Origin of the sequence: Bradyrhizobium sp. HKCCYLR20261 (assembly GCF_051168435.1) — a bacterium.
GTDB lineage: Bacteria > Pseudomonadota > Alphaproteobacteria > Rhizobiales > Xanthobacteraceae > Bradyrhizobium.
Map to the genome: position 1 here is coordinate 285,657 of NZ_JBNPUZ010000003.1, position 109,253 is coordinate 394,909.

Below are 109,253 nucleotides of genomic sequence, written 5' to 3' on the forward strand. Positions count from 1 at the left end.
GTGAATGCCAGCATCACCTCGGCCGGCTATCCGCTGCCCTATATGGTGCGCGTATTCAGCACGATGAACGGTCCTGCCAGCTATGCGACCTTCACGGCCACCGGCCTGCTGCTGGTCGGCTTCCTGCGGCCGGGATGGCTGGCCATGGCCGTGATGGCGCCGGCGGCGCTCGGCCTGCTGCTGTCGCTCTATCGCACCAGCTGGATCACGCTCGCCGTGGGCGTCCTGTTCTGCCTGTTCTTTCCCGCCACGCGAATGCGCTCCGCGTCGCTGACGCTCGGACTGCTGGCCGCGGTGGTCGTGACCGTGCTGTTCACGCCGTTCGCGGACGTCATCACCTCCCGTCTGGAGTCGCTCGGCAGCGTGTCGCAGGACAGCAGCGGCAGCGAGCGGCTCGAAGAGTTCGTGACGCTGTGGAATGCACCGAACAGCATGGTTCTGGGATCGGGCTTCACCATCCTGGACGTCGGCGTCGCCGGCACGATGCCGATCGACGGGCAGATCATCGCAAGCTGGGTGACGATGGGCATCCCGGTCGGGCTGATCTGCCTCGCGGCCTACATCTGGGTTGGTCTCACGGCCACCAGTGCCGCCTGGCGGCTGCCAACGCGCGAGGGCGTCGTGCTCGGCGCGCTCGCCATCAGCGCGCTCTTGATCCAGCTGCCGCTCACCAGCATCTCCTCGGGCGAAGTGTCGGCGCTGTTCTGGATGCTGGCCGCGATGGCCTGCCCGAGCGACCAGACGGCCGGCCAGTCCCAGCCCGCCGTCGGCCGACAGCAGCATCAGACCGGGGCCTGATCGGACGCGACACGCGGCGCGATCGCCGCAGATCGCGCCTTGCGCCTGGCAGGCGCCGCAAGTCCAACCAACGCGAGCAGATGCAATCGCTGCAGGACCACATGGGCGATCAGAGGAAGCACGACACCCGCCGCGGTTCCGGCCAACAGATAGAGCCAGGGCCAGGTCGGGATGTGCGCCTTGAGCATGATGATGCGCATGCCCGAGCCGGCGAGGATGTGCAGCACATAGATCGTCATCGACGCGACGCCGACGGCGGCGAGCCAGCGGTGACGCGAGGGGTCGAGCAGCCGGCACAGCACGACCATGCCGGCGATTCCGAGCACGCAGGCCGGCAGCGAGGCGAGGCCGTTGGCGTCCATGCCGGACAGCTCCCCGCCGAGCGCCACCGCGGCGGCGAACGCTGCGGCAATCATGATCAGCAGCGGCCAACCCCGCGGGCGCCATTCCGCCATCAGGCGGGCGCCGTACAGGCCGGCGACATAGAACGGCAGGTGATGCAAGGTCAGCGCGAGATCCGGCCGGACAGGAAGCATGAGGAAAATGCCGAAACCTGCGACCGCCAGTGAAACCAGCACCGTCCGTGACGGGACGAGCACCGCGATCAAATGGCAGAGCATCAGCGCGTAGAGAAACCAGAATTGCGCGATCGGGCGATACCAGATCGCCGCGAGATCGCTCGGATGGATCGGAATGTTGGCATCCCGCGCCAGCAGCATCGTGGTCCCGCCCTGGATCAGCGACCACAGCACGTAGGGATAGGCGATGGTCCAGAGCTTGGATTCGAGGAAGGAACGCGCACCCTTCCGCAGGCTATGCTGCACGTTCAAGCCGGCCAGGAAAAAGAACAGCGGCATGTGGAACGTGTAGAGCGTGTAGTCCATCCAGCGCGCGAGCGCGCCGTCCGGAAAGATGCCTGGGCGTACCAGGCCGCCGAGCACATGACCGTAGACGACCAGGATCACGCCGATGCCGCGCGCGTAATCGATCCACACCATGCGCGTGGTGTCAGCCGACGCCCTCTGCGTTCCAGCATCCATGCCCGACAGGCCCTGCCCTCGCGCAGCGCGTCCGGTCCATCATCCCTGCGACGCCCGCGCGGTATTCCGTCTTGTCGTTACATACCGCACCGGGCTTTGCTGTGCCGTCACTTCCAGCCGAGACGTGGCGCATTCGAATGTTAGTCTTAATTAATCATAAGCCGCTGTTCCCCCATTCCTGAGAGCGCGAGACGGGCTATCCGCTCGGGCCGGCCAAGTTGCCTCACGAAGCGGCGCGTTCCTTGCGGGAACGGTCCTGGGCGCGCCTCGTTGCCCCGCCATGACCCGAGAACTCGCACCCGATCCCGCACCCGGCCCGGGGCTTACTCCCGCCCTCGAACGCAACATTCAGGCGCTGGTCGACCGCCGCAAGCGCGAGCGGACCGAGGCGACCGCGCAGCAGAAGGTTGCCGACGCCATCACGCGGTTCACGGGGTCGATGACCTTCGTGTACCTGCATCTGTTCGGCTTCGGCTTCTGGATCGTCGCCAACCTGCATCTGGTGCCCGGCGTGCCCGCCTGGGACGAAAGCTTCGTCGTGCTGGCGATGATCGCCTCGGTCGAGGCGATCTTCCTGTCGACCTTCGTGCTGATCTCGCAGAACCGGATGGCCGGCGAAGCCGACAAGCGCGCCGACCTCGATCTCCAGATCAGCCTGCTGACGGAGCACGAGCTGACGCAAGTCGTGACGCTCCTGAACCAGATGGCGAAACAGATGGGCATCGAGCCGGACGCCAAGCCCGAGCTGCGCGACGCGTCCAAGGACATCGCGCCGGAGCGCGTGCTCGACAAGATCGAGGAAGCGCAACGGTGATATGCGTCCGAGAGCTCTGCGCTGAGTTTATACGCTCGTCTCTCTCCACCGTCATTCCGGGGCGGGCGGAGCGTGAGGCCGACGCTCGTCGGCCTCACGTGGAGCACGAGCCCGGAATCCATAACCACGGCTGGTCATGAGATCGCTGTGGCCCTGATCCTCGTCACATGACGGCCTGTGGTTATGGATTCCGGGCTGGCGCTACGCGCCCCCCGGAATGACCGGAGAAGAGATTGCGTGCTCTCCCGCTATGATTCCGCGGCATGTAGCGCGTAGCAAGGGTGGGCAAAGGCGCTGCCGTGCTGTGTCCTTGATGTGAGCTCGCGGTGACGCCGTGCCCACCGACTCCCTCGGCCCGCGCGGATCGATGGTGGGCACGCCGCCGCCTGCGGCGGCCGCTTTGCCCCCCTACGGCAGCGGATGCACGTGAGCGAGGTGTGGCCTTATCACCGTCCCAAGAAGCCACGGCGGGCGAGACCTGCGAAGGCGCCGCGCAGGCGGGCGCGACCGCTGATGACGCCGCAGGAGGAGCTGAACAGGCGAACCACGAGCTGGCGTCGCTGCGCTTCGGTTGGCTGCAGGCGAAGGTGCGTCAACGTCTTCGACACAGCCTCGACGGAGGCATCGATCCAGCCGAGACCGTCGAGATGGACGGGCATCGCGCTTCCCGGACTGCAACGGCGCGAGCCAGTCACGCGCGCAGACGACAGCGAGAGCGCCTCGACGCGACACGGTACGACCTCGCCACCGCGTGCTAGCCACCCTGCCTCGTCCGTCGGAAACAGATCTTCAGCCCGCGGCAGCTCGAAGCAGACCAGGAACGCGATGAAGGAAATGAGCATCGCAATGCCGGCCCACAGCAGGTTGAAATAGTCGATCGACGAGATCTCGCTCGCGGCATTCGGCGATACGAAGGCCCAGACGATGGCCGCCGCCGAGCTCGCGGCAATCAGCCCGAAGATCGCGGCGAGCTTGCCATGCACGCGCGGCTGGGAGCGGTCGCCACCCTTGTCGGTGACCTTGAACGGGCGGCCGAACGGCCGGATCGCCGCGCTGACCAGGGTCGCCGTGATGGCGAAACACGTCACCGCATGCGTCGCCTCCATGAACAGCGGCAACGTCTTGGACCGCGAGATCCAGCCCATGTAGATGATGGTGCCGAGCAACGCGGGCACGCCGTAGCGCAGGAACGAGAGATAGTCGGCCTCGAACGCCGGCACCCCTGCGAACCAATAGATCGGCGGCGCGATCAGGAGCAGCACCATGAACGGCTTACACAGCCAGTTGAGCACGCCATGCAGGAAGTGCCAGCGCTGGGTGAAGCTGTAGCCGCGGCTGCGCATCGGACCGTCGCGCAGCAGCGCGACCTGGATCGTGCCCAGGCACCAGCGCGCGCGCTGGGTGATGTATTCTGGCACGCCTTCCGCCGACAGGCCGAAGCTGAGCGGCTCGTTGAGCCAGACCGTACGGAAGCCACGCTTGAGCAGCGTGTAGGTGAGATTGAGATCCTCGGAGATCGCCGCATGCGGGAAGCCGCCGATCTCCACGAGCCGCTCGCGGCGCACGACGAAAGACGTGCCGACGCAGAACGCGCAGCCCCACGCATCCTTGGCCGGCTGGAACACGTCGAAGAAGAAGCGCTGGTCGTCGACCCAATGGCCCGATGCCAGCAGATTGTGCTGGATCGGATCCGGGTTGTAGTAGAACTGCGGCGTCTGCACGACGGCGATGTCCGGCTCGGACAGCAGCAGGCCCACCGTGCGCTGCAGGAAATCGCGGCGCGGCGCGAAGTCGGCGTCGAGCACGAGAATGACAGGCGCGTTCGACTCCTGCCCTGTGGCTGCGAGCGCGTTGTTGAGATTGCCGGCCTTGGCGCCCTTGTTGTTCGGCCGGGTCAGATGACGCGCGCCGACCTCGTCGCAGAACGCGCGCAGCCAGTCGCGGCGGGTGTCGTCGAGCACCCAGACCGTTTTGCTGGCGTAGTCGAGCGCCAGCGCGGCGAGGATCGAGCGCTCCACGATCTCCATCGGCTCGTCATAGGTGCAGATGAAGATGTCGACGGCCGGCTGCTCGCCCCGCTCAGCCAGCGCGCGCTGCGCAGCATCGGCCTGCCCCGAGCGGTCGACGCTGCGGGTGAGGATCAGGATCGACATCAGTGTGTAGGTGATCGCAATGATCTCCAGCGTGATGAACAATCGCGGCCACAGCGCCTGCAAGGTCAGATCGAACGCCGGCAGCGTGTCGTGCCAGCGCCACAGCGTGTAAATCAGCAGGAACGAGGCCGTGGTGGCGCCGAACAGGACGCGGTCGCGGAGCCGCGTCGGGTCGAGCAGCCGGGCCATGACGAGGAGCCCGAGCAGGACGCCGAGGTCGGTCGAAAGGACCGACGGTGCATTGCTGGCGGTCGGAAACATCAGGGCACCTTCGCGCCGGTGAACGGATTCCAGCCCGTCTCGGCGAGCACGGCCCAGGCAGTGGCGCCGAGATGCGGCCGCTTGTAGTAGAAGAAGTCCTGGATGGTGGTCGCGCCCGTCGGATCGATCGACAGCCCGGTGGTGAGGCGCGCGTTGCGCGTCGCGTTCAGCAGGCCCGTCGCCGTCCGATCGGCTCGGAATCCCGCGACAAGCCGCTCGCTTGCCGCGGCGTTTCCGACCATGCGATAAGCCAGCGCGGCCTGTGCGGTGCCCTCGACCCAGACGCCGTCGCGATCGCCGTTGAAGTCGAAACCGCCATCCACCGCGAGCTTGCTTTCGGCGAAGCCGAGCGCCTTGCGCCAGGCGGGCGCATCGGGCACGGCCATCCACGGCCAGAGCTGCACGTCGAGCGCCAGCAGATTGGCATCGGCAAGGCTGCCGTCGGGCTTGGTGCCGAGCAGGAAGTGATCGCCGCGGAAGCTGCGATCGAGCAGCCGTCGCGCCGTCAGCGCGGCGTCCCGATAGCGCGGCTCGGACGTGAGACGATGCAGCCATGACGCCACCGCGTAGACGTCGGCATTGTGCTCGGTCGACATCCAGGTGAGGCGCACCTGCTGCGGATCGTAGCCGTGGAAGCCGCCGCTGAAACCGTCTGTCCCGTGGCTCGCGTTGACGATGATCCAGTCCATCAGCCGACGCGCGTTCGCGAGATAAGTTGCATCGCCCGTCGCCTGATGCAGCGTCAGCAGCGCGAGCGCCGCCCAGGCGACGTTGCCGGTCGCGGTGCCGTCCTGCGCGGGATCCTCGCCCCAGATGTTCTTCTCGTGATCCCACCAGCCCGGCAGCAGCGCAGCGCCGGCGCCGACGGGTCCGGCGCGATAGGCGTTGCGGAGACGGCCGTCCTGGAAGCTGCGATCGTTGCTGGCCGCATGCACCAGCGCATTGCCGATCACGCGAGCTTCGTTGACGTGCCCGCACGCGACGAGCGCGATCGCCGCCAGCGCGTTGTCATAGGTGAAGGCCGTCGTCGAGAGACCGAGCGGCAGCCCCTCCTCATCGGCACCCGGCTCGTAGGAGCGGATGAATGCCGCATCATGACCGGCGAGCTTCGGCCCCACGGCCTGTGCAAGTCCTGCGCATAAAGGCGTTTCGGCGCGCAGCGGCATGACGCTGCCGAGCAGCGCCGTCGCGATGATGACCATGGATGCGAGCCTCATTGCGCAGACCCCGCATGCGCCGCCGGAAGCCAGTGCTCGTCCAGCTCAGGCGGTTGAACCGGTTGCGACCGCAAGGCGGAGTCGAGCTTGGTGACGCCGGCCCGCCGTAGGGCTTCATCCGGCTCGGACGGATCAAGATCGGTAAGCGAGGCCACCAGGTGGCCGAGCCGCCGCCAGGTCACCGACATCGACGGTACGATGCCGTTGTCGCGGGTCACGGTCACCCACTGCCCGACCGTGCAGGCCGGCGTCGCGGCGGAAGCCGGCTGCGCTGCAGGCATGTCCTCGGCCGCATCCGGCGTGATCATCACATAGAGCTCGCGCCGCTCGGTCTGCGGAAACGGCACGGCGAAGCGCTCGTCGACCTTGTCGCTGGTCTTCGGCAGCACGGCACTGACGGTGCCGCTATGAAAGCCGCCGCCGTCGATCCGCACCTTGGTGCCCGGCTTCATCGCTTCACCCTGCCGATAGGAGAAGATCGCGACGACGAAGCGCTTGTCGCAATCGACGACGGAAGCGATCGTATCGCCCGCACTGACGTGGCGTCCAGTGTCGGCCCCGACCGCCAGCACCTTGCCGGGACCGGGCGACAATACGTCGGCGGACGCGAGCCTTGCCAGCCGCGCGCGCTCGGACTTGATCAGGCCTTCGAGGTCGCCGAGCACGGCGGATTGCTGCTTCTCCTCGATCTCCATGCGCCGGGCATCGAGATCGATGTCGCGGCGCTTCTGCGCAAGCATGTTGAGCGCGACCAGATCCTCGCCGACATAGATGCCGGCGTTCAGCGCCTTCAGCTGCGTCAGCTTCTGGTTCAGTTTCGCATTCTGCGCGTCGGTGTCGTGCAGCGCCGCCGCATATTGCTGCTCGGTCGGCTTGACCATGTCGAGGCTGGCGGCGTCGCGCGCGACCATGCGGTTCTGCCGGTCGACGATCGCCTTCTTCTCGCTGCTCTGCGCGTTGGACTGCGCCACGCGTGCGCGGAGTTCCTCGATCTGCGACTGCAACTGCGCCTTCAACTGCTCGGCCTGGCTCGCGATCTCCTGGTCGAGCGAGCCGACATAGCTGATGTCGGATTGATGTTTCGCACGGGTGGCGTCGAGCTTCTGGCGCGCGTCTCCCGCCTTCTCCTCCAGCGAGATCAGCGTGGTGCGGTCGAGCCGCGGATTGGTGATCTCGGCCAAGCGATCCCCGGCGTTCACCTCGCCGCCCTGCTTCGCGGTGAGCGTCTCGACCTGGCCCGCGATTGGCGAGGTCAGCAGCATGACGGGGGCGTTGACGACGGCCCGGTCGGACTGGTCGGCAACGATCGGCGGCACCACCGCCGTCAGCATCAGCGCCGACAGGATGCCGGCGACGCCGATGGCGGAGGCACGCAGGATCACAGGGTGCCGCGGCGGACGCGCCGGTGTCGTCGGCGCGGATCGAGGAGGTGCGGCGGCCGGCTTGAAACCGTCATCGAAGCGATCGGTCATCGGGTCTCTTTCGGTTTGGGGTGACACGCCCCGAAAGACGCCTCCTCCAGTTGATCCGAGGTTCCAAGCCTCGGTCTCGATGGTTGAAGCGCAAACCAGATCACGCGGACATCGTTTCAAGCCGGGTCCGATGTTCGTCCCTTCTCCCGGTCACGTTATGTTGCACTGCAATGGCGCGGTTCCTGCTGGCCGCGCCACACTCAATCCTCATTCGCCTTGAAGCGTCCGAGTCCCTTCAAGATGAACGGCGCGACGAGTGCGATCAGCGCGACAACTAACAACGTCGCGGAGATCGGAGATTGCAGCAGGGTCATGGGGTCGCCGAGGCTGATCGCCAGCGCGCGGCGCAACTGGCTCTCGGCGATCGGGCCTAAGATCAGGCCGACGACGACGGGCGCGATCGGAAAATCGAAGCGGCGCATCAGGAAACCGAGCACGCCGAAGCCCGCCAGCATCGACAACTCCACCACCGACGGCTTGGCCGCGATTGTGCCCATGGTCGCGAACACGAGAATGCCGGCGTACAGCCAGGGCGTCGGGATCTTCAGCAGCCGCACCCACAGGCCGACCAGCGGCAGGTTCAAAACCAGCAGCATCGTGTTGGCGATGAACAGGCTCGCGATCAGGCCCCAGACGAGATCGGGGCGTTCGGCGAACAGTAGCGGTCCCGGGTTGAGGCCATATTGCTGGAAGCCGGCGAGCATCATCGCCGCCGTCGCGGATGTCGGCAGGCCGAGCGTCAGCAATGGCACCAGCGTGCCGGCGGCGGAGGCGTTGTTCGCAGCCTCCGGACCGGCGACGCCCTCGATCGCGCCTTTGCCGAACTCATCAGGATATTTGGTCAAACGCCGCTCGGTCGAATAGGATAGGAAGGTCGGTATTTCAGCGCCGCCAGCCGGCAGCGCCCCGATCGGGAAGCCGAACGCCGTGCCGCGCAGCCACGGCTTCCAGGAGCGCTTCCAGTCCTCACGCGTCATCCACAGCGATCCTTTGACGGCCTCGATCTTCTCCTCGGTGTGATGCCGCCGCGAAGCGACGTAGAGCGCCTCGCCGACCGCGAACAGGCCGACCGCCAAGGTCGTCACCTCGACGCCATCCAGCAGCTCGGGCACGCCGAAGGCGAGCCGCGCCTGTCCCGTCAGCTTGTCGATGCCGACGAGGCCGAGCGTCAGGCCGATGAACAGGCTGGTCAGGCCGCGGATCGGTGAATCGCCAAAGGTCGCAGAGACCGTGATGAAGGCGACGCACATCAGCGCGAAGTAATCCTCGGGGCCGAAGCGCACGGCGATGTCGACGAGATAGGGCGACAGGAAAGCCAAGCCGATGGTGGCGATCGTGCCGGCGACGAAGGAGCCGATCGCCGAGGTCGCCAGCGCCGGGCCGCCGCGGCCCGCCTTGGCCATCTTGTTGCCCTCGAGCGCGGTCGCCATCGAGGCGCTCTCGCCGGGCGTGTTGATCAGGATCGCGGTGGTCGAGCCGCCATACATGCCGCCGTAATAGATGCCGGCGAACATGATCAGCGAGCCGCCGGGATCGAGCTTGTAGGTGACCGGCAACAGCAGCGCGACGGTGAGCGCCGGTCCGATGCCCGGCAGCACGCCGACGGCGGTGCCAAGGAAGACGCCGATCAGCGCATAGAGCAGGTTCATCGGCTGGGCGGCGATCGCCATCCCATGCGCGAGCGCGGCGAAGGTGTCCATCAGAGCAGTCTTTCCAGCGGACCGGCGGGGAGACTCAGGGTGAGCAGACGATCGAAAGCCATGTAGATCAAGGTCGTCAGCACGGCGCCGATGACGAGATCAGTGATAAAGGCGCGCCGGCCGAACGCCGCCGACGTCGTGACGAACAGCGCCGTCGTGGCGAGGATGAAGCCGCCGCCGAAACCGATGATGGCAATCAGCAGAGCGAGACCGAAGAGGATCAGCAGCACCGCGACCGAATCCGCGCTCTCGCGCGGCGGCAGGTTGCCCCTGATGGCGTCGATCAGATTGGCCAGCGCGAGAATGCCGAGCCCGATCGCGATCACGACCGGCATGACCTGCGGCCCCATGCCGTACATCGTCGTCGCCGGGATCTGGGAGGCGTCGTAGACCAGCACCAGCGCAACGGCGGCCAGCAAGGCCGCAATGACGATGCCGGCCTTGTCGATGCCAGACTTGTCGATGCCAGACTTGTCGACACCTCGCGAGGACGTCTCCGTGCCGGCGCTGTCCGTCATGACTTGACGAGGCCGACCGACTTCAACACGTCGGTGACGCGGACGTTCTCCTTCTTCAGGAAGTCAGCGAAGGCGTCACCCGCGAGATAGGCGTCGTCCCAGCCCTTCTGCTTCAGGATGTCCTTCCACGCATCCGACTTGACCATCTTCTCGACGGCCTCGCTCAGCGTCTTCTTCTGCTCCGGCGTGATACCGGGCGCCGCCACGACCGAGCGCCAATTGGCGAGCACGAGGTCGATGCCCTGCTCCTTGAAGGTCGGGATGTCGACGCCGGGAATGCGGTTCTCCGAGGACACGCCGATCGCACGCAGCTTGCCGCTCTTGATCTGCCCGTCATACTCGGACAGGCCGGAAATGCCGGCGGTGACCTTGCCGCCGAGGATCGCGGCGAGAGACTCGCCGCCGCCGGAGAACGGGATGTAGTTGACCTTCTTGGCATCGGCCCCGACGGTGCCGGCGAACAGCGCCGCCATCACATGATCGACGCCGCCGGCCGAGCCCCCGGCGAAGGTGACCTTGGCAATGTCGGCCTTCAGCGCCGCCGCGAGATCCTGCGCGGTCTTGATCGGCGAGTTCGCGGGCACGACGATGACCTGGATCTCCTCGGTCAGCCGCGCGATCGGCGTCACCTGCTCCAGGGTCACCGGCGACTTGTTCATGGCGAGCGCGCCGACCATGACGAAGCCGTTGACCATCAGCTGATTGCCGTCACCCTTGGCGCCGTTGACGAACTGCGCGATACCGACTGTGCCGCCCGCACCCGCCACATTGGTGACCTGCACGCTGCGCGCCACGCCGGACGCGACGAAGGCCTGCTGCATCGCGCGCGCGGTCTGGTCCCAGCCGCCGCCGGGCGCCGCGGGCGCCATCACCTTGAGTTCGAGTTGCTGGGCGGAGACCGGCGCACCGGCAAGGGTCATCAGCGCGACGGCGGCGCCGAACAGGCGCGTACGGAACGATGTCAAAGCAGTCCTCCGGGATGGGCCGAACCAGCGGCTCGCGTTTCTTCTCTTGCCTCTCATGCGCGGCATATCAGCGGGAAAAGCCGCCCCTGTCCAGACAGGATCGGTCGTCGCGCACGTCGGCGCCGGCTCATCCCGCTTGTGCGCCTGCAGCGAAGCGCACGTAGGGGCTGCCCTCGTGACGCTAGCCGCAGGTCCAGATCATGCCGATCGGCGTTCGCGTCCAGCACGGCCCGAAGCTGCCGCCATTGTATTGGCCGCGGTAGAAACCGGGACGGCCGAAATAGTGCCACTCGCCGTTGTACAGCATGTATTTAGGCGTGCCGTCGATGTACCAATGGCGGCGGCTGCCGCGCGGCGGCCCGTTGCGCATCGCCTCCTTGTCCGCATACAGCGGGAGGCTGTTGTTGGGCGGCTGCCTGTAGCCGGGCAGGAAGCCATAGCCCTGCCAGCGCTGCGCCTTGCGCTTGTGCGACGGTGCGGCAAACGCGATCGTGGGCACCAGCAGCAGGAGCGTCACGATCGCGAGGATGGAACGGTACGACATGGCGGCAGCCTGCTGGATGGTGTGTCTCGAACATTCGACGCGATCACGGCACGGCAATGGCCGTTGCGTCACCGAAGATTTCAATGATGACGCCGGTGCGCGCGACGCGGCGGACGCGGCGGCGGCGCGTAGAACGGATTGAGGTCGCACATTGCCGAGCGGCCGGAGGCCGTCGCGCGACATTGCGGCAACGACGTATAGCTGCAGTCGATCCACTCGCCGCCGCCGAACCGGCCGCCTTCATAGACCTTCATGCACACGGGATAGCGCGGATCGTACGCCTGGGCTTGTGCCGCGTCCGACACGGCGACCCCGACCATCAAACCCAGCGCGAGGACGCTCCAGTTCAGGACACGCATGCAGGATCTCCGGAATTCGGTCTCGCCGGCCCAAAGCCGATTCCCGAGACCAGACATTGCACCTGCTCTGTATCCCCAGGGCGTGGCCGTCGCAATGACGCCATTACAACAGGTCCGTCGGCTCTCCGCCGCGGAACCCCATCGCCAGCACGTAGCGCTCCGACGAATCCTGCCGGCTCGCGGCCGGCTTGACGTGACGCACGGTGGCGTAATCGCGCTTGAGCTGGGCCAGGAGTTCGGCGTCGGCGCCGCTCTGGAACGTCTTGGCGAGGAAGCTGCCGCCGGGCTTGAGCACCTCGCTGGCGAAATGCGCGGCGAGCTCGACGAGGCCGACGATGCGCAACTGGTCGGTCTTGCGATGTCCGGTGGTGTTGGCGGCCATGTCCGACATGACCACGTCGGCGCGCCCGCCGATCATCGCGCGCAGCTTCTCCGGGGCATCTTCCGCGTGAAAGTCGAGCTGAGTGAAGGTGACCCCAGGGATTTCACCCATCTCCAGCAGGTCGATCGCGACCACCTTGCCTTTGCCCGCCTCGGCACCGACCCGGCGCGCCGCGATCTGGCTCCAGCCGCCGGGCGCGGCACCGAGATCGACCACGGTCATGCCGGGCTTGAGCATGTGATATTTGTCGTCGATCTCGATCAGCTTGTAGGTCGCGCGCGAGCGATAGCCGTCGCGCTTGGCCTGGGCCACATAGGGATCGTTGAGCTGGCGCTCGAGCCAGAGTTTCGAGGACAGCTTGCGCTTGCCCCCGGTCTTGACCTGCACATGCATGCGGCCGGTGGTGTCTTTTGCCATGTGGGTCTCTGTGGTGGTCCTGCAACCCATCGTCGATGGATCGCTTTCTACTCAAACAACAACAGCCGTTGCGAGCGTCACCCTCCCCTGGAGGGGGAGGGTCGATCGGGAGCGAAGCGAGCGATCGGGGTGGGGTGAGCCACGGCGGGACCGCCCGTGGGGCTCACCCCACCCCGACTCCCATTCGCTGCGCTCATGGGAGTCGACCCTCCCCCTCCAGGGGAGGGTGAAGAACTCACGCCGTCCTGAGTGCACCGTCCTCGCGCATCATCTCGACCAGCATGCCCTCGCGTAGGCCGCGGTCGGCGACGCGCAGGCGCGGCAGCGGGAACGATTGCCGGATGGCATCCAGGATCGCGCAGCCGGCCAGCACGAGATCCGCGCGGTCGATGCTGATGCAGTTGTTCTCGGCGCGCTCCTGGTAGCTCATCGCCAGCAGCTTGCCGATCGTCGCCGTGATGTCGGCATCGTTGATCCAGATGCCGTCGACCCGGCGGCGATCGTAGCGCGCGAGATTGAGATGAATGCCCGCGAGCGTCGTCACCGTGCCGGAGGTGCCGAGCAGATGCATATCGGCAAGATCGCCGCCGTTCTCGGCCGCGAACGGTCCGACATGCTCGGCCACCGCCTCGACCATGGCGGCATAGATCTCCGGCGTCACGTCGCGGCCACCGAAGCGTTCGGCCAAGGTCACGACTCCGAGCGGGATCGACATCCAGGCCTTGATCCGCGGTTCCGCATTCCGGTCGGCCGGATCGCGCTCGATCCGCACCAGTTCGCTGGAGCCGCCGCCGATGTCGAACAGGATCGCGCCGCGCCCGCCGGGGTCGAGCAGCGGCGCGCAGCCCTTAACCGCCAGCGCCGCCTCGGTCTCTCGGTCGATGACCTCGAGCTCGATGCCGGTTTCCGCTGCCACCCGGCTGCGGAACCCCTCGGCGTTGGCCGCCGCGCGGCAGGCCTCGGTCGCGATCAGGCGCAGACGCCTGGCCTTCTTCGACTGGATCTTGTCCCGGCAGATGGAGAGCGCCGCGATGGCCCGGTCCATCGCCGCGTCGCTGATGCAGCCGGTGGTCGAGATGCCCTCGCCCAGCCGGACAATGCGCGAGAACGAGTCGACCACGCGAAAACTGTCGCCTGAGGGACAGGCGATCAGGAGCCGGCAATTGTTGGTTCCGAGATCCAGGGCCGCGTACACGCTGCTGCCGTTGCTGGCGCAGGCCGGTGTCGCGACGTCCAGACCCGGATGCAAGCCGGGCTCCAGGTTCCCGCGCGGCGTCGGACTCTCCCGCAGCCGCGTGTCATTGATCATTCAAATGTCTTTCCGCTGGCCGAGCCGGCCCAGATGGAAGTTCTCTTTGACGAGACATTATCAGTGGAGTGCGCCGGCGCAACAGCCCCTCCGTCAGGCGTGATGCACCATTCCTAATCAACCGTTGTCCGGCCGCGGGCGCTGCACTATCTGGGAACAGCCCGTTTTGCGCTCCATCCAGCTCTCCGGATCCCCTTCCATGCAAGATCACACCGCCCCCGCCTCCCTCGAAAACGCGATTGCGCTGCAGAAATTCGGCGTCGGGCAGCCGGTCCGGCGCAAGGAGGACGACACGCTGGTGCGCGGGCACGGCAAATATACCGACGATTTCAACCTGCCGGGACAGGCGCATGCCTGGATCGTCCGCTCCAGCCATGCCCATGGGATCATCAAGGGCATCGACACGGCAGCCGCCAAGGCGATGCCGGGCGTGCTGGGCGTGTGGACCGGCGCGGACCTCGCGGCGGCCGCCTATGGCCCGTTCACCTGCGGCCTGCCGCTGAAGGGCCGGGACGGCTCGCCGCTGCTGCAGACCAACCGGCCGGCGCTGGTCACCGACAAGGTGCGCTTCGTCGGCGACCCCATCGCCTTCGTGGTCGCGGAAACCGCCGCGCAGGCCCGCGACGCCGCCGAGGCGGTCGAGGTCGACATCGAGCCCCTGCCCGCGGTGACCAATGCGGAAGAGGCGACCAAGCCCGGCGCGCCGCAGCTCTACGACCACATCCCGAACAACGTCGCGCTCGATTACCATTATGGCGACACCGCCAAGATCGAGGAGGCGTTCGCCAAGGCGGCGCACGTCACCAAGCTCGACATCGTCAACACCCGCGTCGCCGTGGTGTCGATGGAGCCGCGCGTGGCGCTTGCCGCCTTCGACGGCAAGTCCGAGCGCTTCACCCTGCAGGTGCCGACCCAGGGCGTGTCCGGCAACAAGGCGACGCTGGCCAAGATCCTCAACGTCGCGCCGGAGAAGGTCCGCATCCTGACAACGAACGTCGGCGGCTCCTTCGGGATGAAGAACGTCTCCTATCCCGAGTACATTTGCATCTTGCACGCCGCGAGGGAGCTGAAACGTCCGGTGAAGTGGCGCGACGAGCGCACCACCGCCTTCCTGTCCGACAGCCAGGGCCGCGACCAGATCATCCATGGCGAGCTCGCCCTCGACGCCGACGGCAAGTTCCTCGCCGTGAGACTCTCCGGCTACGGCAATCTCGGCGCCTACATCATGGGCGTCGCGCCGCTGCCGCTGTCGCTCAACACCGGCAAGAACCTCGCCAGCGTCTACAAGACGCCGCTGCTCGGCGTCGACATCAAGACGGTGCTGACCAACGTCACCCTGATGGGCGCCTATCGCGGCGCCGGCCGGCCCGAGGCCAACTACTTCATGGAGCGGCTGATCGACACGGCCGCGCGCGAGATGGGCATCGACCGCCTCACCATCCGCAAGCGCAACTTCATCAAGCCGAGCCAGATGCCGTTCCCGGCGGCGTCGGGCGTGACCTACGATTCCGGCGATTTCGCCGCCGTGTTCGAGAAGGCGCTGGAAGTCTCGGATTATGCGGGCTTCGCCAAGCGCAAGCGCGAGAGCCGCAAGGCCGGCAAGCTGCGCGGGATCGCCGTCGGCTCGTATCTCGAGGTCACCGCGCCGCCGTCGGGCGAGCTCGGCAAGATCACCTTCGATGCCGATGGCGGCGTGACGCTCACCACCGGCACGCTCGATTACGGCCAGGGCCATGCGACGCCGTTCTCGCAGGTGTTGTCGGAGCAGTTGGGCGTGCCCTTCGAGAAGATCCGGCTGGAGCAGAGCGACTCCGATCTCGTCCGCTTCGGCAACGGCACCGGCGGCTCGCGCTCGATCACCGCGACGGGACAGGCCATCGTGGAGTCGTCGCAGCTCGTCATCGCCAAGGGCAAGCAGGCGGCCGCGCATCTGCTGGAGGCGTCAGAGGCCGACATCGAGTTCGCGGGCGGCCAATTCACCATCGCCGGCACCGACCGCAGCATCGACATCATGGAGCTGGCGCGGCGGATGCGCGAGGGCAAGATGCCCGACGGCGTGCCCGCCTCGCTCGACGTCGACCACAATTCGACGGCGACGGAGTCGACCTTCCCGAACGGCTGCCATGTCTGCGAGGTCGAGATCGAGCCGGACACCGGCGTGGCGCACATCGTCGGCTACACCGCGATCAACGACTTCGGCACGGTGATCAACCCGATGATCGTCGCCGGCCAGCTGCATGGCGGCGTCGCCCAGGGCATCGGCCAGGCGATGATGGAGCACCTGCGCTACGACGAGAGCGGCCAGCCGATCACGGGATCGCTGATGGACTACGCTTTGCCGCGAGCCTCCGACGTGCCGATGATGACGGTCGACAATCACCCGGTGCCGGCGAAGAGCAATCCGCTGGGCACCAAGGGCTGCGGCGAAGCCGGCTGCGCGGGGTCGATGGCATCAGTCATCAACGCAGTGATCGACGCGCTGTCGGACTACGGCGTGAAGCATTTGGACATGCCGCTGACGGCCGAAAAGATCTGGCGCGCGATCCAGGACGGCAAGGCGAAAACGGCGGCGTGAGCAAGGTTGCCGCTTCGATGGCGGCCTATACGGCCGCCATCGATCAACGTCCGACTAAGTTCGAGGCCCACTCTCTCCTCCGTCACGGCCGGGCTTGACCCGGCCATCCGCGAGCCGAGGGCGACGCACGACATGGATGCCCGGGCCTTCGCCGCGCAGGCTTGATAAACCCGGGCATCACGACTGATTGCCGGAAGACGGCGTCATTGCGAGCGTAGCGAAGCAATCCAGAGTCCCGCCCACCACCCTGGATTGCTTCGCTACGCTCGCAATGACGGAGTATGAGGCAAGCAGCCCGCCTCGACCTCTGCTGTCATCGTCTGCGAAAGCGGACGATCCAGTACGCCGAGACAGTCGTGATTGAACCGAGAGGCCGCGGCGTACTGGATGCCCCGCCGGAGCCTGTCCTCGGGCTCGCCGAAGGCGAGACCCGTGGGCGGCGGGCATGACAGTTGTGGTTGGAGAAGCCGCCTGCCCATTCTCTCCATCCGCTACGCCGCCGCCTCCGCCCGCGGCTGATAGATCGCGACATGGTGGCAATGCGCCAGCGGCCGCGTGCCGTTCGCGACCACCAGCGCGTCGATCTCGACGAAGCGGTGGCCCTTCTTCTCGTAGTTGGCAACCACCCTTCCCCGCGCCGTGATCTCGTCAGTTTCGGCGATCACCGACAACAGCTGCATCCGGCTGCCGACGTGAATCCACGGGCCGAGCACGACATTGTCGACCAGCAGCCGGTTCATCACCCGCTGCAGCATGCCGGGATGGCCGAGCCGCTCGCTGGCATAGATCGGATCGCGCTCGCGGATTTCGTCGAGATACATCGTGGCCGCCGGTCCCGGCCAGGCGCGCGGCGCTGTTCCCAGCCAGCTGCCGACCGCGAAGGACTCCGCACTGACGGGAGGCCGCACGGCCGCTGGCGGAACGTCGCGATACTCAGCCAAGACGACCTGCGGCGCTGACGCGGGCAGCGACGCGGAACCGGTGGCGCAGAGCTGGCCCTGGCTCGTCACCTCGAGCGCGAGGCCATCGGCCACCCCGCTCGCCGTGACTTCGGCCATCTCGCCATCATAGACCGGCTTGACGAACCGCGCCTCGATCAGCCCCCGTTCCAGGAATTCCCGCCCCCAGCGCGCAACCGGCTGGTGCAGCATATAGGCCAGCACCTCGACACCCGGCACGAGACCGCCGGCGAAGCCGAAGCGGCGGGCCACGCTGTCGTCGTGCATCTTGTTTTCGGACTGCTTGGCCGTGTTGAACGCCTCGACCGCGTATGGCGCGATTTCGCCGGACATGCTTGCCTCCCTTTGACCCTTTTGGGCGATGGTAACGGCCCGAAAGCCCCTGGCAAGCTCAGCCTTTGGCTCGCAATTCCCGGCGCGATGGAGTACCAACCGGCCATCCCGAATGAAGGCCCGATGACGCTCCAAACCGCCCCGATCACCATCTATGTCGATGCCGACGCCTGCCCGGTGAAGGACGAGATCTACCGCGTCGCGATCCGGCACGGCCTGCCGGTGATCGTCGTCGCCGGCGGCTTCATCCGCGTGCCCGACGATCCCCTGATCACGCGCATCGCCGCCGGCAGCGGCATGGATGCCGCCGACGACTGGATCGCCGAGCGCACCGGTGCCGACGACATCGTCATCACAGCGGACATTCCGCTGGCGAGCCGCTGCGTCAAGGCGGGCAGCGCCGTGATCGCGCCGAACGGCAAGCCGTTCACCGAGGAATCGATCGGCATGACGCTCGCCGTGCGCAATCTGATGACCGATCTGCGCTCGTCCGGCGAGGTCACCGGCGGCCCGCGCTCGTTCACGCCGCGCGACCGCTCGACCTTCCTCTCCACCCTCGACACCACGATCCGCCGCGTGCAGCGCCAACGCGCCGCGCGGGTCCAGCAACAGAGCTAGCACCATGGCGCCGCCTCTCATCCAATTGAAAGACATCCGCCTGACCTTCGGCGGCACGGCGCTGCTGCAAGGCGTCGAGCTCTCGGTCTCGCCCGGCGAGCGCGTCTGCCTGATCGGCCGCAACGGCTCCGGCAAGTCGACGTTGCTCAAGATCGCCGCAGGACTCGTCGATTGCGACAGCGGCACGCGGTTCGTGCAGCCCGGCGCCACCGTGCGCTATCTGCCGCAAGAGCCGGATTTTTCCGGCCATGCCACCACCCTGTCCTATGTCGAGGCCGGCCTCGGGCCCGGCGACGATCACTACCAGGCGCGCTATCTCGTCGAGCAGCTGGGACTGACGGGCGAAGAAGATCCCGCGCATGTCTCCGGCGGCGAGGCGCGCCGCGCCGCGCTGGCGCGCGTGCTCGCGCCGAACCCGGACATCCTGCTGCTGGACGAGCCGACCAACCATCTCGACCTCACCACCATCGAGTGGCTGGAGAACGAGCTCGACGGCCGCCGCTGTGCGCTGGTGCTGATCAGCCATGACCGCCGCTTCCTGACCAATCTGTCGCGCGCGACGGCCTGGCTCGATCGCGGCCAGATCAAGCAGATCGATCGCGGCTTCGCGGCGTTCGAAGCGTGGCGCGACGAGGTGCTGGCGGAGGAAGAGCGCGAGCAGCACAAGCTCGACCGGAAGATCGTCAACGAAGAGCACTGGCTGCGCTACGGCGTCTCCGGCCGGCGCAAGCGCAACGTCAAGCGGCTCGCCAACCTGCATGCGCTGCGCCAGCAGCGCCGCGACTATCGCGGCACGGCGGGCAGCGCCAATCTTGCCGCAGCCGAGGCCGACAAGTCGGGCAAGCTGGTCATCGAGGCCAAGGGCGCGTCGAAGAGCTATGGTGATCGCAAGATCGTCGACAATTTCTCGATCCGCATCCAGCGCGGCGACCGCATCGGCATCGTCGGCCCCAACGGCGCCGGCAAGACCACGCTGGTCAACCTGCTCACCGGCGGCAGCGAGCCGGACAGCGGCACCCTCCGGCTCGGGGTCAACCTGGAGATGGCGACGCTCGACCAGCACCGCGAGAGCCTCGATCCGCGAACGACGCTCGCGGAGGCGCTGACCGGTGGCCGCGGCGACCATGTGATGGTGGCCGGCAAGCCCAAGCACGTCGTCGGCTACATGGAGGACTTCCTGTTCTCGCGCGAGCAGATGCGCACGCCGCTCGAAGTGCTCTCCGGCGGCGAGCGCGGCCGGCTGATGCTGGCGCGCGCGCTCGCAAAACCCTCGAACCTCCTGGTGCTGGACGAGCCGACCAACGATCTCGATCTGGAGACGCTGGACGTGCTCGAGGACATGCTCGGCGACTACGAGGGCACCGTCATCCTGATCAGCCACGACCGCGACTTCCTCGACCGCGTCGTCACCTCGGTGATCGTGCCCGAGGGCAACGGCAAATGGCAGGAATATGCCGGCGGCTATAGCGACATGCTGGTGCAGCGCGGCGCCGATTTGAAGCGCGAGCATGCGAAAGCGGCTGAGGAGAAGAAAGAGACGAAGCCGGCCGCCGCCGCGCCCACGAGCGCGCCGAAGCGCAAGCTCTCCTTCAACGAGAAGCACGCGCTGGAGACCTTGCCGAAGACGATCGCCAAGTTGCAGGCCGAAATTGCCAAGCAGCAGGCCGTGCTCGCCGACCCCGCGCTCTATGCAAAAGATCGCAAGAAATTCGACGCCGCCTCCCTCGCCATCGCGACCGCGCAAGCCGAGCTCACCGCCGCCGAAGACCGCTGGCTGGAGCTCGAAGTCCTGCGCGAGGAGATCGAGGGCGCGTAAGGTTCATCAAATGATCTCCGTCATTGCGAGCGAAGCGAAGCAATCCAGGGCTGCAGTCGGGACTCTGGATTGCTTCGTCGCTTCGCTCCTCGCAATGGCGCAATCCAACAACGGAGTAACCCAATGACCACCCCGCTCGCCGCCAAAATCGCCCGGGAGTACGGCACGCCCTGCGCCGTCATCGACATGGAGAAGGTCGAACGCAACATCGCGCGCATCCAGGCGCAATGCGCCGCGGCCGGCGTCGCCAACCGCCCGCACATCAAGACGCACAAGAGCCCGGCGCTGGCGAAGCTGCAGATCGAGGCCGGCGCGCAAGGCATCACCTGCCAGAAGATCGGCGAGGCCGAGATCATGGCTGACGCCGGCATCAGCAACATCCTGATCAGCTACAACCTGATCGGCGAGGAGAAGATGGCGCGTCTCGCCGCGTTGCAGGCCAAGGCCGACATGACGGTGGCCGCCGACAACGCGACCGTGATCGCCGGCCTGCCGCAGGCCGCGAAGCAGTCGGGCCGCACGCTCTCGGTCGTCGTCGAATGCGATACGGGCCGCAAGCGCGCCGGCGTCGAGACGCCGGCCGAGGCGATCCAGCTCGCGCGCCAGATCAAGGCGAGCGAAGGCCTGCGCTTCGCCGGCTTCATGATGTATCCGACCGAGAGCGGCTGGGACGATGCACAGCGCTTCTACGACGAGGCGCTGGAGGGCGTGCGCGCCGAGGGGCTGGAAGCTAGCATCGTTTCGACCGGCGGCTCGCCCAACCTCAAGAACCTCGGCAAGCTCAAGGGCGCCACCGAGCACCGCCCCGGCACCTACATCTACAACGACCGCATGCAGGTCGCCGCCGGCGTTGCCAGTTGGGACGACTGCGCGCTGCACATCTACTCCACCGTCGTCAGCCGCGCCGCGCCCGAGCGCGGCATCCTCGACGCCGGCTCGAAGACACTGACCACCGACACCGGCGGCCTCGACGGCCACGGCCTGATCCTGGAGCACCCGGAAGCCAAGATCGCCCGCTTCGCCGAGGAGCACGGCTTCCTCGATCTCTCCCGCAGCAACACCCGCCCCAACGTCGGCGACGTCGTCCGCATCGTCCCCAACCACGTCTGCGTCGTCGTCAACATGATGGACGAGGTCGTGATGGTGCGCGGCGAGGAGATTTTAGGCACGCTGCCGGTCGCGGCGCGGGGGAAGCTGCGTTAAGCGATGCTCTCTCCACTCGTCATTCCGGGGCAGCCGCGCCAGCGGCTGAGCTACGATGCGCAATTGCGCATCGGAGAATCCATACGCCCGATCGTGGTTATGGATTCCGGGCTCGCCCTCCGGGCGCCCCGGAATGACGACGGTGTTTGTGGCCGCCCGCTCGGTTACTCGCTGCGACTGTTCCGCCATTCGTCCATCGAATCGTAGATGACGGCCTCGGGCCAGCGAGGATCAATCTCGCAACGCCGTGTCCACGTCAAATGGACTTGAGCCACGCGGCCTCCCTCGAGCGCAACAAGAACGTCGTCGCAGTCTTCGCGTCGGGCGACGATCCCGGCGGATCGATTGGCCAGCGCATGATTGAGACCAACTTCGCGCGCAAGTTCTTCTTCGAACGCGGCGCGGAGCTGATCGTCGGCCATCCAAGACCACGCCTCAGGAAGCTGGTCAGTCATCGCCCGCCGTTCCCCCGGCAAGCCACTTCAGCACGCCCTTCCCCGCGGCCACGCCTGTCGCAAACGATGCCTGCAGCAGATAGCCACCGGTCGGCGCTTCCCAGTCCAGCATCTCGCCGGCGGCGAACACGCCCGGCAGTCGCCGCAGCATGTAGTCGACATCGAGCTCGTCGCGCGCAATGCCGCCGGCGCTGGAGATGGCGCGGGCGAGGCCCGCGGTACCCGTCAGCTTGATCGGGACGGCGTTGATGAGCGCCGCGAGACGATCGGGCGGCAGCGAAGACAACGACTGCCCCAGCGTCTTTGCGACCTCCTGCAAGAGCCCGATCGCAACCGGAGAGAGTTGTAGCGCCTTGCGCAGGACGTTCGAGAACGACTGTTTTCCGCGCGGTGCCGACAGGCGGCTGATGAGGTCGGCGGTCGACAGATCGGGCCGCAGCGCGACGTGCAGGATTGCGCGGCCTTCTGAAGCAATCGCCTCGCGGAGTTCGGCTGAGAGCGCATAGACCGCGCCGCCTTCGAGGCCTTGCCGCGTGACGACGGCCTCGCCGCGCACGCTGCGCTCGCCAAGCGAGAGCGAAATGCCCTTCAGCGGCTGGCCCTCGAAGCGGTCTCGGAAGATGTCGGACCAGCCGACCGTGAAGCCGCAATTGGCCGGCCGCAGTGGCGCGATGGCGACGCCTTTCGCCGCGAGGATCGGCACCCAGCCCCCATCCGAGCCGAGCCGCGGCCAGGAGGCGCCGCCGAGCGCGAGCACTGTGGCACCAGTTGTTACGGTGCGCCGGCCGTCTGGCGTGTCAAAGACAAGACGTCCTTGATCGTCCCAACCGGTCCAGCGATGCCGCAGCCCGAACCGCACACCTTGCGCGTCGAGTCGGCGCAGCCAGGCACGGAGCAGCGGCGACGCCTTCATCGCCGTCGGGAACACCCGGCCCGAGGAGCCGACGAAGGTCGGCTGACCCAACGCTTCGCACCAGTCGCGCAATTGTTGCGGCGAAAACGCTTGAATGGCCGGCGCAAGCCACGTCGCTGCTTCGCGATAGCGCGACAGAAATGCCGACAGCTCTTCGCTATGCGTGAGGTTGAGTCCGCCTCGCCCCGCCATCAGGAACTTGCGCGCCACCGATGGCATCGCATCGTAGACGGTGACGCTGACTCCGCCTTCGGCCAGCACCTCGGCGGCCATCAGCCCGGCCGGGCCGGCTCCGATGATGGCGATGTCTGGTCTTGTCGGGAACATCGCGCAAACGGGTTGGGTTGGACGGAGGGTCCGCAACAGAGGTCGTCATTCCGGGATGCGCCTCTTGGCGCAGGCCCGGAATCCATACTCCCGATCGTGGTTATGGATTCCGGGCTCGCGCTGACGCGCGCCCCGGAATGACAGTGAGAACTACAACTTGATCCCCAGCCGCGCGGCGGCCTGCGAGACATACTTCTGCGTCTGCTCGAACGCGCCCTGCAGCGCGCGCGCCTTCGACATGTCGCTGATTTCGGCAAAATGCGCGGCCACCGCGTCCGGCGTCCATTCTTCCGGCGGCAGATTGATGCCCTCGCTCTCCAGGATCTTGATCACCGCGAACGAGCCGGCGCCCGCGCCCATGATGGTGCGGGTCGGCGCATCCTCGCTGAGCAGATACTCCACCGCCGGCGTGATCGATTCCGGCTTCATCAGTTGCAGCGCCTGCGGCGGCAGCAGCTCCTCGGTCATGCGGGTGGCCGCCGTCGGCGAGATGATGTTGACGCGGATGTTGGTCTTGCGGCCCTCCTCCGCCAGCACGTTCATCAGGCCGACCATCCCGGTTTTGGCCGCGCCGTAATTGGCCTGGCCGAAATTGCCGAAGAGACCTGAAGAAGACGTGGTCAAGACGATGCGGCCGTAGTTGCGCTCGCGCATTCCGTTCCAGACTGCCTTGCAGCAGTAGAAGCTGCCGACGAGATGCACGTCCAGCACCTTGGCGAAATCGGCGACCTCCATCTTGCCGAACGACTTATCGCGCAGGATGCCGGCATTGGCGCACATGATGTCGACGCTGCCCCACTCCTTGGTGGCGCGCTCGACCATCGCGGTGACCTGCTCGAAATTCGAGACGTCGGCCCCGTCGGCCATCGCGGTGCCGCCGGCCTTGCGGATCTCCTCGACCACGGTCTCGGCCGCGGTCATGGAGCCACCGGTGCCGTCGCGTGCGCCGCCGAAATCATTCACCACGACCTTGGCGCCGCGGCTCGCCAGCCCCAGCGCATGCGCGCGCCCGAGCCCATTGCCTGCGCCGGTGACGATGGCGACACGTCCGTCAAATCTGATTGCCATGATGCTCTGCCCTAAGGTTTCAGCTCGTCATGCCCGGGCTTGACCCGGGCATCCATCCCTTCTTCGGAAGTAGATGGATCGCCGGGTCAAGCCCGGCGATGACGAGAATTGGTTATGACGACGAGAGTTAGCTCAGATAAATCAGTCCGATCCAGTCGGCGACCAGCGCGGGCTTGTCCTCGCCCTCGATCTCGACCGTGACGTTGGTGCGCGACTGCAACTCTTTCGGCTTGCGCAGAGTGGCTTCAGACAGCACGAAACGGCCGCGCACGCGCTTGCCAGACTTCACTGGCGAGATGAAGCGCAGCTTGTCGAAGCCGTAGTTCACGCCCATGGCCGTGCCCTCGATCGCCGGCATGACCTCGTAGGACATCACCGACAGCAGCGACATCGTGAGAAAGCCGTGTGCGATGGTGGTGCCGAACGGCGTCGCTTTGGCCGCTTCCGGATCGACATGGATGAACTGGTGATCCTCGATCACGTCGGCATAGGTATCGATGCGCTTCTGATCGAGCACGTGCCACGACGACACGCCGATCTCCTGGCCGACCATGGCCTGATAGGCTTCAAGCGAAATCGGCGGCTTCTTCCAGATCTTGTTCATGCGTTTCTTACACCTCGTGCCCGGACGGTCGCGTCTTCAGCTCCGGGAAATCCTCTTCCTTGAATTCCATGCCACGCAACTGATCGGTTCGGTTGTCCTCGTGCTCCAGCCGGCGCAGCTGCACGCGGCGGATCTTTCCGGAGATCGTCTTCGGCAGCTCGCTGACCAGCTCGAGCCGGCGGATGCGCTTGAACGGCGCCAGCCGCGCCTGCAGGTGCTCGAAGATCGACAACGCCGTCGCGCGCGAGCGCTCCGCGCCTGATGTCAGCAGCACATAGGCCTTGGGGATCGCCAGCCGGATCGGATCCGGGCTCGGCACGACGGCCGCCTCGGCGACCGCCTCGTGCTCCAGCAGCACGCTCTCCAGCTCGAACGGCGAGATGCGGTAGTCGGAGGATTTGAACACGTCGTCGGAGCGGCCGACGAAGGTGAGATAACCCTCCTCGTCCCGGAACACGACGTCGCCGGTGCGATAGCGCGTCCCGTCGGCACCCGTGAGCTTGCCATCGTCGCCCTGATAGCCTTGCATCAGGCCGGCCGGACGCTCACCCGTGAGCGCCAAGGTGATCTCGCCCTCGCTCGCCAGATTGCCGTCGATGTCGGCGACCTCGACGCGATAGCCCGGCAGAGGCCGGCCCATCGAGCCGATCTTCAGCTTCTGACCCGGCGAATTGCCGCAGATCGCGGCGGTCTCGGTCTGGCCGTAGCCGTCGCGAATCGTGAGCCCCCACGCAGCGCGGACCTGGTCGATTACTTCCGGGTTGAGCGGCTCGCCGGCGCCGCAGGCCTCGCGCAAGGACACCTTGAAGTCGGCGAGATGCTCCTGGATGAACAGCCGCCACACCGTCGGCGGCGCGCACAGAGTGGTGACGCCGCAGCGTTTGATGATCGCGAGCAACCCCTTGGCATCGAAGCGCGGCTGGTTGACGACGAACACGGTGGCGCCGGCATTCCACGGCGAGAAGAAGCAGCTCCAAGCATGCTTGGCCCAGCCCGGCGAGGAGATGTTGAGATGCACGTCGCCGGGCTGCAGCCCGAGCCAGTACATCGTCGAGAGATGGCCGACCGGATAGCTGCGATGGCTGTGCCGCACCAGCTTCGGCTTGGCCGTGGTTCCGGACGTGAAATACAGCAGCATCGGATCATCGGGCTGCGTCGGACCATCAGGCGTGAACGCCTCGGCAGCGTCGGCGGCCTGCTCGAACGGAAGCCAGCCGGCCGATGTCGTCGTCCCCACGACGATCCGAACCAAATCATCCGCGCCGAGATCGGTGAACTTCGTCACCTGATCCTGCGCGGCGACGACAGCCTTCGCGCGGCCGCGCTCCAGGCGATCGCGCAACTCGTCGGTGGTCAGCAAGGTCGTCGCGGGAATCACGACGACGCCGAGCTTCATCGCCGCCAGCATCGTCTCCCATAGCGGCACGACGTTGCCGAGCAGCAGCAGCAGATGATCGCCGCGCTTCAGCCCCTGCGCGCGCAGGAAGTTGGCGACCTGGTTGGAGCGCCGCGACAGTGCCGCAAAGGACAGTTTCGTCTGGCGGTCCTGCGCGGCGTCGAAGATCCACAGCGCGGTACGCTCGCGGCTCTCGGGATCGGAGGCGAGCTCGGCATCGAACCAGTCGAGCGCCCAGTTGAATGGGACGGGATCGGGCCAGCGAAAGCCCTTCACGGCGGCATCGTAGTCGGTGCGATGCGCCAGCAGAAACGCGCGTGCGTCCTTGAATGTCGTCATCAGGTGGTCCCGGCGAGCTTGCGGACGTGCTGAATGATGCCTGAGAAATCGACGCCGCCATGGCCGGCGGCCTCGAACGCCTTGTAGATCTCCTGCGCGTGCTGGCCGAGCGGCGTCGCCGCACCGGCCGCCTTGGCCGCGTCCTGCGACAGCGTGAGATCCTTCAGCATCAGCGCGGTGGCAAAGCCCGGCTTGTAGTCGTTGTTGGCGGGCGAGGCCGGCACCGGGCCCGGCACCGGGCAATAGGACGTCAGCGACCAGCACTGCCCCGACGAGGTCGAGGCGACGTCGAACAGCGCCTGGTGTGACAGGCCGAGCTTTTCGCCCAGCGCAAACGCCTCGCCGACCGCGATCATCGAGATACCGAGGATCATGTTGTTGCAGATCTTGGCCGCCTGCCCCGCGCCGGCACCACCGCAATGGACGATCTTCTTGCCCATCTTTTCCAGGATCGGCTTGGCCGCGGCGAATGCGCCCTCCTCGCCGCCGCACATGAAGGTCAGCGTCGCGGCTTTCGCGCCGCCGGTACCGCCGGAGACCGGCGCGTCGACCGCCGCGATGCCGTGCTTGGCCGCGAGCGCATGCGCTGATCGCGCGCTCTCGACGTCGATGGTGGAGGAGTCGATAATGAGCGCGCCCTTGCTCATCGCGGGCACGACCTCGTTCCAGACGGCCAGCACATGCTTGCCGGCCGGCAGCATGGTGACGACGGCGTCAGCGCCCTTCACCGCCGCCACGGCGCTGTCCGCAATCGCGGCGCCATCCGCCTTGGCCTGCGCTCGCGAAGCCTCGACCAGGTCGAACGCCACCACCTTGTGGCCAGCCTTGACGAGGTTGGCGGCCATCGGGCCGCCCATGTTGCCGAGACCGATGAATGCGATCGTTGCCATGGTTCGTTCTCTCCCTCGACCTGATTGTTATCTCGTTTGCGGAAATGTCAGCTCATCGGCACCGATCTCGGCGAGATACGGCGCCAGCATTTCCGGCGTCACCTGATCGACGTCGGGCGGCGACCACTTCGGACTGCGGTCTTTGTCGATGATTGCGGCCCGCACGCCCTCGCGGAAATCGTCGCTACGGAAGACTTCCAACGCCGCACGATATTCGCGCACGAGGCACTCCTGCAACGATGTCGCTCCGCGCGCCAGCCGCAGCAGCTTCAGCGTCACGACCATGCCGCGCGGCGACTTCTCTTTCAGCGTCTTCAGCGTTGCGTGCGCCAGCTCGGAGCCATCGCCTTCCAGCGCCGCAAAGATATCGTGCATGCTGTCGTGGGCAAACCATGCATCGATCTTGGCCTGTTGCGCGGCGACCGGCCCGGCGGTCTCACCGGTGGCAAACCCTGCGATCAGCCGGTCGATCTCGGCCGACAATGTCCCGGGCCGGACCCTGGTCAGGACCTCGCGCAACGCCGGCCACTTCTCGGTTGGCACCACCGAATCCGCGAAGCGGGCATGAATCGCATCAGGACCGTTCATCGTCTGGCCGGTCAGCCCGAAATAGGCGCCGAGTTCGCCCGGCGCGCGCGACAAGAGCCAGGTGCCGCCGACATCGGGAAAAAATCCGAGACCGACCTCGGGCATCGCGAGCTTGGTCTTCTCGGTCACGACACGATGCCGCCCATGCGCCGACAGGCCGACCCCGCCGCCCATTACGAGGCCGTCCATATACGCGACATAGGGCTTCGGGAACGCCGCAATGCGCGCGTTCATGATGTATTCCTGGCGCCAGAAAACCTTGCCGAGGTCGCCATTCACCTTGGAGCTCTCGTAGAGCCCACGAATATCGCCACCGGCGCACAGCCCGCGCTCGCCGGCGCCCTCGAGCACGACAATGGCAACGGCGGGATCGGCCTCGAACTGATCGAGCGCCGCGTCGATGCCCATCGACATCTCCAGGGTCATCGCGTTGATCGCCTTGGGCCGGTTCAGCCGGATGATGCCGGCCGAGCCTTCGCGTCGGACGATCAGATCGCCTTCGATGGCGTCGCTCATCGCGCGCCCTCGATCAGCTTGCGCGACACGATCAGGCGCATGATCTCGTTGGTGCCTTCGAGGATCTGGTGCACGCGCAGATCGCGCACGATCTTCTCGATGCCGTATTCGCTGAGGTAGCCGTAGCCGCCGTGCAGCTGCAGCGCCTGGTTGGCAACCTCAAAGCCGACATCGGTGCCAAAACGCTTGGCCATCGCGCACAGCATCGTCGCATCCGCATCCTTGCGGTCGAGCGCCGCGGCGGCGCGCCACACGAAGGTGCGCGCGGCCTCCAGCTCGATCGCCATGTCGGCGATCCGGAATTGCAGCGCCTGGAATTCGTCGAGCCGCCTGCCGAAGGCCTTGCGCTCTTTGGTATAGGCCAGCGTCTTGTCGAGCGCGGACTGCGCGCCGCCGAGCGAACACGCCGCGATGTTGAGACGGCCGCCGTCGAGTCCGGCCATCGCGATCTTGAAGCCGATGCCCTCTTCGCCCAGGCGGTTGGCCACCGGCACGCGCGCGTTCTCGAAAATAACGGCGCGGGTCGGCTGCGCATTCCAGCCCATCTTGCGCTCATTGGCGCCGAACGACACGCCGGGGGTCTTGGCGTCGATCACGAGCGTCGAGATGCCGCCGGGACCGTCGGCGCCCGTGCGAACCATCGCGACGAGGATGTCCGTCGCGCCAGCGCCGGAGATGAACTGCTTCTGGCCGTTGAGCAGGTAGAAATCGCCGTCCCTTACTGCGCGCGTGCGCAGCGCGGCGGCATCGGAGCCGGCGCCGGGCTCGGTCAGGCAGTAGCTCGCGATGAGGTCCATCGGGCAGAGCTTCGGCAGATATTCCTGGCGCTGCGCTTCGGTGCCGAAGGTGTCGATCATCCACGACGCCATGTTGTGGATGGAGATGAAGGCGGACACCGTCGGGCAGCCTGTCGCCAGCGCCTCGAAGATCAGCGCGGCATCGAGACGGGACAGGCCGGAGCCGCCGACATCGTCGCGGATGTAGATGCCGCCCATGCCGAGGGCGGCGGCCTCGCGCATCACGTCGACCGGGAAATGCTTCTCCTCGTCCCAGCGCAGCGCATGCGGGGCGATCTTCTCGGCCGCAAAGGCGCGCGCCATCTCGCGCACCGCGACCTGATCCTCATCGAGAGCGAACTGCATTCGTTCTCCGCGTTTCCCTGGACTTGTTTTGTTGGCCGTGCCGCTGCCTGATACTCCGTCATTGCGAGCGAAGCGAAGCAATCCAGAATCTTTCCGCGGAGGCAGTCTGGATTGCTTCGTCGCTTCGCTCCTCGCAATGACGCAGGTGGGAGCCCTGGTGGGCTCCCACTTGTCGTTACTTCATCAGCGGAATCGAGAATTCCGCGCCTTCCTTGACGCCGGACGGCCAGCGCGAGGTGACCGTCTTGGTCTTGGTGTAGAAGCGGATCGAATCCGGGCCGTGCTGGTTGAGATCGCCGAAGCCGGACTTCTTCCAGCCGCCGAAGGTGTAGTAGGCGATCGGCACCGGGATCGGCACGTTGATGCCGACCATGCCGACATTCACCTTGGCTGCGAAGTCGCGGGCCGCGTCGCCGTCACGGGTGAAGATCGCAACGCCATTGCCGTAGTCATGATCCGACGGCAGCGCCAGCGCCTCGGCGTAATCCTTGGCGCGGACGACCGACAGCACCGGACCAAAAATCTCTTCCTTGTAGATCCGCATGTCCTTGGTGACGTTGTCGAACAGACAGCCGCCCATGTAGAAGCCGTTCTCGTAGCCCTGCATCTTGAAGCCGCGGCCGTCGACGGCAAGCGTCGCGCCTTCCTTGACGCCGATATCGACGTAGTTCTTGACGCGCTCGACCGCCTCGCGGGTCACCAGCGGACCGAAATCAGCCGACGGATCGACCGAGGTGCCGATCTTCAGGCTCTCGACGCGCGGGATCAGCTTGTCCATCAGCCGGTCCGCGGTGGTCTTGCCGACGGGCACCGCGACGGAGACCGCCATGCAGCGCTCGCCGGCCGAGCCATAGCCCGCGCCGATCAGCGCGTCGACGGCCTGGTCGAGATCGGCGTCGGGCATGATGATGGCGTGGTTCTTGGCGCCGCCGAAGCATTGGCAACGCTTGCCGTGCGCGGCGGCGCGCTCATAGATGTACTGCGCGATCGGCGACGAGCCGACAAAGCCCACCGCCATGATGTCCGGATCCTCGAGGATGGCGTCGACCGCTTCCTTGTCGCCGTTGACGACGTTGAGGATGCCCGCCGGCAGGCCGGCCTCGATCATCAGCTCGGCGAGCTTCATCGGCACGCCCGGATCGCGCTCTGAGGGCTTGAGGATGAAGGCGTTGCCGCAGGCGATGGCGGGCGCGAACTTCCACATCGGAATCATCGCCGGGAAATTGAACGGCGTGATGCCGGCAACGACACCGAGAGGCTGGCGCATCGAGTAGATGTCGATGCCGGGGCCGGCACCTTCGGTGTACTCGCCCTTCATCAGATGCGGAATGCCGCAGGCGAATTCGACGACCTCGAGGCCGCGCTGGATGTCGCCCTTGGCGTCCGGAATGGTCTTGCCGTGCTCGCGCGCCAGCAGCTCGGCGAGCTGATCGTAGTCGCGCTGCGCGAGTTCCAGAAACTTCATCATCACGCGCGCGCGGCGCTGCGGGTTGGTCGCGGCCCAGGCCGGCTGCGCGGCCTTGGCGTTCTCGACGGCGGCCCGCAGCTCGGCGCGGGAGGCGAGAGCGACCTTGGCCTGCACGTCACCGGTCATCGGCTCGAAGACGTCGGCGGTCCGTCCGGACGTACCTTTGACCTCTTTGCCGCCAATGAAATGACCGATCGAACGCATGGGTATCCTCCGCAGGGGGTAAGCAGTGCCGAATTGGCCGGCATCTTGCAGTCTTTGCGGCGTTTGGGAAGGGTTTAAGCGCTGAGCCGCGCTGCGAAATTGCCGCCCCTTCGCGCTCGCGGCACGCCGTGCGTCGCGCCTCTCGTCCGAAGCTCAGCGCTTGGCGGCGGCCACCTTATTCGCCGGACGTTTTGCGGGCGCCCGCGCCGGGGTCTTCCCCGCAGGCCCGCCACCATTGGCGACCGCCAGGGCCACCTCCCGTCCTGAGCTCAAAATCTCGTCCGACAATTCCCCGCTGCCGGTAATCCGCGCCATGACGATCGTCCCCATCAGGGTCGCCAGCATGGCCGAGGCACGCTTGCGCGCAGTCTTGCGCGGCACGTCGACGATATAGTCGGCGAAGAGATCGATCAGCTCCGCCAGCTTGGCGGCAAAGGCCTTGCGGGTCTTCGCACTCTCCCGCGCGATCTCGGCCCCCAGCGCAGGGACGGCGCAACCGTGGCCGGCATCGTCGCGATGCTCCGAAGACAGATATCCGTCGACGATCGCAGCGAGCCGCTTCTGCGGCGGCATCTCATCCAGGAGCTTGCGCCAACGCTCCATGGACCGATCGATCGCATAGCCGAAGGCTTCGACGACCAGCGCCTCGCGCGATTCGAAATGCGCATAGAAGCCGCCATGGGTGAGGCCGGCCTCTTTCATGAGGTCGGCCACGCCGACCCCGTGAGCGCCCTTTTCCCGCAGCCGCACCGACGCCTTGCGCACGATTCGCGCGTGGGTTTCCGCCTTGTGTTCCGGAGAGTAGCGCATTGCCGTCCCATTGAATGTCCGAGGTCATACAATAGCAGCTCTGCGCCCTGCTCGCTGCAGCTATTTGATGAATTCGAGTTGATCTAAATCAAGACCGTGACACCATTCCCGAAAGCCGGAACTCAGCCGTGCTCACGAGGAGGAAGCGACCATGGATATGCTCAATGCCCACTGCGGCATCGAACGCGATTCTCGCGGCGTCGTGCGGCTGACGATCTGCAACGCCGGCAAGCTCAATATTCTCGGTTCTGCCGCCATCCTGGACGTTCAGAACGGCCTGCACTCGCTCGCATCAGACACCGGTATTCGCGCCGTGGTGCTTGCCGGCGAGAGCGAGCGCAGCATGATCGGCGGGGCCGATATCAAGGAAATGGCGACGCTCGGCCAGGCGTCCGCGGAAGCGTTCATCTCGCGGCTTGCCGGACTGTGCGAAGCCGTGCGGAATTTTCCCGCCCCGGTGATCGCGCGGATGCCGGGCTGGTGTCTCGGCGGCGGCCTGGAAGTCGCGGCGGCCTGCGATCTCCGCATTGCGTCGCATGACGCCAAGTTCGGCATGCCCGAGGTGCGCGTCGGCATCCCCTCGGTCATTCATGCCGCGCTGTTGCCGCGGCTGATCGGCTGGGGCCGCACGCGCTGGCTCCTGATGACGGCCGAGACGATCGACGCGCCGACGGCGCTCGCCTGGGGCCTGGTCGATTCGGTCGCCGCCGAAGGCGAACTCGATGCCGCGGTGGAGCGCGCCATCGATTCCCTCCTCGCCTGCGGGCCGGAAGCGCTCCGGATTCAGAAGGCCCTGCTGCGGCAATGGGAAGAGCTGCCGCTGAAGGAATCGGTCGAGGTGTCGATCGGCGCCTTCGGACGCTCCTTCATGACCGACGAGCCCAGACGGCTGATGCAGCACTTCATCGACCGCAAGCGCTAGAGCCGCAAGTTTCTCCAAGTTTCCGACCTCAGCTTCCCCCAGTCTCGCTCGCGCCCTCACCACAAATTGCGCGAGAACGATGGTTTGCTTTTCCGGGCCCGCATTATATGATGCCCATCATATTTATTCAGGGAGCCCTGTCATGGCCTCGTCCGATCCCGTCGTGATCCTGTCCGCCGCGCGCACGCCCCTCGGCCGCTTCATGGGCGAATTGTCGCCGCTGCGCGCGCACGAGCTCGGGGCTCACGTGATGAAATCGGCGATCGAACGCGCGGGTGTCCCCGCGGATGCGGTGAGCGAAGTGTTCATGGGCAATGTGCTGCCGGCCGGTCAGGGCCAGGCCCCGGCTCGCCAAGCCGCGCGGGGCGCTGGCCTGCCCGATGCGACCGGCGCCACCACCATCAACAAGGTCTGCGGCTCCGGAATGAAGGCGACGATGCTGGCGCACGACATCATCCGCGCCGGCTCGGCCGAGATCGTCGTCTCCGGCGGAATGGAGAGCATGAGCAATGCGCCCTATCTGCTGGCCAAGGCACGCGGCGGCTATCGCGCCGGCCACGACCGCATTCTCGATCACATGATGCTGGACGGCCTGGAAGACGCCTACGACACCGGCCGCTCGATGGGCGACTTTGGCGAGGCCACGGCGGAAGCCTATCGGTTCACCCGTGCCGACCAGGACGCCTACGCGGTGGAAACGCTGACGCGCGCCCGCAAGGCGGTCGAGAGCGGCGCGTTCGCGGCCGAGATCGCGCCGATCACGCTGACGGACAAATCCGGCCCGCGGCAGGTCACGAATGACGAGCATCCGCTCAAGGTCGATCCCGCGAAGATCCCGGCGCTGAAGCCGGCGTTCCGCAAGGACGGCACCATCACGCCAGCGGCGTCTTCCGCCAATGCGGACGGCGCCTCGGCCCTCGTCCTCGCCCAGCGATCGCGCGCCGAGCGTGACGGCCTGCCCGTGATCGCCGAGATCAAGGGGCACGCGACCCACAGCCAGGAGCCGCAATGGTTCACGACGGCGCCGATCCCGGCCATCCGCAAGCTGCTCGACAAGGTCGGCTGGCGCGTCGAAGACGTCGATTTGTTCGAGATCAACGAGGCCTTCGCGGTGGTCGCCATGGCCGCGCAGCGCGACCTCGGCATTCCCCGTGACCGGCTGAACGTCAAGGGCGGCGCCTGTGCGCTCGGCCATCCCATCGGCGCGACGGGCGCGCGGCTGATCGTGACCTTGCTGCATGCGATGCAGGCGCGCGGTTTGAAGCGCGGCGTAGCCGCGCTGTGCATCGGCGGTGGTGAGGCGACCGCGATTGCGGTCGAGCGGCCGTGATGTCCTGAAACGAGGGAACTTTGCCGTTTATGTCACCCGCGCCGTCTGCCAGACTGGCGCCGTTTCCCAGCCTCACGAGACCCGCATGATCTCCAATCAGCTCGCCGCAGCCCTCGGACGGCGCAATATCCACTACGGCTGGGTCATGGTTGCCGTGACCTTCTTCACGGCGCTCGTGTCCGCCGGCACGGTGGGCGCGCCCGGCGTGTTCATCGTGCCGTTACAGCAGGAGTTCGGCTGGAGCACCGCCGAGATCTCCTCGGCGCTGTCGATCCGCTTCGTGCTGTTCGGGCTGATGGCGCCGTTCGCGGCTGCCCTTTTGAACCGCTACGGCCTGCGCAATATCACCCTGCTGGCGCAGTTGATCGTGGTGTCGGCGCTGCTCGCCTCGCTCGCGATGACTCAGGTCTGGCACCTCGTGTTGCTGTGGGGCGTGGTGATCGGCCTCGGCACCGGCATGACCGCGCTGGTGCTCGGCGCGACCATCGCCACCCGCTGGTTCGTGGCGCGGCGCGGCCTCGTCGTCGGCATCCTCACCGCCAGCGTCGCCACCGGACAGCTGGTGTTCCTGCCGCTGCTGGCGAGCCTCACCGAGCGGCTCGGCTGGCGCACGGCGCTCGCGCTGGTTTGCTGCGCCCTCGCCGTCTCGGCCACCGCCGTGCTGCTCCTGATGCGCGATCGCCCGAGCGATCTCGGACTGCGCCCGTTCGGCGATACCGGCACCGAGCCGATCGCCGCGCCCGCCCCCGTGACCACATCGATCCTCACTGCCGCGCTCGGCACCTTGCGCGACGCTGTGCGAGTGCCGGTGTTCTGGATGCTGTTCGCGACCTTCTTCATCTGCGGCGCCTCGACCAACGGGCTCGTGCAGGTGCACCTGATCCCGATGTGCCTCGACTTCGGCATCCCGCAGGTCCAGGCCGCGAGCCTGCTCGCAGCGATGGGCATGTTCGACTTCGTCGGCACGATCGTGTCGGGCTGGCTATCAGACCGCTACGACAATCGCTGGCTGCTGTTCTGGTACTACGGCCTGCGCGGCCTCTCGCTGCTGTTTCTCCCCTTCACCGACTTCTCGTTCTATGGGCTATCGCTGTTCGCGATGTTCTACGGCCTCGACTGGATCGCCACCGTGCCGCCGACGGTGCGGCTGACGGCACAGCGCTTCGGGCCGGAGCGCGCCAATCTGGTGTTCGGCTGGGTGTTCGCCGGCCATCAGCTCGGCGCCGGGACTGCGGCGTTCGGAGCCGGCCTGTCGCGCACCCTGCTGCAGAGCTATCTGCCGGCGTTCTTCATAGCCGGCGCGCTCTGCATCATCGCCGCGCTGCTCGCGCTCGCCATCGCGCGGCAGGCCAAACCTGCCGCGGCGTGAGGCTCACGGCCTCGTCGTCATCGCCGTCGGCGGGCCCGGCGTCCGCAGCGGCTCGGCAAGGCGCGCGAACTCGCACAGCAGCGCGCGCGTCTTGCGGGGATCGATGATCTCCTCGACCCAGAACTTCTCGGCCGAGCGGAACGGCGAGCGCAGCTTGTTGAGCCGTTCCTCGATCTCCTTCAGCTTGGCCTTCGGATCGGGCGCGGCGTCGATCTCGGCGCGGTACGCCGCCTCGATGCCGCCTTCGAGCGGCAGCGAGCCCCAATAGGCCGACGGCCAGGCATAGCGGATCGAGAATCGGTCGGCCGGCTGATGCACGACGCCGGCGACACCGAACGAGTTGCGCACGATCACCGTGCACCACGGCACCGTCGACTGGTTGACTGCCGCCATCGCGCGCACGCCATGGCGAATGGTCGCCGCCTTCTCGGCATCGAGGCCGACCATGAAGCCGGGACAGTCCATCAGGTAGACGATCGGCAGGTGGAAGGTCTCGGCGAAGTCGACCCAGCGGATCACCTTCTGGCAGGCATCGGCGGTCCACGAGCCACCGAAGTGATAGGGATCGCTCGCCAGCACCATCACCGCGCGGCCTTCGAGGCGCGCGAGCCCGACGATCAGCGGACGGCCGTAGTTCTGCGCGACCTCGAAGAACGAGCCGCTGTCGACGACGGACTCGATGATCGGCCGCATCTTGTAGACGCGGCGGCGATCCCGCGGCACGGCGCTGATGAGTTGCTCATCGCTGCGCTGTGGATCGTCGGTGCAGGGCAAGGTCGGCGGCAGCTCGTAGACCGAGGACGGCAGATAGGACAGGAAGCGCCGCGCGCAGGCGAAGGCTTCCGCCTCGGTGTCGACGGCATGATCGACGCCACCGGCCTTGGTCTGGATGTCGGCGCCGCCGAGCTCCATCTTGCCGAGGTCCTGCCCGAGCCGCTTCACCACAGGTGGGCCGGCGACAAACATCGCCGACTGCCGGGTCATCACCGAATAGTGGCTCGCCGCAAGCCGCGCGGCGCCGAGGCCTGCCACCGAGCCGAGCCCCAGCCCGACCACCGGCACCAGCGACATGTTCTCTGTCGTGTAGCGGTACCAGCGATTGCCGCCGATACCGCCCGGCAGATTGGCCGCGCCCTTGGTTTCGATCGTCTTGACCGAGCCGCCGCCGCCGGAGCCTTCGATGATGCGGATGATCGGCAGACGGAAGTCGTGCGCCATCTCCTCGGCCATCAGCGGCTTGGCCGCGATCGAGGCATCGGCCGAGCCGCCGCGCACGGTGAAATCATCGCCGACCACGACGACAGTGCGGCCGTCGACACGCGCGCGGCCGAACACGCAGTTCGCGGGCGTCACATGGGTGAGCTCGCCCTGCTCGTCATATTCGCCGAGACCGGCGACGGCGCCGATCTCGTGGAAACTGCCGGGATCGACGACGCCGTCGATGCGCTCGCGAACGGTGAGACGGCCCTGGTCGTGCTGACGCTTGACCTTGTCAGGCCCGCCCATCTCCCGCGCGAAGGCTTCGCGCCGGGCCAATTCCTCGAGCTCCGGCTGCCAACTCATTCGTTCCCCCTGCCCCGGTGATGGTCTTCTTATGATTGGTCTTCGTCGTCACCTGCAGCGGCTTCCTCTCCATCCGGCTGTTGAAGACGTCGGCTTCGGCACCCTGCAGCAGGGCCGCAATGTTGCGACCGAGTTCGCGCATCGGCTGCGCCACCTCGTCGTGCAGGCGCTGCTCGTCATACATCGCCGACAGCAGCCCGATGGTGAGCACGACATTGGTCTGGTACTGCGGCGACCACACCGGCAGCGCGAGGCCGTTGATATGAGGACTCCACAGCCCGCAAGCGACGACGTAGCCATGCTCCTTGAGGAACTGCCTGTTGTGCTCCAACCGCGGCCGCAAGAGATTCGCCGCATCCGGCATCTCGCGCTCCATCTCGGCGAGCAGCGCATCGCCGACCTCCGGCTCGAGCGCGGCGACATAGGCGTGCCCGGCGGCCGTCGAGGCCATCGAGATGCGGCTGCCGGTGGTCTCGTGCAGACCGAGCGCATTCGCGGCGCGGCCGAACTCCAGATAGACCAGATGAAACTGATCGGGGATGACGAAACCAACCGTGCCCGGCAATTGCTCGGCGACGTCCTGCAGGCGCTGGCGGATCAGGTTGCGCAGCTGCAAGCCGCGGGTCATCGAGGTGCTCATCGCGACCGCGCTCGGGCCGATCCGATACTTCTGATCGCGCGGCAGATAGACCAGCTGGCCCATCCGCGTCAGCGTGTGCGTCAGCCGCGACACCGTCGACCGCGGCAGGCCGCAGCGGTTGGAAATTTCGAGATTGCCGAGCCGCGAATCGTGCCCCTCGAAACAACGAAGCACGTCGAACGCTCGCGACACCACCTGAATGACCTCGCCCTCGCCCGCGAGATCCCCGGGCAGCATGCCCACCCTGCTCAATCGCTCAGACCGTCGTCCCATGCGCGTTCCACTCAATTCCATGATGCGGAATTAAATTCCGCTTACAGAACAAGCTAGCGCAGGCGTTTTGCCCCCACAACACAAGAGCGTTTCTAAAACCGACCGTTCTTCAGCGTGTTGGCACAAGACTCGACCTGTCAGCGCAATTCGGAATGGCATGCCAGACGCCGTGCTCGGGGACGGTGTTGCAGCACCGCATGAAGCCGCGGCGGCGGGTGACAGCCATCCCGGAGAGCCGGGCGCGGCGTCGCTCCACGCCGCTCAATCCCTGGGCAACGGCAACATTTGACCAGCGCTGCCCCAACTGTGGGCTGGCCGCTCCGGCACGGCTGCGACATAACCGGCGCGCCACCCGTGTCCCCGCCGAGCTCGTCATGACCACCGAACATCCGCGGCCTGCCCGCAATCCGCAGCATTGGGCGTCCGCCGCGATGCCGCCGTTGCAGCGCTTCCTCTCGGCCTGCCATGCCGATTTCTGGCCCGATCATGACGGCGCGGTCGCGAACTACATCCCCGAGCTCGGCAAGGCCGATCCTGCGCATTTCGGCATCAGCCTCGCCACGCTCGACGGGCATGTCTACGAGGTCGGCGACAGCCGCGTGCCGTTCACGATCCAGTCGATGTCGAAGCCGTTCGTGTTCGCGCTCGCGCTCGATATTCTCGGCTCCGACGAGGTGGAACGGGTCATCGGCGTCGAGCCGTCCGGCGATCCCTTCAACTCGATCCGGCTCAATGCCGAGAACCATCCCTTCAATGCGATGGTCAATGCGGGCGCGATCGCCTGCAGCGGCCTGGTTCGCAAGGCCCGGCACGCCGACGCCTTCGAGACCATCCGCGACGCGCTCGGCCGCTTCGCCGGCCGAAAGCTCGACGTCGATGACGCCGTGTTCGCCTCGGAGGCTGCGACCGGCGACCGCAACCGCGCCATCGCCTATCTCCTGCGGACATCGAACGTCATCAGCGAGCCCGTCGACGACGTGCTCGCGGTGTACTTCCGGCAATGCGCCGTGCTCGTCACCGCGCGCGACTGCGCGATCATGGCGGCGACGCTCGCCAATCGCGGCGTCAATCCGGTCACCGGCGAGCAGGTGGTGACGCCCTATGCGGTGTCGCGCACGCTGTCGGTGATGACCTCCTCGGGCATGTATGATTTCGCCGGCGAATGGATCTACCGCGTCGGCATTCCCGCCAAGAGCGGTGTCGGCGGCGGCATCCTGGCGAGCCTGCCGGCGCGGCTCGGGCTCGGCAGCTACTCGCCGCGGCTCGACGGTCACGGCAACAGCGTGCGCGGCATCAAGGTGTGCGAGGCGCTGTCGGCGCATTACGGCCTGCACATGCTGAACCGCTCCGATGATGCGCGCACCACGATCATCGCCGACTACGACATCGGCGCCAATCCGTCGCGGCGCAGCCGAAGAGCCCAGGAACGCGAGATCCTCGCGGCGCATCCTGATGCGGTGCGCGTGCTCGAACTCGTCGGCACGCTGTCGCTGTCGAATGTCGACTACGTCTCCCGCCAGCTTGCAGCCGGCGAGCGGCCGCAATTCGTGATCTTCGATCTGCACCGCGTCACCGCGATGACGCCGGCGGGCCTGCGCCTGCTTGCCGAACTGTTTCACGAGCTCGCGGATTTCCACGTCACCGTCGTGCTTTCCGGCATTCGTCGGACATCGCCGGAATGGCAGGAGATCACCGCGCGCACCGGCGACATCAGGAACGTGCGCGATTTCTATCTGCTCGACACCGCGATCGAATGGGCCGAGGACCAGATCGTCTACCGCTATGGCGGGGCGATCGATTTCCTCGAGACCACCGAGCTTGCCGAGCAGCCGCTGCTCGCCGGCCTCAGCGACGAGGAACGTCACGAGCTCGCCGCGCTCGCCACCATCAGGCACTATCAGCAGAGCGAGCGCATCATCGCCGCCGGCGAGGCCGCGACATCGCTGTTTTTCCTGCGCTCCGGCGTCGTTCACGTCACCCTGCCCGACGGCATCCGCCTGGCAACGCTCACGGCCGGGCAGTGTTTTGGCGAGATGGCATTGCTCGAACCGACGCGTTCGGCGGACGTGACTGCCGACTTCTCGGCCACCGCGTTCGAGATCACGCTGGCCGATTTCGAGCGCTTCCGTGTGCGGCATCCGAAGGCCGGCGAACGCATCATGCGCAACCTCGCCCTTCTGCTCGCCGAGCGCCTGACGATCGCCAATGCGCGGCTCAATCTGCTCGCGGCGGACTGACCCTGGAAAACTGAGTCAGTCATCGAACCTTCACAGCCAAGCCGCTCGGCCGCAGCTGCGGCCCGAAAACCGTGGCTGCGAATGGCCCGCGTCCGAGGCTTCTCATCACTCGTAATTGTACGGGCTCGCCCAAACGTTACCGAGAGTCGGTCGCAGGACAACCATAAGCGAGCCCAATTCGCGCCGCATTACCCGACGATCTTCTGAACCGTCGATGAACGCCGAGTGGGGACTTTGCGGAGCAGACATCGACGTGGGGTGTTCCGAGTGAAATTCCAGCCGTCCGTCGCGTGCGTATTCGCGCAACGGAGAGTCGTGTCCAGTCCAGGGAGGAAACGGCATGAAGGAAGCCACTAAGAGGGCAACATCGGAAGCACTCGCACACATGCTGGCGGTCACATCCATGATCGTCATCGCCAGCGTCCTGTTCTACGGGCGATGAAGGGCTGTCTGGAGGTTCTGCGTCGCAGTTGCTTCATCGCCCGTAGGTGGGAATGTGGGCTCGATTGCTCACGCGAAAGACCGAGTTGAGTTGCGTTTGAGTTAGTAAGCGTAGCGTAGAGTATTGCGTCAATCGCGCGGCGATCCGGGTCGGGACGAATGTGTTCAAGCGTATCGTCCCGCCTCGGCCGCTCGCGGTCGGCCTATTGTGCCGTGGCTCGGTTGCTCCTCATCATTTAGCCTTTACGAAGTGAGGCACCATCCCGCCGGCAAAGCCGACGAATCGCGCGCTGACTGCGTCCCCGATCGCGAGATCGTGGTCGCCATGGGCCATCATGCGAAAGCCCTCGCGCATATCCACCAGCACGATGTTGTACGGCACATGCGCGCGCGTCTCCGGAGTCGCGGCGCGGCAGACCAATGAGGTGGCGTAGACGGTGCCCTCACCATCAGCCGCATGGTCGGTAAGCGCCGGCGAGCCGCAGGCCGCGCAGAAGTCGCGGCGAAAATATTGCACATGGGCACAGCACGCGCAGCGCTGATAGCGAATCGCAGCCGTTCCCCTGGTCCAGTCATCGCCTTCGATCATCGCACACGCTCCCAGAACATGCTGACATGCGACGACAGCACGCCGCCGTCGCCGTGCAGCAAGGTCAGCGCGGCATTGCGCACCTGGCGGCCGCCGGCCCTTCCCGTCATCTGCAGATGCGCCTCGTTGAGATGCGCCATCGCCCCGCCGACGCCGCAATGACCATAGCTCAGCAGGCCGCCATGGGTATTGAGCGGCACGGCGCCGTCGCGACTGAAATGTCCCGCCCTGATTCGCGCCGCCGCCTCGCCGCGACCGGCGAGCCCGAGGTCCTCGAGCAGCATGCACAGCGTGATCGTGAAGCTGTCGTAGACGGCGGCGTAGTCGACATCGGCGATCTCGACACCCGCCGTTGCCTTGGCCTGCTTGATCGCGATCTCCGCCCCGAGTTCGCTCAACGCAGGCGCGGCGGTGACATGCTGATGGGTGTGCGCCTGGGCGCAACCGCGGACGCGCACAGCGGTGGTGCCGGTCGGCTCGCGGCTGACGATGACGGCGGCACCGCCGTCCGACACGGGGCAGCAGTCCAAAAGCTTCAGCGGCTTCGCCACGGGCTTCGAGGCCATGACATCGGCGACCGTGATCGCCTCGTGAAATTGGGCGCCGGGATGATCGACGGCGTGCCTGCGCATCAGCACGGCGAATTCGGCAAGATCTTCCTCGGTGACACCGTACTCGTGCATGTAGCGCGAGGCGACGAGGCCGTAATAGGCGGGGATCGTCGGCCCCAGCGGCAGCTCGTAGTCGGGATGGCCGACCTGCGCCAGCGCCTGGATCGAGGCGTCGCGGCTCTGGCCCGTGAGACGGTTTTCGCCGGCGACGACGAGCATATGCTTCACGACCCCGGCCTCGACCAGGTGATGCGCGAGCATCACCATCGCCATCCCCGTCGCACCACCGACCTGCACCGCGTGGGCGTAGGATGGCGTGATGCCGAAATGCTCGGCAAACACGGTGGCCAGCATGATGTGTGGCGACACGGTGGAGTAGCCGCAGAGGATGCCGTCGATGTCACGGCGGGTCAGTTCGGCATCATCGAGCGCGAGCTGCGCCGCCATGCTCATCAGATCGAGCGACGAGCGGCCGTCGTGGCGGCCGAACGAGGTCAGGCCGGTGCCGGTGATGTAGGTCATGGAGCCAACTCCGCCGTCATTCCGGGGCATCGCGCAGCGATGAACCCGAAATCTCGAAGTGTGGAGCGACAGTGCCAGACAATCTCGAGAGTCCGGTTTCGCGACGTCGTCGCGCCCCGGAATGACGCGGCAGAATCTAAAAGCGCTGGTGTGGAGCAGTGACGAGGCCGCGAGCCCCGCTGCGCTCCCCTCCCCCTTGCGGGCAGGGCAATCGCATGTGGCGATCGCCGTTTTGTGCTCGTCTCTCTCCACGTCGTCATGGCCGGGCTTGTCCCGGCCATCCACGTCGGCCGGCATGCTGAGAACGACGTGGATGCCCGGGACAAGCCCGGGCATGACGGAGTAACTAACTTGCAGGATCGTTCGGCGCGACAGCCTGGAATTTCCACATGCGATAGCCCTGCCCTTGCGGGGAGGGGTCGGGGGTGGGGGTGGCCACACGACGAATCTTCGCGGAGTACCCCCCTCCCTGCCCCTCCCCCACAAAGTAGGAGGGAATGCAGGCGTTGTGCGTCCCTTACGGTGTCGTTCGTCTTCTCTGCGCAATTCATCTCAATACGACATCTCAATACGACTTGGGCATCCCGAGGACCTTCTCGGCGATGAACGACAAAATCAGCTGCGGGCTGATCGGGGCGATGCGCGGGATCAGAGATTCTCGCAAATAGCGCTCGACGTGATACTCGCGCGCATAGCCGAAGCCGCCATGCGTCATCACCGCCTGCTCGCAGGCGTGAAAGCCGGCCTCGGCCGCGAGATATTTTGCGGCGTTCGCCGCCGGGCCGCAGGCCATGCCCTGGTCGTATTGCCAGCCGGCCTGCAACACCATCAGCCACGCGGCCTCCAGCTCCATCCAGTTCTTGGCCAGCGGATGCTGGATGCCTTGATTTTGACCGATCGGACGATTGAACACGTTGCGCGTCCGCGCATAGGCTGACGCACGCGACAGCGCGAGATGGCCGAGCCCGACGGCTTCCGCCGCGATCAGGATGCGCTCGGGGTTCATGCCGTGCAGGATGTAGTCGAAGCCCCGCCCCTCCTCGCCGAGGCGATCCTCGACCGGGATCTCGAAGTCCTCGAAGAACAGCTCGTTGGAGTCGACCGGCTTGCGGCCCATCTTGTCGATCTCGTGCACCTTGATGCGGCTGCGATCGAAATCCGTGTAGAACAGGCTCAACCCGTGGGTCGGCCGCTTCACCTCCTCCAGCGGCGTCGTGCGCGCCAGCAGCAAGATTTTTTCCGCGACCTGCGCGGTCGAGATCCACACCTTCTGGCCGTTGACGACGTAGCGGTCGCCCTTGCGCACCGCGCGGGTCTTGAGTTGCGTCGTATTGAGGCCGGTGTTCGGCTCCGTGACCGCGAAACACGCCTTGTCGCTGCCGTCGACGATGCCCGGCAGCATCCGCGCGCACTGCTCCTTGGTGCCGAACACGACGACCGGATTGAGCCCGAACACGTTCATGTGGATCGCCGAGGCACCGCTCATGCCGGCGCCGGACTCCGCGATCGTGCGCATCATGATCGCGGCATCGAGAATGCCGAGGCCCGAGCCGCCATACGCTTCGGGGATGCAGATGCCGAGCCAGCCGGCGTCAGCCAGCGCCTTGTGGAAGTCAGCCGGGAAGCCGCCCTCCTTGTCCTTCTTCAGCCAATAGGCATCGTCGAAGCGGGCACAGATTTTTGCCACCGCGTCGCGGATCGATTCCTGGTTGGCCGAGAGTGCGAAATCCATGCGCTCACTCCTTCGCAGGCGACGGCGTAGTCGCGCCGTCGCGGATCATCGCGGCGATCTCGTCCGACGAGAAGCCAAGCTCGCGCAGGATCTCGTGACCATGCTCGTTCGGTCGCCCCGCCAGATGCTGCGGCTCGGCCCTGGTTTCGGACCAATTTGCCGACACGCGCGTACTGCGGATGGGGCCTTCGGTGGGGTGCTCGACAACGGGAAAGAAATCGGTCGCGACGAGATGCGGATCGTGCAGCAGGCTTTCGAGATCGTGCATCGGCATGACCGGGATGTCGGCCTCGTTCAACAGCGCGGTCCATTCGGCCGTCGTGCGGGTCTGGAAGATGCGCGCCAGCTCGGCATAGACGACATCGATGTTGGCAGCGCGCCGAGCGAACGTGTTGAAGCGGTCGTCGGCGCGCAGGTCGGTACGGCCGGACGCCTCGAAGAACGCGTCCCATTGCTTGTCGTTGTAGACGATGACGCAGATGTGGCCGTCGGCGGTCTTGTAGGGCCGGCGGTCCTGCGACAGGTGCCGCGCATAGCCGCCTTTGTCGAGCGGCGGCTCGTAGGTGAGCCCGCCCATGTGATCGCCCATGATGAACGCCGACATGGTCTCGAACATCGGCACGTCCAGGCGCTGGCCGCGGCCGGTACGGTCGCGATGCACTAGGCTGGCGCAGATCGCGCCGACGGCGGTTAGGCCGACGATGCGGTCGACCAGCGCATTCGGCACATAGCGCGGCGTGCCATCACCAGCGACCGCCATCAGATGCGCCAGCGCCGCCCCGCCCTGGATCAAATCGTCATAAGCGGGCTTCGCCGCATAGGGGCCATCCTGGCCGAAGCCGAACACGCCGGCATAGACCAGCCGCGGATTGAGCGCGGAGATCAGTTCATAGCCGAGGTTCAGCCGGGCCATCGCCTGGGGCCGGATGTTGTAGAGCAGGACGTCGGCAGTCTTGACCATGCGCAGCACGGCTTCACGGCCGGCCGGCTTCTTCAGGTCGAGGCAGATCACCCGCTTGCTGCGGTTGGTGTTGAGGGTGACCGGTCCCATGCCGGGATGGCGCCACGGGCCGATCTTGCGGGTGACGTCGCCCTCCGGCGATTCCACCTTGATGACGTCGGCGCCGTAGTCGCCGAGCGTCTGGGCGGCATACGGCCCCATCAGCACGGTGGTCATGTCGATGACCTTGATGCCCGCAAGCGGTCCCATCGCGGCGTTGGCTCCCTCGTTCGTTGTTATCGACAGAGCTAACGGCACCGGGGGTTCCGGGGCAAGCGGGCGCGCGCGTATGGGGCCATGCGTGGGACCGCGCCGCCGTAACATTCCGCCCCGCGGATCACGATGCGCGCCGTTGCATCGCACCAGATGTTCCACGCCGACACCAGCATTCTGCGATTCCCTTCGGCCCTACAGCTGTGTCAGCATGTCCTTCCAACATCCAAAAAACACTCAGGGAGAACGCTGTCATGACGCTGTATCAGGGCAAATGCTTCTGCGGCACGGTCGAGCTCGAGGCCGATGGCGAGCCGGAGGCGATGGGCTATTGCCACTGCTCGTCCTGCCGGTCGTGGTCGGCCGGGCCCGTCAACGCCTTCACCTTGTGGAAGCCTTCGAACGTGCGCGTCACCAAGGGCGCGGAGGCGATCGGCACCTATCACAAGACCGACATGAGCCACCGCAAATACTGCACCAAATGCGGTGGGCACCTGATGACCGACCATCCGCCGCTCGGCATGATCGACGTCTATGCGGCGACGATTCCGGCTCTGAAGTTCACGCCCGGCGTGCACGTCAACTACGCGGAGAGCGTGCTGCCGATCAAGGACGGCCTGCCGAAGCTGAAGGATTTTCCCGCCGAGTTCGGCGGCTCCGGCGAGATGATGCCGGAGTGAGTATGATGTAGCCCCACCCGCCGTCATTTCGGGGCAAGGCCGCAGGCCTTGAACACAGAATCTCGAGCTTGGCTTGCATCTCACCCGAACAATCTCGAGATTCCGGGTTCAATCGTCAACGCGCGAGCGCATTGACGATTGAAGCCGGAATGACGAGCCCGCAGCCGGGTTACGCCTGAACCTGCACATTCTCCACCGTCGGCTGCGGCGCCAGCTCCGGCGCTGGATCCGGCGGCCTTGTATCCAGCTCTTCGATCATGCCGCGGGCGATCTCGCGTTCGCCCATGATGACCATGTCCGCGCCGAGCGATTTCAGATGCTCGACCTCGGCGTCGGAATGCGCGCGCGCCACGATGTGCAGCGCCGGATTGGCGGCACGGGCCTGCTCGACGATCTGGCCGGCCTCGAACGCCTCGGGGATGGCGATGACGAGCGCATGCGCAGCCACCGGATTGGTCGCGCGCAGCACGTTGCTGCGGGCGGCGTTGCCGGTGATGGTTTCGATGCCTGCGTCCTTGAGCTGCTTGAGAATGTCTTCCGATGTCTCCACGGCAAGGAAGGCATGGCCGCGCTGCTGCAGCGCCTCGCCGACGAGGCGGCCGACGCGGCCATAGCCGACGACGATGGTGTGCTCCGTCAATTGCGTGACCGGGATCTCGGCAGGCTTAGGCGCCGGCGTTGCAGCGACGTCCGCACGGCGGCGCTCCAGCCGCGGCAGCAGCCAGTCGAGGGCGGCGAACATCAGCGGATTGAGCATGATCGAGATGATCGCGCCGGCCAGGATCAGGTCGCGGCCGGCTTTCGGCAGCAGATTGGTGGCGCCGCCGATCTCGGCGAGGATGAAGGAGAACTCGCCGATCTGTGCGAGACTCGCGGAAATGGTCAGCGCGGTCGAGGCCGGATGGCGGAACGCGACCACGATCAAAAACGCCGCGATCGACTTGCCGAACAGGATGATGAACAAGGTCGCGAGCAGCGGCCAGGGTTCGCGGATGATGCTGGCCGGATCGAACAGCATGCCGGCGGAGACGAAGAACAGCACTGCGAAGGCATCGCGCAGCGGCAGCGATTCCTGCGCGGCGCGCTGGCTCAACGGCGACTCGCCGAGCATCATGCCGGCGAAGAACGCACCGAGCGCGAGCGACACGCCGAACAGTTTGGTCGAGCCGAAGGCAACCCCGAGCGCGATCGCCAGCACCGCGAGGCGAAACAGCTCACGTGAGCCGGTGTGGGCGACATAGTGAAGGATCCACGGGATCAGTCGGCGGCCGACCAAGAGCATCACTGCCATGAACACGCCGATCTTGGCGAAGGTCAGCAGCAGCACGCCGGTCAGACCCAGGCCGAAGCGAGCGGCGAGCGGATCGGCGGCGGCGACGTCGCCATTGCCGCTCTGCAGGCTGGCGAAGGCTGGGATCAGCACCAGCGCCAGCACCATGGCGAGGTCTTCGACGATCAGCCAGCCGACCGCGATGCGGCCACGCTCGGTGTCCATCAGCCGCCGCTCCTGCAGCGCGCGCAGCAGCACAACGGTGCTGGCAACGGAGAGCGCGAGGCCGAACACGAGCCCGCCGCCGATCGACCAGCCCATCGCCCAGCTCAATGCCATGCCCATCAGGGTCGCGACGGTGATCTGTACCACGGCGCCGGGCACGGCGATGGCGCGCACCGACATCAGGTCCTTCAGCGAGAAATGCAGGCCGACGCCGAACATCAAGAGAATGATGCCGAGCTCGGCAAGCTCGGTCGCCAGCGCCTGGTCGGCGACGAAGCCGGGCGTGAAGGGGCCGACGGCAACGCCGGCGAGGAGATAGCCGACCAGCGGCGGGAACCGGAAGCGCTGCGCGAGAGCTCCGAAGACGAAGGCCAATCCAAGGCCGGCGACAATGGTCGCAATGAGGGGTGTGTCGTGCGGCATCTGAACTTATTGCACAGGAGGCCAAATGATGCACCGCGACCAATTGTGGCAGAGTTCCGTCACGCGCATGGGGATGATGCGCGGACGCGCGCGGAAATCGGTGGTGAAGCGCGCGATCCCTTCCGTATGATCGGCGACGAGCCATCACGGGGTGATCAGACGCAATGCCCGCCGATCTCGTCCAGACTTTTCGTGCTTTCGCTTACAACAACGCCTGGGCCAATCACCGGCTGCTGACCGCTTGCGGCCAGCTCAGCGCCGACGATTTTGCCGCCGAGCGCACCGGCTTCTTCCCGAGCCTGCAGAAGACGCTGAACCACATCTACATCATCGACCTGTTCTACATCGATGCCCTGGAGGGCGGCTGGCTCGGCCCGATGGCCTGGCAGAACCAGGTGCCGTTCCCGCGCCTGCCCGATCTCGTCAAGGCGCAGAGCGCGATGGATCGCCGGCTGATCGGCTTCTGCGAGGCGCTGACGCCGGCGCGGCTCGATGATGTCGTGCGCATCAATCGCGAGACAAGGGTCCAGAACGAACGCTGCGACCGCCTGCTGCTGCATCTGTTCCAGCACGACATCCATCACCGCGGCCAGGCCCATGCGATGCTGTCGGCGACATCGGTGAAGCCGCCGCAGCTTGATGAGTTCTTCCCGGCCGATGACGCCGACCTGCGGGCGAAGGATTTCGCTGAGCTGGGGTTCAGCGAAGAGAAGGTGTGGCGGAGCTGAGGTAAGAACGTCTTTCCTCGTCATTCCGGGCGCGCGAAGCGGCATGAGCCCGGAATCCATAGCCACAACCGGCCATGAGGCGCGTGATGCTCGTGGCGCTGCCTTCGACCCATGCCGGCCTGTGGCTATGGATTCCGGGCTCATTCGCGCTGGTTCAAAATGGCTTCGCCATTTGCGCGCGAATGCCCCGGAATGACCAGACGGAGAGATCAGCGCGGGCCGTTGGCCCACGCCTCGCGCGGAAGCCGGTACATCACCTGCCGGCGCAGCGGGCTGTCAGGCTCGACGCGGGGATGGTCGAAATCGGACGCGGCGTCCCGGATCATGCCGAGCTTGCGCATGACGTTCTGCGAGGAAGCGTTGGCCGGCGCGGCGTAGGCGATGATCTCGTCGAGATTGAGCTGATCAAAGCCGAACGCGAGTGAGGCGCGCGCGGCTTCCGTCGCGATCCCCTGCCCCCAAGCCGCGCGGGCGAGCCGCCAGCCGATCTCGACTGCCGGTGTGAACGGGGCATCGAAGAAGATCTTGAACAATCCGGTCGCGCCGAGGAAGGCACCGCTGGCGCGGTCTTCGACCACCCAGAAGCCGAAGCCGTGCTCGGCAAAATGCTTGATCTGGAAGTCGATCCATTGATCGCACGCTTGCCGCGTCGGCAACGCACGCAAGTAGAGCATGACGTCGGGATCGGCCGACATCTCCATGAACGGCACGCGGTCTTGGTCGCGCCATTCCCGCAAGATCAAGCGATCGGTTGCGATGGTCACGATGAGCCTCCGAACACGCGAGAGTCCGAGGCATCCGCTGCGCATCGCAAAAGGCCTACGGCTCCACCCGCTTCGACGATTGACAGCGGCGCCAGCCTGCGTCAACCTGCCGGTAGGTTGATACGACCTGCCGGTTGCGCCCTTCCCAGGGAGTGGTGAACGTATCGAGCCTTCTCGGCCTCCCCTTTGCCCGAGCGACCGGGTCAGCAACGCAGCCACCTGACATGCCTGGTTCGCTCCTGCAGAGGATTGAGCGATGCGCGATTTTCGCGATGCCAAGGTCATGGCGCAGACACTGCGCGACTCCCTGACCACCAAGTCGATCACTATCAGCCATAGTCAAAGCTTGGAGCTTGTCTCCCGCATGTTCGGCGTGGCCGACTGGAATACACTGTCGGCGTTGATCAAGGGCAGCGGATTGGCGGCGACGCCACGGCCGCCCACGATCACCACGGCGACGACCCGCTGTCCGGCCGTGCCGCTGCGCGATCTCGTACCGTTCCCCGGCGTCGTCTATCCACTGTTCGTCGCGCGGGCGAAGACGGTCAACGCCCTTGACGAGGCCTTCGCGCGGCAGAGTGGATTGATCATCGCATTGCAAAAGCAGGCCGCTGTCGATGATCCCGGCTTCGCCGATCTGCACGAGCTCGCTCTGCGCGCCGAGCTGGTCGAGTTCTCGCCGTTGGCCGACGGCACGCTCAAGGCGCAGGTGCGCATCGGCCGGCGCGTGGTGCTGCGATCCTTCAGCAACGAGGACAGCGGGTTCGCAGCAGATGTCTCCGATATAGGCGAGGACGCTGCGGCCGATGTGCCGGACCTGATCCTGCGCGCGGTCACGCGCTTCGAACGCTACGCTGCGATCCGCAACATCCGACTGCCCGCGACCTGGCCGCCATTCGGCCAGGACCGTCATCCGGGTGCTGTTGCCGACACCATCGCCGCTCGCATTCTGCTGCCGCTCGCACATCAATACGAGCTGCTGGCGGTGCTCGATCCGGTCAAACGCCTGGAGCTGGTCGAGCAGCTTTTGGACGTGACGGCGCGGCCGGCCTCGGCAGCGTTGCGGGCGACGCGGGAGCGCGCGATCGCATATGCGCGGGAGCGCCGGCACAGCCATGCGACGCTCGAGCATCTGCTGCTCGCGTTGATTGAGGATGGCAGCGCCGCTGCGGTGATGCGCAGCTGTCGGGCCAGCCTTGAGACGTTGGCCACAAAGACTGCCGCCCATCTTGACACGGAGCTTGCTCACCTCATCGCCGACGATGGCGAGATCGCGCAACCGACGGCAGCGTTCCTGCGGGTGAGCGATCGCGCCGCGCTGGGCGCGCAGGAGTCAGGCTCTGCCGTCGTGACCGGAGCCAACATGCTGCTCGCAATCTTACCGGAGACGCGAAGCCCGGCGGCGCGGATGCTGACAGAGCACGGGGTTACGCTGGTGCGGGCTGCGAAGGCGATGGCCGATGGTGTAGGGAGAGAGGACACCTGAGCAGGACGGGCCCATCGCCGTCATTGCGAGGACCCAACGGGTCCGCGTAACGCGCGGCCCGATGACGGGCTCAACGACGAAGCAATCCAGGGCGGCATGCGCGGCCCTGGATTGCGTCGCTTTGCTCGCAATGACGAAGGATAAAGTTGGGGCTACTTCACCGGCTCCAGGATCGACACGTAGTTCGCCACCGCGGCGCCGCCCATGTTGAAGATGCCGCCGAGCTTGGCGTTGGGGAGCTGCATGCCCTCCGGCGCGGAGCCGGTGAGCTGCATGGCGGTCATCACGTGCATGGAGACGCCGGTGGCGCCGATCGGGTGGCCCTTGGCCTTGAGGCCGCCGGAGGGGTTGACCGGCAGCTTGCCGTCCTTGAGCGTCCAGCCCTCCTTGATGGCGCGGGCGCCCTGCCCCCTGGGCGTCAGGCCCATGGCTTCGTATTCGATCAGCTCGGCGACGGTGAAGCAGTCATGGGTCTCGACGAAGGAGAGATCGGACAGGGTGACGCCGGCCTTCTCCAGCGCGCGCTGCCAGGCCACCGTGCAGCCCTCGAAGGCGAGGATGTCGCGCTTGGACATCGGCAGGAAGTCCTGGGCATGCGCGGTGGCGCGCACGTTCACCGCCTTGGCGAACGACTTGGCGGTCTCGCTGTCGGTCAGCACCAGCGCGGCAGCGCCGTCGGAGACCAGCGAGCAGTCGGTGCGCTTCAGCGGGCCGGCGACATACGGGTTCTTCTCGCTCTCGGAGCGGCAGAATTCGAAGCCGAAATCCTTGCGCATCTGCGCGAACGGGTTGGCGACGCCGTTCTTGTGGTTCTTGGCCGCGATCAGCGCCAGCGCATCCGACTGGTCGCCATATTTCTGGAAATAACCCTGCGCGATCTTGCCGAACACGCCGGCGAAGCCGCCGACGGTGTCGCCATCCTCGGGCAGATAGGAGGCCTTGAGCAGGTTCTTGCCGATCTCCGGCCCCGGAGTCCGCGTCATCTGCTCGACGCCGACCACGAGGACGATCTTGGCGGCGCCCGCCGCGATGGCGCGGATGCCCTGATGGACGGCGGCGGAGCCTGTTGCACAGGCGTTCTCGACGCGTGTCGCCGGCTTGAAGCGCAGCGCCGGATCGGCCTGCAGCACCAGCGATGCCGTGAAGTCCTGGGGCGAGAAGCCGGCGTTGAAATGGCCGAGCACGATCTCGTCGACATCGCCGGCCGAGATGCCGGCGTCGGCCAGCGCCTCATTGGCGACCTTGACGACGAGGCTCTCGACGGTCTCGGCGTCGAACTTTCCGAACGGCGTATGCGCCCATCCGACGATGCTGGCGGTCATGCTGTCTCTCCCGAATGTCTCCCTGCCCTCACATGGCGCTTTGCGCCATGCGAGTCCAGAGGCTGGTGGCGGTCTCAGGCCACGAACTTGCCGCCCAGCTCATCCTCGATGTGGATGCGGATGATGTCGTCGAAGGTCTTTTCCTCGGTGGTAAAGCCGAGCTCGCGGGCGCGCTTGGCCTCGAACGTCCGCGGCCAGCCGGCGACGATGCCGACGATGAAGGGGTCGGGCTCCCGCTTGATGCGGTTGGCGACGTTGTCGCCGGCGACGCGGCGGAGCGCGGCGATCTGCTCGCCGACGGTGGCCGTCAGGCCGGGCATGGTCAGGTTCCGGCGCGGGCCGATCTTGGCGGTATCCATGGTCGCGGCATGCAGCAGGAAGCCGACCGCCGAGCGCGGCGTGGCGTGCCAATGCTGGACGTCCTCGGACACCGGCAGCACGGCCTCCTTGCCGGCCAGCGGCTCGCGCAGGATGTTGGAGAAGAAGCCGGACGCCGCCTTGTTGGGCGCACCGGGGCGGATGCAGATGGTCGGCAGGCGGATGCCGACACCGTCGAAGAAGCCGCGGCGGCTGTAGTCGGCCAGCAAGAGCTCGCCGATCGCCTTCTGGGTGCCGTAGCTAAGCAGCGGCGCATTGACGAACTCGTCGCCGATGGCCGCGGGGAACGGCGCGCCGAACACCGCGATCGACGAGGTGAAGACGAGCCGCGGCTTGTAACCGTCGCCGATCAACCGGACAGCGTCGAACAGCATCCGCGTGCCGTCGAGGTTGATGCGGTAGCCCTTGTCGAAATCGAGCTCGGCCTCGCCGGAGACGATCGCGGCGAGATGGAAGATGACGTCGGGACGCGGAGCAACCAGCTTCTCGGCAAAGCCGGGGACGGCGAAGTCGCCGGCGATGGTCTCGACCGCGATGGAGGTGTCCGGCTTCGCCGGCGCAACGATGTCCTGCAGGGTCAGGCGGGTGATGGCGGTGGCACCGAGACGGCCGTCGCGGACCAGCCGCTCCACCAGCTTACGCCCGACCATGCCGGCGGCGCCGAGAACGAGAATATGCAAGGGGATGCTCCTTCGAATGCAGAAATAGGCGCGGTCTTTCGACCGTCATTGCGAGCGAAGCGAAGCAATCCAGAGTCGCGCGTGAGACTCTGGATTGCTTCGTCGCTTCGCTCCTCGCAATGACGTGTGTTTAGGATCCGCGCAAGCGGGAAGCGACGCGTTGTTCCGGCTCGCGGTCAAACCCGCCTACTCCTTCACCGCGCCGGTCATGGCCGACACATAATGCTCGACGAAGAAGGCGTAAAGGATCACGAGGGGCAGCGAGCCGACCAGGGCGCCGGCCATCAGCGATCCCCATTTGTAGATGTCGCCGTCGACGAACTCGTTGACGATAGCGACCGGTACGGTCTTGTTCGGGGTCGATTGCAGGAAGGTCAGCGCGTAGATGAACTCGTTCCAGCATAGCGTAAACGAGAAGATGAAGGCCGAGATCAGCCCGGGCACGGCCAAGGGCACGACGATCTTGACCAGGATCTGCCAGCGGCTGGCGCCGTCGATCAGGGCGCATTCCTCGAGCTCGAAGGGGATCGTCTTGAAGTAACCCATCAGGAGCCAGGTCGAGAACGGGATGAGCAAGGTCGGATAGACCAGGATCAGGGACAACGGCGAATCGAACAGGCCGTAGGCCTGGATCACCGAGGCCAGCGGGATGAACAGGATCGACGGCGGAACAAGGTATGCAAAGAAGATCAGCACGCCGACGGTGTCCGCGCCCTTGAAGCGCAGCCGCACGATCGCATAGGCCGCGAGCACGGAGGCGAAGATCGACAGCGTGGTGGCGCCGACCGCGACATACATCGTGTTCCACAGCCAGCGCGGATACTGCGTCTCGAACAGCAGCTTCGAGATGTGCTTGAAGGTCGGATGGACCACCCAGAACGGGTTGTACTTCTCCATGTCGATCAGCTGCTCGTCGGGTTTGATCGACGTCAGGCCCATCCAGTAGAATGGGAACAACAGCACCAGCAGGATGATGCCGAGCGGAAGATACAGCGTGATCAGCCGGCGCGGCAGCGACTCCAGGTAGCTCATGCCCTCGCTGTCGTCGCCGGCGGCGAGCGCCGCGGCGGTCTTGGTGGCGTTGGATTGCGCCTTGGGCGGCAGCGTGGTGTCGGTCATTGGTCGGATCCTTGCTGCCATTTGCGCCGTTGCATGCCGAACCAGGAGATCGCGATCGCCGCCATCAGGAACGGGATCATGGCGGTGGCGATCGCCGCGCCCTCACCCAAGCGTCCCGAGATGATGCCGCGCTGGTAGCTCAACGTCGCCATCAGATGCGTGGCGTTGACGGGGCCGCCACGGGTCAGCGCCCAGATCAGCTGGAAGTCGGTGAAGGTGAACAGCACCGAGAAGGTCATGACGACTGCGATGATCGGGGTCAGCAGCGGATAGGTGATGAAGCGGAAACGCTGCCAACTGGTGGCGCCGTCGAGCGTGGCCGCCTCGTAGAGCGAGGGCGACACGGTCTGCAGGCCGGCCAGCAAGGTGATGGCGACGAACGGCACGCCGCGCCAGATGTTGGCGATGATGACGGAGGCGCGCGCCCAGGCGGTGTCGCCGAGGAAGTTGATGTTCTGGGTGATGACGCCGAGCTTGATCAGCGACCAGGAGATGATCGAGAACTGCGCGTCATAGATCCACCAGAACGCGATCGCCGACAGCACCGTCGGCACGATGAAGGGGATCAGCACGATGGCGCGGATCATCGCCTTGAACGGCATGTGCCGGTTCAGCAGCAGCGCGAGATAGAGACCGATCGCGAATTTGATGGCGCTTGCCACGATCGTGTAGAGCAGCGTGTTGAACACCGACAGCCAGAAGATCGAATCGTCCCACAGCCATTCGTAGTTCTCGATGCCGACGAACACGCCGCTGCGGCCGATCTTCTCGTCGGTGAAGCTCATCCAGACGCCGAGCCCCAGCGGATAGGCCAGGAACAGGATCAGGAACGCCGCCGCGGGCAGCATGAACCACAGCGCGATGACGTTGCGGTTGGTCTTCAACCGTGTCCAGGCTGATGGCTCGCCGATGGCGGCGCCCGAGGGCATCGAGGTCTGAATGGTACTCATCTGATCGAGCAGCTCCCTTCGCGACGAAAGATGGACAAGGCACAGCCCGCCCACCACGTTCGGGACCGATAGTTCAAGGCACCGTCATTGCGAGGAGCGAAGCGACGAAGCAATCCAGAGTCGAGCGTTCCGCTCTGGATTGCTTCGCTTCGCTCGCAATGACGGCTGGCATGGCGCTACGCGCCGTTGCCCATCCTACAAGATCAACCCCGCCTCAGCGGAAGATGCGCTTGGCGGAGCGCTCGGCGCTCGCCATGGCGGTCTTCACGTCTTCGCGGCCGGTGCAGTAGTTCGCGAACATGTCGACCAGGACGAAGTCGGCGATCGCGGCCGCGGCCGCCTCGCCGAGCTTGCCGAGCCCGGCCGGCGTGGTCGCGGTCGCGGCAACGTCGCGATACGGCGTGTTCTTCGGATCGGCCGTCCAGATCGGATTGGCGTCGTAGCCTTTGAGGAAGTGCGACAGATAGCCCTGCGCCGCCTCGATCCACGGGTTGAACTGCTCCGGCTCCAGCATGAAGGCGGTGAACGCCTTGCAGGTCTGCGGGTACTTGGAGAAGTTGAACACCAGGATCGGGAAGCCGAGATGCATCTCGCGGGTCTTGCCGTCCAGGCCGGGCGGCAGATGCGCGTGGTTCATGTCCTCGGCGATCTGCGGCGCTTCCTTCTTGGCGGTGACGTAGATCGAGATGCCGTTGACGGTGGTGTAGAGCTGGCCGGCCAGGAACGCCTTGTTGTTCGACGAGTCGTTCCACGACGCGGTGCCCGGGACGAAATTGTCGTACAGGCCCTTGACGTATTCGAGCGCCTTGGCGGTCTCCGGCGAGTTGATGACGACCTTGTTGTCCTTGTCGATCAGGTTGCCGCCATGCGCCCACAACGCCCAGTGCACCCAGCCATTGGCGTCGCCGGAGGCGTGGCCGAGCGCCATGCCGCCCGGCGTGCCGTTCTTGTTCATGGCCTTGAAGAACTCGGACATGCCGGCCAGGTCCTTCGGGAACTCCTTGAAGCCGGCCTTCTCGGCCGCCGAGACGCGGTAGTTGATCAGGCCGCCGGTGGCCGCCACGGGAATGCCGATCCACTTGCCGTCGAGCATGCCGTAGGCCTTGCCCGAGTCGGTCCAGCCGCCGCACTTCTTGCCGAGGTAGTCGGCGACGTCGGTCATATCGACGCATTTGTTGGAGAACAGGAAGGGCAGCGTGTAGAGGCCCCAGACCATGTCGAGCCCCTGCCCGGTGTTGGCCGCGACCGAGGCCTTGGGCTGGACGTCGTCATAGGATTCGTTGGAAATGTTGATCGTGACGTTGTTGGCCTTCTGGAAGGCGTCGACGATCTTCATGAAGGCCACGTCCTCGGCCTCGACGAAGCGCTTCCAGCGCATCATGTTGACCTTGGCGCCGGGCTCCGGCTTCCAGGGCGAGGTCTGCGCCCAGGCCTTGGCATAGCCGAGCAGCTCGTCGGCCGACATCGTCGCCGCAGCGGCCATCAAGGTCGCGCCACCCTTGAGCAGAGACCGTCGATCCGTGAGGAATTTCGTCATCTGAAGTTCTCTCCCATTGAATATTGCTTGTTTTGTTTGTTGCCGATTTTTCGGTCGTTTTAGTTCCAAGTCGTCCAGCGCCGCACGGCCGGATCAAAGTCTCCGGCCGGTATCCTTGTCGAACAGATGCGCCGCCGACGCGCGCGGACGCAGATGGATCTTTTCGCCGGGATTGACCTCGTGGCGATCGCGGAACACCGCGATGATGTCCTGGGTACCGATGCGGGCGACGATCTGGGTCTCGGAGCCGGTCGGCTCGACCACGATCACCTCGGCCTCGATGCCGTCATCGGCGAGTTCGAGATGCTCCGGCCGCACGCCGTACACCACGGGGCGGCCGTCAGACGCGGCCGGCGCCGTCAGCAGCGGCAGCTTGGCCCCATTATCGGTCTCGACATAGACCGAGCCGTTGGACTTCAGGTGGCCGTTGAGGAAGTTCATCGCGGGCGAGCCGATGAAGCCGGCGACGAACTGATTGTCCGGCTTGTCGTAGAGATCGAGCGGCGAGCCCATCTGCTCGACAATGCCGTCATGCATCACGACGATCTTGTCGGCCATGGTCATGGCCTCGATCTGGTCGTGAGTGACGTAGACCGTGGTGGTCTTGAGCCGCTGGTGCAGCTCCTTGATCTCGGTGCGCATCGCGACACGCAGCTTGGCGTCGAGGTTCGACAGCGGCTCGTCGAACAGGAACACCTGGGGATCGCGCACGATGGCGCGGCCCATGGCGACGCGCTGGCGCTGGCCGCCGGAGAGCTGGCGCGGGTAGCGGTCGAGCAGCGGCGTCAGCGCCAGGATCTCGGCCGCGCGCGCCACGCCCTTCTTGATGTCCTCGGGCCGCGCGCCGCGCAGCTTCAGCGAGAAGCCCATGTTGTCGGCGACGGTCATGTGCGGATAGAGCGCGTAGTTCTGGAACACCATTGCGATGTCGCGCTCTTTCGGCTGCACATTGTTGACGACGCGCTCGCCGATCGAAATGGTTCCGGAGGTGATGTTCTCGAGACCTGCGAGCATGCGCAGCAGCGTCGACTTGCCGCAGCCGGACGGACCGACCAGCACGACGAACTCGCCATCCTCGATCGGGATGGTCACGCCGTGCAGCACCTCGAATCCGCCGAAAGATTTGCGCACGTCGCGAATTTGCACCGACGACATCAACTTCCTCCTCAAAGACCGGCTGCATTGGCTGCAGACCGGCGGCATTCTCACCCATTGTGCGCGGCCGTTTGATCGGGCCGCTTGTCGTTATGTAGTCTTCTGATCGTTCAGGCGGCGCTGAAGTGGCGCCAGCTCAGCACGCATTGTCGGCAGTTTGGTTCTCTTTCGCAATGCTTCGCTTAGCAACCGCGTGATAGCGCTGTCAATATCGCTTGTGTACCAGACCGCCTATGCTATGAGCGACGGATGGGACGGAAACGTATCACGCCGGGCAAGGTGCGGCTGACCGAGGTTGCGGCCTTGGCCGGTGTCAGCCCGATCACGGTGTCACGCTTCTTCCGCAATCCCGACACGGTCTCGGCCGGCCGCCGGCTGCGCATCGAAAGCGCCGCCAAGGATCTCGGCTACGTGCCCAACCTCGCCGCGCGCGCGCTCGCATCGCAGCGCACCGAAGTGATCGGCGTGCTGATACCGTCCCTCACCAACAACGTGTTCTCCGACGTGCTGCGCGGCATCTATGATGCTTTCGAAGGCAGCCGCTACAGCATCCAACTTGCGAATACACGCTACAGCGTGCTGCAGGAGGAACGGCTGCTGCGGCTGTTCCTGATGCAGAAGCCGGCCGGGATGATCGTCACCGGCGTCGACCAGACGGCGGAAGCGCGCGCGATCGTGCAGGCGGCGGAATGTCCTGTCGTGCAGATCATGGAGCTCGGCGCCGATCCGATCGACATGATGATCGGCTTTTCGCATGTCGACGCCTGTTATGCAGCGATTTCCCATCTTCTCGCGCAGGGCTGCCGGCGGATCGGCTTCCTCGGCGCGCGCATGGACCCCAGGGTGCAGCGGCGCCTGCAGGGCTATCAGAACGCGACGAAGGCCGCCGGCCTGTTCGACCCGCGACTGATCGTCACGACTGCGGTGCCGACCTCGACGACCATGGGCGGCAACCTGTTCTCGGATCTGATGCTGAAGGCGCCGGACATCGATGCCGTGTTCTGCGCCAATGACGACCTCGCGCTCGGCGTGCTGTTCGAATGTCAGCGCCGCCACATCGCCGTGCCCGAGCAGATCGCCATCGTCGGCTTCAACGACATGGAGTTCATGGCGTCGGCGGTTCCGACGCTGACCAGCGTCCGCACCAATCGCTACGAGATGGGCCTGCGCGCGGCGACGATGATCATGGACGAGGTCGAAGGGCGCCCCGTGACGGAGCGCGTCATCGATCTCGGCTTCGAGGTGATGGAGCGGCAGAGTTCGACCCTGCAGCACGCAACCGCCAAGGCAGCGATGCAGGCTGACCGCGCCTCAGGAACAAAATGGTAGCGCAACCAAAATTGCTGATCTAGAACCACGCTGACGACGATGACTTGAACGAAAGACGTAGGCGACATCAACACCGGCCCATCGCCATCAGGCGCCTTGTTTCGCGCACGTCCTGACCAGACCGGCTCGCCACGTTTGCACTGCGGGAGGAATGAAATGACAAAATCCAACGGACATGCCGGTAACGGCGCTGACAAGAGCCGCAAGCTGCGCTCGCAGGCGTGGTTCAACGATCCGCACAATCCGGGCATGACGGCGCTGTATCTCGAGCGCTATCTCAACTACGGCCTGACCCGCGCCGAGTTGCAATCGGGCAAGCCGATCATCGGCATCGCCCAGACCGGCAACGACCTGTCGCCGTGCAACCGCCACCATCTCGAGCTTGCGCACCGCGTGCGAGAGGGCATCCGCGCTGCCGGCGGCATCGCGATGGAGTTTCCGACCCATCCGATCCAGGAAACCGGCAAGCGCCCGACCGCGGCATTGGACCGTAACCTCGCCTATCTCGGCCTCGTGGAAATCCTGTTCGGCTACCCGCTCGACGGCGTCGTGCTGACCACCGGCTGCGACAAGACCACGCCCGCCTGCCTGATGGCGGCGGCGACGGTGAACATTCCCGCGATCGTGCTGTCGGGCGGGCCGATGCTGAACGGCTGGCACGAGGGCCAGCGCACCGGCTCCGGCACCGTGGTGTGGAAATCACGCGAGCGGCTCGCCGCCGGCGAGATCGACTACGAGGAGTTCATGCAGATCGTCGCGTCGTCGGCGCCGTCGGTCGGGCATTGCAACACCATGGGGACGGCCTCGACGATGAACGCGCTGGCGGAAGCGCTCGGCATGTCCCTGCCCGGCTGCGCCGCGATCCCCGCGCCCTATCGCGAGCGCGGCCAGATCGCCTACGAGACCGGCAAGCGCATCGTCGACATGGTGTGGGAAGATCTGAAGCCGTCAGACATTCTCACCCGCAAGGCGTTCGAGAACTGCATCGTCGCCAACTCCGCGATCGGCGGCTCGACCAACGCGCCGATCCACATCAACGCGCTGGCGCGCCATGTCGGCGTCGAGCTCAATATCGATGACTGGCAGACCGTCGGCCACGACGTGCCGCTGCTGGTCAACATGCAGCCGGCCGGCTTCTATCTCGGCGAGGAATTCCACCGCGCCGGCGGCGTGCCGGCTGTCATCGGCGAGTTGATGCGCCACAAGCGCATCCACGAGGACGCCATCACCGTCAACGGCCGCAGCATGGGCGACAATTGCCGCTCGGCGCCGAAGCCGGACAATGACGTGATCTGGTCCTACGACAAGCCGCTGGTGAAGGACGCCGGCTTCCTGGTGCTGCGCGGCAATTTGTTCGATTCAGCGATCATGAAGACCAGCGTCATCTCCAAGGAATTCCGCGACCGCTATCTGAGCAATCCGAAGGACCCCAACGCCTTCGAGGGCCGAGCCATCGTATTCGAGGGACCGGAGGATTATCACGACCGCATCGACGACGAGTCCCTCGCGATCGACGAGCACTGCGTGCTGTTCATCCGCGGTGCCGGCCCGATCGGCTATCCCGGCGGTGCCGAGGTGGTGAACATGCAGCCGCCGGCGGCGCTGATCAAACGCGGCATCCTGTCCCTGCCCTGCATCGGCGACGGCCGGCAGTCCGGCACCTCGGGCTCGCCGTCGATCCTCAACGCCTCGCCGGAGGCGGCCGCCGACGGTGGCCTTGCGATCCTGAAGACCGGCGACAAGGTCCGCATCGACCTCAACAAGGGCTCGGCCAACATCCTGATCTCGGATGAAGAGGTCAAAAAGCGCCATGCCGAGCTCAAGGCCAAGGGCGGCTTCCCGCATCCGGCCAACCAGACGCCGTGGCAGGAGCTCTATCGCAACACCGTCGGCCAGCAGGCCACCGGCGCCTGCATGGAGCTCGCCACGCGGTACCAGAACATCGCTGGCACCTTCGGCGTGGCCAGGCATAATCACTAGACACAAGGCACAAAGCCAGCCACCGTCATTGCGAGGAGCGAAGCGACGAAGCAATCCAGAGCCGCACGCGCAGCCCTGGATCGCTTCGCTGCGCTCGCGATGACGACAAAGCAAACTGTACTACAGGGAGACCCCATGTCCGACCGCCTCAAGGGCAAGCGCGCCTTTGTCACCGCCGCCTCAGCCGGCATCGGCCGCGCCTGCGCCATCGCTTTCGCGCGGCAAGGCGCCACCGTGTTCGCCACCGACATCGACGAGAAGGGTCTCGCGTCGCTGAAGGCCGAGGGCATCGCCGAAGTGGCCACGCTCGACGTGCGCAACACGGCGGCCGTGAACGCGATGGCCGAGCGGGTCGGCAAGGTCGAGATCCTGCTCAATGCCGCGGGCTTCGTGCACAACGGCACCATCCTCGACTGCTCGGACGACGACTTCGATTTCTCCTTCGATCTGAACGTCAAGTCGATGCACCGCACGATCCGCGCCTTCCTGCCGAAGATGCTGGCCGAGAACGGCGGCGCGATCGTCAACATCGCCTCCGCTGCCGGCGTGTTCAAGGCGGCCCCGAACCGCTACGTCTACGCCGCGACCAAGGCGGCGGTGGCGGCGCTGACGCGCTCGGTCGCCGCGGATTACGTTGCCAGGAAGATCCGCTGCAACTGCATCTGCCCCGGAACGATCGAGACGCCGTCGCTGCTGGGACGCGCGGCGGCCGCGGGTCCGAACGGGCTCGAGATGTTCATCTCGCGCCAGCCGATGGGCCGGCTCGGCACGGCCGAGGAGATCGCACATCTCGCGGTGTATCTCGCCAGCGACGAGAGCGCGTTCACCACAGGCGTCGCGCATACGATCGACGGCGGCTGGACGTTGTGACTCTTACCTCTCCCCGCTTGCGGGGAGAGGTCGGATCGCATCGCAAGATGCGATCCGGGTGAGGGGGTACAGGTCTAACAACGCGCACCGCCCGTGCGTCTGCCCCTCACCCCAGCCCTCTCCCCGTGAAGAACGGGGAGAGGGAGCGCACCGCTCGCACGGAAACAGCCGGGCCAAATCGGGGAAACACCATGAACCACATCGACCTCGCCAATCGCTGCGCCGTCGTGACCGGCGGTGCCCAAGGTTTCGGGCGCGCCATCGCCGAGCGGTTCAAGGCGTCGGGAGCCAAGGTTGCGATCTGGGATCACGACATTGCGCTCGCCGAGAAGACCGCCAAGGAGATCGGGCCGGAGGTGCTGGCGCTGCAGGTCGACGTCACCGACACCATCGCCGTCGAGGGCGCGCGCGACACGACGCTGGCGGCGTTCGGCACTATCGACATCCTGGTCAACAATGCCGGCATCGCCGGCATCAACAAGACGGTGTGGGAGACCGACCTCGAGGAATGGCGCAAGGTGCTGCGCATCAATCTCGACGGTCCCTTCATCTGCGCCAAGGCGATCGTGCCGGTCATGCTGAAGCAGGGCTATGGCCGCATCGTCAACATCGCCTCGATCGCCGGCAAGGAAGGCAATCCGAACGCGGCGCACTACTCCGCCTCGAAGGCGGGCCTGATCGCGCTGACCAAGTCGCTCGGCAAGGAGCTGGCGCAGTACAACATCACGGTGAACGCGGTGACGCCGGCGGCGGCCAAGACCGCGATCTTCGACCAGATGACCGAAGCCCACATCAATTTCATGCTGTCGAAGATCCCGAAAGGCCGCTTCGTGCGGGTGGAGGAACTCGCCGCGCTGGTGTCGTGGCTGGCTTCCGAGGACTGCTCATTCTCGACCGGCGCGGTGTTTGATATCTCCGGCGGCCGTGCGACTTATTAGTTGCGTTTTCGTACGGTGGTCAAAGCAGCCGTTCGAAGGACGGCAGCGTGCCCACCATCGGCTGGCGCCCGTGAGGATGGTGGGCACGGCGCGCGAAAGTCTCGCAAACAACAGGCATCCTGCCCCGCGCCTTTGCCAACCTACAAGATCTCATAAGGAGCCGCGGATGACGATCCACCACGGCGGATGCCTCTGCGGCGCGGTGCGTTTCCAATGCTCGGGCGAGCCGATCAACGTGCGCATCTGTCATTGCCGCAACTGCCAGCGCGCAACCGGCGCGCCGTTCTTCGCGCGCGCGCTGTTTGCGCATGAGGCGCTTACGATCAGCGGCGACACCGCCCGCTACCCCTCCTCCGATGCGCTCGACCGGATGTTCTGCCCGCGCTGCGGCGTCCGGCTGTTCTCCTGGCGCAACACCCGCCCGGTGGTCGGCGTCGCCCTGGCCTGCTTCGACGACCCCAACATTTTCGCGCCAACCGAGCACATCTGGGTTTCGAAGAAACTCGGTTGGATCAAGCTTAACGACGGCCTGCCGCAATTTCCGGAAAATCCCGCGTAGCATCGCGGAACCAGCGTGCCTATGTAAGGGCTCAACGCTTCCGGAACCCGAATCCTTGAACATCTCGCTCTACGGCATCTCCGTCTGGATCCTGCCGATCGTCATCGCCATCACCTTCCACGAGGCCGCACATGCCTTCGCGGCCTTGCGCTTCGGCGATGACACCGCGCTGAAACTCGGCCGCGTCAGCTTCAATCCGATCCGGCACATCGATCCGTTCGGCACCATCCTGCTGCCGGGCATGCTGCTGCTGTCGGGATCGCCGTTCCTGTTCGGCTATGCCAAGCCGGTCCCGGTTGATTTTCGCAACCTCAAGCCGCTGCGAGCGGGCCTGGTGATGGTCGCGCTTGCGGGGCCGGCCACCAACATCGCCCTCGCCTTGGCAGCCGCACTGGCCTTCCACCTGATGCCGTTCGTCCCTCCTGGCAGCGGACAGTGGGTTGCCCACAATCTGTACAATGCCTTTTCGTTCAACATCCTGCTCGCCGTCTTCAACATGCTCCCGATACCGCCGCTCGACGGCGGCCGGGTCGCGGTCGGCCTGCTGCCGTCGGCGCTGGCGCGGCCGTTTTCCCGGCTCGAGCCCTATGGCATGCTAATCCTGATCGGATTCCTGATCCTGCTGCCGCTGGCGGGTTCCCAGTTCGGTCTCAATCTTAATTTTGTGTCAGGGCTGCTCAGCGCCACGACCGATTCTCTGAAGCAGCTGCTTCTGTTATTGACGGGTAATGCCTAAATTCACCCGCTGGGGATGGTAAACAACGAGCTCCGAGGGCACTCTTGGTCAAAGCCGCTGACATGATGATCGCACGCCGCGCCGATACGCGCGCCCGTGCCGATTTCGCGACCTGGAAGATGATCGCCAAGCTGAACGGCGCCTCCGGCCTGCCCCCGGCGGCCCAAGAGTTTCTGGCCAGCTACAAGACCCGCCTCAACGAGATGTCCGAAGACGAGGCGACCGAGGCCACCATCCGCGAGATGTACAAGGCCTATTACGCCGAGATGGGCGGCGGCGGCGCTCCGCCGGAGGTCAAGCCGGTCAAGGCCGAACCTGTCACCGACAACGTCACGGCCTTCCGCAAGCTGCCGCCGAAGCCGAAGGCGGCGCAGACCGGCGGCCAGACGGCCCAGCGGAAGATGCCCGCGGCGCTGATCTTCGTCGCGCTGTGCGTGGTCTATGTCGGAATCAGGCTGTACTGGCCTTAGGCGCTTCGCATCCGCTCATTTGGGCGGATTGAACTTGACCGGCAGCGTGAACGCAAACTCGTCGTCGGTCAGTCCTGCCGGCGGTCGCGGCACCGGATCGGAGCGGCGCACCATGGCGATGGCGGCCTGGTCGAACTCGGCATCGCCGGACGATTCCTTCACATCGACCGAGATCACGCGGCCGAGCCGGTTGAGCATGATCGCCAGCTTGACCTGGGCAGCCACCTTTCTGCCCTGCGGATACTTCTTGTGCAGCTCGAAATAGGCGCTGATCTTGCGACCCCAATTGGCGGTGAGCTTTTCCTGATCCTTGCCGATGCCGACGTTGGGCGCCTTGGTCTTCTCGGCCTCGGGCGCCTTCTCGTCGAGCGCCTTGCGGGCGCTGTCTTCCGAGGCTTCCTGCGCCTCCGACGCATTGGTCTGGACGGTCGCGACCTTCTGCTCCTCGGTCGGCTTCTTCACATCGGAGGTCGTGACCTCGCGATCCGCCTCCTCCGTCGTGGTCGGCACGTCCTTCGGCAGGTCGGTCTGCTCGACCTCCGCCTTCTGCTCCTGCATCTGCGGCGCTGCGGCCTGGGCGACGGAATCCTGCCCAACCGGCACCTCGTCATTGTCGACCTTAGGCGAGGCCATATCGATGTCGATGACCTCGGCGCCGGCGGCGCCGAGACCACCCAGCTCCTCGTCGTCCTTGAAGCTCGTCAGCGCCAGCGCCGCGCCGCCGACATGCAGCACGACCGCCGCCACCGTGGCGAGCAGCCACAGACGGTTCGAGCTGGCATATCCGGTGTCGAGATCGCTCATGCTGGCTCGCGCCTCAGGGCTGGGCGGGTTGCGGCGCGGCCGGCTGACCGGCGGCAGCGGCAGGCGGCGCTTCGAGCGCCACCAGCTTGATCTTGGTGTAGCCGCCGGCGCGCAGCAGCTCCAGCACGCCCATCAGTTCGCCGTACGGCACCAGCTTGTCGGCGCGCAGGAAGATGGCGCGGTCCTTTGGCACGTCAGGCATCGCATCGAGCTCGCGGATGAGATCGACGCGCTTGACCAGGTTCTCCCCGATCGCGAGCGCGAGGTCCGGCTTGATCGAGACGTAGGTCGGCTTGTCCGGCTTCTTCTGCGGCATGGCGCTCGACGACGGCAGGTCGATCGGCAGATCGACCGTCGACAGCGGCGCGGCCACCATGAAGATGATCAGAAGCACCAGGATGACGTCGATGAACGGCGTCACGTTGATGTCGTGGGTCTCATCGAAATCGTCGTCGAGATCGCCTTCGGACAGCGAGACGGCCATCGCCCGTTACTCCGCCGCGCGTGCGTGGACGCTGACATGGCTGCGATCGAGATCGCGCGACAGCAGCCGCCCGGTGGCGCCCGACGCGCGGTTGACGAGCTCCAGATAGCCCTTCGTGACGCGCGAGAAATGATTGTAGATGATGACGGCGGGGATGGCAGCGGCGAGGCCGATCGCGGTCGCCAGCAGCGCCTCGGCGATGCCCGGCGCGACCACCGCCAGATTGGTGGTCTGCGACTTCGAGATGCCGATGAAGCTGTTCATGATGCCCCAGACGGTGCCGAACAGTCCGACGAAGGGCGAGATGGCGCCGACGGTGGCGAGCAGGCCCATGCCGGTCCGCACCCGCCGCGCCTCGGCGCGTACGATCTCGCTGAAGCTCGAGGCCGCCCGCTCCTTGATGCCCTCGTCGCTGGCGAGCCCGGCCGACAGCCGGGCTTCAGCAATCGCTGCCTGCAGCAGCACGGACCCGACATTCTTGCCCTTCCCCAGCGCGAGCTGCGCCTCGGCCAGCGACTTGGCCGCGGTGAGCTTGCGCAGCGCCCCGGACAGGCCGCGGCGCAGGACCGAGAATTCGATGCTCTTGGCGATCAGGATCGTCCAGCTTGCAACCGACGCGAGCGCAAGCGCAATCATCACAGCTTTGACGACAATGTCCGCCTTGAGGAACATGCCGAGCGGCGACAGCTCGTCCAGGCCGGTGGCAACCGCCTTTCCGCCCTTCGCGCCGGCTTCCGCACTCGGCGCGGCAGCGGAGGCGCCAGTCACGGCACCAGTGGCGTCAGCTTTGGCCGGGGGCTGAACGGACACGTCGGTCGAGACGGCCGGCGCCGGATTGGCCGGCTGTTGCTGCGCATGTGCAGGACAGCCTGCAGCCACCGACAGACATGACAGGACGATTGCACACCTAACAAGGAACGATGTCATCATATCTCGGCCCACTAAACCTCGGCCCATTGCCGGATCAGATTGTGATAGATGCCGGTCAGCTTGACCGCATCGGGATCGTCCCTCCCGAGGCGTTCCGTCAAACTCTGAATCGCAGTGTCCAGATCGAAGATCATGCTCCGGACATGAGCATCCCGTATCATGCTCTGCATCCAGAAAAAAGAGGCGACCCGGGCGCCCCGCGTGACCGGCGTGACCATGTGAAGGCTGGAGGACGGGTACAGCACCGCGTGCCCCGCTGGCAACTTGACTTCGTGCGAGCCATAGGTGTCCTCGATCACAAGCTCGCCACCGTCATAGGTCTCGGGCTCGGCCAGGAACAAGGTCATCGACAGGTCGGTGCGGATGCGAAGCCCTGTCAACGGATCACCGCGCACGGCATTGTCGACATGGATGCCGAAATGGTCGCCGCGCGAAGCCGTGTAGCGGTTGAACAGAGGCGGAAAGATCTGCAGCGGGATCGCCGCGGAGAGGAAGCGCGGGTTCTTCGTCAGCGCGGTGATGATGCGCTGGCCCAGAACACGCGCCGCCTCGCCGTCGGGGGGCAACTGCTCGTTGCGCTTGACCATGGCCGATTGCGCCCCGGCCGTCGAGCGGCCGTCCTCCCACTCCGCCGCATCCATGATGCGGCGGAAGTCGGCGACCTCGTCTTTCGACAGTACGTCCGGGATGCAGATCAGCATGATCAGAACTTCGCAGTGGTGACGATGTAGAAGGCGCGGCCCGGTGCGACGGAGACGAATGGCACCGCGCTCCGATACAGCGTGTCGTAGTAGAGCTTGTTGGTCAGGTTCTGGGCGTACAGCTTCATCGTCCAGTTCTTGTCGATCTTCTTCTCGACGAACGCATCGAAGCGCCAGTACGCCGGCAGCTCGTTGCCGGTATTGGCCGCGAAGGTGCCGCCATAGACCTTGGAGCGGTAGACCGCCTGGCCGCCGATCTCCCAGCCATTGTCGAACTTGTACTTCGACAGCATGCTGAACGACTGGTGCGCGATGTTGGCGAGCTGCAGGCCGATGTTCGAATTGATACCGCTCTGCGTGACCTTGGACTGCATCAGCACCAGGCCGCCGAAGATGCTCCAGCGATCCGTCAGCTTGCCTTCCGCCTCGATGTCGATGCCCTGGATGCGGTAGGCCGCGCCCGAGGTGAGCACGTTGTTGACCGTCTCGCGGGCGTTGTCCTTGGTGGTCTGGAACAGCGCAGCCGAGACCAGCAGGTGGCGATCGACGAGCTCCCATTTGGTGCCGAGCTCGGCGGCCTTGTTGCGCTCCGGCCCGAGCAGCACCGCGGTGTTCGCGGGCACGCCGCCGTAGTCGGTGCCGGTGGCGTCGAGCTCGGAGCCGAACGGATTGGCCGAGGTCGCATAGGCCGCATAGATGCTGCCGATCGGCATCGGCTTGTAGACCAGGCCGACATTGTAGTTGACGAGGTCGGCGTTCATCTTGAGGTATTTCGGCGAGTTGGTCGACGAGCTCATGTTGTAGCCGTCGTAACGCACGCCGCCGTTCAGGATGATGATGTCCCGCCAGTTGGCGGTGTCCATCACATAGGCACTGTTGGTGTTGACACCGTAGCGCGTCGGATTGCCCGTCAGCGACGGCAGCGTCGTGTACTGCCTGTAGGTATACTGCGGCGAATAGAGATTGACGCCGGTCTGCGCGCTGGTGCTGGTCGAGCCGGCACCGAACAGCTCCGCCGCCAGGCCGGTGTAACGGTCGATCGAGATGTTCTCGTTGGAGAACTCCGTGCCGACCACCGCGGTGTGCTTCACGCCCCAGGTATCGAGCTTGAAGGTGGCGTCGTTCTGGTTGGCCCAGACGTCGACGGTCTGGTAGCGGCTCTGCGTGCTGGCCGTGGTGGTCCAGAGCAGCGGGTTCGCGTTGGTCGTGATCGGGTTCTGCGGCAGCGTACCGATGTAGTTCAGCTCGGAATGCTCGCCACGGAACTTACTGGTCAGCGTGATCGCCTCATTGACCTTGTACTCGGCCGTCGCCGTGCCGAAATCCTGCCGCGCCGCCTGGAAGTCGCGGTTGAGGAAGCCGTACCAGGTCTCGCGGGGAATGCCCGCCGAGGTCACCGGCACGTTGCCCTGCTTGTAGTAGGGCACGCCGAAATCCGGATAGCCGGAGAGATCGGTGTGGACATAGTTGGTGGTGATCTTGAGATCGTCGATCGGCGTCCACTTGGTCGACAGGAACGCGCCCCAGCGGTCGTCGGTGACGAAGTTGCGCCCGGCGACGTTGGAGTCCTGGAACACGCCGCCGGTGCGCACCGCGAACGTCGGCGAGATCACCTGGTTGACGTCGAGCGTCACCCGCTTCTGCTGGTCGGTGCCGAACTCGGTGTCCATCCGCTTGAAGTTGGTGTCGCCGGCCTGCTTGGTGACGATGTTGATGGCGCCGCCGGCGGTGCCGCGGCCCGCATAGGACGAGGCCGGGCCGCGCAGGATCTCGATCTGCTCGGTGAAGAAATTCTCGCGGATCGAGACCGCGGGATCGCGGATGCCGTCGATGAAGACGTCATTGCGGGCATCGAAGCCGCGGATGAAGAAGCGGTCGCCGAACGCGTTGCCGCCCTCGCCCGAGCCCAGAGTGACGCCGGCCGTGGAGCGGCCGATCTCCTTGAGCGCAGTGACGTGCTTGTCCTGGAGCACCTCCTTGCTCATCACCGTGATCGTCTTCGGCGTGTTGAGCAGCGGCTCGGGAAACTTGCCCGACGCCTGGACGCGGTTGACCTTGTAGGGCTCGGCGGCGTCCGCATAAGGGTTCGCATCGGGAGCCGCCAGCCCGCCGGCGTTCGGGAAGGCCACCGCGCCCTGCTGGGCACCCTGCGTCCGGGCCGCGCGGCGCAGGGCATTGCGCGCGCGGACCTGCTCGGAGGTCGGCTTGGACGCGGTCGGCTTGGCGCGCGCGATCGGCGCATCGACGTTGACCGGCGGCAAATCAGAGGCCGGCTGCGCCTCGGCCGACGACATCGTTGCCACGGCCATCAGGCCGGCGACGGCCGAAACCTTGGTGACGAGAGGCCCCTCTCCTCGTCCGTCAAAAAACTTCATCGCTGCGCCTGCCCGCAGCGAACGCGGTGCTCTCACCTGTCCCATTTGAATTTCACGCGCCCCAGATTTTTCATTGCACATCGCTTCCGCGGATCATTCGCAGTGCGACGATGTGTCGTTGGTATCGGGCGTGTTTCAGGGGGTCAATTTGAGGAGCCCTAATTTGGCCTTGAATAGTTCCAGATCAAAACAATTCTAAAAAGGATCAACTAACAAGCTCGGAACTTGAAATCGTTCTAAACAGCGCGATTTGACTCGCGCTGTTGTCGAATCGCACCGCGCCTCAATTCGGCGCATCGGCGGGCTGATCGCTGCTCGGCGGCTTCATCAGCGAGAACAGTTCGTCGACGGTCTGCACCGCGACCGCCCGCACGCGATCGGAATTGTCGAGCCCGGCAATCCGCACGCCGTTGACGACGGCCCTGATCTCATCGCGGAAGTCCGTCAGGAAGCGCAGCGGGTCGCGCTGCTCATTGGCCACGCGCGCGATCAGGCCGGTGACCAGGATCTGGCACGCGAGCATCTTTCCGTTCAACTCTTCCATCATCAGCTCCACATCGTTGTCGTCGTGTCTCGACGGCGCCGCATCGCGCGTCGCATGGACGACGACGCCGCTCCGTGAGGTTTGGTCCTGCCGGACGCCGTGCGCGACGATGCCGTCGCCGGGCTCGCCCGCTTCTAATCAGCTCCCATCGGGCGCGACAAGACGGCGACATTAGGTCGGATCAGGGCCTTTCGCGCGAGCACCGCCGGGAGCCGCCGCGGACCCGGGCACGTCACGCGCACGCCGCCCGCGTTGCGCGACGGCGTCACCGGCGCAAGGCCGTCGGGACAGACAGCTCGCAACTTTCCGAAAATTTTCGCACCAAAGGTGTCGAATTTAAAACACTCAACTCAAGATCGGAGAGCGGCCTCCGCCGTGGGTCGCGGCCCTATTTGGCGGTCACGCCCGCCTTGGTCTCGGACAAGGCCTTGATGCGCTCCTTCAGCGCGCGCAGCGTCTCGAGGCTGGCGGTCACGGCCGCGTCGGAGATGTCGTGCAGCACGTCGCCGGCGATCGCACTGCGCAACCCGTCGAGATCATCGACGAGCTTGCGACCGGCCTGAGTCAGACGCAGGCGATTCGCCCGGCGATCCCTGAGGTCATGGCGGCGCTCGAGCAGTCCCTGCTCGACCAGCCTGTCCAGCAGGCGCACAAGCGAAATCGGCTGCAGTTCCAGCACATCTGCGAGATCGACCTGTGACATCCCCTCCTGCGCGCGAAGTCGAAACAGCACCACCCATTGCGCGCGCGTCGTGCCGCACTGCTTGGCACGATGATCAATATAGTTGCGGAGAATGCGCGAGCTTTCGACAAGCTGCGCGACCAGCTGACGTCTGTCGTCCAGCGACATGGCCGTGACCTCCCATGAAGTCGTCGTGCGCACGGCAAAGCTTGCGAATTGTTTAGGTTCGATGAAGCCGTCGTGTGTTTACACATTAAGTGCGTGCATACTATATCTGGCCCGCTGGGAATGCCTTTAAAGACCGGTTATCCTGTCCGTCTCAGCATGTGGGCCAGCATGAAGACATCACGAACCATCACTTGGATCTTGCTGGTCGCGGCTCTCGGCGGCGCCGGCTATTACGGCTGGCAGCGTTATCAGGATGCTGATGCCGCGAAGAAGACCGCTGCGCAGAAATCGGCCCGCCCGCCCGCTGTTCGGGTCTCGGCCGTGTCGGTTGAGAAAGCGGATTTCCCGGTGTTTCTGACCGGTCTCGGTACCGTGCAAGGCTTCAATACCGTCCAGGTCCGCACCCGCGTCGATGGCCAGATCGACAAGATCGCGTTCACCGAAGGCCAGCTCGTGAAGGAAGGCGATCTCCTGGTGGAGATCGATCCGCGGCCGTTCCAGGCCGCGCTCGACCAGGCCAAGGCCAAGCGGGCGCAGGACGAGGCCAATCTCAACAACGCCAATCTCGATCTGCAGCGCACCACCAAGCTCGGCGACTTTGCGACGCGGCAGCAGCAGGACACCCAGCGCTCCACCGTCGCGCAACTGACCGCGCAGATCGCCGCCGACGACGCCGCGATCGCCAACGCGCAGACCCAGCTCAGCTACACCCAGGTCAAGGCCCCGATCTCGGGGGTCGCCGGACTCCGCCAGGTCGACGTCGGCAACATCGTCAACGCCTCGAGCCAGACCGGCATCGTCTCGATCGCGCAGATCGAGCCGATCGCGGTGATCTTCACCGCGCCGGAGGAGCAGCTGCCCTACATCAACGAGGCGCAGAAGACGGCCGCGCTGAAGGTGATCGCGTTCACGACCGACGGCAAGAAGCAGCTCGCCGAGGGCAAGCTGACGGTGGTGAACAACCAGGTCGACACGACAAGCGGAACAATCCGGCTGAAGGCGGTGTTCGACAACAAGGAGCACGCGCTGTGGCCGGGACAGTCCGTCTCGACACGACTCCTCGTCCGGACCCTGAAGGACGCCACGGTGGTTCCCGACGATGCCGTCCAGCACTCCACCAGCGGGCTCTATGCGTACACGGTGAGCCCCGACAACAAGGCCGAGCTGCGCAAGGTGAAGGTCGGCGCCTCGATTGATGGCCGCACGGTCATCGAGGAAGGTCTGACCCCCGGGCAGCAGGTGATCACGGGCGGTCAGTTCAAGGTACAGCCAGGCTCGGTCGTGACCACCGCGGTGGCCAGTTCGGAGCCGGCGCCAGCGAAGGTCCGGCAGGAATGAACGGCGGCGGCATCTCGGCACCCTTCATCAAATACCCCATCGGCACCTCGCTGCTGATGGCGGGCATCCTCTTCATCGGTCTGGTGGCGTATCCGCTGCTGCCGGTGGCGCCGCTGCCGCAGGTCGACTTCCCGACCATCCAGGTGACGGCCAACCTGCCCGGCGGCAGTCCTGAGACGATGGCGACCTCGGTCGCCCAGCCGCTGGAGCGGCAATTCGCCCAGATCCCCGGCATCGCCCAGATGACCTCGACCAGCTACCTGGGCACCGCGGCGATCACCATCCAGTTCGATCTCAACCGCAACATCGACGGCGCCGCCAACGACGTCCAGGGCGCGATCAACGCCGCCTCCGGCCAATTGCCGAAGAACCTGCCGTCGCCGCCGACCTACCGCAAGGTCAACCCGGCGGATTCCCCGATCCTGCTGCTGTCGGCCACCTCCGAGACCTTGCCGCTGACCACCGTCAGCGACGCCGTTGACGCCGGCCTCGCCCAGCAGATCAGCCAGATCTCCGGCGTGGCCCAGGTCATCATCGGCGGCCAGCAGAAGCCCTCCATCCGCATCCAGATCGATCCGGCCAAGCTCGTCGCCAAGGGCCTGTCGATGGAGGACGTGCGCAGCCAGATCGCCATCACCACCGTCGACGCCCCCAAGGGCAACATCGACGGCGAGCGCCGCGCCTACACCATCTACGCCAACGACCAGCTGACCGATTCCAAGGACTGGAACGACGTCATCATCGCCTACCGCAATGGCGGGCCGCTGCGGATCCGCGACATCGGGCGGGCGGTGTCGGCGGCCGAGGACGCCAAGCAGGCGGCCTGGGCCAATGGCCAGCGCGGCGTATTCCTTGTGATCTTCAAGCAGCCGGGCGCCAACGTCATCGAGACCGTCGACCGCATCAAGGGGCTGCTGCCGCGGCTCGTCGCGGCGATCCCGCCGGCGATCAAGATCGACGTCATCTCCGACCGCACCACCACCATCCGCGCCGCCGTCGAGGACGTGCAGTTCACGCTGATCCTCACGATCTTCCTGGTCGTGATGGTGATCTTCATCTTCCTGCGCAGCTTCTGGGCCACGGTGATTCCGACCATCACGGTGCCGCTGGCGCTGCTCGGGGCCTGCGCCATGATGTGGGGCGTCGGCTACACGCTCGACAATCTGTCGCTGATGGCGCTGACCATCGCCGTCGGTTTCGTGGTCGACGACGCCATCGTCATGCTCGAGAACATCTCGCGCTATGTCGAGGAAGGCGAGACGCCGATGGCGGCCGCCTACAAGGGCGCCAAGGAGATCGGCTTCACCATCGTCTCGATCTCGATCTCGCTGGTCGCGGTGCTGATCCCGCTCTTGCTGATGGGCGGCATCATCGGCCGCCTGTTCCGCGAATTCGCGGTCGTGCTGGCGATGACCATCTTCGTGTCGATGTTCGTGTCGCTGACCCTGACGCCGATGATGGCCTCGCGCTTCCTGCGCAACGAGCACGCCGCCCAGCACGGCAAGTTCTACCAGTGGAGCGAGGCCGCCTTCGACGCGATGCTGCGCGCCTATGAAAAGGGCCTCGACCTCGCGCTGCGCTGGCGCTTCGCCACCCTGATGGTGTTCTTCGCCACGCTCGGCCTGTCGGTCTATCTCTTCATCCTGATCCCCAAGGGCTTCTTTCCGCAGCAGGACGTCGGCCTGATCACGGCGACCTCGGAAGCCTCGCAGGACATCTCGTTCAAGGCGATGCAGTCGCGCCAGGAAGCGCTGGCCAAGATCGTGCTCGCCGATCATGACGTCGCCAGCGTCGCGATGAACATCGGCGGCTCCGGCCGCGCCGGCAACAACGGCAACATGTTCATCACGCTGAAGCCGCGCGAGGAGCGCGACGCGACCGCGCAGCAGATCATCGCCCGCCTCCGGCCGCAGCTCGAAAAGGTCGAGGGCGCCCGGCTCTACATGCAGGCGGCGCAAGACATCCGGCTCGGCGGCCGGCCCTCGCGCACCCAGTTCGAGTTCACCTTGCAGGACCCGAATCTCGCGGAGCTCAACGAATGGGCGCCGAAGATCCTGGAGAAGATGCGCTCGCTGCCCGAGCTGCGCGACGTCGCCACCGACCAGCAGGCCGACGGCACCACGGTGCAGCTCACGATCAACCGCGACACCGCCTCGCGCTACGGCATCTCGCCGCAACTGATCGACGACACGCTGTACGACGCCTTCGGCCAGCGCCAGGTCGCCCAGTACTTCACCCAGCTCAACTCCTACCGCGTCATCCTGGAGATCCTGCCCGAGCTGCAGGGCAATCTCGATACGCTGAACAAGCTCTACGTGAAGTCGCCGACCACCGGCGACCAGGTGCCGCTGTCGACCTTCGCCAACTGGACCACCGCGCCGGTCAAGCCGCTGTCGATCAGTCACCAGGGCCAGTTCCCGTCGATCACGATCAGCTTCAACCTCGCCCAGGGCACGGCCCTCGGCCAGGCCACCGACGCGGTCCAGCGCGCGATGGTCGAGATGGGCGCGCCGGCGACGTTGAATTCGAGCTTCCAGGGCACCGCGCAGGCGTTCCAGCAGTCGCTGTCGACCGTGCCGCTCCTGATCCTCGCCGCGCTGGTCGTGGTCTATCTGATCCTCGGCATTCTCTACGAGAGCTACATCCATCCGATCACGATTCTCTCAACCCTGCCTTCGGCCGGCGTCGGCGCGCTCGCGATCCTGATGGCGTTCGGCTACGATTTCAGCCTCATCGCCCTCATCGGCGTGATCCTGCTGATCGGCATCGTGAAGAAGAACGGCATCATGATGGTCGACTTCGCCATTGCCGCCGAGCGCGACCAGCATCTGCCGCCGGAGCAGTCGATCCGCCAGGCCGCCCTGCTGCGTTTCCGCCCGATCATGATGACGACGATGGCGGCGCTGCTCGGCGGCGTGCCCTTGATGCTCGGCAACGGCACCGGCTCGGAAATCCGCCAGCCGCTCGGCTATTCCATGGTCGGCGGCCTGATCGTCAGCCAGATGCTGACCCTGTTCACCACGCCCGTGATCTATCTCTACCTCGACAAGGTCAACAACGCCTTCGCGCGCTGGGGCCGCACCCACATCGACCACGAGACCGAGACGGCGGCGGCGGGCCCGGTCAAGGAAGCGGCGGAGTAATCCGCCGCTCTCGGCCACGCCCGCCCGGGTGGTGGCGCGACGGCATTCCCCGCGTCTGATCTGACAGCACGCAACCGCCCAAGTCCCAGCAGATCTGCGATCAGCAACAGTCAAACCGGCCGATCATGATCGGCCGACGAGATCCGCATCGCGGCTGCTCGCGATGTCCAAGTCAATCAGGGCTGAAGGTCGGCTTTGGCTGGGGAACCTGGATTCGAACCAAGACAAACAGAGTCAGAGTCTGTTGTGCTACCGTTACACCATTCCCCAACGGAATGCAGAGCAGTTTCAAGGCATTGCCGAACCGTCTGGCACCGTCTGGCGAAGCGCCGCGCAAATCGCGGCGGCGACGACGCGTCCTTCTACCCGCATGTCTCAGGCTTTGGCAAGCCGCTGGATGACGGATTTCCAACATGGTTTGACGGCGTGGCCGGTCCGCCCCGAGCTGCGATGGCCGGTCGCCTTCCCTGGCACCTGATGCGTCGGCAGCGCGTCGCCTCAGCCGAGGCCCTCCAGCGCTTCATCAAGCTTCGCAACACCCGACATCCGGAAACATATCGGCTGCGCCGCCGCCCCACTCTTCCTGTTTTTGAGAGCGGTTGCGGGCGGCTCACGAACCTCGTTTGGCGCCGGCGTCATGCGAGGAGTACCATGCCTGTTCTGCGTCGCTGGAAGCTAGCCGTGCCCTGTGTGCTCGGTCTCGGTGCCGTCCTGCTGATCCGCTGGACGCTGACAGTTCAGCCGGCCCACCCCACCTGCACCCCCGGATCCATCGCGGCCTTGATGACATCCTGCGCGACGCCGCCCAGCAGCTCTTCCCCCGACGCGGTCATGGTCTTCCCGAAAGCCCGCCCCGCCGCGCCGCTTGCCGCCGCAGCCTCCGTTGCCTCGTCGGCTGCGGAGTGACCTCGGCGCGCCGCGCGCTCGACGTGCGCCAGATCACGCAAGTTAACCCGGCATTCACCACGATCGCTCCGCGGCGGGAACGATGCAATTTGCATCAACTTGTCCGAGTGAGGGAGACGGGACATGACCAGGCTGCAGGATCTCGAAGACCAGATTGAGCGAGCCGAACGGCTCGAGCGGAGCATCACGGACGCGCTGACGATCGAGCGGCTGCGACACTTCGCGGCCGAATGCCGGCGCGAAGCCGCGCGGCTGTCGCAGCAGCGGCGCGCAGCCTGAGCGCGGCCGCAGCAGACGTCATGGGCAGGTCGTGACCATGTTGGTGCAGAGTTGCCGCGTCCAGCCGATGCCCTTCTCGATCCGGACCTTGGCGAAGTCTCCGGCGCATCCCAGCAGGTCGACCGTCTGGTCGCCGCTCGCATGCGGCTCCAGCTTGGCGCTGGTCGCGACAGGCTCGCGATAGATCACCGCCCCGTTCTGCAGACCGGAGACGCCGAGCACGCTTCGATGCACGAAGCCTCGCCCCTGGAACATCACCTTCTCCGTGCCCTGGTCGACATCGATCAGGGTGGCCCGGTCGACCTCGAACCAGTCACTCTGCTGTGCGGCGAGATGCACGACGATCCAGCCGTCGCTGGTCGGGTTCTTCAACGACGCAACGACGGCGCCGCCGGGCGACGCACGGACATTGGCACCGTTGGGATCGCGATCGGTCACGTCGACCTCGATATTGCAGGCCTGCCGCCCGCCCGATTGGGCCTGCGCCGCACCGGGCAGCGCGAGCATCATCAGCAGCAGACCGAGCACCAGCTTCATACGACACCCCATTCCGACATTCGTCCGAATTGGTCGAGAAACCGGCCGCAACGTTCAACCGCCCTCCGCTTCGATCCCGCCGATCGGCCCCGCCCGTCGCGTGCCGACGGTGCCGACGGCGATCATCGGCGGCGGTATTCGTCGTGAGCCGGCCGCTCAGGCGGTCGCTTCGGCATCGCCACTGATCGGAGCGCCGACCATGGCCGCGAAGAAGTTGCCCGCGCGCTGCGGCATCGGGTCGAAGACGAGCTCCTCCGGATTGCGCGTCAGGCGAACGAAACTGGAGCCCGCGGCCTGCTCGACGAACGTATCGAGATGGGTGAAGCCCATCGTCTGCAAGTCCAGCACCGCGTCGCGTCCCGCCGCCAGCGCATCACGAAAGCCGACAGCCGTGCCCTTGGCGGCCATGTAGTCGCTCAAGCGACGGAACAGCTTGGGGAGGATCGGCGCGTCATCCATGATCACCGACAGGCGGGTGGCGTCGACGCCTGAAGTGGTCCGGTCCTCCGGCCAGAGTCCGAGACCGTCGGCGCGCGCCTGTTGCGTGACGGCGGTGAGTTCGTTGCGCAGATCCGGAAACAGGCCTTCGTAATAGGTCGGATAAGCGAGCCCTTCCCGCAAGGCCAGATGATTGTAGCTGTCGCGCAACTGGGCGACGTCCAGGCGGACGTCGGAGCCGTCCTCACCCTCCAGCTCATCGGCGAAGACGAAGGCGATGGGGCGGCCGTATTTGTCCTTGGCCCGGCTCAGGATCGATCCGCGCGTCGTGCCATCCGAGGCCGCCACGATGGTCGAGCCCGTTGCATCCCATTGCACGCCGGTTACGCCGACGAAGTCCAGCAACCGGTCGCGCGCGGCTCTCGCCCAACGGATCGGCTGATGGCGGCCAGCATAATGCGTCTCCAGCGCATCGATCGCTTCGAGTCGCAATTGCGCGAACGGACGCTGGGGCTGATTGTCCGGTCCGCCGGGCAGGCCGTTCATCACATCGGGCTGGTCTGGGAAAAACCTGATCGAGTCGCCGTCCGGCGACAGGCCGACCACACGAAAGCTGCCTTTGATCAGCTTGAACGGCATGCTGCTTCTCCCCACAACACGTCCCGGACGTCATCCGCCATCCTAGACCAAAGCGGGCATCGATCAAATGATCAACTTCAACGGGCGCGCGATCCAGCCACACGGCATCTGCCCGTCGGGGTGGATTGTCGCAGCCAAAACACCTGCCTTTGCAGCAAAGGCCCTTGTGTCGTCGGGCAAATCACCTCCATCCTCTCGCCCGTCCCGTGCTCGTCATGAAGGGGCGCTTCGCGATCGTCACGAACGTGGAGTGCGGGATGCGATGGCCCGTCGGCGTTGCAGCGCGCATTTCGCGTGCGGACGGACGATGTCGATGGGACGGTGAAGTCGTGTGGTCCTGACCTCCCGACGTGTGACGCGCAGCTTCATATGGCACTCCCCGGGATCAGCCGGGATTATCCGGGAAACGGCGGGAAGTCGTTGAATTCCATGGGTTTGCCGGCAGGCTGCCGGGATTGGCGATCGGCTGCGGCGCGCAAGTTCAGATGTCACCCATGGCTCGGCGGGCGCGCGGATACAGCGGAAAACAAGGGGCTCGCCTCCGAACTCGGACTCGTTTCGGGGTGGTTGCGACCGGCGAGTCCGAGTTCGGCATTTCGGCCCGAAGCTGTTGACGCTCCAACACTTTGCCCTGATTTGAGCCGGACCGATCTGGGCGAACTCGGACTCGGAACTCGGACTCTTCAACGGCGCTTTCCCGGGCCGGAGATGATCAGCTCGCGCGCCTTCTGCGCGGACGCCTTCCGCGCCACCGAATAGCTGAGCCGGACCGGCCTGGCGGCGAAGGCGCCGAAGATCCGGCGCACCTCCGGAACGTCGTTTAAAGACAGGATGAACCGTCCTTTCAAACGGCCGAGAACGTCGGCCATCTGAGCGTATTCGGCGCGCGAAAACAGCTCTGCGCCGTAGTCGGTCTCGCTGCCGAAGTACGGCGGGTCGAGATAGAACAGCGTGCCCGGCCGATCGTAGCGGGCAATGAACTCGGCCCACGGGAGACACTCGATCGTGACGCCAGCCAGCCGCTCGTGCAGTTCGTCCAGCGCCGGCGCCAGCTTGGCGACGTTGAATCGAGCGCCCATTGGATCGACGCCGAACGTCCGGCCCGCAACCTTGCCGCCGAACGCGGTCCGCTGCAGGTAGAGGAATCGCGCAGCGCGCTCCAGGTCGGTCAGCGTCGACGGATGCGATGCCTTGAGCCGTTCGAACTCCTGACGTCCGGTGATCTGCCATTTCAGCATGTCCATGAAGGGCACGTAATGCCGTTGCAGGATGCGGAAGAACGTCGCCACGTCGCCGGAGCGGTCGTTGATGATCTCGCCCTTGGGCGCGCGCCGCCGCCGCAGGAAAACGCCGCCCATGCCGACGAACGCCTCTGCATACGTCTCGTGCGGAATCCGCTCGATGCTCGCAATGATGGTGCTCGCGAGCAGCTTCTTGCCGCCGATGTATCCTGCCGCCGGTGAGACCGGTTTGACCTGCCTGTAGACAACCTTCGAACTCATCTCCTCAAACACTCCTCGCCCGCCTAAGGTCGCCGCGCTGCGCAGCAGCGGCGGGTCGGCGGGTCGAGCTCACTCGTCGTGCGGGTCAGTCTGCCAGGATAGGCCCGCGGTTGCAGCGTTCGCGCGCTGCGGCCCCCGCCACTACCGCGGCGGAGGCAAGCTTTCATTCCTCCAACGCCTCATCGATCGACGCCGGCATCTCGCCAGGCCGATAGGCGAAGCCTGGGTCGATCCCTTCAGGGACCTCGATCGTCTTTAGCGAGCCGTCCGACAGCTCAATCGTGCGCTCGATCAGCGGCGACGCCGGCGCCTGCTTCGACACGCGATAGCCGTAACGCCCGAGATCGTCGTCGGAGAGACTCTCGACCCAGCAGTGACAGCCCCAGCCGTTCGGCGGGTAATGCGTCTGCCACCACGGATGCTCGACCGGCAGGATCGTGCCGTCCCACGACTGATGAATCGGGCGCGGAAAGCGCTGGCTTTCGAGGTGGCGGTACATCAGATACGGCCGCGTCTTCTTCACGCGCTGGATCTGGTCCCAGCGGCCGGCCGCGTAGGCCGTGCTCATGTTGGTGTCGAAGATGACGCGGCTGCGCCAGCCGCGCGAACCGTTGTAGCTCCATCCATGAGCGTCGACGATGCGGTCGAAGTCCTTCCGGAACGTCTCCAGCGTCTCTCCCTGCTCGATCGCCTTCACCACCGCGTCGTGGAAGTCGGCGACCAGGTCATCCGTCATCGCGCCGGCGACGGTGAAGCTGCGCGAATGCTCCTGCTGCCAGAGATCGGTCCAGGTTTCGGTCGGAACGTTCGTCTTCTTCTTCAGAAAGTTGATCGCCTCGATCGGCGCGACCGAAAACGGCAGGATCTCGGCCTGCGGCGCCACACCGATGCAGCCGCAGCCTCGAAAAGCCGGCGTGCCATGCGATTTAAGCATCGGGAATGTTCGCCCGTCCGGTAAGATTGGCCATCACGCGCGCCATCCGCATCAGGCCGGCGAGATTGCGCTCGGCAATTCCGGGCTTCAGCTTCAACAGCTCATCGCGTACCTGCTGCAACGACGTCGCATGCTCGACGACGGCGCGGACTTCGTCGATCAGCTTGTCGGTGCCGGGACCACAGAGCTGCTCGGCCTGGTCGGCGAGCTCCGCGATTGGATCTGCGACCTCACGCATGCGCTGGGCGGCGTTGAGCGACGGCAGATCCGCCGGCTGATCTCCGAATGAGCCGACAGGAGCCGGGCCCGCGGGCGCCTTCAGCACCACCGCGCCTGCCGCCGGCACGGGAATGCCGAGCAGGTCGTTGAAGTAGCTACCCTCGACCTGCAGGCCCATTGGAATGAGCTTCACGGCGCTCTCGACCGTGAGCTTGACGTCCTTGTCCTCGGGCCGGCCGATGCGCAGGCGCGGATAGAGCTTTTGCTTGCCGAACTGCAGGTCGATCCAGGGACGCACGAGGTCGCGGTTGAGCACGGCCGACATCGCCTTTGCGTCGGAGCGCTCGATGTCCTCCTGCACCTGGCGGTGCTCCTGGCCGACGGCGTGTCCGCCGGCGATGGCGTCAGTCGTGGCCGTCTGGCCGAGCACCGCCTTCGAGATCTGTCGATCGAGCCAGTCGCACCGCTTCTCATAGAGGTCCGCGCCCTGGCCGACGTTCTTCGATTCGATGAACTCGATCAGCATCGACTCGGGAATGATGGCTGCGCAGTCGCCGGCGATGTTTGCCACGGCGTTGAACAGCGTGTCCTTGTCGCTCTCAGTCGCGCCGGCCGGGTACTTGCCGACGCGAACCGGCTGGCCGAACGTCTGGGAGAAGATCGCCCAGTCGCGCTGGGTGAACGCCTTGAACATCCATGCCCAGGCGACCAACCGCGCTACACCGGCGCGAACCGGCAGTCCGGACTTCGCCTTGATGGCGGTCACGACGAACTTGAACGGCGCCAGCGGCGACTCGCCGGCCGGCGTCGACTGATAGTTGATCGTTCCGACACCGTCGGCATCGTAGCCTCCGATGAGCAGCGGGGTTGTGCCATCGGTACGGTCCGGCCGGAACCACCGGGGATCGCGCCAGTGCAATCCCTTGAGGTTCCAGTCGCCCTCGGACGAGTCCCAGACGATCTCGGCGAAGCTGATGCCCTTGCCGATCGCGTCGAGCATGTCGAATAGCTCTTCCTGCAGCGTATCGCGCTTCAAGCCGGCCTCCACCCAGTCGGCGTGAGCCTTGGCCTCGGACGAGTCGTCTGCGGCCTCGACCTGGATGTCGAGCTGCGCGACCGATCGCTTGCGTGTGCCGAGCACGCCTGCATAGTGCAGGTCCCGCTCTTCGATCAGCTCGGCCAGTTCGAAAAAGCGCAGGGGATCGCCGGCATCGGCTGCGCGCAGGATGTTGGCAAGACGAATCGGATCGAGACCGTCGGCTGGATAGCCAGCGATCGGCGAGCGCACGCCGCCGAAGCGCGGCCCGGCCACCTCCTGGGTCAGCAGCTCGCGGCGGATCGGCCGGCCGTACTGGTCCACGATCGTTGAAACGGCGGTCGCCATCAAAGTCCTCCACGAATGCGCGCGCCGAGCGGCCCGCGCCACCATCTGCCCTGATCGCGATCGTCGTCATCATCCGACCTTGGGCCGCGCGGTTCGCTGGCCTGCACCGTATTCGGCGAGCGGTAGCCGAACTCGACGAGCTGCGCGCGCGTCTGCGCATAGGCCAGCACGAGCGCGACCGCGACGTCGCCGTGGCGCTTCTTGCCGTCGGCGCCCTTGGTGCGCAGCTCGGGTACGCGCGGGATGCCCTTGATGGTCTGGACCAGTGCCAGGTCGTCGGCGCCGTCGGCGTCCTTCGGCAGCAGGATGGTGCCGTCCTCGAACGCTGCCTTCAGCGGCGGGAAGTTTTCGAGGTACCACTCGGCGCTCATCTTCACCTGCTCGACGCGCAACTGGCCATAACGCTGAGCTGCGACCTCGGCGAGATAAGCGCCGTTGCCCGTCGAGTCCATCTTTCCGCCGATCAGGCGCGGCAGCCGGTCGCCCATATAGAACAGCACCTGGCGCTGCTGCTCGAACGGGATGCCGGACATTTCGATCCAGAACGGCACCGTACGCTTCAAGGTTTTGCCGATCTCGATCGGAATTAGCACCGAGAGATCGCCGACGCGCGCAAAGTCCTGGCCGAAGCCGTGTTGGCGGCTCGCGTCGAGCTGCTTCAACAGCGGTTCAAGCTGCTCGTTGCACCACGCCAGGATATCGGCCTCGCGATAGTCCTTCGGCTGAAAGGTGAACTCCGGCGGCCGCGACAGGCGCAGCACCGGACCGTCGACGATCATGCGCGCTTCGATCAGCGCGCGCGGCAGATAGACGCCACCGCCCTGGCTTGGAACGCAGAACAGCTCTTCGTCAGCATCGTCGCCATAGAACGCGATGATCGAAGTGCGCCACTGCGCCTCGGCCTCCGGCGACCAGGTCTTGCCGGTGACCAGGCAGATGCGCTGATAGAGGCCGTCCTGCAGCGCGTCGTCGAAGGTATAGCGCTCGACGTGATAGGGCTTGCGGCCCGCGCGCGTGTCCTCGATCAGCCGGTTGAAGGCATTGGCGACGCCGAGATGCGTCGAGATGATCAGCACCTTGCCGCCCCACATCAGCAGAGCAAGCGCCGATTTGATCATGGCGTCGAGATCGTCGTGGAACGCGGCTTCGTCGATGATGACGTAGCCCTGCCGGCCGCGCAGCGAGCGCGGGCGCGACGGCAGCGCGACGATCTCATAGCCGGATGCGAAGCGGATCCGGAACGCCTGGATTCCTGCCTCAGCATCGCCGTCGTCGAAAACGAATTCCTGCACCTCGCCAGCTGCCTCGCCGAAGGCGCGCGCCCACATCGCGCATACGTCGATGAACTCGCGCGCCATGTCGAGATTGTAGCCGATGTAGAACGTGTCCATGCCGCCGGCGGCGCGCACCGCCGCCGACGTCAGCACGGCGTCGGAGCCGATACCCCAGGTCGCGCCGATACGGCGCGACTTCTCGCAGATGACGACCGAGTGGATCGCCGTCGACGCCAGCAGGCGCCGCTGATAGCCGAGCAGCACGCCAGCGATGCCGCCGGCGCCGGTCGCGAGCACCGTGCCGGCCGACAGGCCTTCGCGGCGGATCTGCGCCCACTCAGCTTCGGAGATCTGGCGTGCGGGATCGGTCACTTTGCGCGTCCTGTAGCGACGGCTTCCGTCATATGCTCGGGAAGCGCACGTCCCCGGCTGTCGTCCTCTTCCTCATCAGACCATTTGTGCCCCTGGAGCATCAGTCTTCGGTCAAGCCGTTCCAGATCCTTGCGGACGCGCGCTGCGCCATCTGGCGAATAGAGGTGACCATAGAGATGGTTCTCGGGCGTCCATGGCCGCCCAGAGATTGCCTCGACGAGCTGGATCACATCAGCCTGCGTTTCGATATGGCGCAGGTGGATGAAGCGGTGGTAGCGCCCGGACATATCGCTGCGCAGCCAGCAGAACCAACTGCCATCGCGGCCAGGCGCGACCTCGATGCCGAGATCTTCGAAGTCCGTCAGCGACGGGCGCTGCCGCAGCCCGCCGCCAAGCCACAGCAGCCAATGCTTGTCCGGCTGCCGATCAAATTGGTGCCATCTGAATCCGACGGACTTCAACCACTCGTCAGAGATGGGCTCGTTGCTCATCGGCTTGCTCTCCGCCTGGCGAGTGGCTCGGGATCATCCCCGAAGCACGCGCGCTTGATCCTGCAGATGCTGCAGACCGCGTAGCACTGCGGTCCGGCCGCTTCCCTCGCGCCGGTCGGCGCGCAGTCGTCGCAGACGGGCGGCCGTTGTGTCGTGCTCACGACCAACTCCAAAAACCTTGCGCGCCGGCCGCGGGGACCGGCTGGGGAAACGGCTCGATGCTGGCGAGCGGCCAGCCGAACATATGCTCGTCGAGCCGATCGGAATCGGCGACAGCGCCCTTGAAGATGTCGACGACGCGCCGTGGCTGGCCAATGACTGCGGTGCCGAGCGCAACTCCGAGCGGCGCCATGTGCAGGTCGGCGACCTTGGCGCCGACGGCAGCACTCATTTGTCTTACCAGTGGCTCCGCAAGATCGGCCTTGAGCGCGCTCTCGCCCTGCTCGATCCGGTCGAGGATATCGTTTAACTCGTCCAACGACGGACGGCGCACGCTGGCATGGATGACGATGCGCTGGCCGACCAGCTTCGCCAGCGCCGGCAGCAGGCTGAAATCCCAGCGCCTGAATTCGTAGGGCTTGGCTCCGATCATGATCAGCGACGCCCAGGGCTGATAGATCGTGAGCGCGCGCGTGCCCGGCGGTAGCTTGATCGCGCTGCGGCCGGCCTCCGCCGCCTCGACGACGCGCACGGCCTCGCGATGGTTGACGCTGACCCGGCCGTCCTTCTGGTAGCTCTCATAGACCGCCGTCTGCAGGGGCTTCGGCACCATGCGCCAGTGACGCGGGCACATGTAGAGGTGGCTTGCCACCTGGCTGCTGCAGTTCTGGACCGGGCACGCGTGGCTCATTGCACTTCTCCGTCCTGACAAGGAAGACATGCTGAACGACGTAGTTGATCGACGACGCGGCGCCGATGACCGCGAAGACCACCCACAGGATGAGGATGACGGCACCGCGCGCGTTCTCACCCATGGGGCCGGCCCTCTATCCCGAGGATGCGCGCCTTGATGGCCTCGACGGTTTCCGCCGACAGGCCCGACGCCTTCGCCACGGCGTCGACGGCCTTCGCCGCCTTGTTCTGCAGCTCCGCTTCGATCTTGCGCCGGCCGTCCGCCGAGATCCGCTTCGCCTCCTCGGCGTGCTTCAGCGCGCGCGACGTCAGCATCAGCATTTCGGCGGTGTCGCCGTCGGCGCGCAGCTCGCCCGCATTGCCGAGCATCTCGGCGATCAGCGTCTTCAGCGTCTCCGCGACCATCAAGGTCAGCGAGTTGTCGCCGGCCTCGTCCAGCTTCGGCGCGATCACCGCGGCGATCTCGCGTGTTTCCTCGAGCCGGCGTCCGAGGATCGCGATCTTCATCGCGGTCCGATTGAATGCCGAACGCGAAATCTCCGGCGGTTCGGCGGTCGCATCCTCAGCCAGTGAAGCGGCCTTCAAACGCGCGTTGAAGCCGTCGAGGATTTCGAGCTGCGAGAGCTTGCGCTCCTTCAGCTGCTCGAATGCCCAGACCTTCGCTTCATCCGCCCAGTCCGGCAGCTTGTCGATTTCCGACAGCCGGCCGCGGCGCGCCTTGGGATGTCCCGCCATCGGTCATCACCGCTCGGGAGGACTCGGACGCTTGACGCCCTCGATCACCAGCCGGCGCTCGACATGCTCGACGCCCTTCGGCGTGAGATGCGCCACGACGACGGTACCGACGATCGTCTTGGTGATCGCGCCGACGTTCTCCAGATAGTTCAGCTCCTCGCGCACCCAGTCGCGCGACTTGGCGATGCCGAACAGCTCCAACGTCTGCTGCAGCAGGTTGTCGTTGAGCCGGTAGTCCGGCTGGGCGTGCAGCTCGCGCAGGACGATCAGCCGCGCATCTTCCCGAATGATGTCTCGCGCCATCAGCTCATCACCTTCTCGACCATGACTTCCTGAATCCGATCGGCCATCGCGGAGATCGGCCGGACCTTCGCGTTCAGCTCGCGCATCTCCGCCTGCATGGCGCCGAGCGCCATTTCGAGACGGTGGGTGACGTCCTTGTCCGGCAGGTGCGCCATGTCGGCCTCGACCCGCGTCAGGCGATCCTTGAGGCTGTCGATCTCCGCCTTCGTCGCAGCGAGACGGATCGTCGTGGCCTCGTGATCGTCCTTGTGCGATTTGCGGATGCCCTGAATTTCCTCATCCATCTTCTTGGATCGGCCGTTCATCCAGGCGTAGCAGAACGATCCGGCCGACACGGCGATGGCGACCCACGGGGCCAGTTCTTCAGGCGTCACGTTCACTGGTCACTTCCCCTTGAGACGCTCGCGCTGCCGGCGCTGGCATTCGCGGGTCGCGTCGATGTTGCCGTTGGCCTCGCCGAGCGCGACCGCGTATTCGCCGATGCTGCGCCAGGGATCGCTCGACTCGCTGATGGCGGGGTCATCGACGTTTCTCGCCAGCTGCTCGCAGTCGCGGGACAACGCCACGCCCTGTTGCGCGGGCGCCTGCGACGGGATCGTCGCGAGGCCGACGTTGGAGGTTGTGCACCCACTCGACCACGCCAGGGCGAGGACGGCACAAAGCAGCGTTCGGATCGTCGCCGAACTTCGCCTGGTAATCACTGAGCTTGCCTCTTGCTTCGGATGCGGCCGCATCCGCACTTTGCTTCAACGCCTCGGCATCGCGCGCCGCGCGCTCCTGGGCCCCGAGCTGGAATTGCGTCCAGGCCAGGTCGTTCTTGACGCGCCGCAGCTCGGCGCGGTTGTCCGCGCTCTTCGCACCGATCAGATAGAGCAGCGCGGCGAAGGCGAGGATGCAGACGATCGACGCCGCCTTGCCTGCAGCGGCAAGCGTCGGCGAGATGCGGTCCACGAACGGCAGGTGCGCAATGGCGAAACTCGCGACGGCGACCGCGGCGAGCGCGACGAGCACCGGCGTCGAGGTGATGAGCTGCCAGAACAGCTCGGCCGTGAAGCCGTTGATCAGGTCGACCAGACTGAGCAGCCATTGCGCGGGGCTCATGCGGGCTGGCCCTCAGGTACGGCCGCGAGGATCTCGCCGTCGATCGCGCGGCGCGCCTTCTTGGCCTTCATGCTCGACCACAGCGAATAGACCACGGCCGCGACGCTCGCGACGACGCAGAGCACCGTGATCGCGGTGTAGAGATGCATGATCCAGTCGGCGCTCTGCGCGATCGGTTCGATCTGCTCCTTGACGCTGTTCAGAGTGGCGCCGATCGCGCCGGAGCCAACGCCGCCCTTGATCGCATCGGCGGAGTCGACCGCGGGCTGCGCGACGTCGCTGGCGTAGGCCTTGGCATCGCCCTGGTCCTCGTGCGCGGCCACGGGAGCCGGTCCGACCGAGCCGGTGGCCCAGGCCTGGCCGATCGCCTTGACGTTCGCCACGCGCCGCGCCCAGCCCTTGCCGAACGCGTCCCAGGTCGAGAGCTGCTGAAGCATGCCGAGCCGCCGCGCGCAGATTCCTGCGATCAGCTTGTCGTGGTCCGGATGGTGCTGGAGCGCGGCCAGCGTCGTCTCGCCGAGGTGACCGTCGGCCTCGACGCCAAGGGCGCGCTGCAGCCATTTGATCGACTGATACGGCCCGGAGTTCACGGCGCCGTCGAACACGACCAGGTCGACGCCGGCCGGCAGCTCGTCGCCCTTCACCGCATCCCAATACTGCGCGCGGAAGATCTCGTCGCGCTCGCGCTTCCATTCGGCCGTGTTGCGCATCTCCGGCTTCAGTGGCCGGCGCGGCTTGCCGTGGCGGTCGCGCCAACCGTCATAGACGCGCTGGATGATGCCTTCGAGGGTGACGCCGCCGGGATCGCGCGGATGGTTCGACCAGCCGCCCTCATAGGCGAGGATCTTCGGCATGCACTTCGCGAAGTTCGCTTTCAACGGGAGGCTCCTGACACGGGGTCAGGCGACAATCCCGTAATTGCTCGAAATTCACGACCCTGACAGGTGTCAGGACTTGCTTGGTGATGATGGAAAGGGAAGAACTCGAATGTGGCACAGCCGACGCAAATGTCAAAACAGGCTGCCCTGGTTCTTGTTCTTGTGCCCACGGTGCCGGGAGCGATGTCGATGCACGGTGCGCTGCGTCAGGCCGAGCGCTCGCGCGATCTCGGTCGAGGACTTGCCTTCGTCCTCCAGCTGATGGAGGCGCTCCGCGATCTGGCGCACGAACTGGCGATAGGTCCCGCCGACATGCAGCGGGATCTCGATGCGCTGGCCGCGGCCGTCGACCTCGAAATGCTTGCAGATCTTGCGCGCCAGCTCATGGCCGACGCAATCGATCAGCCAATAGTGCTCACCATCGACAGCGACCAGGCGGTCCGCCGAGGGGAAGTAGACACGCCGCCCGCCGTGCTGCGCGGCGATCTTCAGCGCCGCGGCTTCACCCGCGACGTCGGCGATCTCCTGCAGCACGGCCGGCAGCTTGGACTTCATCGCCGCTGCCTCTGACGCTTCGGCTTCATCTTGGGCGAGAGCACGGTGACGACGACGTTCTTGACGACGATGTATTTCAAGCCGTCGGCGATGATGACCATCTCCTCGGCGTGCAGCCTGGCCGCGGCCAGGTCGCAACGGTTCAACGAGCCTTCAAGGCTCCTTCGCAACGCCTCGACGTCGAGGCCGCCGACGCGCTCGACGAAGCGCAGCAGCGCGTGGTCACAGACTCGCAGGCGGCGGCGGCTCATGAGCAGCCGCCGATCTTGATGACAGCGCCGATCGCCGGACCAGGTCGATCGCCGAGACGGCAGATCGGTGCGGGTTCGTATCGGAGCGCCACGAGCGACATGACAGCGGCGAGTGCGATCAGCCAGAACTTGATCATGGATGCGCTCCCGGTCAGGACAAGAAGTTGATGGCACGCGGCCCGCGCAGCGGCGCCCGGAACGCTTGTCGCGGCGGAGCGCCCTTGGCGCGCAGCTCATGCGCCGGACAGTACGGACGGCCGTTGTCGGGCTTGGCCGCGCCGCAAAAGAAAAAGCCGGGCGTGCCGGGATCTCCGACCGGCCATTTGCAGCAGCGGTTGGTCAGCTCGACGAGCGTCTTGCGTTGCTCGCTCGGGATCGTCTGGTCGATGATCGGCTCGGGCGCGATCGGGCGCGGCTTCTCCAGTGGCGCCGGCGGCCGCAAGCGCAGCTTCGGTTCGGGCCGCGTGCTCAGCGCCGGCCGGGCGCCGTTGCTGGTCCGCGGCGGCGTCCGCCGGTTCGCATCGACGAAGCTCGGCTGCTTCTCGACGGTGCGATGGATCTTGCCGATGACGGCGTTGCGGGTGACGCCGCCGATCAGGCAGGCGATCTGCGCGGCGGTCTTGCCGGAATTGTAGAGCTCCTGGACGATGCTGAGACGATGGCTGGTCCAGCCGGACTCTCGCCGCGCGCGGACGAGAGCTGCTTCGCTGACGGTTGCCATCGGCGCTACTCCTTCAGCTCTGCGGCCCATGACGGCAGCGTGATCTCGATGATGTTGCCGGACAGCAATTCGGCGGCGCATTTCTCGGCGGCGTGTAGCACCGTTCCAAACTGCTCGACGTGAGTGAAGCGGAAGCTGGCGCCGACTTTCGACAACCGTGGCGCACAGGCTCCGTCGGGATCGCGCTGCAAGCGGACCACGCCGAGATCCTCATCCGTTCCGCACAGCAGATCGAAGCGGTCCTTTGCGTTGATCTGGGCTTCGGCTGCGAATGACGCCCTGAACGTGATCCTCAGGCAGGGCAGCACGGCCTTGCCATTGCCACTCAAGCTAACCCGGGCCGGCAGTGTGCTGCGGGACCGCTGGTTGACGTGCTTCACGAAGGCCATTTGCTAGTGCTCCTGGTTGACGTCGGTGGACGGAATCTTCGCCAGCGCGTTGCGCAGCTTGTGGCCGAGCGACTTCTGGACCTGGTCGTAGTCCTCGCTGCGCAGCGACTCCCAGCGGTTGCAGCGCGCGACGCGCGTCGCATAGGCTTCGAGATCGAGCATGGGATCGACGGCCTGGCCGATCGGCTTGACGGCGCCGAGCTCGATCAGCTTGCGCCATTGCGCGTCGAGCACGGCGCGCTTCGCCGCGATGACGTCGTCGCCCTGCAGCGGCCACTCCACGCCGCCGTCGCGCGCAAGCCACGACTTCAGCCCCTCGATCGCCGCACTGCCGGCGCCGGCGATGTTCAGGAAGCGAACGTGCGAGACGCCGGTCTGGCGCTGCAGATAGGACAGCATCGCCTTGTCGGTGCGGTCGCGCACGATGCCGAGATTCCAGCCGGCGATCCACAGCGCGCGCAGCTTGGTGCCGATCGGGCCGTCGAGTCCGGACACGGCGCCCGCCGGGCCCGGCTCGCCGGCAGCGGTGCGCAGCTGGTCGATGACGCGGCCGGCCTCGCGCACGGTCAATTCCTTGGCCGAGCGCTTGCCGGTCTCGCGCGCCAGCAGGTCGCGATAGGTGTCGTCGTCCAGCGCGGCCTTCGTCTTGAGGACGTGAATGGTCGAGATCATGGACGTGGTCGCGGGTTCGGTCGAAAGCTTCATCGGTCCTGTCCTTTCACGCGTCGTTGAAGAAACCCGTTCGTGTCGCGCGATCCGCGCGGCACGATCACCAACTCGAGATCCAGCGAGCCGAGCGCGGCTTCGATGAGGTCGAGCATCGGCATGTGCTTGCGCCAGCCGGAGATGGTGTCAGCCGCGATGCCGGCCTGGCGCGCGACACGTTGCATCGAGGCTTGCTGCTCGCGCATCTCGGCGAAGAACCCGCGCACGATGGGATGGGTGTGCGCGGGGATCTCGATGTCGCCGCGCGGCCGGCGGCGGCTGATGCCGTCGAGGTTGCGGGCCCGGAACGCCGGGTCGGCGTTCTGCCTCAGCATCTGGGCGCGCTTCTGCGCCTTGCGATCCTCCGACCAGGCCGCGCGATTCCGCTTGGCCTGGAATGACGCGTCGTTGTTCTGGCGCGTCATCAGCGCCGCCTGCCTGGCGCGGCGCTCCGGAGTCCAGCCTGCCGAGGTCCCGGTCATGACGCGACGATGCCTCCGGCGCCGTCGAGAAAGAGCGTCACGGCGTCGGCGACAACCCCGGCCGGATCGTCATCGTGCGCGGTACAGAACGCCAGCAGCCTCGCCTGCAGCTCGGCAGGCAGCTCGTAGCGGCCGGGCTCCGGCAGCAGCTGGATCGAGCTGCGGCTTCCGGTGACATAGGTGATCCAGCCGCGCTGGCGCAGCTCTTGAACGAGGTTTGAAATGGCCCCGCGCGAGGTAACGCCAAGCGTCGCGCAGAGCTGGTCGTAGGTCGGCGCAATGCCGTGGTTCGCGATGTGCTCGGCAATGGCCTGGTAGCAGGCGTGCTGGCGCGGCGTGAGGCCGAGGCGGTGGGCTGCAGCGTTGTTCATTCCGCCGCCTCCGAGATCTCGGCATTGGCGCCGAACGGCTCGATCTCGAACTGTTCGCCGCTGCTGCCGATGCGCACGCCCTCGATCGTGCGCGCGAGGTCGGCGTTCTTCAGCATGTTCTCCTTGTCGACCGTCGCGGACGTCCGGATGAACGCCTTGTAGCTCAACGCGGCGACCGCATCGTCGCGGTTCAGCGCGGCCTGCGCCTTGGCGTAGATGCGCTCGACGATCTCGTCGGCGTCGCCGCTCAAGGTGACCTTGGCCGGCTTGTGCCGCCACGACACCTTGCCGGTGCCGAGATCGGCGGTCTTGAGGCCGGTGTTGCCGAGCAGCGCCTGGCGGTTCGCCTCGCAATAGATCTGCAGGCCCTTGAACAGCTCCACCGCCTTCTTGCTGTGCTGTTCGGAGTCCAGCTCGGCCTGCTTCTTGACCTTCGCAAGCGATTCGAGCATCGCCAGCTCGATCATCGAGATCTCGCGGATCGCGGCGCCGTACTCGGCGATCATCGCCGCGGCTTCTTCCTTCGTCTGCGGCACGCGCACGTTCACGGCCGCGGCTTTACCCTTCACCATGGTCTAGTACTCCTCTTGCTGCTGGGGGACGTCGCCGTAGCCGAGCGCTTCGAGCGAAGCGCCGACGACGGAAATCTTCAGGCGGGTCTCGCGCAGGAGTTCGTCCTGCGCCACGCCGTCCGTGCGGTCGGCGGCCTTGAACATGTCGTAGGTGAGGTCGGTGATGGCCTTGAGCCTCACCAGCAGCAGCGCCATCGCGACGATCTCGACCGTCGAGGCCGCGATGGCGGCGCGCGCGCCCTGCTTCTCGATCCGCGCTGCTGTGGCGAGCGGATCGGCCGCGAGCACCTGGTCGGCGAAGCTCGGCAGCTTCTGCGAGTGAGCGGTCATGCCGGCTCTCCCTCGCTCATGGCGCGCTGGACGATGCCGTCGATGCGGCGCATCGACAGCATCACGACGTTGCTGCCGGGCTCGCTCGCCGCGACCATCGCGTCCATGGTGGCGCTGCCTAACCCGATCTCCAGCAGGCCGACCTGGGCAATGGCCTTGCGGAACGCGCGCTTGAACTCCAACGCCTCCGCGACGGTGAAGACGATGCGGCCGTTGATCCAGGCGTCGTACTGGTCGTACAGGCGGAGCAGCTCGTTCGAGACGTCGCTCATCGCTGTCCCTCCGGAATGCGTGAGTTCGGGCACTTCGGGACGCCGCCGAGGCCGCGGCAGTGGCGATACAGCCGCGCGCGCACCGATGACGCGCCGGTGTTGCCCATCTTCTGCTGGTCGAGGCAGTAGTCGCGGTCCATCTCGCCGAACACCGGACACATGACCTTGGCGCCGAGCAGCACGCCGCGAACCTTCTCGGCGACGCCCTCGACGTCACCCGAGTACTTGTTGGCGATCACGTAGCTGATCGTCGCGTTCGAATAGCCGAGCCGGACAGCAATCTTCTGTCCGCTGGTGCGGTCGGCCTCTTCGGCAAGCGCCTGGACCCAGTTCGGGAGTGGCTCGCCCCAGGCCTGCCTGGCCTTGTCGAGGTAGCTCTGCGTCTTCGCGATCACGGCGTGGCCTCCTGGGCTTCCGGAGTCTCGCCGAAGAACTTCTTGACGTTCGGGTCCCAGACCACGCGGACGTCGAACAGCTTGCAGCTCGGCGGCTGCGGGCCGGTGTTCATGTCGGGCTTGAGCCGGTACCGATGCGGCTGGCCCTTGCCGACGCGCACCAGGTAGCCGGCGCGCTCCAGCAGCAGCACGTAGCGCGCCGTCGCGCGCCGCTTCGGCCTGACCTGGTCGGTGGTCGCCGCGAAGATCAGCTCCTGCACGGTGAACTGCTTCATCGTGCGGATCGCGTTCCAGGTGCATTCCTGAGCGGTCGGCGGGATCAGGCTGCCGTCGTCGCGCACGCGCGGCGCCAGCACCGGTGTCTTGACCAGCCGGTAGAGCGGCGACGCAAACTGGCCCTTCATCGTCGCCGGCCGTTCGCCGCACTGCTCGGCGATCCCGGCGTTCAGCAATCCCTTGAGATATTTGCTGACGTTCTGGACGCAGGAGCAGGTCAGCTCGTCGACGTCGCCGACGGTGAATTCGCCGTCGCGCGTCTGCAGGTAGTTCATGATCTGCCAGAAGCCGTCGTTCCCCTTCGGAACACGGACGTCCAGCTTCGCCTCGTGGTGAAACATTCCCATGGTCAGGCCACCGCCTTGACCGATGCGCGGCGCGGATAGGCCTCGACGTGGCGCGGCGTCGGCGGCTCGCCGGTAAAAAACTCCTCGGAGCCCCAGAGCTTGAGGTCGAGCGTCTTGTAGCCGTTGTTGCGCGCCACCACCGCGGCGTGGTCGAGATTGACGACGATGCGCCTGGCGCGTCCGCCGGAGCGCAGGCGGATGGTGTCGAGCAGATCGTCCTTGATCTCCACGCGCGGAGCGAAGGCGCTTGCCAGCACGCGGGTGTCGTCGAGATCGCAGGGCTCGGCGGAAAACCAATGCAGCACGCGGTTGTGCATGCGCTCGACCGCGAGCAGCTTGGTCGGCAGCTTCTCCTCGCCGATCAGGATGACGGGTGCGGTCGACTCTTCCTGCAGCTCGCGCAGGATCTCGATCATCCCCTTGTCGATCAGCTTGTCGGCTTCGTCGACGATCAGCGGGCGGCTCGGGTCGACCGCTAGCGCGTTGCGTGCCATCTCGGCCAGGTCGGCGATCGGCGTCCGGTCGCGGGCTCGCTCGCCGAACTCCTGGAGCACGCGGTGAAGCAGCGTGCGGCGAGTCCAGCTGTCGCCGACCTCGATGCGCGCGGCCTTCACGCGGTTCTGCGCGAAGATCGACGCATAGGTCTTGCCGAAACCAGAGGGGCCGTGACAGACGCCGAAGCCCGGGAGATGCGGCGAGCGCTCGATCAGCCGCGTCGTCATCGCCATGAAGGCCGCGACGTTCTTCAGTGCGACCGGGCCTTGCATGATGGTGGGTGTTTGCTTGCTCATGAGAGGGTCCTGACCTTTCGTTGAGTGATTTGATCGTTCAGCTACTTGCGCGAGACTCGTCCTCCGCTGCGGGCTCGCCATAGGTGGCGAGGAAGCCGCGGTACTCGTGACCTTCGCGATACCCGCCGAGCCAGACGAGATCGTCCGGCTCGACAAACTCTCCGGCGCGCAGGCGCGCATCGATGGCGCGCGCCTTATTCCAGCGCTGATGGGCGGTCTCCGCCGGGCGGAGCGCGCGGACCCGCGCGTCCTTCGCGACCGCCGTGTTTGTCTGTGTTTGGGTCTCGGCGCGCAGCTGCTCGGCGAGCGCTGCGATCTCGGCCGAGTGCGTGCCGGTGTCGCTCTCGTGCGCGGCGCGCGCCGCCGACAGCGCCGGCGTCGCGTGCGCGGTGACGGGCTTGGGAAACTCGATCAGCTTGCCGGCATCAGTGAGCGCCTGGCGGTGGATGGCGCCCGCAAAATCCTTCGCCTTGATGCGGCGGGCCTCGCGCTTGACGTCGTCCATGCGCTCGTTGATCAGCCGCTTCTGTTCGGCCCGGGCCCGGGCAATCGCCTCGGCCGGATCGATGCCGGCGAGCTCCGGCGCGATGGCCTCGCCGAGATACGTCTCGCCGTCAGCGCTGAAGACGTAGGCGCGGCCCATGTCGGCCTGGTCCATGCGCACCAGCACGGTTTCGCCGACATCCATGAAGCCGCCAATGTAGTGGGCGCCGTCGATGCGGAGGCCGGTCTTCGTGACGGTGCGCAAGCCGTCCTTGCCGGCGACCGGGGCCAGCAGCATGTCGAGAGCGCGGACATCCTCGATCCGGCGGACGCCGCCGGCGGCCATCGCAGCGACGGCGAACGGCGTCTGGCCCTTGAGGCCGGCATGCGGCGCGTTGCCGTAGACGTCGCTGCACCAGGCGTCGAGCCGCGCCTGCAGCTCGGGCGCCGTCAGCGACACCTCGAACATGTCCTCGGGCGTTTCGCCGAGTCGCGCTGAGAACGCCTTGCGGCCCTCGATCACCTTGCGGTCAGCGACGCTGTGGCCGATGAAGCCCTGCAGCGTGCGCATCAGGCCGCGCTGCAAGGTGCCGATCGCGCGCTCGACGTGGCCCTTCTGTTCGGGGCTGAAGGGTGCCGACGTCTCGTGCTCAACGCCGAGCGCGGCGAACAGGCGCCGCGTGGTGTGCGCGATGAAGTCGGACCCGTTGTCGGTCTTGATGCGCTCGGGCACGCCCCAGGCGAGCATCGCCTTGCGGATGAGGAGCCCGACGGCGGAGGCGCGCGGCGTCTTCGACACCAGGCCGACCATGCGCCGCGAATGGATGTCGACGCAGGCATAGATCGTGTGGCGGCCGTCGGTGAGCAGCACGTCGGCCGGCGACGCGTCGATCTGCCAGACCTCGTTGAGGCGCGACGCCGGATTGGCGACGCGGGCGGCAAAGCGCATCGTCGACTTGAAGCCGTCGGGATTGCGGATCGATTCGATCTCGACGCGGTAGCTCGCGCGCCAGCTCTTCAACGCCGCTTGAAACGTCCGGATCGGCGGCAGCTCGATCGCCTGGCCGGCGACCTCGACCACCGGGAAGGCGTCGGCGACGAGCGCGCGGATGTGGTGCGCGGTGAGCTGCGGCTGCTTGGCGACCAGCGCCAGGATGTGGACGCGGATCTTGCCGTCATTGGCGCGGTCGAGCACGCCTGTGCCGCGGCGCGCCGCCGAGCGGTCGACGGCGAGCTTCGACTTGTTGCCGGCCTTGGCGGCGGCGCGCCAGCGCGCGAGCGTGCGCGGCGTGAGGTGCTTGACCTCGCCGCGGATCCACGGCGCGATGTCGAGGGTGCCGGCATTGTAGAGATCGCAGAGATGGCGATCGGCGCGCTTCTGGCCGATGCCGGCATCGCGGCCGAGGCGCTCGGCCTGGCCGAGCAGCGCCAGGCGCGCATCGCGCGCATTCGCCGCGCTGCCGCTGACGTGGACCGCCTCCGGCTCGGCCGCGGCCTCACGCGCCATCGACGCGGGGATCTCGACCGCCTCGATGTGGCGACCGACATAGGCGGCGCGCGCCTCCGCCGGCAGCGAGTCCAGCGCGTATTCCAATCCGCCGCCGCGGCCCTGGCGCGGGCGAGCCTGCCAGCCGCCCTTGGCCGCGGCGCGCTTGATGGCGCGCTCCGCGGCCGGGAGGCCCGGCAGTCTCTCGCTCGCGATCTCCGCGGCTGACAGATACGTCTTCACTTCCCGATGCCCCCCTTGTGCCTTCAGTGCGCCGGGTCGGCGAAGGGGGCCGTCGCCGCCCGGTGGATCTCGGCAAGCCGGTCGGAGATGATTTGCCTGCCGAGGTCGCTCGGCACCGCAGCGGCGTTCGCGTCGCCTTCGACAATGACCAAGCCCTTGCAGAGGAGCGCGGCGATGATGACGCGGGCGTGCAGGATCTTCCCCTGGAAGCCGAGCTGGCTCTGCTGCAGCGGGCCGTTGCTGACCGCATCGTTGAGCGCGAGCTGCTCGCGCACACTCAGTTCTTCGAACCTGATCGTCACTTCGTGGCCCTCCACTCTGCGTCTGCGGTTTCCATTTCCTGGCGGAGCTGCTCCATGCGCTCCTTCGCGATCTCGCGACGGATCAGCGGCTCGAAGCGCTGGTCGAGCGCGATGAAGCCGGTGTCCTGAAGCGCTGCGTTGAGGATGCGGACGTCGCCGGTGACCGCGACCAGGGCCATCAGGCGATGCGCCGGGATGTTGTTGCGTTCGTTGGCGGGCGATGAATACTGATAGAGAACCTCCACCGTGACGCGTTCGCCGAGCACCTGCGACATCGCCTCGGCGATCTCGTCGCGCGACTTGCCGCAATCCTTGATTGCCTCCGTCATCGCCTGCGCGATGCGGACCGACGTGCGCGTGGCGCGCACGCGCTCGGCGTCGAAGCGCTCGACGACGGCGGCCGGTGTCGTTGTCGGCTCGGTGGCGCGGCGCCTGCTCAAGGGGCGATCCTCGCGACGTCGACGGTGGGAGCCGCGCGCACGATGCGCGGCCCGGCCGGCTGGTGATGGATCGAGCCGAGCACCACGACTGAGGCCGTGATCAGCACGAGCGCGGCGATGCCGGAGCGGATGATGAGGTCACGCATTGGCGACCCCATGCAGGATGGCCAGGGTGCGCGGCATGATCAGCGTGTAGCCGTCGCCGGCTTCATTGGCGCCGATCGCGATATCGTCGCCATGAGCGATCGTGTGCTCGCATCCGTCGGCGCGGTCGCGCACCGTGAGGCAGAAGCGATCGACGGCGAGGAGATCGACGGTGAGTCGGGTGGTCGAGGGAAGCCAGGTCATGACGCGGCGCTCGCAGGTTGCGGGGCGGCGGCAACGCGGAACAAAAGGCCGGAATGTGCCCGGTGGGAGGTGACTTCAGATTTCGGCGCGCTTTCTGAGTCGACGGCCTGACTGCCGATCGAGAAAGTACCGGCGACGGTGTGAGCGTGATGGAGCCGGTGATGCAGCGAGCGCGGGAATGTTGAGGGGGAGCGGTTCATGCGGCGCGGCTCCCTTCGCCGAGCAGCAGGCGATCATCCCAGGCGAGACGGCGCTTGCGCGCCTCCGCACGGATGCGCTTGAGATGCTTGAGAGAAGGATCGGTGAGCCCCGCCTCCCATCGCGAGATGGTCGCCTGGCGTACGCCGGCGATCTTGGCCATCTCGACCTGGGTGACGCCGAAGACCTGGCGCCGTATGTGCTCAATGGGGTTCATCCATTTATGGATATCCATAAAAGGATAAAAAAGCAACAACGGAATCCCGGGATGGATTGGAAACCGGAATATACAGATATGTATATTCAGGACATGAAGATCAGTGATTTGATTCAGTCACTTCTGGCCGTCCGGCAATGGACCCAGGAGGATCTGGCCGAAGCGGTCGGCACCAAGCAGAACAACGTCTCGCGCTGGATTGCCGGCGTGGAGCCGCGCGGCCAGACCCGCGACCGTATCCTGGAGCTTGGGCGTGAGTCGGGCCTAATCGAGGAGGAGCGGCGCGACCGCAGCGTCATTCCGATCATGGGCGACATCGGCGCCGGCGCGCGGATCGAGCCGGACTACGAGCAGGCGCCGCCCGACGGCTTCGACCAGGTCGAGCTGCCGTTCGCGCTCGGCGCCGAGGATGTGATCGGCTTCCGGGTGCTGGGCGATTCGATGTTGCCGAAGTACGAGCCCGGCGCGGTCATCGTCGTCTATCGCAACCAGACCCGTGCGACCCAGCACTTGGTCGGCGAGTTCGCGGCCGTGCGGACTTCAGATGGTCACCGCTATCTGAAGCGGATCATGCCGGGGCCGAAGCCGAACCTGTACAACCTCCTCAGCTTCAACGGTTCGACGCGTCCGATCCTCGGCGTCGGCATCGTCTGGGCCAGCGAGATCATCGCCACCATCGAGCCGCGTCATGTCCGCAGCATCGCCGCTTCCAAGCGCAAGGCCGCAGGGAGGCGCGGCACATGAGACCATCGCTTCTGGTCTGTTCGCTGCTGATCGCAAGCGCGATGCCGGCGCGAGCGGACTGGACCGTGACGTCGCAGAGGGATCGTCTCACCGACAAGGATAGAAAGACGGCCAGCCTTCCCGCTGCGCGGCCGGACCACGGCGTCACGGCGCGCCTGGTCATCAGCTGCCTCGAAGACCGGCTGGTCGGTGGACTGATCTTGGCGATCGAAACGTCGGCTGTGTTCACGCGCGGCCGCATGGGCCTGCGGTTCCGGGTCGACGAGCAGGAGCCTGAGGCCCGCTTCATGCCGGTGAACGCCCACGGTACCGGAATGGAGCAATGGGCCGACCCTGACGACCTCCGCGGCGCGCGCCGGCTCCGCGTCGAGCTGCAGCCTGCGCGGTCGCCGAATCTGTTCTATGATTTCGATCTCACGGGGGTCGACAAGGCGCTGGCCGCCGTTCCCTGTACCCGGACCAGGTCCTAGCTTGAGCCGGACATTCGCAGGGAAGCCCGTCCATGCGTTTCGGGCATTGGCCGGTGTCTGACGCCGGGAAAGTTATTTAAACGGAAATTGAAACGGTCTGCGGCCCGCCGCAGGGCCTTCCCAGGCCGGATGCGCCGTCAAGAGCGCCTTTGGGCAGCCGGGCGGCCTCATCCGACCGAAAACCGCCCCTGTTGGGGGGCTGGAAGACGAGAAGGACCCTAGAGCATGGCTTTGGACCTGGATGCCCTTAAGTTTGCGGTGGACGATGCGCGCCGACGACATGCGGCGGTCGTCGAGCTGATCATGGTTTCCGATCGCCAGGCGATGGGGCTGCTTCAGCTCTACGTCGCATTGGCCGGAGCTGCAGGTTCCGCCGCTGCGACCATCCTGTATTCGGCATCTGCCACCTTCCCGCCCTTCGTAGGCTGGGCGCTAGTCGGCTTTGCCTGCCCTCTCGCGATCGGATCGTTCTTCTGCCTGAAGGTGATGATCGGCGCAGACATCGGACTGCCTGGTCGGAAACCCGACTTCTGGCTATGGGCGCACGAGGAAGGGGTGACCAGCGAAGAGGTGTATGTCACCTATCTCAAAGAACTCGGCCCGAAGGAGAAGCAAAATACAAATCTCAACTACCGGCTGGGCAACTGGCTTCAGTGGGCAAAGTACTGTGCCGCGGCCGCACCTTTGTTGCTGGGTGCAGTCGCGGCGGCAGGCTGGTGGACCCGGTAGTTTACTTCGTCCGGTAAGGTGGAACGCCGGTTTTGCGATTGTCCGTGTCCGGCGGCGGCTGCCTCGGCTGCGGCGGTGGTTGGACGGGTTTCCGATCGTCATCTGCCATGGCAAATCTCCTCAAGGTGCAAGACTTGGGTCGACGAACGTAGTTGCGAGCACAAGAATCTGCAACGTCACAGAGCGCCCGTGCACAGGGTATATTGAAATGAGGCAGTCAAAGCTGATCCGCATCGTTAGACACGAAGTGATCCCGAAGTGCGGAAGTTTCGAAGTGCGGTTCGCCAACGGCCGGCCTAGTCAGTACTTCTACTGGGACGATATTCCGGCCCGCCGGCTGCGCGAGGATGTGCTCACGCAAGAAGAAGCCCTCGGCAAGGCGAGGGCTTTGGCAAGGCTCGAGAGCGGGATCGAGTGAGCCCGATCAGGCCGCCGGTGGCTCCGGACTCTGACCGACGTAGTTGAAGCCGTCGGCGAGTTTGCCCTGAGCGGCGACATAGGCGCGTACGGATTCGGTCGTAAAGCCGTCGTCCCCGGGCTGCTCCGGCCGGCCGTCGTCGAAGAACCATGTCGCGGCTGGGTTCGAATTGGGCTCCACCTGAGGGGTGCCCTTTAGCAGGAGTTGAAAGACGGCCACTATCGGTCTCCCTCTCTACTGATAGACGATGCTGACGATTACATCGCCGGCGGCAACAGCGGCAGTGTCACTGTCTGCCGAACCTCCGGTGAGGCCATAGCCTAGGCCGAGCACTGCCTTAAACCCAGCCCACGCACCCACAAGATCGAGCAACGAGACGACCTGACCCGCTGGTATGGCGACAACTAGCACCGGGACGTCGGTGCCGATCACAGGGGCCGTCGCCTTGTTGTAGAACTTGATGTACTTCACCGATGCAGACACATTGGTGACCAGACCGCCCCATAGGATGGTGTTTCCGGTCTTTACCAGGGTCGCATTCGTACTGGCGGCCGAAACAAGCTTGTGACCAGACTGCACGTTCTGTGCGTTCGTAACGGACACCGAGGCCGAACTGACGACGTTGACGGGGACGCCTTTGCTCGCGATCTGGTCGCCCTCGCCAGTCGATATCTGAACCCGCTGCTCATAGTTGTTGACCACGAGCACGCGCTGTACGGAAACCGTCGTAGCGGACCCCGGCGCGGTCGGGTTCTTGAAGCGCATCACCAGCTTATAGAGCTTCTTGTCATTTGGACACTGCGACGACACTCGGCAGCCGCCGGAGGCCTTCGCGGATATGCTGTCCACGGTCGCGGTAGATGCGGTGATATCGCGGGAATCGATCTCGATCAGACATTCCTGCGCTGTGGACCAAGACGCTCCAGCTACGCCGCCCTGCGACTGGGCAACAGTATTGCTGCTGTCTCCGATCGCCTGCGCCGCATAGAACGTGGTCGTGGTCGACGCGCCGAACTCGACACCACCGCGATTTGTAAATTCGCTGGATCCATTGCCGTCGGCCGCGAAGTTCGGATTGAGCAGTGGGATAAGGGTTGTAGGATCTACCTCGACCAGTCCGACAAAGATCGAGTTCGCCGTCAGCGCCTGCGACTTGGCGATCACGACAAGGATATCCTCCTTGCCGATGAACGTGTCCCGCGAGAGATACCAGCGCTCGGCGCCGAGCGTGGTGCCCATGTTGACGGTCAATGCCGAGCTGGCGACGGAGTCCGACATGCCCGTGATGCCCGAGCCGATCTTGGCCTGGCTGGTTTTCGCCACCGGCACATCCTGCAGCGAAGCAACGACCGTGTTCGCGACGATCGCGGGCAGCCCGCCGTCGATCACGTCCCATAGCTGAAGATTGATGGTACTGCCGCCGAAGTCGTCGACGAAGAGCGTGTCCAGCGAGGTCGTTGCCGTCGCCCGGTCGCTCATTCGATATCTGTCCACCATCGCACGCCTCCAGATGTGAGGCGTCATCAGTAGGACATCCGATCCGATCGTCTCACCCTGACACGTGTCAGGGTTATGGATCGCGCCGTGCTGCCGTCATGTGAGGGCATGTCGGGCAAAAACACAAGCACAGCTTTTCAGGTTCACGGCACCGGCGTTGAAATCGCTTTCAACGCAGCCGGCGCCGCTGCACCCGAATGGATCATGCTGCTGCCGATCGGCCACGGCGGCCTCGTTGCGACCGTCGATGGCCGCGGCCCTTATCGCGTCACCGATGCGAAGAAGCTCGCTACGGACGCGCTGGCGCTGCATGCCGGCCGCATCCCGATCGATGAGAACCATGCCACCGATCTCGCGGCGCCCGAAGGCCGGCCCGCGCCGGCGCGCGGCTGGGCGACGCAGCTCGAAGTCCGCGCCGACGGCATCTATGGGCGCGTGGAGTGGTCGGAGCCCGGCGCCGCGCTGCTCGCCGAGCGCGCCTACCGCTTCATCTCGCCCGTGCTGATCCACGACAAGAGCGGCGCTGTCCTCGACATGCCGCGCGCATCGCTGACCAACACACCGAACCTGCGCGGCATGGCCGCGCTCAATTCGCAACAGGAGAACGACCCGATGGATCTGCTCGCCCAGCTTCGCAAGCTGCTCGGCATGGCCGACGATGCCGACGCCGAGTCCGTGATGGCCAAGGTCAAGTCGATGTGCGGCACCGACACGTCGATGAACGCGATCGCCACGGCGGCGGGCCTCAAGGCCGGCGCGTCCGGCGAGCAGATCGTGCAGGCGATCACCGCGCTGTCGACGGCCGCCGATCGAGAGGCCGCGACCACCATCGCGGCGCTGCAGAGCGAGGTTCGCGATCTCGGCACCAGGCTCGCCGCTGTGACCACGACCGCAGCACGCGAGCGCGCCACCGCCTTCGTCGACGGCGCAATCCGTGAAGGTCGCGTCGGCGTCAAGCCGATGCGCGAGCACTACATCTCGCGTCATGCCGCGAGCGCCGAGGGCGCCGCCGATGTCGAGAAGGAAATCGGCGCGCTGCCGAAGCTCGGCCCGTCCGGTACGACCGGCGATCCTCCGCCCGTGGTCAAGGACGGCAAAGTGGCGCTGAACGCGGAGCAGAAGAACATCGCCGCGCTGCTCGGCATCAGCGAGGACGCCTACGCCAAGACGCTGGCGTCAGAAGCCGCCGAGTCCTGATCACCGAGTCCTGATCGTCAACCTTCCAGCCCGCATCCCTAGCCGGAGACTCACATGGCCGCTCTCACCGCCGACCGCGCAACGCCTCGCAAGGAAAAGCCGCTTCACAGCTACGACGTGGCGGCATCGACGAAGATCTGGGCCGGCGCGCTCGTCGTGCTTGCGTCCGGCTACGCCAAGGGCGGCGTCGTCGCCACCGGCCTGGTCGCGGTCGGCCGCGCCGAGAAGGCCGTCGACAATTCGTCCGGCGCCAACGGCGACCAGCAGGTGACGGTGCAGTCAGGCGTCTTCCGCTGGAACAACTCGACCTCGACCGACACGATCGCTCGCACCGAGATCGGGTCGGATTGCTACATCGTCGACGACAACACGGTCGCCAAGACGAACGGCTCGTCGACGCGCTCGGTCGCCGGCAAGGTCGTGGACGTCGACAGCCTCGGCGTCTGGGTTGCCACCGGTCCAGGCAACATCCTCTGACATCATCGTTCGTCATTAGGGGCGTGGTTTCACCGCCCTTCGAAAGGTAGTTCTCCATGCTCATCAATCGTCAGAACCTCGACGGTCTGCGCGTCGGCTTCAAGACCACGTTCCAGCAGCAGCTCGGTCAGACCGCGACTTTGTATCAGCGCATCGCGACCGTCGTGCCGTCGAGCGCCAGCGCCGAGACCTATGGCTGGCTCGGCAAGGTGCCGAGCGTGCGCGAATGGCTCGGCGAGCGCGTCGTGCAGAACCTGTCGGAGTCGTCCTACGCGATCAAGAACCGGACCTTCGAGCTGACCGTCGGCGTCGACCGTGAGCATATCGAGGACGACATCCTCGGCATGTACACGCCGATCTTCCAGTCGTTCGGCGAGAGCGTCGCGGCCTGGCCGGACCAGCTGGTGTGGCCGATGCTGCTCGCGGGCTTCTCGACCAACTGCTACGACGGCCAGTACTTCTTCGACACCGACCACCCGGTGATCGCGGCCGACGGCGTCACCGTCAACCAGGTTGCCAACACCGACGGCGGCTCCGGCACGCCGTGGTTCCTGCTCGACGTCTCCCGCGTCATCAAGCCGGTCATCTGGCAGCTGCGCAAGAAGGGCGACTTCATCGCGCTCGATCGTCCCGACGATCCCAACGTCTTCAACAAAAAGGAATTCCTGTACGGCTGGGACGGCCGCGGCAACGGCGGCTACGGTCTTTGGCAGTATGCGTGGGGCTCCAAGCAGACGCTCAACAAGGCGAACTACGCCAACGCCCGCCAGTCGATGATGGCAATGAGGGGGGATCACGGCCGGCCGCTCGGCGTGCTGCAGCAGGGCAAGCCGCTGCTCGTCGTGCCGTCGTCGCTCGAAGGCGCCGCGCTCGCGCTGATCAACGCGCAGAAGGATGCCTCCGGCGCCGACAACATCTACTACAACACGGCGGAAGTGCTTGTCTGCACCTGGCTCGGCTGAGGTGAGCCATGAGCAGGAAAGCGAAACCCGCTGATGTGAAGCCGCCGGCGCCGAGCGCGCCCGCCGCCACGGCCAACCAGAACGCCGCGGAGAATGCCGGCGACGTGGCTGCGACTGTGACCACCGACCAGGCCGGCGCCGGCAAGACCGAGACGGTACCGCCGACGATCCAGCTTCCTCCGGGTGAGGCCGCCGCGACCTTCGCGGTCGCTCCGCCTGGTTGGTCGATCGAGGTCACGACCCGCAAGGGCAGGACGCAGCCGCGCTATCGCGCCGGCCGCGCCTTCGGCCCGGAGCCGGTGAGGATTGAGGTCGACGATCTCACGAGCGAGCAGCTGCAGGCGCTGCACGACGATCCGGAGCTCGTGGTGGGGCCGCCGAAGGATGGCAGCGAGGAGACTGGCGCATGAGCTATTCATTCGCCGTCTGGGCGGCATCCAAAGCCGAAGCAAAGACGGCTGTTGCCGAGAAGGTCGACCAGGTGGTCGCAACGCAGGCGGTTCACGCGCGCGACAGGATCGCCATCCTGGCCAACGCCTCGGCGGTCATCGATCTGCTGGGTGATGTCGTTCCGGATGGCCACGAGGTTTACGTCAGCTGCAACGGATCTCTCGGCTGGATCGACGCCGGCAGCGTTGCGGACGTTCCGCTCCGAACGGCATCCGTCTCGGCAGTCGCCAGCTACCACCGGCCCTTGGCGTAGAGCCGGAAGTCCATTTCGAATTCGCCTGCCGGCCCGATGAGGGTCCTGACACCGGCAAGCGGATCAGCCCTGGCCGCGGATCGCCCCGCGGCCAGGGTACCCTTTTCCTGAAGCGCTCATGAGGACGGCGAACCTATGGCGACCAGCATCATCATCGTTGAGCTGACGGCGGATCTCGCCGCGCTTGGCAAGTGAGGGCGAAATGGGCGAATTGTGGACCCTGATCGAGACCATCCAGGCGGAAGCGCCGTACCTCGCCATCGGCTTCGCATGCGGGGCCGTTACGACGTGCGCGGCGATCTGGCTGGCGCGGCGGTGAGGCGCACATGAGCTACGCCGCACAGTCGGACCTGGTCGCACGCTACGGCAGCGAGATGCTGATCGAGCTGACCGACCGCGCCGATCCGCCGGCGGGTACGATCGATGCGTCGGTGGTGACGCAAGCGCTCACAGATGCCGATGCGGTGATCAACGGCTACCTGCTCGGCCGCTACACGCTGCCGCTCGCGACGACGCCGCCGCTGCTGAAGGATCTCGCGGTTCCGATCGCGGTCTACAAGCTGCATCGCGACACCGTGTCCGAGAAGGTCCGCCTCGACTATCAGGACGCCTTGAAGATGCTTTCACAGATCGCAGCCGGCGCCGTCAGGCTGACCGTCGCCGGCATCGAGCCTGCTGCATCGGGCGCGAGCGGCGTGCGCACGACCGACCGCGCCAGGCCGCTCACGCCGGAGAACCTGAAAGGCTTCATCTGATGACCGGCGCATTGCTGAGGCTCGAGGTCCAGGGGGGCGCGGCGGTCGAGAACACGATCGCCGGCGCGATCTCGCGGCTGTCGAACCCGCAGCCGATGTTTGAGGACATCGGGCTTGCGCTGGTGACGTCGACCCATCACCGCTTCGACCGCTCCAAGGCGCCGGACGGCTCGCCCTGGCCGCCGAGCCTGCGCGTGGTCCAGCGCGGCGGCAAGACCCTGATCCTGTCCTCGCGGCTGTACCGTTCGATCACGTTTCAGGCCAGCTCCACCCAGGTCGAGGTCGGTACCAACGTCATCTACGCGGCGATCCATCAGTTCGGCGGCACGATCGACCAGGACGCGCGCGAAGCCGTGCTGCACTTCAAGACCAACAAGCGCACCGGCATCTCGCGGTTCGCCAAGCCGTCGAAGGCCGACCGGGCCCGGAAGGCCACGATCGGCGCGCGGACCGTCCACATGCCGGCGCGGCCGTTCCTCGGCCTCGACCAGGATGATCCTCGCACGATCACGACGATCGTCGAGACGTTCGTCTCCGGTGGAGGGCAGCTGCAATGACGACGCTCGTCGACGACGTCTCCGCGCGGATCGATGCGAGCGTGCCGGCACTTGCCGGCCGCATCGAAGGCGTGGCGGATCTCGCGGCACTGATCGCCGCCGGCGCGCTGCCACAGAGGGAGGTCGCCGCCTTCGTGGTGCCGCTCGGTTTCGACGATCGCGGCGGCGAGTCGGTGACCTCGGCACATACGCAGGTGCTGGAAGAGTCCGTCGCCGTAATCCTGTGCATCAAGGCGCTTGGCGATGCCAAGGCGCGTCGGGCGCTGCCGACGATCGAGCAGTTGAGCGGCGCCGTCATCGCGGCCGTCGCCGGCTGGGCGCCTGGCGACGTCGCTGGCGTGTTTCGCGTCACGCGCGGCCGGCTGCTCTCCGCTGAGAAGGGCCTCGTGATCTACCAGATCGACTTCGCGCTGCTGGACCAACTGAGGATCGTTTCATGAGCGACGACACCGAACGACAGCCGCTCCCGCAGCCGCCGGGCGGCGGCAGCTGGATCCGGCAGGCCGACGGCTCGCTGGTGCCGAACCTGCCGGTGCCCGACGACGCCGAGCCGGCGCCGAAGGCCGGCAAGTCCGACAAGAAGGGGAAGTAAGCGATGCCGATCTTTTTCCGCAAGCAGGTCCTGCTCGCCAAGATCGAGGCCACCTACGGCGTCGATCCGACGCTGACCGGAGCGCTCAACGCGATCCTCGCGAAGAACATCTCGATCTCGCCGATGGACGGCAGCGACTCATCGCGCGACCTGGTCACGCCATACTTCGGCAACCAGCCGTCGATCCCGGCCGAGCTGCATGTGTCCCTCAGCTTCGAGACGGAGCTTGCGGGCTCCGGCACGGCCGGGACTGCGCCGGCCTGGGGTCCGCTGATGCGCGGCTGCGGCTGCGCCGAGGTGATCGTGGCATCCACCTCGGTGACCTACAACCCGATCACCGACAACCCGGAGTCGGTGTACTTCAAGTTCTGGATGGGCGGCACGCTGCACGCGATCAAGGGCGCGCGCGGCTCGGCGAAGATCACCGTCAACGCCCAGGGCATCCCGACCATCGCCTGGAACTTCATGGGGCTGTGGGTGGCGCCGAGCGAGGTGGCTGCGGCCGTGCCGACGCTCACGGCATTCAAGAAGCCGCTCATGGTCAGCCAGGCCAACACGCCCACCTTCAACGTCAACTCCGTCGCGATGGTGATGCGCAATTTCACTTTCGACATGAACAACCAGGTCGAGCCGCGGATGCTCGTCGGCTCGGAAGCCGTCGTCATCGTGGACCATCGCGAGCAGCTCGACTTCACCGTCGAGGCAGTGCCGGTGTCGACGCTCAATCCCTACAGCCTCGCCAACGCGCAGA

The 109,253-nt window shown here is 65.9% G+C and carries 116 protein-coding genes, 1 tRNA gene and 1 pseudogene (2 of these 118 cut by a window edge); 37 read left to right on the forward strand and 81 right to left on the reverse strand.

Translation table 11 applies throughout. The annotated features are described in order from the left end of the window. Positions 1 to 798 carry the 3' portion of an O-antigen ligase family protein gene (locus ACQR1L_RS08410; protein ID WP_434857486.1) on the forward strand. The gene continues 627 nt to the left of window position 1, outside the view, so only the last 798 of its 1,425 coding nucleotides appear in the window; its start codon lies off the left edge, out of view; it ends in the stop codon at positions 796 to 798. On the opposite strand, the gene ACQR1L_RS08415 is transcribed toward ACQR1L_RS08410, so the two are convergent. Then, positions 783 to 1,796 (reverse strand): acyltransferase family protein, encoded by a 1,014-nt coding sequence (locus ACQR1L_RS08415; RefSeq protein ID WP_434857487.1) that lies wholly within the window; start codon positions 1,794 to 1,796, stop codon positions 783 to 785. The two genes, ACQR1L_RS08410 and ACQR1L_RS08415, sit on opposite strands and share 16 nt — an antisense overlap. Before the next feature lie 322 nt (positions 1,797 to 2,118). Between ACQR1L_RS08415 and ACQR1L_RS08420 the strand changes: the two genes are divergently transcribed. After that, positions 2,119 to 2,652: a DUF1003 domain-containing protein gene (locus ACQR1L_RS08420; RefSeq protein WP_434857488.1), complete on the forward strand. Its 534-nt coding sequence runs from the start codon at positions 2,119 to 2,121 to the stop codon at positions 2,650 to 2,652. Positions 2,653 to 3,098: 446 nt separating this feature from the next. Here the strand turns inward: ACQR1L_RS08420 and ACQR1L_RS08425 are convergent, their stop codons facing one another. From ACQR1L_RS08425 to ACQR1L_RS08470, 10 genes are all read right to left on the reverse strand, one after another. Further along, the gene (locus ACQR1L_RS08425) at positions 3,099 to 5,066 is read right to left on the reverse strand and encodes a glycosyltransferase family 2 protein (RefSeq protein ID WP_434857489.1); all 1,968 of its coding nucleotides are present in this window, start codon (positions 5,064 to 5,066) and stop codon (positions 3,099 to 3,101) included. Beyond that, entirely contained in the window at positions 5,066 to 6,268 is a 1,203-nt protein-coding gene (locus ACQR1L_RS08430; protein WP_434857490.1) for a hypothetical protein, read from the reverse strand. The genes ACQR1L_RS08425 and ACQR1L_RS08430 overlap by 1 nt, the downstream gene beginning before the upstream one ends. Before the next feature lie 11 nt (positions 6,269 to 6,279). Continuing rightward, positions 6,280 to 7,755 (reverse strand): HlyD family secretion protein, encoded by a 1,476-nt coding sequence (locus ACQR1L_RS08435; RefSeq protein ID WP_434857491.1) that lies wholly within the window; start codon positions 7,753 to 7,755, stop codon positions 6,280 to 6,282. A 200-nt stretch (positions 7,756 to 7,955) separates the two neighbouring features. Continuing rightward, entirely contained in the window at positions 7,956 to 9,455 is a 1,500-nt protein-coding gene (locus ACQR1L_RS08440) for a tripartite tricarboxylate transporter permease (RefSeq protein ID WP_434857492.1), read from the reverse strand. Continuing rightward, positions 9,455 to 9,973, reverse strand: a complete 519-nt coding sequence (locus tag ACQR1L_RS08445) for a tripartite tricarboxylate transporter TctB family protein (protein WP_434857493.1) — start codon at positions 9,971 to 9,973, stop codon at positions 9,455 to 9,457. Before ACQR1L_RS08445 ends, ACQR1L_RS08440 begins: the two co-directional genes overlap by 1 nt. Further along, the gene (locus ACQR1L_RS08450) at positions 9,970 to 10,893 is read right to left on the reverse strand and encodes a Bug family tripartite tricarboxylate transporter substrate binding protein (protein WP_434857805.1); all 924 of its coding nucleotides are present in this window, start codon (positions 10,891 to 10,893) and stop codon (positions 9,970 to 9,972) included. The genes ACQR1L_RS08445 and ACQR1L_RS08450 overlap by 4 nt, the downstream gene beginning before the upstream one ends. A 226-nt stretch (positions 10,894 to 11,119) precedes the next feature. Further along, complete coding sequence (locus ACQR1L_RS08455; protein ID WP_434857494.1) at positions 11,120 to 11,482, reverse strand: hypothetical protein; 363 nt, start codon at positions 11,480 to 11,482, stop codon at positions 11,120 to 11,122. 80 nt (positions 11,483 to 11,562) lie between these two features. Next, positions 11,563 to 11,841: a DUF3551 domain-containing protein gene (locus ACQR1L_RS08460; RefSeq protein ID WP_434857495.1), complete on the reverse strand. Its 279-nt coding sequence runs from the start codon at positions 11,839 to 11,841 to the stop codon at positions 11,563 to 11,565. A 103-nt stretch (positions 11,842 to 11,944) separates the two neighbouring features. After that, on the reverse strand, positions 11,945 to 12,640 hold the full coding sequence (locus ACQR1L_RS08465; RefSeq protein WP_434857496.1) for an RlmE family RNA methyltransferase: 696 nt from the start codon (positions 12,638 to 12,640) through the stop codon (positions 11,945 to 11,947). Between the two features lie 235 nt (positions 12,641 to 12,875). Beyond that, on the reverse strand, positions 12,876 to 13,949 hold the full coding sequence (locus ACQR1L_RS08470; protein ID WP_434857497.1) for a Ppx/GppA phosphatase family protein: 1,074 nt from the start codon (positions 13,947 to 13,949) through the stop codon (positions 12,876 to 12,878). A 199-nt stretch (positions 13,950 to 14,148) separates the two neighbouring features. Here ACQR1L_RS08470 and ACQR1L_RS08475 point away from each other — a divergent pair, with 199 nt between their 5' ends. Continuing rightward, a complete protein-coding gene (locus ACQR1L_RS08475; RefSeq protein ID WP_434857498.1) occupies positions 14,149 to 16,524 on the forward strand; it encodes a xanthine dehydrogenase family protein molybdopterin-binding subunit in 2,376 nt (791 codons plus the stop codon). Between the two features lie 491 nt (positions 16,525 to 17,015). On the opposite strand, the gene ACQR1L_RS08480 is transcribed toward ACQR1L_RS08475, so the two are convergent. Further along, positions 17,016 to 17,816 (reverse strand): hypothetical protein, encoded by an 801-nt coding sequence (locus ACQR1L_RS08480; protein WP_434857499.1) that lies wholly within the window; start codon positions 17,814 to 17,816, stop codon positions 17,016 to 17,018. 123 nt (positions 17,817 to 17,939) lie between these two features. Here ACQR1L_RS08480 and ACQR1L_RS08485 point away from each other — a divergent pair, with 123 nt between their 5' ends. From ACQR1L_RS08485 to ACQR1L_RS08495, 3 genes are all read left to right on the forward strand, one after another. Then, positions 17,940 to 18,434 (forward strand): YaiI/YqxD family protein, encoded by a 495-nt coding sequence (locus tag ACQR1L_RS08485; protein WP_434857500.1) that lies wholly within the window; start codon positions 17,940 to 17,942, stop codon positions 18,432 to 18,434. Positions 18,435 to 18,438: 4 nt separating this feature from the next. Continuing rightward, the gene (locus tag ACQR1L_RS08490) at positions 18,439 to 20,250 is read left to right on the forward strand and encodes an ABC-F family ATP-binding cassette domain-containing protein (protein ID WP_434857501.1); all 1,812 of its coding nucleotides are present in this window, start codon (positions 18,439 to 18,441) and stop codon (positions 20,248 to 20,250) included. Positions 20,251 to 20,373: 123 nt separating this feature from the next. Then, positions 20,374 to 21,453, forward strand: a complete 1,080-nt coding sequence (locus ACQR1L_RS08495) for a D-TA family PLP-dependent enzyme (protein WP_434857502.1) — start codon at positions 20,374 to 20,376, stop codon at positions 21,451 to 21,453. Positions 21,454 to 21,617: 164 nt separating this feature from the next. Here the strand turns inward: ACQR1L_RS08495 and ACQR1L_RS08500 are convergent, their stop codons facing one another. From ACQR1L_RS08500 to ACQR1L_RS08545, 10 genes and pseudogenes are all read right to left on the reverse strand, one after another. Continuing rightward, entirely contained in the window at positions 21,618 to 21,908 is a 291-nt protein-coding gene (locus ACQR1L_RS08500) for a hypothetical protein (protein WP_434857503.1), read from the reverse strand. Further along, positions 21,901 to 23,148, reverse strand: a complete 1,248-nt coding sequence (locus ACQR1L_RS08505) for an NAD(P)/FAD-dependent oxidoreductase (protein ID WP_434857504.1) — start codon at positions 23,146 to 23,148, stop codon at positions 21,901 to 21,903. The genes ACQR1L_RS08500 and ACQR1L_RS08505 overlap by 8 nt, the downstream gene beginning before the upstream one ends. 150 nt (positions 23,149 to 23,298) lie before the next feature. Then, positions 23,299 to 24,216 carry an SDR family NAD(P)-dependent oxidoreductase gene (locus ACQR1L_RS08510; RefSeq protein WP_434857505.1) on the reverse strand — a complete coding sequence of 306 codons (918 nt, stop codon included), beginning with the start codon at positions 24,214 to 24,216 and terminating at the stop codon, positions 23,299 to 23,301. 127 nt (positions 24,217 to 24,343) lie between these two features. After that, positions 24,344 to 24,820, reverse strand: coding sequence for a MaoC family dehydratase (locus ACQR1L_RS08515; protein WP_434857506.1), 477 nt, complete (start codon positions 24,818 to 24,820; stop codon positions 24,344 to 24,346). Positions 24,821 to 24,827: 7 nt separating this feature from the next. Next, positions 24,828 to 26,555, reverse strand: coding sequence for an AMP-binding protein (locus ACQR1L_RS08520; RefSeq protein ID WP_434857507.1), 1,728 nt, complete (start codon positions 26,553 to 26,555; stop codon positions 24,828 to 24,830). Then, a pseudogene (mmsB, locus tag ACQR1L_RS08525) lies at positions 26,555 to 27,451 on the reverse strand (3-hydroxyisobutyrate dehydrogenase); the annotation flags it as partial. The gene ACQR1L_RS08520 and the pseudogene mmsB, both read right to left, overlap by 1 nt. A gap of 21 nt (positions 27,452 to 27,472) precedes the next feature. Then, positions 27,473 to 28,549 carry an enoyl-CoA hydratase/isomerase family protein gene (locus tag ACQR1L_RS08530; protein WP_434857508.1) on the reverse strand — a complete coding sequence of 359 codons (1,077 nt, stop codon included), beginning with the start codon at positions 28,547 to 28,549 and terminating at the stop codon, positions 27,473 to 27,475. Further along, positions 28,546 to 29,691, reverse strand: a complete 1,146-nt coding sequence (locus tag ACQR1L_RS08535; protein WP_434857509.1) for an isobutyryl-CoA dehydrogenase — start codon at positions 29,689 to 29,691, stop codon at positions 28,546 to 28,548. The genes ACQR1L_RS08530 and ACQR1L_RS08535 overlap by 4 nt, the downstream gene beginning before the upstream one ends. Before the next feature lie 175 nt (positions 29,692 to 29,866). Then, positions 29,867 to 31,363: a CoA-acylating methylmalonate-semialdehyde dehydrogenase gene (locus ACQR1L_RS08540; protein ID WP_434857510.1), complete on the reverse strand. Its 1,497-nt coding sequence runs from the start codon at positions 31,361 to 31,363 to the stop codon at positions 29,867 to 29,869. Positions 31,364 to 31,516: 153 nt separating this feature from the next. After that, the gene (locus ACQR1L_RS08545) at positions 31,517 to 32,173 is read right to left on the reverse strand and encodes a TetR/AcrR family transcriptional regulator (protein WP_434857511.1); all 657 of its coding nucleotides are present in this window, start codon (positions 32,171 to 32,173) and stop codon (positions 31,517 to 31,519) included. Between the two features lie 151 nt (positions 32,174 to 32,324). Here ACQR1L_RS08545 and ACQR1L_RS08550 point away from each other — a divergent pair, with 151 nt between their 5' ends. The 3 genes from ACQR1L_RS08550 (at position 32,325) to ACQR1L_RS08560 (ending at position 35,794) form a co-directional block, all read left to right on the forward strand. Then, a complete protein-coding gene (locus tag ACQR1L_RS08550; protein ID WP_434857512.1) occupies positions 32,325 to 33,095 on the forward strand; it encodes an enoyl-CoA hydratase in 771 nt (256 codons plus the stop codon). A gap of 142 nt (positions 33,096 to 33,237) precedes the next feature. After that, complete coding sequence (locus tag ACQR1L_RS08555) at positions 33,238 to 34,425, forward strand: thiolase family protein (RefSeq protein ID WP_434857513.1); 1,188 nt, start codon at positions 33,238 to 33,240, stop codon at positions 34,423 to 34,425. 85 nt (positions 34,426 to 34,510) lie between these two features. Further along, positions 34,511 to 35,794 carry an MFS transporter gene (locus tag ACQR1L_RS08560; RefSeq protein ID WP_434857514.1) on the forward strand — a complete coding sequence of 428 codons (1,284 nt, stop codon included), beginning with the start codon at positions 34,511 to 34,513 and terminating at the stop codon, positions 35,792 to 35,794. 3 nt (positions 35,795 to 35,797) lie between these two features. Here ACQR1L_RS08560 and ACQR1L_RS08565 read toward each other — a convergent pair whose 3' ends face one another. Then, positions 35,798 to 37,357: an acyl-CoA carboxylase subunit beta gene (locus tag ACQR1L_RS08565; RefSeq protein ID WP_434857515.1), complete on the reverse strand. Its 1,560-nt coding sequence runs from the start codon at positions 37,355 to 37,357 to the stop codon at positions 35,798 to 35,800. Next, positions 37,287 to 38,270 (reverse strand): IclR family transcriptional regulator, encoded by a 984-nt coding sequence (locus ACQR1L_RS08570; RefSeq protein WP_006610855.1) that lies wholly within the window; start codon positions 38,268 to 38,270, stop codon positions 37,287 to 37,289. Before ACQR1L_RS08570 ends, ACQR1L_RS08565 begins: the two co-directional genes overlap by 71 nt. 374 nt (positions 38,271 to 38,644) lie before the next feature. Here ACQR1L_RS08570 and glsA point away from each other — a divergent pair, with 374 nt between their 5' ends. Continuing rightward, a complete protein-coding gene (glsA, locus tag ACQR1L_RS08575; RefSeq protein ID WP_434857516.1) occupies positions 38,645 to 40,507 on the forward strand; it encodes a glutaminase A in 1,863 nt (620 codons plus the stop codon). Between the two features lie 673 nt (positions 40,508 to 41,180). Here the strand turns inward: glsA and ACQR1L_RS08580 are convergent. From ACQR1L_RS08580 to ACQR1L_RS08595, 4 genes are all read right to left on the reverse strand, one after another. Next, positions 41,181 to 41,537 carry a Zn-ribbon domain-containing OB-fold protein gene (locus ACQR1L_RS08580; RefSeq protein WP_434857517.1) on the reverse strand — a complete coding sequence of 119 codons (357 nt, stop codon included), beginning with the start codon at positions 41,535 to 41,537 and terminating at the stop codon, positions 41,181 to 41,183. Then, positions 41,534 to 42,670, reverse strand: coding sequence for a thiolase family protein (locus ACQR1L_RS08585; RefSeq protein ID WP_434857518.1), 1,137 nt, complete (start codon positions 42,668 to 42,670; stop codon positions 41,534 to 41,536). The genes ACQR1L_RS08580 and ACQR1L_RS08585 overlap by 4 nt, the downstream gene beginning before the upstream one ends. Positions 42,671 to 43,235: 565 nt before the next feature. Then, positions 43,236 to 44,402: an acyl-CoA dehydrogenase family protein gene (locus tag ACQR1L_RS08590; protein ID WP_434857519.1), complete on the reverse strand. Its 1,167-nt coding sequence runs from the start codon at positions 44,400 to 44,402 to the stop codon at positions 43,236 to 43,238. 4 nt (positions 44,403 to 44,406) lie between these two features. After that, positions 44,407 to 45,612 carry a CaiB/BaiF CoA transferase family protein gene (locus ACQR1L_RS08595; protein ID WP_434857520.1) on the reverse strand — a complete coding sequence of 402 codons (1,206 nt, stop codon included), beginning with the start codon at positions 45,610 to 45,612 and terminating at the stop codon, positions 44,407 to 44,409. A gap of 257 nt (positions 45,613 to 45,869) precedes the next feature. Here ACQR1L_RS08595 and ACQR1L_RS08600 point away from each other — a divergent pair, with 257 nt between their 5' ends. Continuing rightward, positions 45,870 to 46,295, forward strand: a complete 426-nt coding sequence (locus ACQR1L_RS08600) for a GFA family protein (protein WP_434857521.1) — start codon at positions 45,870 to 45,872, stop codon at positions 46,293 to 46,295. Positions 46,296 to 46,464: 169 nt separating this feature from the next. Here ACQR1L_RS08600 and ybaL read toward each other — a convergent pair whose 3' ends face one another. Next, positions 46,465 to 48,213 carry a YbaL family putative K(+) efflux transporter gene (gene ybaL / locus ACQR1L_RS08605; protein ID WP_434857522.1) on the reverse strand — a complete coding sequence of 583 codons (1,749 nt, stop codon included), beginning with the start codon at positions 48,211 to 48,213 and terminating at the stop codon, positions 46,465 to 46,467. A 164-nt stretch (positions 48,214 to 48,377) separates the two neighbouring features. Between ybaL and ACQR1L_RS08610 the strand changes: the two genes are divergently transcribed. Beyond that, the gene (locus ACQR1L_RS08610; RefSeq protein WP_434857523.1) at positions 48,378 to 48,941 is read left to right on the forward strand and encodes a DinB family protein; all 564 of its coding nucleotides are present in this window, start codon (positions 48,378 to 48,380) and stop codon (positions 48,939 to 48,941) included. A 209-nt stretch (positions 48,942 to 49,150) separates the two neighbouring features. Here ACQR1L_RS08610 and ACQR1L_RS08615 read toward each other — a convergent pair whose 3' ends face one another. Beyond that, the gene (locus ACQR1L_RS08615) at positions 49,151 to 49,705 is read right to left on the reverse strand and encodes a GNAT family N-acetyltransferase (protein ID WP_434857524.1); all 555 of its coding nucleotides are present in this window, start codon (positions 49,703 to 49,705) and stop codon (positions 49,151 to 49,153) included. Between the two features lie 256 nt (positions 49,706 to 49,961). Between ACQR1L_RS08615 and ACQR1L_RS08620 the strand changes: the two genes are divergently transcribed. Then, complete coding sequence (locus ACQR1L_RS08620) at positions 49,962 to 51,191, forward strand: LON peptidase substrate-binding domain-containing protein (protein ID WP_434857525.1); 1,230 nt, start codon at positions 49,962 to 49,964, stop codon at positions 51,189 to 51,191. Between the two features lie 152 nt (positions 51,192 to 51,343). Here the strand turns inward: ACQR1L_RS08620 and ACQR1L_RS08625 are convergent, their stop codons facing one another. The 6 genes from ACQR1L_RS08625 to ACQR1L_RS08650 all read right to left on the reverse strand — a co-directional run bounded on the left by ACQR1L_RS08625 (position 51,344) and on the right by ACQR1L_RS08650 (position 58,332). Beyond that, positions 51,344 to 52,513: an acetyl-CoA acetyltransferase gene (locus ACQR1L_RS08625; protein WP_315785019.1), complete on the reverse strand. Its 1,170-nt coding sequence runs from the start codon at positions 52,511 to 52,513 to the stop codon at positions 51,344 to 51,346. 74 nt (positions 52,514 to 52,587) lie between these two features. Beyond that, positions 52,588 to 53,571 carry a D-erythronate dehydrogenase gene (gene denD, locus ACQR1L_RS08630; protein ID WP_434857526.1) on the reverse strand — a complete coding sequence of 328 codons (984 nt, stop codon included), beginning with the start codon at positions 53,569 to 53,571 and terminating at the stop codon, positions 52,588 to 52,590. A gap of 186 nt (positions 53,572 to 53,757) precedes the next feature. Next, the gene (locus tag ACQR1L_RS08635) at positions 53,758 to 54,690 is read right to left on the reverse strand and encodes a carbohydrate ABC transporter permease (protein WP_434857527.1); all 933 of its coding nucleotides are present in this window, start codon (positions 54,688 to 54,690) and stop codon (positions 53,758 to 53,760) included. Further along, positions 54,687 to 55,640, reverse strand: coding sequence for a carbohydrate ABC transporter permease (locus tag ACQR1L_RS08640; protein WP_434857528.1), 954 nt, complete (start codon positions 55,638 to 55,640; stop codon positions 54,687 to 54,689). The genes ACQR1L_RS08635 and ACQR1L_RS08640 overlap by 4 nt, the downstream gene beginning before the upstream one ends. Positions 55,641 to 55,854: 214 nt before the next feature. After that, positions 55,855 to 57,177: an ABC transporter substrate-binding protein gene (locus ACQR1L_RS08645; protein ID WP_434857529.1), complete on the reverse strand. Its 1,323-nt coding sequence runs from the start codon at positions 57,175 to 57,177 to the stop codon at positions 55,855 to 55,857. 93 nt (positions 57,178 to 57,270) lie between these two features. Next, positions 57,271 to 58,332, reverse strand: a complete 1,062-nt coding sequence (locus ACQR1L_RS08650) for an ABC transporter ATP-binding protein (protein WP_035645530.1) — start codon at positions 58,330 to 58,332, stop codon at positions 57,271 to 57,273. A gap of 249 nt (positions 58,333 to 58,581) precedes the next feature. On the opposite strand from ACQR1L_RS08650, the gene ACQR1L_RS08655 reads away from it, so the two are divergent. The 7 genes from ACQR1L_RS08655 to ACQR1L_RS08685 all read left to right on the forward strand — a co-directional run bounded on the left by ACQR1L_RS08655 (position 58,582) and on the right by ACQR1L_RS08685 (position 65,214). After that, the gene (locus tag ACQR1L_RS08655) at positions 58,582 to 59,661 is read left to right on the forward strand and encodes a LacI family DNA-binding transcriptional regulator (RefSeq protein ID WP_434857530.1); all 1,080 of its coding nucleotides are present in this window, start codon (positions 58,582 to 58,584) and stop codon (positions 59,659 to 59,661) included. Positions 59,662 to 59,817: 156 nt separating this feature from the next. Then, the gene (locus ACQR1L_RS08660; protein ID WP_434857531.1) at positions 59,818 to 61,641 is read left to right on the forward strand and encodes an IlvD/Edd family dehydratase; all 1,824 of its coding nucleotides are present in this window, start codon (positions 59,818 to 59,820) and stop codon (positions 61,639 to 61,641) included. Between the two features lie 135 nt (positions 61,642 to 61,776). After that, entirely contained in the window at positions 61,777 to 62,511 is a 735-nt protein-coding gene (locus tag ACQR1L_RS08665) for an SDR family oxidoreductase (RefSeq protein WP_434857532.1), read from the forward strand. Between the two features lie 191 nt (positions 62,512 to 62,702). Then, on the forward strand, positions 62,703 to 63,449 hold the full coding sequence (locus ACQR1L_RS08670; RefSeq protein WP_434857533.1) for an SDR family NAD(P)-dependent oxidoreductase: 747 nt from the start codon (positions 62,703 to 62,705) through the stop codon (positions 63,447 to 63,449). A gap of 166 nt (positions 63,450 to 63,615) precedes the next feature. After that, the gene (locus tag ACQR1L_RS08675; RefSeq protein WP_434857534.1) at positions 63,616 to 64,008 is read left to right on the forward strand and encodes a GFA family protein; all 393 of its coding nucleotides are present in this window, start codon (positions 63,616 to 63,618) and stop codon (positions 64,006 to 64,008) included. Positions 64,009 to 64,063: 55 nt separating this feature from the next. Next, on the forward strand, positions 64,064 to 64,744 hold the full coding sequence (locus ACQR1L_RS08680) for a site-2 protease family protein (protein ID WP_434857535.1): 681 nt from the start codon (positions 64,064 to 64,066) through the stop codon (positions 64,742 to 64,744). 62 nt (positions 64,745 to 64,806) lie between these two features. Further along, a complete protein-coding gene (locus tag ACQR1L_RS08685) occupies positions 64,807 to 65,214 on the forward strand; it encodes a hypothetical protein (RefSeq protein ID WP_434857806.1) in 408 nt (135 codons plus the stop codon). 15 nt (positions 65,215 to 65,229) lie between these two features. Here ACQR1L_RS08685 and ACQR1L_RS08690 read toward each other — a convergent pair whose 3' ends face one another. From ACQR1L_RS08690 to ACQR1L_RS08720, 7 genes are all read right to left on the reverse strand, one after another. Continuing rightward, the gene (locus ACQR1L_RS08690; protein WP_434857536.1) at positions 65,230 to 66,018 is read right to left on the reverse strand and encodes a TonB family protein; all 789 of its coding nucleotides are present in this window, start codon (positions 66,016 to 66,018) and stop codon (positions 65,230 to 65,232) included. 13 nt (positions 66,019 to 66,031) lie between these two features. Beyond that, positions 66,032 to 66,502 carry a TonB system transport protein ExbD gene (exbD, locus tag ACQR1L_RS08695; RefSeq protein WP_434857537.1) on the reverse strand — a complete coding sequence of 157 codons (471 nt, stop codon included), beginning with the start codon at positions 66,500 to 66,502 and terminating at the stop codon, positions 66,032 to 66,034. 6 nt (positions 66,503 to 66,508) lie between these two features. After that, positions 66,509 to 67,432 (reverse strand): tonB-system energizer ExbB, encoded by a 924-nt coding sequence (gene exbB, locus ACQR1L_RS08700; protein WP_434857538.1) that lies wholly within the window; start codon positions 67,430 to 67,432, stop codon positions 66,509 to 66,511. A gap of 11 nt (positions 67,433 to 67,443) precedes the next feature. After that, a complete protein-coding gene (locus tag ACQR1L_RS08705; protein WP_434857539.1) occupies positions 67,444 to 68,133 on the reverse strand; it encodes a Fe2+-dependent dioxygenase in 690 nt (229 codons plus the stop codon). 2 nt (positions 68,134 to 68,135) lie between these two features. Next, complete coding sequence (locus ACQR1L_RS08710; protein WP_434857540.1) at positions 68,136 to 70,553, reverse strand: TonB-dependent receptor; 2,418 nt, start codon at positions 70,551 to 70,553, stop codon at positions 68,136 to 68,138. A gap of 238 nt (positions 70,554 to 70,791) precedes the next feature. Beyond that, positions 70,792 to 71,052 carry a hypothetical protein gene (locus ACQR1L_RS08715; protein WP_434857541.1) on the reverse strand — a complete coding sequence of 87 codons (261 nt, stop codon included), beginning with the start codon at positions 71,050 to 71,052 and terminating at the stop codon, positions 70,792 to 70,794. Positions 71,053 to 71,440: 388 nt separating this feature from the next. Then, the gene (locus tag ACQR1L_RS08720) at positions 71,441 to 71,902 is read right to left on the reverse strand and encodes a MarR family winged helix-turn-helix transcriptional regulator (protein ID WP_434857542.1); all 462 of its coding nucleotides are present in this window, start codon (positions 71,900 to 71,902) and stop codon (positions 71,441 to 71,443) included. A 168-nt stretch (positions 71,903 to 72,070) separates the two neighbouring features. Here ACQR1L_RS08720 and ACQR1L_RS08725 point away from each other — a divergent pair, with 168 nt between their 5' ends. Beyond that, positions 72,071 to 73,240, forward strand: a complete 1,170-nt coding sequence (locus tag ACQR1L_RS08725) for an efflux RND transporter periplasmic adaptor subunit (RefSeq protein WP_434857543.1) — start codon at positions 72,071 to 72,073, stop codon at positions 73,238 to 73,240. Further along, positions 73,237 to 76,383 carry an efflux RND transporter permease subunit gene (locus ACQR1L_RS08730; protein WP_434857544.1) on the forward strand — a complete coding sequence of 1,049 codons (3,147 nt, stop codon included), beginning with the start codon at positions 73,237 to 73,239 and terminating at the stop codon, positions 76,381 to 76,383. Before ACQR1L_RS08725 ends, ACQR1L_RS08730 begins: the two co-directional genes overlap by 4 nt. Positions 76,384 to 76,579: 196 nt before the next feature. Here ACQR1L_RS08730 and ACQR1L_RS08735 read toward each other — a convergent pair. Beyond that, positions 76,580 to 76,653: transfer RNA gene (locus ACQR1L_RS08735), tRNA-Gln, on the reverse strand. Between the two features lie 467 nt (positions 76,654 to 77,120). Further along, entirely contained in the window at positions 77,121 to 77,384 is a 264-nt protein-coding gene (locus ACQR1L_RS08740) for a hypothetical protein (protein ID WP_434857545.1), read from the reverse strand. A gap of 28 nt (positions 77,385 to 77,412) precedes the next feature. On the opposite strand from ACQR1L_RS08740, the gene ACQR1L_RS08745 reads away from it, so the two are divergent. After that, positions 77,413 to 77,568 carry a hypothetical protein gene (locus tag ACQR1L_RS08745; RefSeq protein WP_434857546.1) on the forward strand — a complete coding sequence of 52 codons (156 nt, stop codon included), beginning with the start codon at positions 77,413 to 77,415 and terminating at the stop codon, positions 77,566 to 77,568. Positions 77,569 to 77,586: 18 nt separating this feature from the next. Here ACQR1L_RS08745 and ACQR1L_RS08750 read toward each other — a convergent pair whose 3' ends face one another. The 34 genes from ACQR1L_RS08750 to ACQR1L_RS08915 form a co-directional block, all read right to left on the reverse strand. Beyond that, positions 77,587 to 78,105 (reverse strand): hypothetical protein, encoded by a 519-nt coding sequence (locus ACQR1L_RS08750; protein ID WP_434857547.1) that lies wholly within the window; start codon positions 78,103 to 78,105, stop codon positions 77,587 to 77,589. A gap of 156 nt (positions 78,106 to 78,261) precedes the next feature. Next, complete coding sequence (locus tag ACQR1L_RS08755; RefSeq protein WP_434857548.1) at positions 78,262 to 79,182, reverse strand: thermonuclease family protein; 921 nt, start codon at positions 79,180 to 79,182, stop codon at positions 78,262 to 78,264. Between the two features lie 683 nt (positions 79,183 to 79,865). After that, positions 79,866 to 80,684: a DNA adenine methylase gene (locus ACQR1L_RS08760; protein ID WP_434857549.1), complete on the reverse strand. Its 819-nt coding sequence runs from the start codon at positions 80,682 to 80,684 to the stop codon at positions 79,866 to 79,868. Between the two features lie 163 nt (positions 80,685 to 80,847). Next, positions 80,848 to 81,618 carry a phage head morphogenesis protein gene (locus tag ACQR1L_RS08765; RefSeq protein WP_434857550.1) on the reverse strand — a complete coding sequence of 257 codons (771 nt, stop codon included), beginning with the start codon at positions 81,616 to 81,618 and terminating at the stop codon, positions 80,848 to 80,850. Beyond that, positions 81,611 to 83,221, reverse strand: a complete 1,611-nt coding sequence (locus tag ACQR1L_RS08770) for a DUF935 domain-containing protein (protein ID WP_434857551.1) — start codon at positions 83,219 to 83,221, stop codon at positions 81,611 to 81,613. Before ACQR1L_RS08770 ends, ACQR1L_RS08765 begins: the two co-directional genes overlap by 8 nt. Further along, a complete protein-coding gene (locus ACQR1L_RS08775) occupies positions 83,221 to 84,867 on the reverse strand; it encodes a hypothetical protein (RefSeq protein ID WP_434857552.1) in 1,647 nt (548 codons plus the stop codon). The genes ACQR1L_RS08770 and ACQR1L_RS08775 overlap by 1 nt, the downstream gene beginning before the upstream one ends. Next, complete coding sequence (locus ACQR1L_RS08780; protein ID WP_434857553.1) at positions 84,864 to 85,358, reverse strand: hypothetical protein; 495 nt, start codon at positions 85,356 to 85,358, stop codon at positions 84,864 to 84,866. The genes ACQR1L_RS08775 and ACQR1L_RS08780 overlap by 4 nt, the downstream gene beginning before the upstream one ends. Before the next feature lie 157 nt (positions 85,359 to 85,515). Beyond that, positions 85,516 to 86,208, reverse strand: coding sequence for a hypothetical protein (locus ACQR1L_RS08785; protein ID WP_434857554.1), 693 nt, complete (start codon positions 86,206 to 86,208; stop codon positions 85,516 to 85,518). A gap of 116 nt (positions 86,209 to 86,324) precedes the next feature. After that, a complete protein-coding gene (locus ACQR1L_RS08790; protein ID WP_434857555.1) occupies positions 86,325 to 86,945 on the reverse strand; it encodes a phage protein Gp27 family protein in 621 nt (206 codons plus the stop codon). A 6-nt stretch (positions 86,946 to 86,951) separates the two neighbouring features. Continuing rightward, the gene (locus tag ACQR1L_RS08795; RefSeq protein ID WP_434857556.1) at positions 86,952 to 87,248 is read right to left on the reverse strand and encodes a VpaChn25_0724 family phage protein; all 297 of its coding nucleotides are present in this window, start codon (positions 87,246 to 87,248) and stop codon (positions 86,952 to 86,954) included. Beyond that, positions 87,248 to 87,628 (reverse strand): DUF2730 family protein, encoded by a 381-nt coding sequence (locus ACQR1L_RS08800; RefSeq protein WP_434857557.1) that lies wholly within the window; start codon positions 87,626 to 87,628, stop codon positions 87,248 to 87,250. The genes ACQR1L_RS08795 and ACQR1L_RS08800 overlap by 1 nt, the downstream gene beginning before the upstream one ends. Positions 87,629 to 87,631: 3 nt before the next feature. Then, positions 87,632 to 87,808, reverse strand: coding sequence for a hypothetical protein (locus ACQR1L_RS08805; RefSeq protein ID WP_434857558.1), 177 nt, complete (start codon positions 87,806 to 87,808; stop codon positions 87,632 to 87,634). Beyond that, on the reverse strand, positions 87,768 to 88,349 hold the full coding sequence (locus ACQR1L_RS08810; protein WP_434857559.1) for a hypothetical protein: 582 nt from the start codon (positions 88,347 to 88,349) through the stop codon (positions 87,768 to 87,770). The genes ACQR1L_RS08805 and ACQR1L_RS08810 overlap by 41 nt, the downstream gene beginning before the upstream one ends. Continuing rightward, entirely contained in the window at positions 88,346 to 89,227 is an 882-nt protein-coding gene (locus tag ACQR1L_RS08815) for a glycoside hydrolase family 108 protein (RefSeq protein ID WP_434857560.1), read from the reverse strand. Before ACQR1L_RS08815 ends, ACQR1L_RS08810 begins: the two co-directional genes overlap by 4 nt. A 132-nt stretch (positions 89,228 to 89,359) precedes the next feature. Further along, positions 89,360 to 89,782: a helix-turn-helix domain-containing protein gene (locus tag ACQR1L_RS08820; protein ID WP_434857815.1), complete on the reverse strand. Its 423-nt coding sequence runs from the start codon at positions 89,780 to 89,782 to the stop codon at positions 89,360 to 89,362. Next, on the reverse strand, positions 89,779 to 90,033 hold the full coding sequence (locus tag ACQR1L_RS08825; RefSeq protein WP_434857561.1) for a hypothetical protein: 255 nt from the start codon (positions 90,031 to 90,033) through the stop codon (positions 89,779 to 89,781). Before ACQR1L_RS08825 ends, ACQR1L_RS08820 begins: the two co-directional genes overlap by 4 nt. After that, entirely contained in the window at positions 90,030 to 90,170 is a 141-nt protein-coding gene (locus tag ACQR1L_RS08830; RefSeq protein WP_434857562.1) for a hypothetical protein, read from the reverse strand. Before ACQR1L_RS08830 ends, ACQR1L_RS08825 begins: the two co-directional genes overlap by 4 nt. 14 nt (positions 90,171 to 90,184) lie before the next feature. Next, entirely contained in the window at positions 90,185 to 90,754 is a 570-nt protein-coding gene (locus ACQR1L_RS08835; protein WP_434857563.1) for a GcrA family cell cycle regulator, read from the reverse strand. A gap of 5 nt (positions 90,755 to 90,759) precedes the next feature. Further along, positions 90,760 to 91,143 (reverse strand): hypothetical protein, encoded by a 384-nt coding sequence (locus ACQR1L_RS08840; RefSeq protein ID WP_434857564.1) that lies wholly within the window; start codon positions 91,141 to 91,143, stop codon positions 90,760 to 90,762. Positions 91,144 to 91,146: 3 nt separating this feature from the next. After that, positions 91,147 to 91,848, reverse strand: a complete 702-nt coding sequence (locus tag ACQR1L_RS08845) for a regulatory protein GemA (RefSeq protein ID WP_434857565.1) — start codon at positions 91,846 to 91,848, stop codon at positions 91,147 to 91,149. Then, positions 91,845 to 92,330 carry a hypothetical protein gene (locus ACQR1L_RS08850; RefSeq protein WP_434857566.1) on the reverse strand — a complete coding sequence of 162 codons (486 nt, stop codon included), beginning with the start codon at positions 92,328 to 92,330 and terminating at the stop codon, positions 91,845 to 91,847. Before ACQR1L_RS08850 ends, ACQR1L_RS08845 begins: the two co-directional genes overlap by 4 nt. Next, positions 92,327 to 92,701, reverse strand: a complete 375-nt coding sequence (locus ACQR1L_RS08855; protein ID WP_434857567.1) for a LexA family protein — start codon at positions 92,699 to 92,701, stop codon at positions 92,327 to 92,329. Before ACQR1L_RS08855 ends, ACQR1L_RS08850 begins: the two co-directional genes overlap by 4 nt. Next, complete coding sequence (locus ACQR1L_RS08860) at positions 92,698 to 93,273, reverse strand: host-nuclease inhibitor Gam family protein (protein WP_434857568.1); 576 nt, start codon at positions 93,271 to 93,273, stop codon at positions 92,698 to 92,700. Before ACQR1L_RS08860 ends, ACQR1L_RS08855 begins: the two co-directional genes overlap by 4 nt. A 3-nt stretch (positions 93,274 to 93,276) precedes the next feature. After that, a complete protein-coding gene (locus ACQR1L_RS08865; RefSeq protein ID WP_434857569.1) occupies positions 93,277 to 93,603 on the reverse strand; it encodes a hypothetical protein in 327 nt (108 codons plus the stop codon). Next, the gene (locus ACQR1L_RS08870) at positions 93,600 to 93,875 is read right to left on the reverse strand and encodes a hypothetical protein (RefSeq protein WP_434857570.1); all 276 of its coding nucleotides are present in this window, start codon (positions 93,873 to 93,875) and stop codon (positions 93,600 to 93,602) included. The genes ACQR1L_RS08865 and ACQR1L_RS08870 overlap by 4 nt, the downstream gene beginning before the upstream one ends. Beyond that, the gene (locus ACQR1L_RS08875) at positions 93,872 to 94,270 is read right to left on the reverse strand and encodes a transcriptional regulator (RefSeq protein WP_434857571.1); all 399 of its coding nucleotides are present in this window, start codon (positions 94,268 to 94,270) and stop codon (positions 93,872 to 93,874) included. Before ACQR1L_RS08875 ends, ACQR1L_RS08870 begins: the two co-directional genes overlap by 4 nt. Next, positions 94,267 to 94,893 carry a hypothetical protein gene (locus tag ACQR1L_RS08880; RefSeq protein ID WP_434857572.1) on the reverse strand — a complete coding sequence of 209 codons (627 nt, stop codon included), beginning with the start codon at positions 94,891 to 94,893 and terminating at the stop codon, positions 94,267 to 94,269. Before ACQR1L_RS08880 ends, ACQR1L_RS08875 begins: the two co-directional genes overlap by 4 nt. 2 nt (positions 94,894 to 94,895) lie before the next feature. Beyond that, entirely contained in the window at positions 94,896 to 95,684 is a 789-nt protein-coding gene (locus ACQR1L_RS08885; RefSeq protein WP_434857573.1) for an AAA family ATPase, read from the reverse strand. A 37-nt stretch (positions 95,685 to 95,721) separates the two neighbouring features. After that, entirely contained in the window at positions 95,722 to 97,896 is a 2,175-nt protein-coding gene (locus ACQR1L_RS08890; protein ID WP_434857574.1) for a DNA-binding protein, read from the reverse strand. A 23-nt stretch (positions 97,897 to 97,919) separates the two neighbouring features. Further along, entirely contained in the window at positions 97,920 to 98,198 is a 279-nt protein-coding gene (locus ACQR1L_RS08895) for a hypothetical protein (RefSeq protein WP_434857575.1), read from the reverse strand. Then, entirely contained in the window at positions 98,195 to 98,638 is a 444-nt protein-coding gene (locus tag ACQR1L_RS08900; RefSeq protein ID WP_434857576.1) for a hypothetical protein, read from the reverse strand. Before ACQR1L_RS08900 ends, ACQR1L_RS08895 begins: the two co-directional genes overlap by 4 nt. Further along, a complete protein-coding gene (locus ACQR1L_RS08905) occupies positions 98,635 to 98,784 on the reverse strand; it encodes a hypothetical protein (RefSeq protein WP_434857577.1) in 150 nt (49 codons plus the stop codon). Before ACQR1L_RS08905 ends, ACQR1L_RS08900 begins: the two co-directional genes overlap by 4 nt. Next, on the reverse strand, positions 98,777 to 98,986 hold the full coding sequence (locus tag ACQR1L_RS08910; protein WP_434857578.1) for a hypothetical protein: 210 nt from the start codon (positions 98,984 to 98,986) through the stop codon (positions 98,777 to 98,779). Before ACQR1L_RS08910 ends, ACQR1L_RS08905 begins: the two co-directional genes overlap by 8 nt. A gap of 196 nt (positions 98,987 to 99,182) precedes the next feature. Then, a complete protein-coding gene (locus ACQR1L_RS08915) occupies positions 99,183 to 99,437 on the reverse strand; it encodes a helix-turn-helix domain-containing protein (protein ID WP_434857579.1) in 255 nt (84 codons plus the stop codon). A gap of 72 nt (positions 99,438 to 99,509) precedes the next feature. Here ACQR1L_RS08915 and ACQR1L_RS08920 point away from each other — a divergent pair, with 72 nt between their 5' ends. The 4 genes from ACQR1L_RS08920 (at position 99,510) to ACQR1L_RS08935 (ending at position 101,762) form a co-directional block, all read left to right on the forward strand. Continuing rightward, positions 99,510 to 100,145, forward strand: a complete 636-nt coding sequence (locus tag ACQR1L_RS08920) for a LexA family transcriptional regulator (RefSeq protein WP_434857580.1) — start codon at positions 99,510 to 99,512, stop codon at positions 100,143 to 100,145. Further along, a complete protein-coding gene (locus ACQR1L_RS08925) occupies positions 100,142 to 100,615 on the forward strand; it encodes a hypothetical protein (protein WP_434857581.1) in 474 nt (157 codons plus the stop codon). The genes ACQR1L_RS08920 and ACQR1L_RS08925 overlap by 4 nt, the downstream gene beginning before the upstream one ends. 225 nt (positions 100,616 to 100,840) lie before the next feature. Continuing rightward, positions 100,841 to 101,344 carry a hypothetical protein gene (locus tag ACQR1L_RS08930; protein ID WP_434857582.1) on the forward strand — a complete coding sequence of 168 codons (504 nt, stop codon included), beginning with the start codon at positions 100,841 to 100,843 and terminating at the stop codon, positions 101,342 to 101,344. Between the two features lie 208 nt (positions 101,345 to 101,552). Continuing rightward, positions 101,553 to 101,762 carry a hypothetical protein gene (locus ACQR1L_RS08935; protein WP_434857583.1) on the forward strand — a complete coding sequence of 70 codons (210 nt, stop codon included), beginning with the start codon at positions 101,553 to 101,555 and terminating at the stop codon, positions 101,760 to 101,762. A 6-nt stretch (positions 101,763 to 101,768) separates the two neighbouring features. Here the strand turns inward: ACQR1L_RS08935 and ACQR1L_RS08940 are convergent, their stop codons facing one another. Both ACQR1L_RS08940 and ACQR1L_RS08945 read right to left on the reverse strand, forming a co-directional pair. Further along, entirely contained in the window at positions 101,769 to 101,981 is a 213-nt protein-coding gene (locus ACQR1L_RS08940; protein WP_434857584.1) for a hypothetical protein, read from the reverse strand. A 15-nt stretch (positions 101,982 to 101,996) separates the two neighbouring features. Next, the gene (locus ACQR1L_RS08945; RefSeq protein ID WP_434857585.1) at positions 101,997 to 103,241 is read right to left on the reverse strand and encodes a hypothetical protein; all 1,245 of its coding nucleotides are present in this window, start codon (positions 103,239 to 103,241) and stop codon (positions 101,997 to 101,999) included. A 222-nt stretch (positions 103,242 to 103,463) separates the two neighbouring features. Between ACQR1L_RS08945 and ACQR1L_RS08950 the strand changes: the two genes are divergently transcribed. The 10 genes from ACQR1L_RS08950 to ACQR1L_RS08995 form a co-directional block, all read left to right on the forward strand. Further along, entirely contained in the window at positions 103,464 to 104,456 is a 993-nt protein-coding gene (locus ACQR1L_RS08950; RefSeq protein WP_434857586.1) for a phage protease, read from the forward strand. A gap of 54 nt (positions 104,457 to 104,510) precedes the next feature. After that, entirely contained in the window at positions 104,511 to 104,933 is a 423-nt protein-coding gene (locus ACQR1L_RS08955; protein ID WP_434857587.1) for a hypothetical protein, read from the forward strand. 56 nt (positions 104,934 to 104,989) lie between these two features. Further along, positions 104,990 to 105,895 carry a Mu-like prophage major head subunit gpT family protein gene (locus ACQR1L_RS08960; protein WP_434857588.1) on the forward strand — a complete coding sequence of 302 codons (906 nt, stop codon included), beginning with the start codon at positions 104,990 to 104,992 and terminating at the stop codon, positions 105,893 to 105,895. Positions 105,896 to 105,903: 8 nt separating this feature from the next. Further along, positions 105,904 to 106,305 carry a hypothetical protein gene (locus ACQR1L_RS08965; protein WP_434857589.1) on the forward strand — a complete coding sequence of 134 codons (402 nt, stop codon included), beginning with the start codon at positions 105,904 to 105,906 and terminating at the stop codon, positions 106,303 to 106,305. Continuing rightward, complete coding sequence (locus tag ACQR1L_RS08970; protein WP_434857590.1) at positions 106,302 to 106,598, forward strand: hypothetical protein; 297 nt, start codon at positions 106,302 to 106,304, stop codon at positions 106,596 to 106,598. The genes ACQR1L_RS08965 and ACQR1L_RS08970 overlap by 4 nt, the downstream gene beginning before the upstream one ends. A gap of 326 nt (positions 106,599 to 106,924) precedes the next feature. Then, on the forward strand, positions 106,925 to 107,353 hold the full coding sequence (locus ACQR1L_RS08975) for a gp436 family protein (protein WP_434857591.1): 429 nt from the start codon (positions 106,925 to 106,927) through the stop codon (positions 107,351 to 107,353). Then, the gene (locus ACQR1L_RS08980; protein WP_434857592.1) at positions 107,353 to 107,910 is read left to right on the forward strand and encodes a phage virion morphogenesis protein; all 558 of its coding nucleotides are present in this window, start codon (positions 107,353 to 107,355) and stop codon (positions 107,908 to 107,910) included. The genes ACQR1L_RS08975 and ACQR1L_RS08980 overlap by 1 nt, the downstream gene beginning before the upstream one ends. Further along, on the forward strand, positions 107,907 to 108,350 hold the full coding sequence (locus ACQR1L_RS08985) for a phage tail terminator protein (RefSeq protein WP_434857593.1): 444 nt from the start codon (positions 107,907 to 107,909) through the stop codon (positions 108,348 to 108,350). The genes ACQR1L_RS08980 and ACQR1L_RS08985 overlap by 4 nt, the downstream gene beginning before the upstream one ends. Then, positions 108,347 to 108,502, forward strand: a complete 156-nt coding sequence (locus ACQR1L_RS08990; protein WP_434857594.1) for a hypothetical protein — start codon at positions 108,347 to 108,349, stop codon at positions 108,500 to 108,502. The genes ACQR1L_RS08985 and ACQR1L_RS08990 overlap by 4 nt, the downstream gene beginning before the upstream one ends. A gap of 3 nt (positions 108,503 to 108,505) precedes the next feature. Beyond that, positions 108,506 to 109,253, forward strand: the 5' portion of a protein-coding gene (locus ACQR1L_RS08995; RefSeq protein ID WP_434857595.1) for a phage tail tube protein. The gene runs 185 nt beyond the window's last position; only the first 748 of its 933 coding nucleotides appear in the window; its start codon is at positions 108,506 to 108,508; its stop codon lies off the right edge, out of view.

What these genes read in the sequence shown, in the direction of transcription:
- ACQR1L_RS08785 (WP_434857554.1), bottom strand. Translation starts at nt 86,208, where the DNA reads ATGAGCCACGCGTGCCCGGTCCAGAACTGCAGCAGCCAGGTGGCAAGC.
- ACQR1L_RS08780 (WP_434857553.1), bottom strand. Translation starts at nt 85,358, where the DNA reads ATGAGCAACGAGCCCATCTCTGACGAGTGGTTGAAGTCCGTCGGATTC.
- ACQR1L_RS08625 (WP_315785019.1), bottom strand. Translation starts at nt 52,513, where the DNA reads ATGACCGCCAGCATCGTCGGATGGGCGCATACGCCGTTCGGAAAGTTC.
- ACQR1L_RS08950 (WP_434857586.1), top strand. Translation starts at nt 103,464, where the DNA reads ATGCTGCTGCCGATCGGCCACGGCGGCCTCGTTGCGACCGTCGATGGC.
- ACQR1L_RS08905 (WP_434857577.1), bottom strand. Translation starts at nt 98,784, where the DNA reads ATGCGTGACCTCATCATCCGCTCCGGCATCGCCGCGCTCGTGCTGATC.
- ACQR1L_RS08990 (WP_434857594.1), top strand. Translation starts at nt 108,347, where the DNA reads ATGAGCGACGACACCGAACGACAGCCGCTCCCGCAGCCGCCGGGCGGC.
- ACQR1L_RS08835 (WP_434857563.1), bottom strand. Translation starts at nt 90,754, where the DNA reads ATGGCAACCGTCAGCGAAGCAGCTCTCGTCCGCGCGCGGCGAGAGTCC.
- ACQR1L_RS08965 (WP_434857589.1), top strand. Translation starts at nt 105,904, where the DNA reads ATGAGCAGGAAAGCGAAACCCGCTGATGTGAAGCCGCCGGCGCCGAGC.
- ACQR1L_RS08510 (WP_434857505.1), bottom strand. Translation starts at nt 24,216, where the DNA reads ATGGCAATCAGATTTGACGGACGTGTCGCCATCGTCACCGGCGCAGGC.
- ACQR1L_RS08765 (WP_434857550.1), bottom strand. Translation starts at nt 81,618, where the DNA reads ATGCTTAAATCGCATGGCACGCCGGCTTTTCGAGGCTGCGGCTGCATC.
- ACQR1L_RS08880 (WP_434857572.1), bottom strand. Translation starts at nt 94,893, where the DNA reads ATGGGAATGTTTCACCACGAGGCGAAGCTGGACGTCCGTGTTCCGAAG.
- ACQR1L_RS08495 (WP_434857502.1), top strand. Translation starts at nt 20,374, where the DNA reads ATGACCACCCCGCTCGCCGCCAAAATCGCCCGGGAGTACGGCACGCCC.
- ACQR1L_RS08850 (WP_434857566.1), bottom strand. Translation starts at nt 92,330, where the DNA reads ATGACCGGGACCTCGGCAGGCTGGACTCCGGAGCGCCGCGCCAGGCAG.
- ACQR1L_RS08550 (WP_434857512.1), top strand. Translation starts at nt 32,325, where the DNA reads ATGGATATGCTCAATGCCCACTGCGGCATCGAACGCGATTCTCGCGGC.
- ACQR1L_RS08530 (WP_434857508.1), bottom strand. Translation starts at nt 28,549, where the DNA reads ATGAGCGACGCCATCGAAGGCGATCTGATCGTCCGACGCGAAGGCTCG.
- ACQR1L_RS08930 (WP_434857582.1), top strand. Translation starts at nt 100,841, where the DNA reads ATGGCTTTGGACCTGGATGCCCTTAAGTTTGCGGTGGACGATGCGCGC.
- ACQR1L_RS08820 (WP_434857815.1), bottom strand. Translation starts at nt 89,782, where the DNA reads ATGAAGTCCAAGCTGCCGGCCGTGCTGCAGGAGATCGCCGACGTCGCG.
- ACQR1L_RS08910 (WP_434857578.1), bottom strand. Translation starts at nt 98,986, where the DNA reads ATGACCTGGCTTCCCTCGACCACCCGACTCACCGTCGATCTCCTCGCC.
- ACQR1L_RS08585 (WP_434857518.1), bottom strand. Translation starts at nt 42,670, where the DNA reads ATGACCTACATCACCGGCACCGGCCTGACCTCGTTCGGCCGCCACGAC.
- exbB (WP_434857538.1), bottom strand. Translation starts at nt 67,432, where the DNA reads ATGATGACATCGTTCCTTGTTAGGTGTGCAATCGTCCTGTCATGTCTG.
- ACQR1L_RS08865 (WP_434857569.1), bottom strand. Translation starts at nt 93,603, where the DNA reads ATGACCGCTCACTCGCAGAAGCTGCCGAGCTTCGCCGACCAGGTGCTC.
- ACQR1L_RS08560 (WP_434857514.1), top strand. Translation starts at nt 34,511, where the DNA reads ATGATCTCCAATCAGCTCGCCGCAGCCCTCGGACGGCGCAATATCCAC.
- ACQR1L_RS08935 (WP_434857583.1), top strand. Translation starts at nt 101,553, where the DNA reads ATGAGGCAGTCAAAGCTGATCCGCATCGTTAGACACGAAGTGATCCCG.
- ACQR1L_RS08425 (WP_434857489.1), bottom strand. Translation starts at nt 5,066, where the DNA reads ATGTTTCCGACCGCCAGCAATGCACCGTCGGTCCTTTCGACCGACCTC.
- ACQR1L_RS08450 (WP_434857805.1), bottom strand. Translation starts at nt 10,893, where the DNA reads ATGACCCTTGCCGGTGCGCCGGTCTCCGCCCAGCAACTCGAACTCAAG.
- ACQR1L_RS08475 (WP_434857498.1), top strand. Translation starts at nt 14,149, where the DNA reads ATGCAAGATCACACCGCCCCCGCCTCCCTCGAAAACGCGATTGCGCTG.
- ACQR1L_RS08710 (WP_434857540.1), bottom strand. Translation starts at nt 70,553, where the DNA reads ATGGGACAGGTGAGAGCACCGCGTTCGCTGCGGGCAGGCGCAGCGATG.
- ACQR1L_RS08640 (WP_434857528.1), bottom strand. Translation starts at nt 55,640, where the DNA reads ATGAGTACCATTCAGACCTCGATGCCCTCGGGCGCCGCCATCGGCGAG.
- ACQR1L_RS08455 (WP_434857494.1), bottom strand. Translation starts at nt 11,482, where the DNA reads ATGTCGTACCGTTCCATCCTCGCGATCGTGACGCTCCTGCTGCTGGTG.
- ACQR1L_RS08520 (WP_434857507.1), bottom strand. Translation starts at nt 26,555, where the DNA reads ATGACGACATTCAAGGACGCACGCGCGTTTCTGCTGGCGCATCGCACC.
- ACQR1L_RS08885 (WP_434857573.1), bottom strand. Translation starts at nt 95,684, where the DNA reads ATGAGCAAGCAAACACCCACCATCATGCAAGGCCCGGTCGCACTGAAG.
- ACQR1L_RS08720 (WP_434857542.1), bottom strand. Translation starts at nt 71,902, where the DNA reads ATGTCGCTGGACGACAGACGTCAGCTGGTCGCGCAGCTTGTCGAAAGC.
- ACQR1L_RS08505 (WP_434857504.1), bottom strand. Translation starts at nt 23,148, where the DNA reads ATGTTCCCGACAAGACCAGACATCGCCATCATCGGAGCCGGCCCGGCC.
- ACQR1L_RS08665 (WP_434857532.1), top strand. Translation starts at nt 61,777, where the DNA reads ATGTCCGACCGCCTCAAGGGCAAGCGCGCCTTTGTCACCGCCGCCTCA.
- ACQR1L_RS08600 (WP_434857521.1), top strand. Translation starts at nt 45,870, where the DNA reads ATGACGCTGTATCAGGGCAAATGCTTCTGCGGCACGGTCGAGCTCGAG.
- ACQR1L_RS08470 (WP_434857497.1), bottom strand. Translation starts at nt 13,949, where the DNA reads ATGATCAATGACACGCGGCTGCGGGAGAGTCCGACGCCGCGCGGGAAC.
- ACQR1L_RS08715 (WP_434857541.1), bottom strand. Translation starts at nt 71,052, where the DNA reads ATGGAAGAGTTGAACGGAAAGATGCTCGCGTGCCAGATCCTGGTCACC.
- ACQR1L_RS08480 (WP_434857499.1), bottom strand. Translation starts at nt 17,816, where the DNA reads ATGTCCGGCGAAATCGCGCCATACGCGGTCGAGGCGTTCAACACGGCC.
- ybaL (WP_434857522.1), bottom strand. Translation starts at nt 48,213, where the DNA reads ATGCCGCACGACACACCCCTCATTGCGACCATTGTCGCCGGCCTTGGA.
- ACQR1L_RS08670 (WP_434857533.1), top strand. Translation starts at nt 62,703, where the DNA reads ATGAACCACATCGACCTCGCCAATCGCTGCGCCGTCGTGACCGGCGGT.
- ACQR1L_RS08690 (WP_434857536.1), bottom strand. Translation starts at nt 66,018, where the DNA reads ATGAGCGATCTCGACACCGGATATGCCAGCTCGAACCGTCTGTGGCTG.
- ACQR1L_RS08860 (WP_434857568.1), bottom strand. Translation starts at nt 93,273, where the DNA reads ATGGTGAAGGGTAAAGCCGCGGCCGTGAACGTGCGCGTGCCGCAGACG.
- ACQR1L_RS08440 (WP_434857492.1), bottom strand. Translation starts at nt 9,455, where the DNA reads ATGGACACCTTCGCCGCGCTCGCGCATGGGATGGCGATCGCCGCCCAG.
- ACQR1L_RS08435 (WP_434857491.1), bottom strand. Translation starts at nt 7,755, where the DNA reads ATGACCGATCGCTTCGATGACGGTTTCAAGCCGGCCGCCGCACCTCCT.
- ACQR1L_RS08545 (WP_434857511.1), bottom strand. Translation starts at nt 32,173, where the DNA reads ATGCGCTACTCTCCGGAACACAAGGCGGAAACCCACGCGCGAATCGTG.
- ACQR1L_RS08855 (WP_434857567.1), bottom strand. Translation starts at nt 92,701, where the DNA reads ATGAACAACGCTGCAGCCCACCGCCTCGGCCTCACGCCGCGCCAGCAC.
- ACQR1L_RS08415 (WP_434857487.1), bottom strand. Translation starts at nt 1,796, where the DNA reads ATGGTGTGGATCGATTACGCGCGCGGCATCGGCGTGATCCTGGTCGTC.
- ACQR1L_RS08500 (WP_434857503.1), bottom strand. Translation starts at nt 21,908, where the DNA reads ATGACTGACCAGCTTCCTGAGGCGTGGTCTTGGATGGCCGACGATCAG.
- ACQR1L_RS08725 (WP_434857543.1), top strand. Translation starts at nt 72,071, where the DNA reads ATGAAGACATCACGAACCATCACTTGGATCTTGCTGGTCGCGGCTCTC.
- ACQR1L_RS08610 (WP_434857523.1), top strand. Translation starts at nt 48,378, where the DNA reads ATGCCCGCCGATCTCGTCCAGACTTTTCGTGCTTTCGCTTACAACAAC.
- ACQR1L_RS08465 (WP_434857496.1), bottom strand. Translation starts at nt 12,640, where the DNA reads ATGGCAAAAGACACCACCGGCCGCATGCATGTGCAGGTCAAGACCGGG.
- ACQR1L_RS08770 (WP_434857551.1), bottom strand. Translation starts at nt 83,221, where the DNA reads ATGGCGACCGCCGTTTCAACGATCGTGGACCAGTACGGCCGGCCGATC.
- ACQR1L_RS08650 (WP_035645530.1), bottom strand. Translation starts at nt 58,332, where the DNA reads ATGTCGTCGGTGCAAATTCGCGACGTGCGCAAATCTTTCGGCGGATTC.
- ACQR1L_RS08660 (WP_434857531.1), top strand. Translation starts at nt 59,818, where the DNA reads ATGACAAAATCCAACGGACATGCCGGTAACGGCGCTGACAAGAGCCGC.
- ACQR1L_RS08760 (WP_434857549.1), bottom strand. Translation starts at nt 80,684, where the DNA reads ATGAGTTCGAAGGTTGTCTACAGGCAGGTCAAACCGGTCTCACCGGCG.
- ACQR1L_RS08955 (WP_434857587.1), top strand. Translation starts at nt 104,511, where the DNA reads ATGGCCGCTCTCACCGCCGACCGCGCAACGCCTCGCAAGGAAAAGCCG.
- ACQR1L_RS08830 (WP_434857562.1), bottom strand. Translation starts at nt 90,170, where the DNA reads ATGATCAAGTTCTGGCTGATCGCACTCGCCGCTGTCATGTCGCTCGTG.
- ACQR1L_RS08945 (WP_434857585.1), bottom strand. Translation starts at nt 103,241, where the DNA reads ATGAGCGACCGGGCGACGGCAACGACCTCGCTGGACACGCTCTTCGTC.
- ACQR1L_RS08790 (WP_434857555.1), bottom strand. Translation starts at nt 86,945, where the DNA reads ATGGCGGGACATCCCAAGGCGCGCCGCGGCCGGCTGTCGGAAATCGAC.
- ACQR1L_RS08825 (WP_434857561.1), bottom strand. Translation starts at nt 90,033, where the DNA reads ATGAGCCGCCGCCGCCTGCGAGTCTGTGACCACGCGCTGCTGCGCTTC.
- ACQR1L_RS08840 (WP_434857564.1), bottom strand. Translation starts at nt 91,143, where the DNA reads ATGGCCTTCGTGAAGCACGTCAACCAGCGGTCCCGCAGCACACTGCCG.
- ACQR1L_RS08980 (WP_434857592.1), top strand. Translation starts at nt 107,353, where the DNA reads ATGACCGGCGCATTGCTGAGGCTCGAGGTCCAGGGGGGCGCGGCGGTC.
- exbD (WP_434857537.1), bottom strand. Translation starts at nt 66,502, where the DNA reads ATGGCCGTCTCGCTGTCCGAAGGCGATCTCGACGACGATTTCGATGAG.
- ACQR1L_RS08845 (WP_434857565.1), bottom strand. Translation starts at nt 91,848, where the DNA reads ATGAAGCTTTCGACCGAACCCGCGACCACGTCCATGATCTCGACCATT.
- ACQR1L_RS08960 (WP_434857588.1), top strand. Translation starts at nt 104,990, where the DNA reads ATGCTCATCAATCGTCAGAACCTCGACGGTCTGCGCGTCGGCTTCAAG.
- ACQR1L_RS08985 (WP_434857593.1), top strand. Translation starts at nt 107,907, where the DNA reads ATGACGACGCTCGTCGACGACGTCTCCGCGCGGATCGATGCGAGCGTG.
- ACQR1L_RS08540 (WP_434857510.1), bottom strand. Translation starts at nt 31,363, where the DNA reads ATGCGTTCGATCGGTCATTTCATTGGCGGCAAAGAGGTCAAAGGTACG.
- ACQR1L_RS08515 (WP_434857506.1), bottom strand. Translation starts at nt 24,820, where the DNA reads ATGAACAAGATCTGGAAGAAGCCGCCGATTTCGCTTGAAGCCTATCAG.
- ACQR1L_RS08870 (WP_434857570.1), bottom strand. Translation starts at nt 93,875, where the DNA reads ATGAGCGACGTCTCGAACGAGCTGCTCCGCCTGTACGACCAGTACGAC.
- ACQR1L_RS08485 (WP_434857500.1), top strand. Translation starts at nt 17,940, where the DNA reads ATGACGCTCCAAACCGCCCCGATCACCATCTATGTCGATGCCGACGCC.
- ACQR1L_RS08970 (WP_434857590.1), top strand. Translation starts at nt 106,302, where the DNA reads ATGAGCTATTCATTCGCCGTCTGGGCGGCATCCAAAGCCGAAGCAAAG.
- ACQR1L_RS08705 (WP_434857539.1), bottom strand. Translation starts at nt 68,133, where the DNA reads ATGCTGATCTGCATCCCGGACGTACTGTCGAAAGACGAGGTCGCCGAC.
- ACQR1L_RS08595 (WP_434857520.1), bottom strand. Translation starts at nt 45,612, where the DNA reads ATGGGACCGCTTGCGGGCATCAAGGTCATCGACATGACCACCGTGCTG.
- glsA (WP_434857516.1), top strand. Translation starts at nt 38,645, where the DNA reads ATGACCACCGAACATCCGCGGCCTGCCCGCAATCCGCAGCATTGGGCG.
- ACQR1L_RS08535 (WP_434857509.1), bottom strand. Translation starts at nt 29,691, where the DNA reads ATGCAGTTCGCTCTCGATGAGGATCAGGTCGCGGTGCGCGAGATGGCG.
- ACQR1L_RS08590 (WP_434857519.1), bottom strand. Translation starts at nt 44,402, where the DNA reads ATGGATTTCGCACTCTCGGCCAACCAGGAATCGATCCGCGACGCGGTG.
- ACQR1L_RS08675 (WP_434857534.1), top strand. Translation starts at nt 63,616, where the DNA reads ATGACGATCCACCACGGCGGATGCCTCTGCGGCGCGGTGCGTTTCCAA.
- ACQR1L_RS08730 (WP_434857544.1), top strand. Translation starts at nt 73,237, where the DNA reads ATGAACGGCGGCGGCATCTCGGCACCCTTCATCAAATACCCCATCGGC.
- ACQR1L_RS08430 (WP_434857490.1), bottom strand. Translation starts at nt 6,268, where the DNA reads ATGGTCATCATCGCGACGGCGCTGCTCGGCAGCGTCATGCCGCTGCGC.
- ACQR1L_RS08555 (WP_434857513.1), top strand. Translation starts at nt 33,238, where the DNA reads ATGGCCTCGTCCGATCCCGTCGTGATCCTGTCCGCCGCGCGCACGCCC.
- ACQR1L_RS08925 (WP_434857581.1), top strand. Translation starts at nt 100,142, where the DNA reads ATGAGACCATCGCTTCTGGTCTGTTCGCTGCTGATCGCAAGCGCGATG.
- ACQR1L_RS08740 (WP_434857545.1), bottom strand. Translation starts at nt 77,384, where the DNA reads ATGCAAATTGCATCGTTCCCGCCGCGGAGCGATCGTGGTGAATGCCGG.
- ACQR1L_RS08445 (WP_434857493.1), bottom strand. Translation starts at nt 9,973, where the DNA reads ATGACGGACAGCGCCGGCACGGAGACGTCCTCGCGAGGTGTCGACAAG.
- ACQR1L_RS08745 (WP_434857546.1), top strand. Translation starts at nt 77,413, where the DNA reads ATGACCAGGCTGCAGGATCTCGAAGACCAGATTGAGCGAGCCGAACGG.
- ACQR1L_RS08570 (WP_006610855.1), bottom strand. Translation starts at nt 38,270, where the DNA reads ATGGGACGACGGTCTGAGCGATTGAGCAGGGTGGGCATGCTGCCCGGG.
- ACQR1L_RS08420 (WP_434857488.1), top strand. Translation starts at nt 2,119, where the DNA reads ATGACCCGAGAACTCGCACCCGATCCCGCACCCGGCCCGGGGCTTACT.
- ACQR1L_RS08975 (WP_434857591.1), top strand. Translation starts at nt 106,925, where the DNA reads ATGAGCTACGCCGCACAGTCGGACCTGGTCGCACGCTACGGCAGCGAG.
- ACQR1L_RS08460 (WP_434857495.1), bottom strand. Translation starts at nt 11,841, where the DNA reads ATGCGTGTCCTGAACTGGAGCGTCCTCGCGCTGGGTTTGATGGTCGGG.
- ACQR1L_RS08750 (WP_434857547.1), bottom strand. Translation starts at nt 78,105, where the DNA reads ATGAAGCTGGTGCTCGGTCTGCTGCTGATGATGCTCGCGCTGCCCGGT.
- ACQR1L_RS08580 (WP_434857517.1), bottom strand. Translation starts at nt 41,537, where the DNA reads ATGATCGAAGGCGATGACTGGACCAGGGGAACGGCTGCGATTCGCTAT.
- ACQR1L_RS08810 (WP_434857559.1), bottom strand. Translation starts at nt 88,349, where the DNA reads ATGAGCCCCGCGCAATGGCTGCTCAGTCTGGTCGACCTGATCAACGGC.
- ACQR1L_RS08645 (WP_434857529.1), bottom strand. Translation starts at nt 57,177, where the DNA reads ATGACGAAATTCCTCACGGATCGACGGTCTCTGCTCAAGGGTGGCGCG.
- ACQR1L_RS08755 (WP_434857548.1), bottom strand. Translation starts at nt 79,182, where the DNA reads ATGCCGTTCAAGCTGATCAAAGGCAGCTTTCGTGTGGTCGGCCTGTCG.
- ACQR1L_RS08655 (WP_434857530.1), top strand. Translation starts at nt 58,582, where the DNA reads ATGGGACGGAAACGTATCACGCCGGGCAAGGTGCGGCTGACCGAGGTT.
- ACQR1L_RS08795 (WP_434857556.1), bottom strand. Translation starts at nt 87,248, where the DNA reads ATGGCGCGAGACATCATTCGGGAAGATGCGCGGCTGATCGTCCTGCGC.
- ACQR1L_RS08620 (WP_434857525.1), top strand. Translation starts at nt 49,962, where the DNA reads ATGCGCGATTTTCGCGATGCCAAGGTCATGGCGCAGACACTGCGCGAC.
- ACQR1L_RS08685 (WP_434857806.1), top strand. Translation starts at nt 64,807, where the DNA reads ATGATGATCGCACGCCGCGCCGATACGCGCGCCCGTGCCGATTTCGCG.
- ACQR1L_RS08635 (WP_434857527.1), bottom strand. Translation starts at nt 54,690, where the DNA reads ATGACCGACACCACGCTGCCGCCCAAGGCGCAATCCAACGCCACCAAG.
- ACQR1L_RS08565 (WP_434857515.1), bottom strand. Translation starts at nt 37,357, where the DNA reads ATGAGTTGGCAGCCGGAGCTCGAGGAATTGGCCCGGCGCGAAGCCTTC.
- ACQR1L_RS08490 (WP_434857501.1), top strand. Translation starts at nt 18,439, where the DNA reads ATGGCGCCGCCTCTCATCCAATTGAAAGACATCCGCCTGACCTTCGGC.